86 protein-coding genes, 3 pseudogenes and 2 riboswitches (1 of these 91 running past the window's edge) are annotated in these 89,143 nt (G+C 41.6%); of the genes and pseudogenes, 63 read left to right on the top strand and 26 right to left on the bottom strand.

The features are described from left to right. Nucleotides 1-262: hypothetical protein (locus tag ASU00_RS25325; RefSeq protein WP_161809695.1), on the bottom strand; the 262-nt coding region annotated here is incomplete at its 3' end. A 97-nt stretch (nucleotides 263-359) separates the two neighbouring features. Next, a pseudogene (locus tag ASU00_RS26870) lies at nucleotides 360-437 on the bottom strand (CotG/ExsB N-terminal domain-containing protein); the annotation flags it as partial. A 151-nt stretch (nucleotides 438-588) separates the two neighbouring features. Between ASU00_RS26870 and ASU00_RS05220 the strand changes: the two are divergent. Then, nucleotides 589-1,680, top strand: a complete 1,092-nt coding sequence (locus ASU00_RS05220; RefSeq protein ID WP_057912385.1) for a CotH kinase family protein — start codon at nucleotides 589-591, stop codon at nucleotides 1,678-1,680. 99 nt (nucleotides 1,681-1,779) lie between these two features. Further along, nucleotides 1,780-2,733, top strand: coding sequence for a TRM11 family SAM-dependent methyltransferase (locus ASU00_RS05215; protein ID WP_057912384.1), 954 nt, complete (start codon nucleotides 1,780-1,782; stop codon nucleotides 2,731-2,733). Between the two features lie 51 nt (nucleotides 2,734-2,784). On the opposite strand, the gene ASU00_RS05210 is transcribed toward ASU00_RS05215, so the two are convergent. Then, a complete protein-coding gene (locus ASU00_RS05210) occupies nucleotides 2,785-3,750 on the bottom strand; it encodes an MBL fold metallo-hydrolase (protein ID WP_057912383.1) in 966 nt (321 codons plus the stop codon). Nucleotides 3,751-3,973: 223 nt separating this feature from the next. Here ASU00_RS05210 and ASU00_RS05205 point away from each other — a divergent pair, with 223 nt between their 5' ends. Next, the gene (locus ASU00_RS05205; RefSeq protein WP_057912641.1) at nucleotides 3,974-4,951 is read left to right on the top strand and encodes a 2-hydroxyacid dehydrogenase; all 978 of its coding nucleotides are present in this window, start codon (nucleotides 3,974-3,976) and stop codon (nucleotides 4,949-4,951) included. Between the two features lie 220 nt (nucleotides 4,952-5,171). Beyond that, nucleotides 5,172-6,395, top strand: a complete 1,224-nt coding sequence (locus ASU00_RS05200) for a multidrug effflux MFS transporter (RefSeq protein WP_057912640.1) — start codon at nucleotides 5,172-5,174, stop codon at nucleotides 6,393-6,395. Between the two features lie 51 nt (nucleotides 6,396-6,446). Here the strand turns inward: ASU00_RS05200 and ASU00_RS05195 are convergent, their stop codons facing one another. After that, complete coding sequence (locus tag ASU00_RS05195) at nucleotides 6,447-7,232, bottom strand: SDR family oxidoreductase (protein WP_057912382.1); 786 nt, start codon at nucleotides 7,230-7,232, stop codon at nucleotides 6,447-6,449. Nucleotides 7,233-7,437: 205 nt separating this feature from the next. Here ASU00_RS05195 and ASU00_RS05190 point away from each other — a divergent pair, with 205 nt between their 5' ends. From ASU00_RS05190 to ASU00_RS05180, 3 genes and pseudogenes are all read left to right on the top strand, one after another. Then, nucleotides 7,438-8,424 (top strand): Gfo/Idh/MocA family protein, encoded by a 987-nt coding sequence (locus ASU00_RS05190; RefSeq protein WP_057912381.1) that lies wholly within the window; start codon nucleotides 7,438-7,440, stop codon nucleotides 8,422-8,424. A 108-nt stretch (nucleotides 8,425-8,532) separates the two neighbouring features. Beyond that, nucleotides 8,533-8,841: a hypothetical protein gene (locus ASU00_RS05185; protein WP_057912380.1), complete on the top strand. Its 309-nt coding sequence runs from the start codon at nucleotides 8,533-8,535 to the stop codon at nucleotides 8,839-8,841. Between the two features lie 21 nt (nucleotides 8,842-8,862). Then, nucleotides 8,863-9,911: pseudogene (locus ASU00_RS05180) on the top strand (NADH-dependent flavin oxidoreductase). A 189-nt stretch (nucleotides 9,912-10,100) separates the two neighbouring features. Here the strand turns inward: ASU00_RS05180 and ASU00_RS05175 are convergent. Next, entirely contained in the window at nucleotides 10,101-10,739 is a 639-nt protein-coding gene (locus tag ASU00_RS05175; RefSeq protein ID WP_057912379.1) for a Crp/Fnr family transcriptional regulator, read from the bottom strand. Nucleotides 10,740-10,835: 96 nt separating this feature from the next. Here ASU00_RS05175 and ASU00_RS05170 point away from each other — a divergent pair, with 96 nt between their 5' ends. Both ASU00_RS05170 and ASU00_RS05165 read left to right on the top strand, forming a co-directional pair. Beyond that, a complete protein-coding gene (locus ASU00_RS05170; protein WP_057912378.1) occupies nucleotides 10,836-11,789 on the top strand; it encodes a nucleoside hydrolase in 954 nt (317 codons plus the stop codon). A 144-nt stretch (nucleotides 11,790-11,933) separates the two neighbouring features. Next, entirely contained in the window at nucleotides 11,934-12,749 is an 816-nt protein-coding gene (locus tag ASU00_RS05165; RefSeq protein ID WP_057912377.1) for an MBL fold metallo-hydrolase, read from the top strand. A gap of 160 nt (nucleotides 12,750-12,909) precedes the next feature. Here the strand turns inward: ASU00_RS05165 and ASU00_RS05160 are convergent, their stop codons facing one another. Beyond that, nucleotides 12,910-13,920 (bottom strand): LacI family DNA-binding transcriptional regulator, encoded by a 1,011-nt coding sequence (locus ASU00_RS05160; protein WP_152983685.1) that lies wholly within the window; start codon nucleotides 13,918-13,920, stop codon nucleotides 12,910-12,912. A gap of 333 nt (nucleotides 13,921-14,253) precedes the next feature. On the opposite strand from ASU00_RS05160, the gene ASU00_RS05155 reads away from it, so the two are divergent. From ASU00_RS05155 to ASU00_RS05050, 22 genes are all read left to right on the top strand, one after another. Then, nucleotides 14,254-15,939, top strand: coding sequence for a sugar phosphorylase (locus ASU00_RS05155; protein ID WP_057912376.1), 1,686 nt, complete (start codon nucleotides 14,254-14,256; stop codon nucleotides 15,937-15,939). Between the two features lie 26 nt (nucleotides 15,940-15,965). After that, the gene (locus ASU00_RS05150; protein WP_057912638.1) at nucleotides 15,966-17,255 is read left to right on the top strand and encodes an ABC transporter substrate-binding protein; all 1,290 of its coding nucleotides are present in this window, start codon (nucleotides 15,966-15,968) and stop codon (nucleotides 17,253-17,255) included. Between the two features lie 132 nt (nucleotides 17,256-17,387). Next, complete coding sequence (locus ASU00_RS05145) at nucleotides 17,388-18,263, top strand: carbohydrate ABC transporter permease (RefSeq protein WP_152983684.1); 876 nt, start codon at nucleotides 17,388-17,390, stop codon at nucleotides 18,261-18,263. Continuing rightward, nucleotides 18,256-19,104, top strand: a complete 849-nt coding sequence (locus ASU00_RS05140; protein WP_057912637.1) for a carbohydrate ABC transporter permease — start codon at nucleotides 18,256-18,258, stop codon at nucleotides 19,102-19,104. The genes ASU00_RS05145 and ASU00_RS05140 overlap by 8 nt, the downstream gene beginning before the upstream one ends. 38 nt (nucleotides 19,105-19,142) lie before the next feature. Further along, nucleotides 19,143-20,201, top strand: coding sequence for a zinc-dependent alcohol dehydrogenase (locus tag ASU00_RS05135; protein ID WP_057912374.1), 1,059 nt, complete (start codon nucleotides 19,143-19,145; stop codon nucleotides 20,199-20,201). Between the two features lie 54 nt (nucleotides 20,202-20,255). After that, on the top strand, nucleotides 20,256-21,050 hold the full coding sequence (locus ASU00_RS05130) for a sugar phosphate isomerase/epimerase family protein (protein WP_057912373.1): 795 nt from the start codon (nucleotides 20,256-20,258) through the stop codon (nucleotides 21,048-21,050). Between the two features lie 15 nt (nucleotides 21,051-21,065). Then, nucleotides 21,066-22,100 (top strand): Gfo/Idh/MocA family protein, encoded by a 1,035-nt coding sequence (locus ASU00_RS05125; protein WP_057912372.1) that lies wholly within the window; start codon nucleotides 21,066-21,068, stop codon nucleotides 22,098-22,100. Then, a complete protein-coding gene (locus ASU00_RS05120) occupies nucleotides 22,097-24,325 on the top strand; it encodes a glycoside hydrolase family 65 protein (RefSeq protein ID WP_057912371.1) in 2,229 nt (742 codons plus the stop codon). Before ASU00_RS05125 ends, ASU00_RS05120 begins: the two co-directional genes overlap by 4 nt. Before the next feature lie 73 nt (nucleotides 24,326-24,398). Next, nucleotides 24,399-25,544, top strand: coding sequence for a glycerate kinase (locus tag ASU00_RS05115; RefSeq protein ID WP_057912370.1), 1,146 nt, complete (start codon nucleotides 24,399-24,401; stop codon nucleotides 25,542-25,544). After that, complete coding sequence (pgmB, locus tag ASU00_RS05110; protein WP_236712591.1) at nucleotides 25,537-26,226, top strand: beta-phosphoglucomutase; 690 nt, start codon at nucleotides 25,537-25,539, stop codon at nucleotides 26,224-26,226. The genes ASU00_RS05115 and pgmB overlap by 8 nt, the downstream gene beginning before the upstream one ends. A 320-nt stretch (nucleotides 26,227-26,546) precedes the next feature. Beyond that, complete coding sequence (locus tag ASU00_RS05105) at nucleotides 26,547-28,016, top strand: carboxylesterase/lipase family protein (RefSeq protein WP_057912368.1); 1,470 nt, start codon at nucleotides 26,547-26,549, stop codon at nucleotides 28,014-28,016. A gap of 85 nt (nucleotides 28,017-28,101) precedes the next feature. After that, entirely contained in the window at nucleotides 28,102-29,451 is a 1,350-nt protein-coding gene (locus tag ASU00_RS05100) for an amino acid permease (protein ID WP_057912367.1), read from the top strand. Between the two features lie 16 nt (nucleotides 29,452-29,467). After that, nucleotides 29,468-30,313 (top strand): tryptophan 2,3-dioxygenase, encoded by an 846-nt coding sequence (gene kynA / locus ASU00_RS05095; RefSeq protein WP_057912366.1) that lies wholly within the window; start codon nucleotides 29,468-29,470, stop codon nucleotides 30,311-30,313. 359 nt (nucleotides 30,314-30,672) lie between these two features. Next, nucleotides 30,673-31,314, top strand: a complete 642-nt coding sequence (gene nadD, locus ASU00_RS05090) for a nicotinate (nicotinamide) nucleotide adenylyltransferase (RefSeq protein ID WP_057912365.1) — start codon at nucleotides 30,673-30,675, stop codon at nucleotides 31,312-31,314. A 674-nt stretch (nucleotides 31,315-31,988) separates the two neighbouring features. After that, nucleotides 31,989-33,020 (top strand): sulfate ABC transporter substrate-binding protein, encoded by a 1,032-nt coding sequence (locus ASU00_RS05085; protein WP_057912364.1) that lies wholly within the window; start codon nucleotides 31,989-31,991, stop codon nucleotides 33,018-33,020. A gap of 67 nt (nucleotides 33,021-33,087) precedes the next feature. Continuing rightward, a complete protein-coding gene (gene cysT / locus ASU00_RS05080) occupies nucleotides 33,088-33,927 on the top strand; it encodes a sulfate ABC transporter permease subunit CysT (protein ID WP_057912636.1) in 840 nt (279 codons plus the stop codon). 59 nt (nucleotides 33,928-33,986) lie between these two features. Then, complete coding sequence (gene cysW, locus ASU00_RS05075; RefSeq protein WP_057912635.1) at nucleotides 33,987-34,823, top strand: sulfate ABC transporter permease subunit CysW; 837 nt, start codon at nucleotides 33,987-33,989, stop codon at nucleotides 34,821-34,823. An 11-nt stretch (nucleotides 34,824-34,834) separates the two neighbouring features. Further along, complete coding sequence (locus ASU00_RS05070; RefSeq protein WP_057912363.1) at nucleotides 34,835-35,899, top strand: sulfate/molybdate ABC transporter ATP-binding protein; 1,065 nt, start codon at nucleotides 34,835-34,837, stop codon at nucleotides 35,897-35,899. Nucleotides 35,900-36,394: 495 nt separating this feature from the next. Then, entirely contained in the window at nucleotides 36,395-37,738 is a 1,344-nt protein-coding gene (locus ASU00_RS05065; protein WP_057912362.1) for a C40 family peptidase, read from the top strand. A 369-nt stretch (nucleotides 37,739-38,107) separates the two neighbouring features. Next, complete coding sequence (locus ASU00_RS05060) at nucleotides 38,108-38,548, top strand: hypothetical protein (protein ID WP_057912634.1); 441 nt, start codon at nucleotides 38,108-38,110, stop codon at nucleotides 38,546-38,548. Further along, nucleotides 38,536-38,835 carry a YxcD family protein gene (locus ASU00_RS05055; RefSeq protein ID WP_057912361.1) on the top strand — a complete coding sequence of 100 codons (300 nt, stop codon included), beginning with the start codon at nucleotides 38,536-38,538 and terminating at the stop codon, nucleotides 38,833-38,835. Before ASU00_RS05060 ends, ASU00_RS05055 begins: the two co-directional genes overlap by 13 nt. A gap of 197 nt (nucleotides 38,836-39,032) precedes the next feature. Next, nucleotides 39,033-39,866, top strand: coding sequence for an aldose 1-epimerase (locus tag ASU00_RS05050; RefSeq protein ID WP_057912360.1), 834 nt, complete (start codon nucleotides 39,033-39,035; stop codon nucleotides 39,864-39,866). A gap of 178 nt (nucleotides 39,867-40,044) precedes the next feature. Here ASU00_RS05050 and ASU00_RS05045 read toward each other — a convergent pair whose 3' ends face one another. Next, a complete protein-coding gene (locus ASU00_RS05045) occupies nucleotides 40,045-41,433 on the bottom strand; it encodes an amino acid permease (RefSeq protein ID WP_057912359.1) in 1,389 nt (462 codons plus the stop codon). Between the two features lie 445 nt (nucleotides 41,434-41,878). On the opposite strand from ASU00_RS05045, the gene ASU00_RS24340 reads away from it, so the two are divergent. The 4 genes from ASU00_RS24340 to cspC all read left to right on the top strand — a co-directional run bounded on the left by ASU00_RS24340 (nucleotide 41,879) and on the right by cspC (nucleotide 44,129). After that, nucleotides 41,879-42,046 carry a YezD family protein gene (locus tag ASU00_RS24340; RefSeq protein WP_082630151.1) on the top strand — a complete coding sequence of 56 codons (168 nt, stop codon included), beginning with the start codon at nucleotides 41,879-41,881 and terminating at the stop codon, nucleotides 42,044-42,046. Between the two features lie 145 nt (nucleotides 42,047-42,191). Continuing rightward, on the top strand, nucleotides 42,192-42,977 hold the full coding sequence (locus ASU00_RS05040) for a serine hydrolase (RefSeq protein ID WP_057912358.1): 786 nt from the start codon (nucleotides 42,192-42,194) through the stop codon (nucleotides 42,975-42,977). A gap of 71 nt (nucleotides 42,978-43,048) precedes the next feature. Next, complete coding sequence (locus ASU00_RS05035; RefSeq protein WP_057912357.1) at nucleotides 43,049-43,666, top strand: YdcF family protein; 618 nt, start codon at nucleotides 43,049-43,051, stop codon at nucleotides 43,664-43,666. A 262-nt stretch (nucleotides 43,667-43,928) separates the two neighbouring features. Beyond that, nucleotides 43,929-44,129 carry a cold shock protein CspC gene (gene cspC, locus ASU00_RS05030; protein ID WP_010331195.1) on the top strand — a complete coding sequence of 67 codons (201 nt, stop codon included), beginning with the start codon at nucleotides 43,929-43,931 and terminating at the stop codon, nucleotides 44,127-44,129. A 123-nt stretch (nucleotides 44,130-44,252) separates the two neighbouring features. On the opposite strand, the gene ASU00_RS25740 is transcribed toward cspC, so the two are convergent. The 3 genes from ASU00_RS25740 to ASU00_RS05020 all read right to left on the bottom strand — a co-directional run bounded on the left by ASU00_RS25740 (nucleotide 44,253) and on the right by ASU00_RS05020 (nucleotide 47,901). Then, nucleotides 44,253-44,420: a hypothetical protein gene (locus ASU00_RS25740; protein WP_169792904.1), complete on the bottom strand. Its 168-nt coding sequence runs from the start codon at nucleotides 44,418-44,420 to the stop codon at nucleotides 44,253-44,255. A 357-nt stretch (nucleotides 44,421-44,777) separates the two neighbouring features. Further along, nucleotides 44,778-46,010: an aminopeptidase gene (locus ASU00_RS05025; protein WP_057912633.1), complete on the bottom strand. Its 1,233-nt coding sequence runs from the start codon at nucleotides 46,008-46,010 to the stop codon at nucleotides 44,778-44,780. Between the two features lie 403 nt (nucleotides 46,011-46,413). Continuing rightward, nucleotides 46,414-47,901, bottom strand: a complete 1,488-nt coding sequence (locus ASU00_RS05020; protein ID WP_057912356.1) for an aldehyde dehydrogenase family protein — start codon at nucleotides 47,899-47,901, stop codon at nucleotides 46,414-46,416. Between the two features lie 264 nt (nucleotides 47,902-48,165). Here ASU00_RS05020 and ASU00_RS05015 point away from each other — a divergent pair, with 264 nt between their 5' ends. Then, on the top strand, nucleotides 48,166-49,371 hold the full coding sequence (locus ASU00_RS05015; RefSeq protein WP_057912355.1) for an MFS transporter: 1,206 nt from the start codon (nucleotides 48,166-48,168) through the stop codon (nucleotides 49,369-49,371). A gap of 38 nt (nucleotides 49,372-49,409) precedes the next feature. Here ASU00_RS05015 and thiE read toward each other — a convergent pair whose 3' ends face one another. Genes thiE through tenA form a run of 5 tightly spaced genes read right to left on the bottom strand, consistent with a single transcriptional unit; the run spans nucleotide 49,410 to nucleotide 52,830 of the window. After that, nucleotides 49,410-50,042 (bottom strand): thiamine phosphate synthase, encoded by a 633-nt coding sequence (thiE, locus tag ASU00_RS05010; protein ID WP_057912354.1) that lies wholly within the window; start codon nucleotides 50,040-50,042, stop codon nucleotides 49,410-49,412. Then, nucleotides 50,023-50,838 carry a hydroxyethylthiazole kinase gene (thiM, locus tag ASU00_RS05005; protein WP_057912353.1) on the bottom strand — a complete coding sequence of 272 codons (816 nt, stop codon included), beginning with the start codon at nucleotides 50,836-50,838 and terminating at the stop codon, nucleotides 50,023-50,025. The genes thiE and thiM overlap by 20 nt, the downstream gene beginning before the upstream one ends. Continuing rightward, the gene (gene thiD, locus ASU00_RS05000) at nucleotides 50,835-51,641 is read right to left on the bottom strand and encodes a bifunctional hydroxymethylpyrimidine kinase/phosphomethylpyrimidine kinase (protein WP_057912352.1); all 807 of its coding nucleotides are present in this window, start codon (nucleotides 51,639-51,641) and stop codon (nucleotides 50,835-50,837) included. The genes thiM and thiD overlap by 4 nt, the downstream gene beginning before the upstream one ends. Further along, nucleotides 51,610-52,131 (bottom strand): energy coupling factor transporter S component ThiW, encoded by a 522-nt coding sequence (gene thiW / locus ASU00_RS04995; RefSeq protein ID WP_057912351.1) that lies wholly within the window; start codon nucleotides 52,129-52,131, stop codon nucleotides 51,610-51,612. Before thiW ends, thiD begins: the two co-directional genes overlap by 32 nt. A gap of 9 nt (nucleotides 52,132-52,140) precedes the next feature. Then, nucleotides 52,141-52,830 carry a thiaminase II gene (gene tenA / locus ASU00_RS04990; RefSeq protein ID WP_057912350.1) on the bottom strand — a complete coding sequence of 230 codons (690 nt, stop codon included), beginning with the start codon at nucleotides 52,828-52,830 and terminating at the stop codon, nucleotides 52,141-52,143. A 77-nt stretch (nucleotides 52,831-52,907) separates the two neighbouring features. Next, nucleotides 52,908-53,011, bottom strand: a riboswitch (TPP riboswitch). A 137-nt stretch (nucleotides 53,012-53,148) separates the two neighbouring features. After that, a riboswitch (SAM riboswitch) is annotated at nucleotides 53,149-53,253 on the top strand. A gap of 161 nt (nucleotides 53,254-53,414) precedes the next feature. On the opposite strand from tenA, the gene ASU00_RS04985 reads away from it, so the two are divergent. Then, nucleotides 53,415-53,603 carry a Fur-regulated basic protein FbpA gene (locus ASU00_RS04985; RefSeq protein ID WP_057912349.1) on the top strand — a complete coding sequence of 63 codons (189 nt, stop codon included), beginning with the start codon at nucleotides 53,415-53,417 and terminating at the stop codon, nucleotides 53,601-53,603. 261 nt (nucleotides 53,604-53,864) lie between these two features. Then, entirely contained in the window at nucleotides 53,865-54,059 is a 195-nt protein-coding gene (locus ASU00_RS04980) for an aspartyl-phosphate phosphatase Spo0E family protein (protein ID WP_057912348.1), read from the top strand. A gap of 85 nt (nucleotides 54,060-54,144) precedes the next feature. Here ASU00_RS04980 and ASU00_RS04975 read toward each other — a convergent pair whose 3' ends face one another. After that, nucleotides 54,145-54,651: a GNAT family N-acetyltransferase gene (locus ASU00_RS04975; protein ID WP_057912347.1), complete on the bottom strand. Its 507-nt coding sequence runs from the start codon at nucleotides 54,649-54,651 to the stop codon at nucleotides 54,145-54,147. A gap of 219 nt (nucleotides 54,652-54,870) precedes the next feature. Between ASU00_RS04975 and ASU00_RS04970 the strand changes: the two genes are divergently transcribed. The 4 genes from ASU00_RS04970 (at nucleotide 54,871) to ASU00_RS04955 (ending at nucleotide 57,842) form a co-directional block, all read left to right on the top strand. After that, nucleotides 54,871-55,572, top strand: coding sequence for a DUF459 domain-containing protein (locus ASU00_RS04970; protein WP_057912346.1), 702 nt, complete (start codon nucleotides 54,871-54,873; stop codon nucleotides 55,570-55,572). Nucleotides 55,573-56,095: 523 nt separating this feature from the next. Then, a complete protein-coding gene (locus tag ASU00_RS04965) occupies nucleotides 56,096-56,578 on the top strand; it encodes a DinB family protein (RefSeq protein ID WP_057912345.1) in 483 nt (160 codons plus the stop codon). A 63-nt stretch (nucleotides 56,579-56,641) separates the two neighbouring features. Beyond that, a complete protein-coding gene (locus ASU00_RS04960; protein WP_057912344.1) occupies nucleotides 56,642-57,190 on the top strand; it encodes a M15 family metallopeptidase in 549 nt (182 codons plus the stop codon). Between the two features lie 94 nt (nucleotides 57,191-57,284). After that, nucleotides 57,285-57,842 (top strand): acyl-CoA thioesterase, encoded by a 558-nt coding sequence (locus ASU00_RS04955; RefSeq protein ID WP_057912343.1) that lies wholly within the window; start codon nucleotides 57,285-57,287, stop codon nucleotides 57,840-57,842. Between the two features lie 198 nt (nucleotides 57,843-58,040). Here the strand turns inward: ASU00_RS04955 and ASU00_RS04950 are convergent, their stop codons facing one another. After that, on the bottom strand, nucleotides 58,041-58,676 hold the full coding sequence (locus ASU00_RS04950) for a Bax inhibitor-1/YccA family protein (RefSeq protein WP_057912342.1): 636 nt from the start codon (nucleotides 58,674-58,676) through the stop codon (nucleotides 58,041-58,043). A 495-nt stretch (nucleotides 58,677-59,171) separates the two neighbouring features. Between ASU00_RS04950 and ASU00_RS04945 the strand changes: the two genes are divergently transcribed. The 8 genes from ASU00_RS04945 to ASU00_RS04915 all read left to right on the top strand — a co-directional run bounded on the left by ASU00_RS04945 (nucleotide 59,172) and on the right by ASU00_RS04915 (nucleotide 66,398). Then, nucleotides 59,172-60,197 (top strand): ABC transporter ATP-binding protein, encoded by a 1,026-nt coding sequence (locus ASU00_RS04945; protein ID WP_057912341.1) that lies wholly within the window; start codon nucleotides 59,172-59,174, stop codon nucleotides 60,195-60,197. After that, nucleotides 60,175-61,101: an ABC transporter ATP-binding protein gene (locus ASU00_RS04940; RefSeq protein ID WP_057912340.1), complete on the top strand. Its 927-nt coding sequence runs from the start codon at nucleotides 60,175-60,177 to the stop codon at nucleotides 61,099-61,101. Before ASU00_RS04945 ends, ASU00_RS04940 begins: the two co-directional genes overlap by 23 nt. A 15-nt stretch (nucleotides 61,102-61,116) precedes the next feature. Next, nucleotides 61,117-62,082 carry an oligopeptide ABC transporter permease gene (gene opp4B / locus ASU00_RS04935; protein ID WP_057912339.1) on the top strand — a complete coding sequence of 322 codons (966 nt, stop codon included), beginning with the start codon at nucleotides 61,117-61,119 and terminating at the stop codon, nucleotides 62,080-62,082. 22 nt (nucleotides 62,083-62,104) lie between these two features. Further along, nucleotides 62,105-63,004, top strand: a complete 900-nt coding sequence (locus tag ASU00_RS04930) for an ABC transporter permease (RefSeq protein WP_057912632.1) — start codon at nucleotides 62,105-62,107, stop codon at nucleotides 63,002-63,004. Between the two features lie 19 nt (nucleotides 63,005-63,023). Further along, nucleotides 63,024-64,787: an oligopeptide ABC transporter substrate-binding protein gene (gene opp4A, locus ASU00_RS04925; RefSeq protein WP_057912338.1), complete on the top strand. Its 1,764-nt coding sequence runs from the start codon at nucleotides 63,024-63,026 to the stop codon at nucleotides 64,785-64,787. Nucleotides 64,788-64,898: 111 nt separating this feature from the next. Next, complete coding sequence (locus ASU00_RS04920) at nucleotides 64,899-65,087, top strand: hypothetical protein (RefSeq protein WP_057912337.1); 189 nt, start codon at nucleotides 64,899-64,901, stop codon at nucleotides 65,085-65,087. Nucleotides 65,088-65,120: 33 nt separating this feature from the next. Next, entirely contained in the window at nucleotides 65,121-65,261 is a 141-nt protein-coding gene (locus ASU00_RS25320; RefSeq protein WP_161809694.1) for a hypothetical protein, read from the top strand. Nucleotides 65,262-65,357: 96 nt separating this feature from the next. Further along, on the top strand, nucleotides 65,358-66,398 hold the full coding sequence (locus tag ASU00_RS04915) for a M42 family metallopeptidase (RefSeq protein WP_057912631.1): 1,041 nt from the start codon (nucleotides 65,358-65,360) through the stop codon (nucleotides 66,396-66,398). 238 nt (nucleotides 66,399-66,636) lie between these two features. Here the strand turns inward: ASU00_RS04915 and ASU00_RS04910 are convergent, their stop codons facing one another. Then, nucleotides 66,637-67,965 (bottom strand): 6-phospho-beta-glucosidase, encoded by a 1,329-nt coding sequence (locus ASU00_RS04910; protein ID WP_057912336.1) that lies wholly within the window; start codon nucleotides 67,963-67,965, stop codon nucleotides 66,637-66,639. A 298-nt stretch (nucleotides 67,966-68,263) separates the two neighbouring features. Here ASU00_RS04910 and ASU00_RS04905 point away from each other — a divergent pair, with 298 nt between their 5' ends. Then, the gene (locus ASU00_RS04905) at nucleotides 68,264-68,983 is read left to right on the top strand and encodes a MurR/RpiR family transcriptional regulator (protein WP_057912335.1); all 720 of its coding nucleotides are present in this window, start codon (nucleotides 68,264-68,266) and stop codon (nucleotides 68,981-68,983) included. Nucleotides 68,984-69,222: 239 nt separating this feature from the next. Here the strand turns inward: ASU00_RS04905 and ASU00_RS04900 are convergent, their stop codons facing one another. Then, complete coding sequence (locus tag ASU00_RS04900; protein ID WP_057912334.1) at nucleotides 69,223-69,645, bottom strand: pyridoxamine 5'-phosphate oxidase family protein; 423 nt, start codon at nucleotides 69,643-69,645, stop codon at nucleotides 69,223-69,225. A gap of 170 nt (nucleotides 69,646-69,815) precedes the next feature. On the opposite strand from ASU00_RS04900, the gene ASU00_RS04895 reads away from it, so the two are divergent. Both ASU00_RS04895 and cphA read left to right on the top strand, forming a co-directional pair. Beyond that, nucleotides 69,816-70,631: a cyanophycinase gene (locus ASU00_RS04895; protein ID WP_057912333.1), complete on the top strand. Its 816-nt coding sequence runs from the start codon at nucleotides 69,816-69,818 to the stop codon at nucleotides 70,629-70,631. Next, nucleotides 70,628-73,249 carry a cyanophycin synthetase gene (gene cphA, locus ASU00_RS04890; RefSeq protein ID WP_057912332.1) on the top strand — a complete coding sequence of 874 codons (2,622 nt, stop codon included), beginning with the start codon at nucleotides 70,628-70,630 and terminating at the stop codon, nucleotides 73,247-73,249. The genes ASU00_RS04895 and cphA overlap by 4 nt, the downstream gene beginning before the upstream one ends. 293 nt (nucleotides 73,250-73,542) lie before the next feature. Here the strand turns inward: cphA and ASU00_RS04885 are convergent, their stop codons facing one another. The 3 genes from ASU00_RS04885 to ASU00_RS04870 form a co-directional block, all read right to left on the bottom strand. After that, on the bottom strand, nucleotides 73,543-73,821 hold the full coding sequence (locus ASU00_RS04885; RefSeq protein ID WP_057912331.1) for a hypothetical protein: 279 nt from the start codon (nucleotides 73,819-73,821) through the stop codon (nucleotides 73,543-73,545). 370 nt (nucleotides 73,822-74,191) lie between these two features. Next, complete coding sequence (yidC, locus tag ASU00_RS04875) at nucleotides 74,192-74,983, bottom strand: membrane protein insertase YidC (RefSeq protein WP_057912329.1); 792 nt, start codon at nucleotides 74,981-74,983, stop codon at nucleotides 74,192-74,194. 27 nt (nucleotides 74,984-75,010) lie between these two features. Continuing rightward, nucleotides 75,011-75,298: a hypothetical protein gene (locus tag ASU00_RS04870; RefSeq protein ID WP_057912328.1), complete on the bottom strand. Its 288-nt coding sequence runs from the start codon at nucleotides 75,296-75,298 to the stop codon at nucleotides 75,011-75,013. Nucleotides 75,299-75,593: 295 nt separating this feature from the next. Here ASU00_RS04870 and ASU00_RS04865 point away from each other — a divergent pair, with 295 nt between their 5' ends. Beyond that, a complete protein-coding gene (locus ASU00_RS04865; RefSeq protein WP_057912327.1) occupies nucleotides 75,594-76,046 on the top strand; it encodes a hypothetical protein in 453 nt (150 codons plus the stop codon). A gap of 238 nt (nucleotides 76,047-76,284) precedes the next feature. Here the strand turns inward: ASU00_RS04865 and ASU00_RS04860 are convergent, their stop codons facing one another. Beyond that, nucleotides 76,285-77,106 (bottom strand): glycerophosphodiester phosphodiesterase, encoded by an 822-nt coding sequence (locus ASU00_RS04860; RefSeq protein ID WP_236712590.1) that lies wholly within the window; start codon nucleotides 77,104-77,106, stop codon nucleotides 76,285-76,287. A gap of 189 nt (nucleotides 77,107-77,295) precedes the next feature. Between ASU00_RS04860 and ASU00_RS04855 the strand changes: the two genes are divergently transcribed. Further along, complete coding sequence (locus ASU00_RS04855) at nucleotides 77,296-78,600, top strand: MFS transporter (protein ID WP_057912325.1); 1,305 nt, start codon at nucleotides 77,296-77,298, stop codon at nucleotides 78,598-78,600. Between the two features lie 47 nt (nucleotides 78,601-78,647). On the opposite strand, the gene ASU00_RS04850 is transcribed toward ASU00_RS04855, so the two are convergent. Next, nucleotides 78,648-79,064, bottom strand: a complete 417-nt coding sequence (locus ASU00_RS04850; protein ID WP_057912324.1) for an organic hydroperoxide resistance protein — start codon at nucleotides 79,062-79,064, stop codon at nucleotides 78,648-78,650. Nucleotides 79,065-79,408: 344 nt separating this feature from the next. Here ASU00_RS04850 and ASU00_RS04845 point away from each other — a divergent pair, with 344 nt between their 5' ends. Further along, nucleotides 79,409-79,669, top strand: coding sequence for a hypothetical protein (locus ASU00_RS04845; RefSeq protein WP_057912323.1), 261 nt, complete (start codon nucleotides 79,409-79,411; stop codon nucleotides 79,667-79,669). Nucleotides 79,670-79,741: 72 nt separating this feature from the next. Here ASU00_RS04845 and ASU00_RS04840 read toward each other — a convergent pair whose 3' ends face one another. Next, on the bottom strand, nucleotides 79,742-79,945 hold the full coding sequence (locus ASU00_RS04840; protein ID WP_057912322.1) for a cold-shock protein: 204 nt from the start codon (nucleotides 79,943-79,945) through the stop codon (nucleotides 79,742-79,744). 717 nt (nucleotides 79,946-80,662) lie between these two features. On the opposite strand from ASU00_RS04840, the gene ASU00_RS04835 reads away from it, so the two are divergent. Together ASU00_RS04835 and nhaC are read left to right on the top strand one after the other, a co-directional pair. Continuing rightward, nucleotides 80,663-82,237: a peptide chain release factor 3 gene (locus ASU00_RS04835; RefSeq protein WP_057912321.1), complete on the top strand. Its 1,575-nt coding sequence runs from the start codon at nucleotides 80,663-80,665 to the stop codon at nucleotides 82,235-82,237. Between the two features lie 522 nt (nucleotides 82,238-82,759). Next, nucleotides 82,760-84,139 carry a Na+/H+ antiporter NhaC gene (gene nhaC / locus ASU00_RS04830; protein ID WP_057912320.1) on the top strand — a complete coding sequence of 460 codons (1,380 nt, stop codon included), beginning with the start codon at nucleotides 82,760-82,762 and terminating at the stop codon, nucleotides 84,137-84,139. Nucleotides 84,140-84,180: 41 nt separating this feature from the next. On the opposite strand, the gene ASU00_RS04825 is transcribed toward nhaC, so the two are convergent. After that, nucleotides 84,181-85,374 (bottom strand): FtsW/RodA/SpoVE family cell cycle protein, encoded by a 1,194-nt coding sequence (locus ASU00_RS04825; protein WP_057912319.1) that lies wholly within the window; start codon nucleotides 85,372-85,374, stop codon nucleotides 84,181-84,183. A gap of 292 nt (nucleotides 85,375-85,666) precedes the next feature. Between ASU00_RS04825 and ASU00_RS26775 the strand changes: the two are divergent. From ASU00_RS26775 to ASU00_RS04810, 5 genes and pseudogenes are all read left to right on the top strand, one after another. Further along, nucleotides 85,667-86,182: pseudogene (locus ASU00_RS26775) on the top strand (SDR family oxidoreductase). Beyond that, nucleotides 86,125-86,325, top strand: a complete 201-nt coding sequence (locus ASU00_RS26770) for an SDR family oxidoreductase (RefSeq protein WP_330219520.1) — start codon at nucleotides 86,125-86,127, stop codon at nucleotides 86,323-86,325. The pseudogene ASU00_RS26775 and the gene ASU00_RS26770 overlap by 58 nt, the downstream one beginning before the upstream one ends. 11 nt (nucleotides 86,326-86,336) lie before the next feature. Continuing rightward, nucleotides 86,337-86,705, top strand: coding sequence for a hypothetical protein (locus ASU00_RS26765; RefSeq protein WP_330219519.1), 369 nt, complete (start codon nucleotides 86,337-86,339; stop codon nucleotides 86,703-86,705). Nucleotides 86,706-86,746: 41 nt separating this feature from the next. After that, on the top strand, nucleotides 86,747-88,309 hold the full coding sequence (locus tag ASU00_RS04815) for an aldehyde dehydrogenase family protein (protein ID WP_057912318.1): 1,563 nt from the start codon (nucleotides 86,747-86,749) through the stop codon (nucleotides 88,307-88,309). Nucleotides 88,310-88,567: 258 nt separating this feature from the next. Continuing rightward, on the top strand, nucleotides 88,568-89,143 hold the 5' portion of the coding sequence (locus ASU00_RS04810) for a TerC family protein (RefSeq protein WP_057912317.1). It continues 207 nt past the right edge of the window; only the first 576 of its 783 coding nucleotides appear in the window; the start codon lies at nucleotides 88,568-88,570; its stop codon lies beyond the right edge, outside the window.

Raw genomic sequence — 89,143 nt, 5'->3', positions numbered from 1 at the left:
TTTTGCGTGCCGCGGGTTGAGCTTCGTTTCCAGCAAGAACCTTTTTGCGTGCCGCGAGTTGAGCTTCGTTTCCAGCAAGAGCCTTTTTGCATGCCGCGAGTTGAGCTTCGTTTCCAGCAAGAACGTTTTTGCGTGCCGCGAGTTGAGCTTCGTTTCCAGCAAGAACGTTTTTGTGTTCCTCGAGTTGAGCTCCGTTTCCAGCAAGAACATCTTTGCGTGCCCCGTGCTGACCGCTTTCTGCTAGAGCGGCGTTTCGTCTCACAAGTCGACCGTTTCTTGCTTGAACAGCGCTTAGTGCTGCAAGTAGAACGTCTTTTTTTATTGTTTTTACATGAAGACCGCTTTTTTGAGCGTGGGTCATTGTACATGAAATCGCCTAATCCCATCGAATTGGCTCTATCAACAGCATTTTGTATATCGCGAATGAAGTCTGACATAGTAATAATCCCCCTTTCCATACGATAAACTATGCGGCTTGTACGTGATGTGCTAAAGATAATCGCAAAGCCTGTTAAAAAAAGTTATATTTTGGTGACGTCCTTCGCTTTATGTTCATATTTTAAAAGGAAAGTGAAAGGGAAGGGTTATATGAATGCTGACAAGAAGCTGCCTTTGTATCAGCTGTTTATTCCACCTGTTAATTTAATGGAGCTTCGCAGGGATATATGGTGCAATGATCCGCTGCCTGCAAAGTTAACCATTAACAAAAAGAAGCTGGATATTGATATTGTTTACCGTGGCTCGCATATCCGGGAGTTTCGGAAAAAGTCGTATCATGTAGTTTTTTATAAACCGCAAATATTTAAAGGCGCTAAAGAGATTCATTTGAATGCTGAATTTAACGATAAATCGTTATTGAGAAATAAATTATCGTTGGACTTTTTTGCCGATATTGGAACCTTGGCGCCTAAATCACAATTCGTACACCTGAATCTGAACGGGAAAGATGAGGGGATATATCTGGAATTGGAGTCCGTGGACGAATATTACTTGAAGCAAAGAAATCTTCCCGAAGGTTCCATTTTCTATGCAGTGGATGGGGACGCCAATTTTTCCTTAATGAGCGATTTGGATAAAGGAATCAAAAAATCATTGGAGATGGGCTATCAAAAAAAATGCGGGACGGCAATGGATGAATTATATTTACAAGAATTGCTCATCCAAATCAATACCATTTCAAGGGCAGATTTCGAAAAGGAAATCGTAAAATATATTGATGTGGAAAAGTACCTGCGCTGGCTGGCAGGCGTCATCCTCACGCAAAACTATGATGGATTCGTTCATAACTATGCCTTATATCGAAACGGTGATACGGGACTGTTTGAAATCATTCCATGGGATTATGATGCGACGTGGGGAAGGGATGTTAATGGGGAAGTGATGGAAGAGGATTATGTGGGCATCGAGGGATTTAATACATTGACTGCCAGAATCCTCGATATAAGAACATTTCGCCTTCGGTACCAAAACCTACTAAAAGAGATTATGGGCACCTTCTTTAACGTTGATCATATGAAGCCTATCATCATCGGGATGCATGAACAAATCAGCCCTTATGTACCGAAAGATCCATATATAAAAGATAATAAGCAGATTTTTGATAAAGAGCCTGATTTCATCCTGAAATTCATAGAAGAGCGGGCCCAATATGTTAAGGGCCAGTTATATAAATTGGATTGAACATTTCTTTTTCTTTAGATGTAGAGTTGCTTTTCTATACCATTACGGCTATGTTTGATAGAAAGATATAATCTAAAGAACATGAAGGATGGGAATGGATTGACTAATCATAGCCGGAAACCGGCCTCTATATATACGTTTACATGCACCCCTGACGAACGCTCGTTATCCAAAATGGAGATGCGCTCGTTTTTTGGCTTTGAAACTACTGGGAACATTTTGAAAAGTGATATTAAGATTGATCCGAGCAGAAGTCCTTTTATGAAAGGTCGGGTCGATGTCATGTTTGAGGGAGAGAGCATCTCCGAAATCGCCGAGCAAGCTAAGGATATTCATTTGCCGGATTCAACGTTCAAAGTGCTATTCATAAAAATCAATGATTTGAATGACGACGCAAAGATAGATTATGATGGACAGCGCGAAATTGAACGCGAGATCGGTTGGCACATCCAGGGGGAGGCTGATGTACGCAATCCTGATCAGGTCTTTGGAGTCGTGACCCTTGGCGGACGTTGGTATTTCGGGGAGTATGTCAAGCCTGATGCAGTTTGGTTACATCATTTGAAGAAGCCGCGAGAGTATTCAACAGCCCTTAGTACTCGGGTGGCGAGAGCGATTGCGAACATAGCCGTCCCTCATCCTGAAGGAGTGAAGGCGATTGATCCATGCTGCGGAATTGGAACGGTACTGGTAGAAGCGCTATCCATGGGAATAAATATTGTCGGACGAGATATCAATCCACTCGTTACGGATGGCTCGAGGGAGAACATTGCCTATTTTGGACTCAAAGGCGATGTAACGACAGGTCCGATTTCAGAGGTCACCAGTAACTATGATGTAGCGATCATCGATATGCCCTACAATTTATATACGCATGCGACACCGGAGGATCAACTCTCGATCCTTAAGCATGCAAGACGTTTCGCAGACAAGGTCGTTGTCGTAACGATTGATACGATGGATGAGATGATTTATGAAGCAGGGTTTGAAATTGCCGACCGATGTGTAGCGAGAAAAGGAGTTTTCTCGAGACAGGTTGTAGTGTGTGTGTGAGTGTCGAAAAAGAAGGCTGAATTCCTTAATGGATTTCAGCCTTTTTAATGCTTACAACGTATGATAATGAACCACTTTTCCGCTGAGTTTCTTCTTGATTTTCCCCTGATGTTCCAAGTAATCCAAATGGCCGATGATTTCTGACATGACAAGCGGGAACTGAGAGACATACTTTTGTCTGTAGAATGCCTTTGCCAGCCCATTTCCTGTAGATATCCCGCTTTCTATCATGCTAAAGATTTTCTCTGATTTCCTCTCGATGCCATGGAGCCTTTTTTCAATCAAAGAACATGGCTGTTCAATGATGTTCCCGTGACCAGGCAGGAGGAGATCAACCTGTAACGCCAAACATCGCTTCAAAGAGCCGATATGATCGACAAGCGTCAGCATTCTATTGCCGTTATCATCAGGTTCAATCAAAGCGTTACTTGAAATATGCTCAATCAATAAATCACCGGAAAGCAGCCGCTTTCCTTTTTGGTCCAAAAAGGCGATTTGGTCCGGGGCATGCCCGGGAAATTCGATCACTTCAAAGTCAAACAAGTGTTTTTCCGTGATTTCGATGATGTCGCCATTCAGCTTTTGATCCTTATTATGATCGACCGCGTTGAATAGGTAAGCGACCTGTTTATCGCCAAGTTCACCACAGCCCATCTCCAAATAAAGCTGTTTATAAAATTCTATTCGCATTTTCAAGAAATCAGGATCCCGCTTTAGACGAGGAACGGCTTTAGGATGGGCATAAATGGGAACCGGATGGAGTGCAGTGATCCGATTGACCAAGCCAACATGATCTCCATGATGGTGGGTCAACCAAATATCCGTGATATTCCCAATGCTCAAACCATTTTCCTTCAATGTTTGCTGCAATGCATTCCAACAAACATCATCATCCATGCCTGCATCGATTAATATTAAAGCATCTTCCTTTTTCACTAAGTAAAAGTTTATGCTTTTTAAAGAAAAAGCACTTGGAGCGATGATTGGATAAATTTTAAAATCTGCATTCGTTTTCATGAACGTCCCGGATCCTCCTAAATCAAGATAAACCATGTCGGAAAACTAGCTAAATGACGAAATATTGAGACTTTGTTATTCTATGATTAAATGATTGAAAGGAAACTGTCAAGAGGAAGCTCCCATAATGGAGACAATGAATGGTTTATTCATCACGTATGATTTAAAATTGGATAAACACGCCAATATGATGCGTATGAATAAACCGATAGGAGGTTATCAAGTGAGGCCGAAAATCTATATTACAAGGAAATTGCCAGAGCAAATCATCGGAGATTTAAGAGGGGATTATGATATCAGGATGTGGGACGAAGAGGAGATACCGGTCCCGTTGGATGTCCTTGAAGAGGAAATGAAAGAAGCTGATGGGCTGCTTTGTTTGTTGACGGAACAAATTGATGAGTCACTGATTGAGCGGGCGGTTAATTTGAAAATCATTGCCAATATGGCTGTGGGCCATAATAACATTGATGTTCACAGTGCCACGAAACGAGGCATCATGGTAACGAACACACCTGGGGTATTGACGGAAACGACAGCTGATTTAACCTTTGGCTTGCTGCTGGCAACGGCCAGAAGGATGATGGAGGCGGAGGATTATTTAAAAAGCGGAAAATGGAAAACTTGGTCGCCCATGCAGCTGACAGGGCAAGATGTACATGGGGCAACGCTTGGGATCATCGGCTTAGGAAGGATAGGAGAAGCACTTGCTAAAAGAGCAAAGGGCTTTGATATGAACTTGGTTTATTTTAATCGAAGCCGTAAATATGAACAGGAAAAGGAATTAGGCATCGACTATTTATCCCTTGAAAAACTGCTTCAAGTGTCGGATTTTGTTTGTGTCATGCTCCCGCTTACTCCGGAGACCGCTTCTATGATTGGCATGAAGCAGTTGAAATTAATGAAGGAGACGGCTGTGCTCATAAATACGGCACGAGGCGGGATCATCGATGAAAAGGCATTATATGAAGCCTTGAAGAATCGTGTAATATGGGCGGCAGGGTTGGATGTATTTGAAGAGGAGCCTGTTCCTGTCGATCACCCGTTGCTTACATTACCCAATGTGGTTACATTACCTCATATCGGGAGTGCCAGCATTGCCACAAGGTTGAAGATGGCAACCGTTGCTGTGCAAAACTTGAAGGAGGGATTGGCGGGAGAACCCCCCCGTAATTTAGTATTGCTGAATAAAGAAAAATGACCGAAAGAAGCGAAGGTGGCAGTAAAAGTGCTGCGGCTTGTTAAATATTGCAATGGAGTCTTGAAGCATAAACGCAGATTGATAGGAAAGCATATTAGGCGGATTTCAAATCAATGGAGGCAAACTTATCGAAAATTGTTCCGATCTTTTGTAAGATGAAGAAAGTCGAGTTTTTTAGAAAGATAATTAGTTGAAAAGGATAGGGGCAATAATGATTGAAATGAAAGAAACGATATTATCAGGTAACGAAATGACTAAGTCCAAAAGGCTGCTTTTGGCTCTTATGCTTGGGTGTTTTGCAGCAATTGGGCCGTTGTCGCTGGATATGTATTTACCCGGTCTCCCTACACTGGCGGAGGATCTGAAAAGCAGTACGTCGCTGGCACAGTTAAGTTTGACTGCCTGCTTGTTAGGATTGGCACTAGGGCAAATTTATTTGGGACCGCTAAGCGATGCGAAAGGAAGACGTGTACCGTTAATACTATCTTTATCGGTTTATGGTCTTTCATCATTGTTATGTGCTTTTGCACCAACCATAGAATTGCTTTTATTATTACGGTTCATCCAAGGAATTGCAGGAGCGGGAGGCATTGTCATTTCAAGGGCCATCGTCCGTGATTTATTTTCAGGAACGGATTTGACCAAATTCTTTTCCATGCTAATGCTGGTGAATGGAGCGGCCCCGATTTTGGCTCCGGTTTTTGGCGGGCAGCTTTTACAGTTCACCTCTTGGCGAGGAGTTTTCATCGTCATTACGATATTAGGGGGCCTGATGATAGCGGCAGCCTTTTTCGGCATAAAAGAAACGTTACCGCCTAATCTAAGGAGTGCTGGTGGGGTAAACGACACAATCAGGACTTTTGGAAAATTAGTGGGTGACCGTGTATTTATGGGCTATGCCTTTTCTCAAGGCTTCATAAGTGCTGCCATGTTCGCATATATTTCCGGTTCGCCCTTTGTGCTTCAGAATATTTATGGCGTTTCCCCACAGACATTCAGCTTGATTTTTGCAATGAATGGAGTCGGGATCATTATCACTTCCCAAGTGGCCGGAAAGCTTGCAGGGAGGGTGAAAGAAGAAAAATTGCTTCAAATCGGATTATCTCTTGCTCTGTTTGGCGGGGTTTTCCTAATTACCTCAGTCTTTTTTGAGTTCGGGTTAGCAGGAATAGTACTTGCTTTGTTCGTCTCGGTTTCAAGCGTCGGCATTGTCGGTACGACTAGTTTTTCGCTAGCGATGCAAAATCAGAAAAAAACGGCAGGCAGTGCATCGGCCTTGATTGGACTGCTGCCTTTCATACTAGGGTCACTCATGGCCCCGTTGGTAGGCTTGGGTTCAGGAGATTCACCCCTGCCGATGGGCATTGTGATGGTGAGCTGTCATATCATTGCCATGCTCGCATACTTTATGCTTGCACGTCGCGGTTTAAGTCAAGGTGCTTAAAAAGGAAAAAGCTGAAGTCCCATGATGGGATTTCAGCTTTTTTCGTTAACATTATAATAGAGATTCAGCTCCATCGATATAAACTTCCGTGCCGGTGACGTGGGATGACATGTCCGAAGCTAAAAACAATACGAGATCTCCAGCTTGTTCAGTGGTTCCGGCCTTATTGGCTAAAGGCTGTGAGCCCTGAGGATACTCGATAGGAATCCTGATTTTTTCTAAATTTTCATCTTCAGTGAACGTATTGTCGTGGATATTCGTATCGATTGAGCCGGGACAAATGGTATTGACCCTGATTTTGTATTTTGCCAATTCGAGCGCAGCCATTTTCCCAAACGCGACCTGCCCCGCTTTCGAGGAGCTATAGGCGGAAAATCCAAAGTTCTTGAAAAATCGGTTTCCATTGATAGAACTGTTGATGACGATGCTGCCCCCTGTTTCCTTCATGTATGGGATGGCATATTTGATGGTGAGAAAGGTACCTTTAAGGTTGATGGTATGTGTCTGATCCCAATCTTCTGGCTTGATGTCTTCTATTGGTGCAATCACTCCGTTGATGCCTGCGTTGGCGAATACAAAATCAATTTTCCCAAAATGTTCATAAGCCTTCTTATAGGCTTGTTCAACTTGCTCAGGCCGTGATACATCAGTTTTAATGATTAAAGCTTCACGGCCGAGGTTTTCCACCTCTTCCTTCACCTTTTCAGCTTTTTCCACAGTGCGATCAAAAAAGATGATGTTCGCGCCGTTTTCAGCAAGTTTGAGTGCTGCTCCCCGGCCAATTCCCGATCCTCCGCCAGTAATGATGGCAACTTTATTTTTCATTAAATCTGTCATAAACTTCACACGCTCCTTTTTAGTTTTCATTCCCGTTCAGTGAGTATGTAGAAACATCCTGGCAGTGATCATATAGGAAAATTATAAACGAATATTACCTGAAAAATCCAATTTTAACCGCCGGCCGTGTTCATATTACTTTGTTTTTTAGTTAATTGTCGGTATATTGAATACATGATAAGTTGTTTTGAAAGGGGATAGATTGTTGATACGTTTAGGGGTAATAGGAACAAATTGGATCACGGAACGCTTTTTGGAGGCCGTGAACGAAGTTGAGGATTTAGCATTAACCGCCGTGTATTCACGAACTGCAGAGAAGGCTAGCGAATTTGCCGGTAAATACGAAGTACATAGGACCTTTACAAATTTGGAGGAAATGGCTTCAAGCGATGAGATCGACGCTGTTTATATAGCGAGCCCTAACTCTCATCATTGCAGGCAAGCTGTGTTATTTTTAAAAAATAAAAAACATGTAATATGTGAAAAACCAATGGCCTCAAATGCGGCCGAGGTGAAGGAAATGATTGAGGCAGCTCAACAAAATGGTGTGCTCTTGATGGAAGCTATGAAATCAACGATCATGCCGAATTTCCGAAGCGTGCAGGAAAACCTCGGGAAAATCGGCGAAGTCCGCCGTTTTACTGCAAGCTTTTGTCAATATTCATCGCGCTATGATGCCTATAAACAGGGTACAGTGCTGAATGCCTTCAATCCGGAATTTTCAAGTGGTTCTCTTATGGATATAGGTATTTACGTCATATATCCACTTGTTGCACTATTTGGTAAACCAAACAAAGTGCAGGCATCGGGAACAATGCTAGATTCAGGAGTGGACGGGCAGGGATCGATTTTGCTTTCTTACGATGATATGGAGGCAGTTGTTACGTTCTCAAAGATCACCCAATCGGATCAGCCGACTGAAATTCAGGGCGAACTAGGGAGCATGCTCATTCAGAAAATTTCAGGACCGCAAGCGGTGGATATCCAATATAGGGATGGTACGGTTGAAAACATTTCGGTAAAACAGGATATGCATTCCATGTACTATGAAGCGAAGGAATTTGTTGAATTGATACAGCAGGGAAAATTGGAGTCCGATATAAATACATTCTCCAATTCTCTTACGACGATCGAAATCATGGATGAAGCAAGACGTCAGATCGGTGTTGTCTTTCCTGCAGACCGATTATAAGCACATATCGGAACCGGCTTAAGGAAGAAGGGTATAAATGGATGTTACTGAACATCTTAAGTTGGGTAAAAGGAGTACAGTGATCATTTTAATGCTGGAGGAATGGACATGAAATGCAAAATCAATCGCAATGCAGCAAAAGTTCTACATAGCATGCTGAACACGGAAGAAGCCGAAGGAAAAATGATCCGCGTGTATATTACCCATATGCATGGCGATCATGCTCATTATGAGATGAAGTTGGATACACCTTCAGAGCATGACGAAATCGTCAAATCAGATAAAGGTATTGATATTTTACTGGACTCACGTGAGGATTTCCTCGATGGTGTCTGGATCAAATATTTTTATGTACCTGAAGAAGGCTTTGAAATTACGAACCCATCAAAAGACCCGCACGGAAATCATCACCATTGAAAATAGAGGGGGAGTATTGGCATGAATCAAAAATACGAAAAGATCTTTCAACCATATAAATTTTCATCAGGGGTAGAAGTGAAAAACCGTATCTTGATGGCTCCGATGACCACTTATTCTTCAGATGATCATGGGGTAGTAACCGATTCTGAACTGGCTTATTACGCCGATCGATCTGCAGGTGTAGGTGCGGTGATTACGGCGTGTGCCTATGTAACTGCCGGCGGCAAAGGCTTTCCAGGTCAATTAAGCGCAGCTGACGATTCTTATATTCCATCTTTAAGAAAATTGGCGGAAACGATTCAATCTTACGGGTCAAAAGCCATTTTGCAAATTTATCATGGCGGTCGTCAAAGCCCTCCTGAATTACTGCCGGATAACCAGCCGGTTTCTGCCAGTCCCGTTGCTTACAAAGCGGATGCACCTATACCGCGGGGTTTGATGGTGTGGAAATCCATGGTGCCAATACATATTTGCTCCAACAGTTCTTCTCGCCACACTCGAACCGCCGTACCGATAAATGGGGCGGGACACTCGGAAAACGATTGATTTTTCCGCTCACTGTTGTGAATGAGGTCGAGAAAGCAGTTGCTGAGCATGCAAATAAGCCCTTTATGATCGGCTACCGCTTATCTCCGGAAGAAGGCAGCAATCCAGGCATCACCTTGGATGATACGCTCCAGTTTGTTGATAGATTGGCGAACCAAAACCTTGACTATCTACATATCTCGGTAAGTGACTTCTGGAATGGCTCCTTCCGTGAAAGTGATAGGACAAAGTCACGAATCGTTAAAATTTACGACAAAGTGGGTAATCGGATTCCGGTCGTCGGAGTCGGGGCCCTGCACACTCCCGATGAAGTTGCAGAAGCGCTGGAAACGGGTGTGCCATTTATCGCCCTTGGCCGAGAACTTTTGATGGAACCGCATTGGATTGAAAAAATCAGGACAGGAAAAGAAATGGAAATCCGGACGACGCTTTCCAAGAAAGATCAAGATGAACTGGTCATTCCGGATCCGCTTTGGAAAAAGCTAATTGGGGTTAAAGGTTGGCTCCCGGTCGTGGATTGAATGTGAAGCTCAAGAATGAAAAGCCTACCTTCTTTTAATGGGGGAGCGGACATTTTTTATACAAAAGGTTTCGGAAGGGTCTCTCCTTCCGAAACTTTTTTTTGTTGGATTTGTTGGGCAGCATGACTGACACATGAAAAGGTAGGAGGGAAGAATATGAAACGAAGACTTTATAAAAGGATAGTAATTTTAACTTAGTATAAAATCTCCAAGGTATTTCTCTATCTCATCAATAGAATGTATAGAGAATTTTTTATCTTTGTAACTAATGATGCCTTCATCTATGCACTGAGCTATTGACCGATTTAAACTTCTGAGTGGTGCACACACCTCACTTGTCAAAATTTGCTTTGTAAGTTGATCTAAATCACCAATTTTATAATGATTATGTATACTTAATAAGATTCGATCTTTAACCGTTAGAAATGATAACTTTGTCGCAGTATCTGAACTTAAAATTAATTTTGAAGCAAGTTGTTTAATGATGTAAAAATTAAAATTAAAATCGATTTTCATCCATTCAAAAACCTTGGTTTTATGAATGGCTATCGTTTCACAATTTTCTTTTGCAATAACACCGAGTGTTTTTATTTTTTCATTGAAAATTTCTATCTCCCCAAAACAACTGTACGAGTCATAAATATATAAAGAAAGCATCGTTCCCTCATAGCTTTGTCTATACACTTCTGCGATACCGGTAGTTAAAATATAAAGATAATTATTTTGTTCATGTGGATGAATGATCAGGTTACCTTTCTTATGTTTTTTATAAATGAAATCTTTCTTAATATGCACTGGTGCGTCATTCACAATATCTTTAAAATACATATTTTCACCTGCTTGTTCCTTTTTGGTCAATTGACCTATTTTTATAATAATCAACAATTTATACTGAGTTCAATTCTACAAATTGGGGGAATTAAAATGAGAAAAATAATTATTGATACGGACACAGGAAGTGATGATGCTGTAGCGTTAATGATGGCACTAAAATCACCGGAAGTTGATGTTCTTGCTATTACGACTGTTTGTGGGAACGTACCTCTGGAACTTGCGACTAAAAATGCTTTAATGACTATAGAAGTAACAAATGCTCAAAAGCCACCTATCTATGTAGGCGCAGCTAAACCATTAATGAGAAATCTAGTGAGAGCAGTTAATGTACATGGCGAGGATGGTATGGGAGATGGTAACTTAATTCAGCCTACCATTAACCCTGAACCTGGACATGCAGTTGACATGATCTTAGACTTAGTAGAAAAAAATCCAGAAGAAATAGAAATTGTTACTATTGGTCCTGTTACAAATATAGCACTTGCCATATTAAAAGCGCCAGAAACCATGAAGAAGGTTAAGCGTATTCATTCAATGGGTACTGCTGGATTTGGCCCCGGAAACACTACACCTGTAGCTGAATTTAATGTATATGTAGATGCAGAAGCATATAGCATCATGATGAAATCCGGAGTTCCAATTAGCATTATCGGCTTTGATATTTGCTTGGGAGAAGCCGCTTGGAATAGAGAGGATATGGAAACATTAACGGCGAGCCAAAAGAAAGAAGCCGTGTTTGCTGTTCAATGTAATCGTTCTCTCCTAGCATACAACCTACAAGGAAGTGGAGGGCACTTTGTTGATTTGCCTGATGCAGTGGCAATGGGTGTTGTATTATGGGATGATATCGTTCTTGAAGACATGATATGTTACTGTTACGTGTGTACTACAGAAGAAGCGACGTATGGACAAGTTATCATAAATGATGGTAGTAAATTGTCTATCTCAGATGGGTTTGGTGGCAATCCTCCTAATGCAACTGTCTGTAAGACCATTGACAATCAGTTATTCAAGAAACGGTTATTAGAAATATTGGTTAGATAATATTACGGGGTGTTTAGCTGTAATCTTTCAATTTCGGATAAAGCTTATACAGATCCCAAAATTGGATTACTTACGATCAAACTATAGCAATTTAAAGTTGACTTAAGGTACAGAAAGATACTTTATCTAATGAGGAGGGTAATTATGATACAATTCAAGAAAAATAATTTAACTGTTTATCAAAGTTCCTTATGGAAAACTACTAGTAATGTGTTTGAAGCCGATGAGTTTATACTAATAACAGATCCGACATGGCTACCACATGAAATAAATGAAATTAAATCAGATGTAGAACAAATCCGAAATGGAAGAGAACTATATTTGTTATTTACGCATGGTGATTTTGACCATATTATTGGATATGGAGCATTTCCAGATGCAAAAGTAATAGGAAGCATAGGGATGTTGGACCATCCCAATAAGCAATACAAACTTGATTTAATTAATAACTTTGATAATGAATATTACATCGATAGACCGTATCCAATCGAATTTCCAACTATTGATATAGTCATTAAAGAAGATGGACAGCAACTTGAAATAGGGAATACATTAATTACTTTTTATCTTTCACCTGGTCATACTCATGATGGATTATTTGCAATAATTGAACCACAAGGCATATGGATTACTGGAGACTATTTATCTGAATTTGAGTTACCTTATCTGTTTGATGGTGCTAACGCCTATATAAACACCCTATTGAAGGCAGAAAAAATCTTAAAGAACCATGTTATTAGTGTGCTTGTACCTGGACATGGACAATCGACAGAAAATAAAGATGAAATGAATAGAAGGATAGAGTTAGCTCGGGAATATATAAACCGACTCATTGAATCTGTAAAAAATAGTGATAGTCAATCAATTGACCAACTAGGGAAAGAAATGAGTTACCAATCAGCTTTTACTAAAGAGTGCCATGAGAAAAATATTGAAATAATACGAAATGAACTAGAGTAAACGGAACGATTTTAGATAAGCCATAAAAAAATGTAGACAAGCTCGGTTTTCATCGATTTCTCAGGCAAAAGACCGTCCCCCAATTAAGGAGGACGGTCTTTTGGATGTCATTATAATGCCTTGCATTCCTTGCAAAGGTTCGTCCTGGAAACTCCATCATTCAAATCTCGGCTACGGAATTTTGGATGATGGTTTCGGTTGGAATAATCGAATGCGGCAACGGATTTGGATCGTTTTGTATCTTTGCAAAAAGAATTTGTGTTGCAACATCGCCTAATTTCCTCACGGGAATTTCTTTACAAGTCAAAGATGGCGAAAGGAACGGGTGTAAATTCGAATTGCTGTACCCTACAATGGATAGGTCTTTTGGAATTGAAATTCCATTTTCCGCTGCCATCTTGTAGATACTCATCACTTTAAGATCATCCGTGGCAAAAATGGCCGTTGGCCGATTATTTCCGAGCATTTTTTCGACTGACTGGTGAGCGGCATCAATGGTATAGCCACTATTTGCAACCCATTCATCCTTTAGTGGGAGGCCATTTGCTTTCATACATGAAATATATCCTTCCAAGCGATCGATGGATACATGATAATCCAGTGGAGAATGCAAGCAGGCAATATCGTGATGTCCATTATCAATCAAGTATTGCGTCAAATCATAGCTGTCACTGTAGTTATTCGTGTCTACAGAAAAAACATTTTTATAATCTCCCTCAACCTTACCAATGACTACTATAGGGATATTAAATGGATCTATCTGTTGGAAAAAGTTCTCATTTGCTGGAGAACTTAGCATAATGATCCCTTTTATGAATTTTTCATTTATTTTCCTGATGCATTTTTGAAGTTCGTCCTGGCTGTTTTTCGAAGTCTGTAAAATTACATCGAAGTTTTTGTCTTCGGCATTGGTTGATATGGCATGGATAATTTCAGAGAAAAATGGATTATTGGCGGTAGTCTTGGTGGAACGAGATAGTACCATGATGGCATCAAATCCTGCGGAAAGGCCCCTGGCTAATTTGCTTGGATGGTAGTTCAGTTGTTCAATTGCTTTTAAGACGCGTTCACGCGATTCTTCTGAAATGTTGCTTTGATTGTTGAGAACGCGTGACACGGTGGATTTTGAAACCATTGCAACACGGGCGATATCGTAGATAGTGTGTCCCACTATTGTTCTCCCCTTCCTGGTAAGGTTTTGTATGATCTTTTCTTTTGGATTTTAAAGGTTCATAGTGAATTTGGGTGATATATGTAAAAGATAGCGGTTTCATAGGGTAAATTATATGGGCGAAATGTGATGCTGGCAATAGAAATTTTAAAACTGGAGAGCTAGCAGGCAGAGAAAGTTCATTTTCGCACATATAAGTAAATTGTAAATAAAGCAAAAATTCATTGTTTGGTTTTCGTTGACAGAAAGCGCTTACTGTATTATATTTTGTTTGTGGGAGCGGTACCACAAACAAAATTAATTTATGGAAACGGTTCCAAGGAGGAGGCGTATATGAAATATATAAAACAAAGACTGACTGCCATATATGGGGAAACTGATGCTCAAAAGATATGGACTAGTTTGAAAGAGAAGCTTCTAAAAGCAAAACAAACACATACTAAAGAACGAAAACAAAGATGGGATGAAAAAGATCTTGTATTAATTACCTATTCGGATCAATTTCAGGAAGAAGGAAAGCCTGCACTGGCGACTTTTGAGAAGGTATTTGACCGTTATTTGGCAGACAATTTCGAAATTGTCCATCTTCTACCCTTTTACCCTTATTCATCAGACGATGGTTTTTCGGTCATCGATTATAAGAAGGTCAATCCAATAGCAGGAGATTGGGAAGATGTAGAAAAACTATCCAAGAAAACTAGAATCATGTTTGATTATGTGTGCAATCATATTTCGGCACAAAGTGATTGGTTTAAAGAATACATAAAAGGCAGCCCCGAGTATGCTGACTTTTTTACAGAGATGGAACCTGACACAGATTTGAGTGCAGTAACGAGACCAAGATCCACTCCAGTTCTCACCAAGTTTAAAATGGAGGATGGTTCAGAAAGATATATTTGGACGACGTTCAGTGAAGACCAAATTGATTTGAACTTCAAAAATCCGAATGTCTTATTGAAAATGATCGATGTCCTACTATTTTATATTGAACACGGTGCGGAATACATCCGGCTCGATGCGGTAGGATTCATGTGGAAAGAAATTGGAACTACATGTATCCATTTGGAAAAAACACACCAAATCATCAAACTATTCCGTGATATCGTTGAGGAAGTGGCGAAAGGGACAGTAATCATCACGGAAACAAATGTACCTCATAAGGATAATATTTCATATTTCGGCAATGGAAGCGATGAAGCACATATGGTTTATCAATTTCCCCTACCTCCGCTTGTGCTATATACGATCAACCGCGGTGATGGGAGCGCTCTTACGAACTGGGCAAGGAATCTTCAGCCAGCAGGCGATGAGACAACCTTCTTTAATTTCCTTGCTTCCCACGACGGCATTGGCTTGAATCCGATTCGCGGCATCATCCCGGAAGAAGAAATTCTTGCTCTTGTATCTGATCTAAAAGAAGAGGGGGCAAAGGTGAACTATAAGAAAAATCCGGATAACACACAAAGTCCATATGAGGTAAATGTGACTTACTTGGACGCGTTGAATAAACGTGCGGATGATGATGACCTAAGGATGAAACGCTTCTTATCGGCACATTCCATTTTACTATCACTTCAGGGAGTGCCGGCGATATACATCCAAAGTATATTAGGGTCCCGAAATGATTATGATGGTGTTGTCAAAACAGGAATGAACCGTTCCATTAATCGTCAAAAGTATGGTTTGGATGAAATTGAAACGGAGCTGACAAAACCTGGCACGCTGCGAAGCAAGATATATCGGGAATTAACGAACATCATTCAAACAAGAAAAGCGGAAGCGTTATTTCATCCAGATGTCCCTATGGAAGTTTTGGATAAAGGAGAAAAAATATTTGCCCTTAAAAGAGGCTATGACTCCCAAAATAGTCTTACCATTATTCATAATATTGCGAACGAACAGGTTGATTTTCAATTTTCGGGTGAATTTGTCAATATAATCACTGGGGAAGAAATGACTTTCGTCGATACTATAACACTAGATCCCTATCAATTCCTTTGGTTGAAATCAATTAACTAGGAGGTAAAACTGTGAAATTCAAAATCATGAGTGTAGCATTGATCTTCCTTTTATGCATGACTTTATCAGCTTGCAGCGGTGGAAACAACAAAGCAGGAGCAGATGAGAATGTAACGATCGAGTTTATGCATTCCTCCGTTGAACAGGAGCGGCTTGCGGTGATCAACAAGCTGGTCGATAAATTCGAAAAGGAAAACCCGAACATAAAAATCAAGCAAATTCCAGTTCAAGAAGATTCATATAATACAAAAATCATCACGTTAGCAAGCGCCGGAAAACTCCCTGCAGTCCTTGAAGTTGGACAGGATTATGCAAAAGTAATGGATAAAGAACAGCTCATCGATAAAGAAGCCGTTACCAAAACACTTGATGAAGCGGGTAAAGCGGACTTCTATGAAGGTGCTTTAAAACTAATGACACCAGAAGATGGAAACGGTTATACCGGTATTCCGATAAGTGGCTGGGTACAAGGAATATGGTTCAATAAAGAAATGCTGGCCTCCAAAGGTTTTGACGAGCCGAAAACCTGGGATGATGTACTGAAGGTCGCAAAGGCATTTACGGACAGCGGCAGTAAAAAGTACGGCATCGGCTTGCCAACCGTTGAAGGAGGATTCTCGGAGCAAGCATTCTCTCAATTTGCACTATCGAACAATGCGAATGTACTTGATGGCAAAGGAAAGCTGGATATGAATAAAAAGGCGATGAAAGAAGCACTAACCTATTATAAAGAACTCGCCAAATATACGATGCCAGGTTCAAATGATACCACTGAGGTTAAAGATGCATTCATGAATGGAACGACGCCAATGGCTGTATATTCTACTTATATCCTGCCTTCGGTACATGCAGAAGGTGATGCGGACAATATCGGTTTTGCGATTCCGCAACAAAAAACAAAAGCAGTGTACGGTACGGTCTCGGCAATCACCATTTCCTCTGGTTTGGAAGATGCACAAAAACAAGCGGCAGAAAAATTCACGGCGTTTTTGTCCGAGCCGGAAAATATGACAGATTGGGTATTGATGTCACCAGGCGGTGCGCAGCCAGTCAATAAAGCGGTAACAGAAAACGCTGTCTATCAACAAAATGAAGTGGTGAAATCCTTCGGGGATTTATCGACGGAAATTGCCACATCATTTAACGACATCCAAGTGTTTGGACTCGTCGGCGAGAAAAACTACGTGAAAATGGGTGATATAACGAGCTCAGGCGCTATATCTAAATTAGTGAATGATATTACGGTTGGCGGAAAAAGCGTCGATAGTGAACTTAAAACCGCTGAAAAGAAAATCAAGGACGTCTTAAGCAAATAAGATTCAAGGAAAGGCATTAACATAACGCAGGCCCCTCTATTTTAATAAATATGTCCAAGGCCGAGATAAAGGTTCATTGGGTCTTGGACATCTCATAGGGGAAAAACGGTATGTATTCAGGGGGTCATGAACATGAAAAACAGAGGCAAATCGGATATGAAGTTGGCAATGGTACTGCTTTTCCCAAGTGTCTTTTTAGTGCTTTTGCTTGTGGCATATCCAATGATATCCAACATAAAGATTAGTTTCTTTGATTTACCAATCAACCCAAGGTTAGACGCAACGTTCGTGGGGTTAAAAAACTATACGGACATACTGACTGATGTCGAATTCATTAAATCTTTAGGAATTACAGTTTTATACATGATACTGGCGGTGGCAGGGAGTACGGCACTGGGGTTGGCCGTGGCGATTTTCTTTAATCGCCCCTTCAAATTCCGTAAAGCAGCTCGGTCATTGATCATTCTTTCTTATGTAACCCCCTCGATTTCCTTGGTGTTTGCCTGGAAGTACATGTTCAATAATGGATATGGCGTCATAAATCATCTAGGAGTGGACGTGTTTCATTTATTTGATAAAGCACCTCTATGGTTTGACAATCCTGTCAGCAGCTTCATACTAGTCGTGCTTTTTGCTATATGGAGATACTTCCCTTATGCATTCATCTCATTCCTGGCAATCCTGCAGACGGTGGATTCGAGTTTATATGAAGCGGCGGAAATCGATGGGGCTTCGACCTGGGAGAAGTTCAAGAGTGTGACCATCCCGGCGATCATGCCAGTGCTGATAACGATTATAACACTTCGTTCCATCTGGTTATTCTATATGTTCACAGATGTATATCTGTTAACGAACAAAGTGAACATCATCGGTATTTACTTATACGAAACGGCATTTGCCTTTAATGACCTTGGTAAGGCCGCATCCATCTCTGTCATTCTATTCATTATCCTTTCCATCGTAATAATAGCATCAAGAAAGCGGGTGAAATTCAATGGCAATGGCTAGCAGTAAAAAGAATAAAACAGCAAGGAAAATCGGTTTTTATACTGGGCTGATCGCCTTATTGGTCGTTTCCCTATTCCCATTTTTCATCATGCTGATGACTTCATTCAAGAATTCCAAGGAAGCGGTTGCCACTGACCCAACCTTTTTTCCGAAGGATTGGACATTTCAGCATTATTTGGATATCTTCAATCCGGATATCTTTCCTTTCTTGGCTTATTTTAAAAATAGTTTAACAGTGGCCCTCACAGCAGCGTTGCTGTCAGTTTTAATTGGCATTTTCGGGGCCTACGCCCTTTCGAAATTGAACTTTATCGGAAAAACGACCATTAATGCAAGCTTCTATACCGTGTATATGCTGTCTGGGATTTTGCTTGTCGTTCCGTTATTTAAGATCATATCCGGTCTCGGTTTGTATGATACGAAAACAGCACTGATCATTACGATGATCGTTCAAACGCTTCCAACATCGATCTTTATGTTAAAAAGCTATTTTGACACCATTCCGGATGATTTAGAGGAAGCAGCGATGATTGACGGGTTGAACCGTATCCAAATCATTTTCTATATTATCATCCCACTAGCTCTATCAGGGATCATATCCGTTTTTGTCTATTCATTTATGGTCGCCTGGAATGATTACTTGTTCGCATCGATATTCCTGTCGGACTCTGTTAACTTCACGCTCCCAATCGGTTTGAATGCCTTGTTCAGTACCCCGGATTATATTTGGGGAAGAATGATGGCCGCCTCGCTTATAACGGCACTTCCAGTTGTAGCGATGTACGCAATCTCTGAGCACTTCATAAAAGGAAACGTGACCGAAGGCGGAGTCAAAGGATAATTGAAAAAAATTCAAATTAACGAGAGAAGGTATATAAGATGAAGAAACTAGTTGCGGTAAAACCAAGAGTGGCAGCATTGGTAGATTATGAAGAAATTTCCACCAAGCCAAATGAAGTGAAAATAGACGTGCAGTTCGCCTCACCTAAACATGGCACTGAAGTGATCGACTTTCGCGGGATGACACCTTTCATGGATGAGGATTTTTCTGAAGAGTGGCGGATGTTCATGCCAAGGGAAGAAGGCTCGTCTAAAGGGATCGTATTTGGGGAATTCCAGCTTGGGAATATGGTTGTAGGCCGAATCATTGAAATGGGAACGAATGTGACGGGATACCAGGTAGGAGATACGGTTTGTACGTATGGACCCATCATGGAAACAGTCATTGTAAATGCGGTAGATAATCATCGTTTACGTAAGATGCCAGAGGGGGCAAAATGGCAAAATGCCGTTTGCTATGATCCCGCACAATTTGCCATGAGTGGTGTACGCGATGCCAATGTACGCGCAGGTGATTACGTCGTTGTGGTCGGGCTGGGTGCCATTGGCCAACTGGCTATCCAACTAGCAAAAAAAGCGGGTGCGAGCATCGTTGTCGGTGTAGATCCCTTGAATCAACGCAGGGAAATTGCAAAGCGTAACGGAGCGGATGTTTGTTTTGATCCAACCATTGATGACGTAGGGTATGAAGTGAAGAAGCTGACAAACAAAATAGGGGCGGATTCGATCATTGAAACAAGTGGAAATGCGGCAGCGCTTCAAGCGGCACTGAAGGGCATTGCGTATGGCGGCATTATTTCATATGTGGCCTTTGGGAAGGCCTTTCCTGAAGGGTTGAATTTCGGAAGAGAAGCCCATTTCAATAATGCAAAAATAGTGTTCTCCCGCGCAGCAAGCGAGCCTAATCCAGATTATCCACGCTGGAACAGAAAGCGCATTGAAGAAACATGCTGGGAACTGCTGATGAATGGCTATCTAAATTGTGAGGATATCATTGAACCAATCGTTACATTTGACCAGTGTGCAGAAGCCTACATGGAATATATCGATCAGCGCCCTGAATTAAGTATCAAAATGGGTATCGACTATAAAAAATGAATCTTCAGCGGGCGATGTTTTATGATGATGTACTTGTGAATGGAGGATACATTAATGAAAATTGGTACACAGGATCAGGCGTTTTTTCCAAGGGATATTAAAGAGAAATTCCTATTTTTAAAAGAGGCTGGATTTGAAGGCTTTGAAATCGATGGCAAGCTGCTTGTCGACCATTTGGACGAAGTGAAGGAGGCCATTGCCAAGACAGGGCTTCCGGTAACGACTGCTTGCGGAGGGTATACCGGTTGGATCGGTGACTTCAACGAGGAGCGAAGACTGAATGGATTAGCTGAAATCAAGAAAATCCTTGAAGCGCTACAAGAAGTGGGCGGGAAGGGAATTGTCGTTCCGGCTGCGTGGGGCATGTTCACACACCGTTTGCCGCCAATGGTTTCTCCTAGAAGCCAGGAGGGAGACAGAAAGGCCATAACCGAATCCTTGCTTTACTTGGAGACGATTGCAAAAGAGACCGGGACAACGATCTTTCTGGAACCATTGAATCGCTATCAAGATCATATGATCAATACGCTGGCAGATGCAAGAAGTTTTATAGATGAAAATCAGTTAAGATATGTGAAAATCATCGCAGACTTCTATCATATGAACATTGAAGAAGATGATATTTCAGAGGCATTGCATATGAATCAGGATTTGGTTCGGCACGTTCATCTGGCGGATAACCACCGTTTTCAGCCAGGCAGCGGCTCACTGGACTTCAAGCGTCACTTTAATCAACTTAAAGAAGACGGATATGATGGTTTCTTAACGATAGAATGCCGTGTAAGAGGAAATGATCCGCAAGCGGAATATATGAAAGCACTACATTACCTAAGGCAATCATTAGGCTAAAGGGGCTGACTAAAGATGAAGAAGAAAATTGCGATAATTGGTGGAGGGCAAATGGCAGAAAAGGTCCATGTTTCATACTACCGTACCAGGAATGAGGTTGAAATTGTCGCAGTTGTCGGCCCTAATCCCGAGCGGACGCAAGATTTTGCGAAACGGAACGGAATAGCACGATACTATACGGATGTAGAGGAAATGTTTCAAGCGGAACAGCCGGACATCGTCAGTGTCTGCACGCCCAATAAATACCACTATGAGCATGTCATAAAGGCCTTGGAGCATGGCTGTCATGTTATGTGCGAGAAGCCGCCTTCCATTTCAGGCCAAGAAGCAAGGCATATGCAGGACGTTGCTAAAGAAAACAAGCTTATTCTTGCATATAATTTTCACCATCGCTTTGCCGATGACGTTAAAATCATGCAACAAAAAGTGGCAGAAGGCGTACTTGGGGACATTTATGTTGTAAAAGCAAAAGCACTGCGCCGAAGCGGTGTACCAGGTTGGGGAAATTTCACTAACAAAGAAGCCCAAGGCGGGGGACCTTTAATAGATTTGGGCGTCCATATGCTCGATGCCGCCCTATATGTATTGGGTTATCCAAAAGTAGAAAAGGTAACGGCAAAAATGTTTCAAAAAATCGGCACGAAAAAATCGCATGGATCTTTTGGTGAATGGGATCCGAACAAATATGAAGTGGAGGATTCCCTTTTTGGATTCATTGAGCTTGAAGGCGGGTGCTTGCTGCAAATCGAGACTTCATTTGCTCTGAATATAAAAGAAACCTCCATCATGAATGTGGAATTCCTCGGGGATGAAGCGGGGGCAACCCTGTTTCCTGCCCATATCTATTCTGATCAAAAAGGTGAATTAGTGACGATATTGGATAGGAAGACAGCCGATCCAGACAGGCTACAGAAAGGAATGGCTGCCTTTGTTGATAAATGTCTTGGCAAAGAGGTCATGGTGGCTGATGGAAGAGAAGGTTACTTGATCATGCAACTCGTCGAAGCTCTCTATCAATCTGCTGAAAAAGGTGAAAGCATAACCCTATGAAAAAATTAGATGAAAATACATTCGATTCGCGGTATATAAATAAGTTTGCTAGTTTAATGACTGCAGGAAACGGCTACCTTGGTCTGCGTGCTTCCCATGAAGAGAATTATGTAGATCAAACAAGAGGGATGTATGTGGCAGGGATTTATAATAAAGCCACAGCCAATGAACCGTCGGATTTAGTCAATTTGCCGGATATGGTAGGCATGACTATTGAGTTTGATGGAGAGGTTTTTTCTCTATTAACGGGAGAAATCCTATCATACAAGCGTCAGTTGAATCTTGAAAACGGGGAATTGCGCCGTGATATATTATGGAAAAGTCCTGCTGATTCACGTTTCCGCCTTACGTTTCAACGTTTTGCTGCCAAAAACGACCTCCATGTACTGGCAACTAAATTGACGGTAACCTCTTTGGATAAACCTGCTCAAATGAAGATCGTGACGGGAATCAATGCTCAGCAAACCAATTTTGGAAGACAGCATCTTATTGAAGAAAAGGTTCGTGTTAAGGAAGGCGACCTGCTGCAAGGGATCTATAAGACGACCGAATCAGGCCATACGATCGCACTTGCGGCATGTTGTACTTTTTCAGCCAATGCCGAAATTGCTCACGCTTCCAAAAATAGGCAGTTGCTATCGACCATTAAGCAGGAACTTCAAGTTGATACTCCTTCCATTCTTGAAAAAATGGCAGTCGTATTTACGTCCTTAGATGGTGATTTGAGAGGGGAAAGCCCTGAAGTGGCAAGCGAAGCGGCACTAAGAAGCTACTCTGTTGCTGGATATGATGCTTTGCTGCATAAGTCGGCAGGACAGTGGGCGCAATTCTGGAAGGAAAAGCGCATCAAAGTGGCATCCACGAGGGATTTTGACCAGCTTGCCATCGACTTTTCTCTATATCAACTGGAGATCATGACACCTGCTCATGATGAACGGTTTAGCGTTGGTGCAAAGGGCTTGACGGGAGAAGGGTATAAAGGTCATGTTTTTTGGGATACGGAAATATTCATAACACCCTTCCATCTGTTTACGGAGCCGGAAAAAGCGAGAAAGCTTTTGCGTTACCGTTATTTGAGATTGAAGCAGGCAATGGGAAAAGCTGCAGCCAATGGTTATGAAGGTGCTTTATTCCCTTGGGAAAGTGCATTTACTGGTGAAGAAGAAACACCTGAATTTGCAGCCATTAACATCAAAACCGGGAAGCGGCAGAAGGTGGCCTCCGCTTTGGCAGAGCACCATATTGTTGCAGACATTGCCTATACCGTGGTGAAATACTACCAAAATACATTAGACGAAACATTCATGAAAAAGGAAGGGCTGGAGCTTCTTAAGGAAACGAGCAGGTTTTGGATCAGCCGGGCAGTCGAAGAAACTGGCCAGCTTGTTATTAAAGATGTCATCGGACCGGATGAGTATACGGAGCACGTCAATAATAATGCATTCACCAATTATATGGCTTGGTTCAATGTCGAGCAGGCGCTGTTTTTTATGGAAAAGTACGGGGACCATGATCATCAATTAAAGGAACGGGGACATGAGTTTTTGAACCGTTTATATTTACCTAAAGCTAATGATCATAAAATCATTCCTCAAGATGATACGTTTCTGAGCAAGCCTGAGATCGATCTTTCACGGTACAAAGAAGCTCAGGGCAGTCAGGGCATACTTATGGATTATTCACGTCAAGAAGTGAATGAGATGCAAATCTTAAAACAGGCGGATGTCGTCATGCTGCTCTACTTGTTACCAGATTTATTTTCACAAGATGTAATCTCTGAAAACCTGCATTATTATGAGGAGCATACCATCCACGATTCTTCTCTGAGCAAAGCGATTCATGCCATAGTTGCAGCAAGGGCGGGGGATATCGATAAGTCATACGAATTTTTCCAGGAGAGCTGTTTAATCGACTTGGGCCCGAATCCGCAATCCTCTGATGAGGGACTTCATGCTGCATCCCTTGGTGCCATCTGGATGGCTGCAATTTTCGGTTTTGCAAATGTCTCGATCAAGAATCAGCGGTTAAGTTTGGACCCTAAGCTGCCATCGGAATGGTCAGAACTTGCTTTTCCGATCATGTTTCAAGGATCTCGCTTACATATAGCCCTAACCCACAAACAAGCCGTCATAACGAAGGTTTCGGGTGATGATGTATGTATTGAACTAAATGGGACTGAATTCCTCGTTACGAACAAAGTTGAAGTAGAACTTCAATATATATAATTGCCCATTTCATTTCATTAGTAGAAGAGGCGTTCGTTCTTGCAAGCGATCATTCATAAAATGGGAGGCAAACATGAAAGTTGTCATTGCACCAGATTCATTTAAAGAGAGTTTACCAGCAGACGAGGTGGCAAGAGCAATTCAAGCCGGATTTCTGTCCATTTTCCCGAAAGCGGAGTATCATTTACTGCCGATTGCAGACGGCGGTGAAGGTACGGTCAAAGCTCTCGTATCCGCACATAAGGGACGTATCAAAAGCATATCCGTTACAGGTCCGCTTGGAATTCCGGTAGAAGCGAAAATAGCATTCTCGATTGATGGGAAGACCGCTTTTATTGAAATGGCGGAGGCTTGCGGATTACACCTTGTACCTAAAGACAGCCGAAATCCATTACATACCACTTCCTTTGGTGTGGGAGAACTGATGCTTCATGCGATTGATCAGGGTGCAAAGGAATTAATCATTGGAGTGGGCGGCAGCTCGACGAATGATGGAGGAGTGGGCATGGCATCCGCACTTGGTTATCAATTTTCCGATGAACAAGGAAACCCGGTGAAGGGTACCGGCAAGGATCTTTTTCGTATAGCTTCATTATCTGATATGAACCGTGATCGGCGTTTGGATACTGTAAGAATCACTGTGGCAGCAGATGTCGATAATCCCTTAACGGGCAATAACGGTGCAACTTATATTTACGGACCACAAAAAGGGCTGCCAATGGATTTGCTGAATGAGATGGATCAAGCGATGAGCAGGTTTTTTAAGCTCGCAGGCGACTATATGGAAACAGATGTCTCCTCCTTGCCAGGTAGCGGTGCAGGCGGAGGGATGGGAGCAGGTCTGCTTTTATTCACAGGAGCACAATTAAGGAAGGGCATTGACCTCGTGCTGGAGCATTTAAAGGTGAAAGAGATTTGCCAAGATGCCGATATCGTGATTGTCGGCGAAGGAAAAATAGATAGCCAAACCATATTTGGAAAAGCACCTGCGGGCGTAGCTAAATGTGCGCCGCGAAAAGCGAAGGTGATAGCGATTTGCGGAAGTGTGGGTGAAGGTTCGGAAGCTCTTTACGATCATGGCTTTGATGCGATTTTCCCCACCATTCCTGCCATGCTGCCAATTGAAAACATTCTAAGCGGTGCATTTGTGAATATCGAGAGAACATCTCGAAATGTAGCAGCACTGCTTCGAAATGAAAGGGACGGTTCTAATGGATGAAAAATTGATTGATGCTGTAATATTCGACCTTGATGGGGTCATAACGGATACAGCGCATTATCATTTCCTGGCTTGGCGGGAACTCGCCAGAGAAGTAGACATCGATATTGACGAGGTCTTTAACGAGAGGCTAAAAGGCGTAAGCCGCATGGCTTCACTCGAGCTGATCTTACAAGAAGGCAATCGGCAAAACGACTTTACGTTACGTGAAAAAGAAACAATGGCTGAAAAGAAGAATCAACATTATTGTCAGTTTCTGAAGCATTTGACTCCTCAAGATATCCTGCCGGGGATAGTGGAGCTGATCACCGCTATTAAAAGTGCAGGACTCCCCATTGGCCTTGCATCTGTTTCGAGAAATGCAAGCACAGTTCTGAATGCACTTCAGTTAGAGGATACTTTTGATTATGTTGTCGATGCTTCAAAAGTGAAAAAGTCAAAACCTGATCCGGAAATTTTCCTAACTGCATGTAAACAACTTTCGGCTGACCCAAAACGATCAATCGGTATTGAAGATGCCTCTGCAGGCATCGACTCGATCAAGGCAAGTGATATGTTTGCGGTAGGTGTTGGCAATACCCTTTTCAAATCTGATTATCGGGTAGATGCAACGAACGAACTCAATTGGGAAGTAATCAGTGCTGAATATAAAAAATGGATAGAAATAAAGTCCGTAAGATAACGTTACAACAAAATGATTCCTATAAACAAAGTGTTGAGCCTACATAGAAAACCCGTCCTCCTTCGTCAGAGGACGGGTTTTCTATGTAGGCATAAGTTAGTGGAATTAGTTTTCTCAGAAGCGTACGGCAAGCCAATGAAATATAGGATGTATAACCGAAATATTATGTCTACAAACTGAAAAGGCCTGTTAGGGTCTTTTTTTGCCTATTGGACAGCTGCATTTTATCCTTTATATTCTTTTTTCGTAAAGATGAAGGAGATAAAGGAATCGAAAAAGAAGAACTTAAGTACCAAAACTAATTGGAGAGGTGAGAGTGAATGATAGGATCAATCGTAACGACGACAAAAGGGCATCTTCAGGGGACGATGGAAAACGATATATGCGTTTGGCGCGGAGTCAGGTATGCGAAGGCTCCAGTTGCTGCCTTGCGTTTTCGCTCACCGGAGCCGGTCGAGAAATGGAGTGGTGTATCGGATGCAGTGGAATTCGGTGCCATTCCACCACAGCCAAGCGGTTGGGCAGGTACTGAAAAAATGGATGAAGATTGCTTGTTCCTTAATATATGGTCACCGAGAGCTGATGATAAAAAGCGGCCCGTCATGGTATGGATTCCAGGTGGGGCATACATATCCGGAGCTGGGTCCATCGATCAGTATGATGGACATGTAATGGCTAAGAATGGAGATGTGGTCGTAGTAAGCATCAATTATAGGTCAGGGGCTCTTGGATTCTTGGATTTTACTGAAGAAGATGACCAATTCGAAACCAATTTAGGTTTACGCGACCAAGTGGCATCATTAAGATGGATCAAGGAAAATATAGAGGTTTTTGGCGGAGATCCGGAAAATGTTACGATTTTTGGGCAATTGTCTGGAGGGAATGCTGTAACGACCTTATTGACTGTCCCTTCGGCAAGAGGACTTTTTCAAAAGGCCATTGCGGAAAGCCCTACCCCGACATCTGTATACAGAAAAGGAATGGCAAGGCAAGTTAGTGAAAAATTCCTTCAGATCTTGGGGATTGGCAAAGATGAAATTAATCGTTTGAAAACACTTCCAGCTGCAGATATCGTCGCGGCGTCCTCGCGTTTGTTAAAGGAGAACTCACAGGCTATGCCCGGTTTGCTACCGTTTGGACCTTTCGTTGATGGTGACTTTTTGCCTGAATATCCACTTGATTCGATCCGCTCCAAAAAAACCGAACGAATACCGTTGCTTATAGGAACAAATCAAGACGATATGTCATTATTCGTCCCCTCTTTCATCCCGACAAATGCAGAGATGATCGATGAAATGTTCAAATACACTGACCCAGAGGCGAAAGAGCGGATTAAATATGCTTATTGGTGCTTCCCTGAAAAGGAAGCGCTGCTTGACATAGGCTGTTATGCAACCTACCTTATCCCTTCCATTTTGTATGCTGAGGCATACAGCCGTTTGGAAAAAACATGGATGTATCGCTTTGACGCTGCCATTCGCTTTAGTAAAAGGGGGATGATGCCTCGTTTGGAACGTCCCTTCGCTTTCCGGACTTTCGGTGCCACGCTTGTGAAGCGAATCAACTCCGAGCGTTTCAGGCCAACAGCGCATAAGGTTTCAAACAGAATAAGTAATCACTGGCTCAATTTTGCTAGATATGGGGACCCAAATCCGCCAGAAGGGGAAATATGGCCGAAATACAATGAAGTTAATCGTTACACGATGATTTTTAATAAAAGAGATTATATTGAAAAAGATCCTAATAGAATGGTAAGGTTGGCATGGGAAGGCGCAGGAATTTACAAATGAACGATGGCTGGAGGCAGCCGAGCCTTGGTTATACGAAAAACGAACAAAATAAGAGGGATATCATTGCCTAAGATGGGAGCAACATATGGAGAAGAATAAGCTTCGTCGTGAATTATCATCGAATCAAATCACCATGATTGCCATGGGGTGTGCAATAGGCACCGGTTTATTTCTGGGCAGTGGCCTTGCGATTTCGACAGCAGGGCCCAGTGTCCTGATCAGCTATGCAATAGGTGCCTTCATTGTCCTTCTCTTGATGGGCTGTTTGGCAGAAATGACGGTAGCCCATCCAACATCGGGATCCTTTGGGACGATTGCCGAGAAATATATCAGTCCATTTGCTGGATTTGTTGTGAGGTATTCGTATTGGATCGCGAATGTCCTGGCCATTGGGGTTGAAGTGAGTGCCATCGCGGTATATATGAAATATTGGTTTCCTGACGTACCTGGAAGCCTTTGGATATTCCTTTTTGCTGCCTTGCTTATCTTTGTAAACGCAACAAGCGTCAATACATTCGGAAATTTCGAGTATCTGTTTTCAATGATTAAAATAAGCGCCATCGTCATCTTCATTTTATTAGGAGCGTACGTGATTATCGGTGCCGAGCCAGCAAGCGGAATCGGCGTGGAGAACTACGGCGGTCCCGATGGATTTCTGCCATTCGGTTACTGGGGTCTTTGGGTCGCCATCTTCATCTCGCTCTTCAGCTTTTTAGGAACGGAACTGATTGCCGTAACGGCTGGAGAAGCAAAGGACCCTGATATTGCCGTCCCGAAAGCTTTAAAGGCGACTGTTTTCAGACTCGCAACTTTTTATGTACTGACAATCGGGATCATGCTGATGATTGTACCTTGGCAAGACGCTGGAATTGATAAAAGCCCTTTTGTCAGGGTGATGGAGATCCTCAATATTCCTGGTGCATCGGGAATCATGAACTTCATTATTTTAACGGCTGCTTTATCTGCAATGAATAGTCAATTATATGCCTCCACCAGGATGATATTTTCATTAGCCGAGCATAGGCAGGCGCCGGCATTTTTTCGGAAAGTGAGTCGAAATGGGGTTCCGACAAGAGCTTTGCTCATTTCTACTTTGGGCATTTTTCTTGCTGCAGCTGTAAAGGTACTGCTTCCTGATACTTCCTATGCCTTCATGATGGGGATTTCGATGTTCGGAGCCATTTTCACCTGGTTCATGGTGTTCATCTCCCATTTATATTTCAGGAAGAGCTGGGAGAAATCAGGCGGGCGTAAATTACCGGTTAACATGTTAGGTTTTCCGTATTTAACGATCCTTGGCGCCTTGCTTTTGTTTGCTTTGACGGTATCGACTTGGTTTACTGGCCCATTTAAAATCGTTCTTCAGTTCGGTGTTCCTTGGTTGGTTTTTCTTTGCATCGTTTATACATTCATGGTGAAAATCAAAAGCAAGTGATTGGGAGAGGAAATGTATGGATAAAGGACCGATGGATAAACCTCCTTTGGAAGAAGGAATTGTTACTGATTTTGCTAAGGAGATGTCTTATGGGGATTACCTGCATGTAAATCAACTATTATCCAGTCAGCATCTTCTATCCGGACATCATGATGAAATGCTGTTCATCATCATCCATCAAACGAGTGAATTATGGATGAAACTGATTCTCCATGAATTGACCGCAGCAACGGAGCACATCACCGAGGGGCGTTTGGAGCCTTCCATTAAGATGTTATCCAGAGTCGTCAGGATCCAGCAGCAACTTGTTCAATCGTGGAATGTACTTGCAACCTTAACGCCCTCGGATTATATGGAATTCCGCGAGAAACTAGGAAACTCCTCCGGCTTCCAATCATTTCAGAACAGGTTGATAGAGTTTGCCCTCGGACAAAAAAATCAACAATTATTAGCGGTTTTCCATCATCGGCCTGAACTAAACGAGACGATGATGGCTGCTTTGAATCAGCCTAGCATTTACGATGCGGCCATTGGAGCTTTGGCTGCAAGAGGGCTTCCTGTTGATGAATCCGTCTTGAACAGGGATTGGTCCGAAACGTATCGAATTAACGATAGTGTTGAAAGTGCTTGGCTGACGGTGTACCGTGATGTTCATGCATATTGGGATTTGTATGAGTTGGCCGAAAAACTCGTTGATATCGGCAGTCAGCAACAATTCTGGAGATTCAATCACATGAGCACCGTAGAACGGATCATCGGACATCGGATGGGAACCGGTGGATCGACAGGTGTAAGTTATCTGAAAAAAGTGGTCGACCAGCCTATTTTTCCTGAGCTTTGGACGTTAAGAACGAAGTTGTAGCCTTTAACTGGAAGGGAAAATAAATCAGCCACTTGATCAGAACCCTCCTTAAATTCGATGCAAAGCCTTAACTCGCGAGTAACGCTCTGAAATGATGAAAGAAAGCAGTAATTATACGAAGAACCGGGGCCGAATTTACGAGTAAGGCAAGAAATTGACGAGAAACGGCCCCAATTGCGGGTGAAAAGCGCAATTTTTTTGAGAAACCACCTCAAACTTGATGCAATGTTGGTTGGGGGTGCTCAGCGGTCATCGGTAATCGGTCATATCGAAACAGAGCTAACGAAATCGAATGAGTACCATTTTGATGATACCTGCCAGGCAGGTTGAAAAAAGGGCTGATGAGGAGGGATGTTTGTATGGGTAAAATTGGAATTTATGGTTCTTCCTTTGATCCAGTCACGAATGTTCATTTATGGACAGCATCCACGATTGCTCATCGTGCAAAGCTAGATAAGGTGATTTTTTTGCCTTGCGCAAATGGTCGCATCGATAAACAGATGAAAACGAGCAATGAGAATCGTTGGGAAATGCTTGGCATGGCAATAGAGGATAATCCATTATTTGAAGTTAGTGACTATGAAATCAACGAACGGGCCGGTACGGGTAAGCAATATACATGGTATACGATGGAATTCTTTAAATCTCGGTACCCCGGGGACGAAGTGTATTTTATAATGGGTGCCGATTTGCTGGGTGATATGGATAATCAGGAACAGCCTGTGCACTTACGCTGGAAATTCAGGGAAAAATTGATTGCCAATCATAAATTCATCGTGATGGCACGTGATGGGATAGATATGCTGAAGATCATTTCCAAGAGTCCTTTGCTTAGGAATTATGATGATGGCAATACGTTTCACCTTATCGATAAAGGTCTTTCCATGGAGATCAGTTCCACATATATAAGAGATGAATTCGCGATGGGTGGGGAACCGAGATATTTATTGCCTGATCGGTGTTATCAATATATCTTGAACAAAAAGCTGTACCAAAATTGAAGGTGGCATCCAGATTGCCCCCCTCAAATTTTGGAGGTACTTAGTTCGTTTCATTCAACTCAGTGTGAAAACTAAAGTTAGCATTCCAATTGTCTACAGCTTGGTGAATCTGTACTTCGACCGTTGCGTTCCACTGCACTGAAACCGCCTTAAATTCGATGCAAAGGATTAACTCGCGAGTAACGCTCTGAAATGGTAAAAGAAAACAGTGATTATACGAAGAACCGGGGCCGAATTCGCGAGTAACGCAAGAAATTGACGAGAAACGGCCCCAATTGCGGATGAAAAGCGCCATTTTTTTGAGAAACCACCTCAAATTCAATGCAAGCCAAAACTCACGAGTACCTTTACCTTCGACCGTTCCATTTCACTGCAGTGCTCCCTTATCGAGAGGCGGTGTGAATCCTCGGCGCTTGCGCCTGTGGAATCTCCGCTTACCTGCATTTCCCGCAGGAGTGCCGTACCTTCCGTTTCAACCCCTGTTCAATAGTAATTCTATATACTTGCATAAAAACAGAGTTGACAACTGGGTATACTTTGTTTTATGGTAGTTATAAGTAAATTCAGAATATTTGCTGATCAGAGAACTGAAGGCATACTATCTCCTTGAATAGAATAATTGAGGAGATGGTATGCCTTTTTAGTCGTAGAAGGCGAAAAATAGGGGGAAATCCATGAAAAAGTTGATGGTTTGGTCAAGTGTAATTTTAGCCTTCGGTTTACTTGCGGGATGCAATTCTGAAAAAACGGAGGAAGACGCGAAATCAAAATCGGTTGAGCTATTGAATGTGTCATATGATCCGACACGGGAATTGTATCAGGAATTCAATGAAGCGTTTGCGAAGCATTGGAAAGAAGAGTCCGGCCAGGATGTAACGATTCAACAATCCCACGGAGGTTCCGGTAAACAAGGCAGGGCGGTCATTGATGGGCTTGAAGCGGATATCGTTACATTGGCGCTAGCTTATGATATTGATGCGATTCATGAAGCTAGCAACCTATTAGCGGCGGATTGGCAAAAACGCTTACCGGAAAACTCGACCCCATATACATCAACGATTGTGTTTTTGGTGAAGAAAGATAACCCAAAAGGAATTAAGGATTGGGATGATTTAGTTAAGAAGGATGTTTCGGTGATTACACCAAATCCAAAGACTAGCGGAGGAGCAAGGTGGAATTACTTGGCTGCGTGGGCTTTTGCCCAGAAGAAATACGATAATGACGAAGCAAAGATAAAGGATTTCATGAAGGAACTTTATCAGAATGTTGAGGTTTTGGATTCGGGAGCACGCGGTGCAACGACCACTTTTGTGGAACGTGGAATTGGTGACGTCCTGATTGCTTGGGAGAATGAAGCTTATTTAACACTTAAGGAGTTCGGTGATGATAAATATGAAATCGTCAATCCTTCGATCAGTATTCTGGCTGAGCCTCCAGTAGCTGTTGTCGATGACGTGGCCAAGAAAAAGGGAACCAAAAAAGTGGCTGAAGCCTATTTGAAATACCTATATACAGATGCAGGTCAGGAAATTGCCGCGAAAAACTTCTATCGTCCTAGGGATGAGAAGGTTCTCGCCAAATATCAAGATCAATTTGCGGATATCGATATGGTGACGGTTGATGGCAAGTTTGGCGGGTGGAAAAAAGCACAAGAAACACATTTCAATGATGGCGGTACGTTCGACGAAATTTATCAACCGAAATAAGCATGAGGGAGAAGATGTCTTCATATCTTCTCCCTTAAAATCCATAAGAAAGAGCTGGGGCGAAACGATGACAATAATGACAGAGGCCAAACGGAAGAATAAAAGGACCATACCCGGTTTTGGGTTGACGATGGGTTTTACGTTGCTGTATCTTACCATCATCGTTTTGATCCCGTTATCGATGGTTTTTCTAAATACGTTTTCAATGGGATTTCAGGAGTTCTGGGTGACCATAACAGAACCTAGGGTAGTCGCCTCGTATAAATTGAGTTTTATGACAGCGTTAACTGCGGCCTTCGTGAACGCGGTTTTTGGTGTTTTAATTGCCTGGGTGCTTACTCGCTATGAGTTTCCGGGTAAACGGATCATCGATGGATTGGTTGATTTGCCTTTTGCCCTTCCGACTGCTGTCGCCGGGATAACATTGACGACTTTGTACTCACCGAATGGCTGGATCGGTCAATTTTTCAGCTTTAAAATCGCGTTCACCCCTGCAGGAATCATCATCGCCCTTATATTCATCGGTCTTCCATTCGTTGTCCGGATGGTTCAACCGGTGCTTGAGAATATCGAAAAAGGGATGGAAGAAGCCTCGGCTTCCCTTGGGGCGAATCGTATGCAAACATTCATAAAAATAATCTTTCCCGAATTGATTCCAGCGATTTTGACTGGCTTTGCGCTTTCTTTTGCGAGGGCACTTGGAGAGTATGGATCGGTCGTCTTCATTGCCGGAAATATGCCATTTAAAACGGAGATTTCGCCGCTGATCATCATGACAAAGCTCGAACAGTATGATTATGAAGGTGCCACGGCTGTAGCGGCAGTCATGCTTGTCATTACATTTCTGATTCTGTTCACCATAAATGTCCTGCAATGGTGGACCGGCAAAAGATATTCAGGGAAGTAGGAGGGGACATATTGGAACATGAGCATTCAGTTGTTGCAAAAACGAATGGACCAGTCATCATGACGAAAAACGCAACAAAAGAGCCTAAATCGATACAGTGGATCCTTATTTCCATTGTTTTGCTATTTTTGACGTTATTTTTAGTCGTCCCGTTAATCGCCATTTTTGTAAAGGCGTTTGAAAAAGGGGCAGATGCTTATTTGGCGGCTATTGCCCATCCGGATTCATTGGCGGCAATCAAATTAACATTGATCGTCGTCCTCATCACTGTGCCACTGAATGCTGTATTCGGGGTAGTGGCTGCGTGGACGATAACAAAATATGATTTTAAGGGGAAAAACTTTCTAATAACGCTGATTGATTTACCTTTTTCGGTTTCACCTGTCATCGCCGGTTTGATTTTTGTCCTTTTGTTCGGCTTACATGGGGCACTTGGTACGGTGCTGCAATCGCTCGGCTTGAAAGTGATCTTCTCGATACCTGGGATTGTCATCGCCTCCATTTTCATCACTTTCCCATTCATTGCCCGTGAATTGATCCCGCTCATGCAAAGTCAGGGCACGTCCGAAGAAGAGGCATCACTGACACTTGGTGCAGGAGGGTTCAAGACATTTTGGTATGTCACGCTGCCTAATATTAAATGGGGTCTTTTATACGGTGTCATCCTTTGCAACGCAAGGACGATAGGTGAATTTGGGGCGGTATCGGTCGTATCCGGCCATATAAGGGGGATGACAAACACGATGCCGCTTCATATTGAAATCTTATACAATGAATATCAATTTTCGGCCGCCTTTGCCGTTGCATCCTTGATGTCCATATTTGCCATCATCACCTTGATCATCAAAAGCTTCATAGAATGGAAAACGGGCTTTAAATCGACAAAAGCCAGCTAGGAGGGGAAGAAATGAGTATCATCGTTGAAAACATCACAAAATATTATGGATCTTATCAAGCTCTTACAAACATCAATTTGGAAATTAAGAGCGGGGAATTGATTGCCCTTCTTGGCCCATCCGGATCTGGGAAAACATCATTACTGCGTATCATTGCGGGACTTGAGCAGGCAGAGAACGGGAATATCTTATTTAATGAAGAGAATTACACACATAAGCATGTCAAGGATCGAAATGTTGGCTTCGTCTTCCAGCATTATGCCCTTTTTCGCAATATGTCTATCTTTGATAATATTGCTTACGGGTTAAAGGTCCGCCCGAGAAAAATAAGGCCGAGTAAAAAAGAAATAGAACAAAAAGTGACTGAATTGCTTCAGCTCGTCAAGTTGGAAGGATACAAAGATCGGTATCCCTCCCAATTATCCGGCGGTCAACGCCAGCGTGTAGCCTTGGCAAGGGCCCTTGCGGTTGAGCCGAACATTCTTTTGCTCGATGAACCATTCGGAGCGCTGGATGCCAAGGTTCGCAAGGAACTCCGGCGTTGGTTAAGGAGGCTTCATGATGAATTTAACGTGACGAGTGTGTTCGTGACGCATGATCAAGAAGAAGCGATGGATGTTGCCGACAGGGTGGTCATCATGAATGAAGGGAAAATTGAACAGGTCGGAACCCCGGAAGAAGTATATGATCACCCGATAAATCCATTTGTTTATGATTTTCTTGGCAGTGTCAATCTTTTCAAGGGGAACGTCCAACAAGGAAAACTAGTAACAGGGAACGTGGAGATGAATGCACCTGACAGTGAAGATGGCGTGAGTACAGGGTATGTAAGAGCGCATAACTTCATCATTGAAAGAAAAGCTTCAGGAAAGGATTCGATTGCATCCATCATTGACCATATTCATACGATGGGAGCCATCGTCCGCATAGAAGTGATCCGTCACGATACGAACGAACCACTTGAAATTGAACTGAACAAAGAGCAATATATGGAGCTTGAATTAAGGAAGGGTGAAAGGGTATTTGTCAGACCAAAAGAGTTAAAAGTCTTTGTCGACTACATGGCTGGAATTTAAGCAAGAGTCGAATAGCGATGAAAAGGTTTCGGAAAGCATGACCTTCCGAAGCCTTTTTTGATTTCTATTCATTGGATTAAGGCAATCAAACAAACATCTCTCGTTCATGATCGTGAATTTCTGCCTGCCAATGGTCTCTGGTTCCTTGGTTATAAAATGTAGATAAATAGTCTTGCATCTAAATCTATTGCAGTTCATGTAAAATAATGGACGCTTTATCACATGGAAAAGTCGAAATTTCATGCATTATGTTAAAAATGAAATGTAATTGTAATATTGTTATTACGTATTTGACAAAATGTGATGATATACTACGAATTAAGTGGAAACATAGTAGAGTTTCAGAAATATATTTCATATTGTTACAACCTTAGAAGATTACATAATGAGTAAAAAAAATAGAGAAGAGTTCCCAGATATTTATTTTGACTGATGATTTTTCATAGAGAAAAAGAAGTGGGTCGATGGAAATGCACGGGGAGGAAAGCAGGGGAAATGAGCTTGAAGAAAAAACTTATCATATTAAATACGACAATTATGCTCGGTTTAGGAAGCGCTTTTGCGTTACCTTCAGTGAAGGCGGAGTCCATCTCGGACATTCAATCGCAACGTACAGGAATTCAATCAGACATATCAGAGGCAGAGCAAGTCATTAATCAATTGAAAAAAGAACAATCAAAAATGAATTCGCAAATTGCCCAGATTGAAACAACCATGAAAAAAAATGACGAAAAAATTCAAGAGACTAAGCAAGAAGTCAAAGATACGGAAAAAGCGATAGATTCTTTAAATAAAGAAATTAAAGCGTTGGAAGAAAGAATCGCTAAACGCGAGGAAGTCTTGAAAGAACGCGCCATTTCCTTCCAAGAAAGCGGCGGGGACGTTGATTACCTAGAAGTCGTTTTAGGTTCGAAAAGCTTTGGTGAGTTCGTTAATCGTGTTGGAGCGGTGGCCACGATCGTGGAAGCTGACCAACAAATCCTTAGCGAGCAAGAAGCGGATAAAGCTGACTTAGAGAAAAAACAAGATTCTGTAGAGAAAAAATTGCAAAACCTGAAAGATATGGAACTAGACCTTAAAGGCATGCAATCCCAAATTAAAGATCAAAAAGCAGAAATGATCGCAATGAAGGCAAAGAATGAAAAGAAAGAATCGGAAGCAGAAGCTCTTAAACAGTCTTTAGAGAATAAAGATGCTGGACTGGAAGCACAAATTGCTTCGATTCGTGATGATATGAAAAAAGAAGAAGATCGTAAAGCGACAGAGAAAGCAGATCTAGATCGTGCTGCACAAGAAGTGAATGCTTCAAAACCTTCTAGTGATGAGTCAACTAAAGGCGAAGCGGCGTCATCAAGTTCGCCTAAAGCTGAATCAGCTTCTAATTCATCTAAACACAGTTCTGCTGACAAACCGGCAGCTAGTAAACCTGAGAGCGTAAGCAAGCCAAGCAGCGCAAATACAGGCTCTGCCATTACAGCTGGCTATAAATATATCGGTAACTCGACTTATAAATTCGGTGGCGGAAGAACGGCATCCGATATTGCTAACGGATTATTCGATTGTTCAGGATTCGTTGCATGGGCTTATAAACAAGCGGGCGTTAATCTTCCAGCAAGTACGGGAGCATTGACAAGTGCGGGAACCCAAGTATCTAAAAGCCAAATGCAACCTGGGGATTTAGTATTCTTCAATACGTATAAAACGGATGGCCATGTCGGTATTTATGTCGGTGGCGGCAAATTCATCGGTTCGCAAAGTTCTACAGGCGTTGCAATCGCCAATATGTCAAGTGGATATTGGGCGGGGAAATTCAACGGCCGTGTCGTACGTGTAAACTAATCATGTTTTACTAAGCAGGAGGGCAGAGGCTCTCCTGCTTATTTTTTTTACAAAAAACGAAATTATTTAAGGTTGCTTGGAGCGGATTGCGAGAATCCTGCGGGAGCAGAGGCTCAACGCCCCGCCCTCTGGAAAGCTGAGCAGCGGAGTGGAAATCGACCACACCGAATTACTTGGTGAATAGCAGTAAAGTATGCGAAAACAGCCATTTTTTTTGAAAAAATATTAAAAAAAAATGAAACTTATTTTGATAATGAACGTAAATACTATAAGATAAAACAAGGATAGGTGATGTGGACTTTCAGTAAATCCCGGAAGACAAATAAGGTAGCATTATTTCATACTAGTAAACGGAGGCAAAAAAACATGATGAAAAAATTAATGGCTGCATTACTTACGATTACATTGGCATTCTCTCCAGTTGGTACCTACGTATTCCAGGACCACTCGGAGTCAGTTGATGCACGGGGCTACAAATCCGGAAAAAGAAGCTTCAATAGCAACAACAACAATAATTCTAATTTCCAAAACAAACAAACGAATAAATCGGATACTACTAATAAAGCAAAAACGAATACGAAAACGGGAAGCTCATTTGCTAAAGGCGGTTTAATGAAGGGCCTTATGCTAGGAGGTTTGGCGGGCTTGCTGTTTGGTAGCCTATTCGCCAATATGGGAGCTCTTGGTTCGATTCTTGGCCTCATGATTAACGTGTTAGCAATCATTGCATTAGTGGTTGTCATTCGTAAAATATTCACTTATTTCAAAGATAAGAAGAAGAAAGAGGATACAAATCCATGGAGAGGCTAAAAATCTCCGAACAAGATATCATCAATGCCGTTTGTGTTTACGTTGCTCGAAAGAAGCAGGTACAACCCAATGAAGTAGAAGTGGAATTGATGTATGATGATGATTATGGTTTTTCGGCGGAAACGTTTGTTGATGGACGAAAACAAGTGTTAATCACCATCAATTTGATAGAAGCACTTCGCTTATGGCTTGATGAATATATGAATAAAGATCCTTATTCTGGAATTGAGCTTGTGCTGGATGATGAAGAAGGCATAGTGGCTATGGTAAGTGAAAGTAATCGATAAAAAAAGGGTGCCGAGAAGGCATCCTTTTTTTGTGTGTGTATAGAACTGTAATCGAACATGGTTGAAGTGGATAGCACTAATAGAGAGTGTAGTTGACTGATGGAATGCACCCCATACTGGACTTACATTCCATTTGTTGCAAAAAAAGGGCATTGGAAGTAGGATGGAAATACGGGAACGCCAAAGGAGGAGAGTATGTGGCAGGTTATATAGAAGATATAACTTTCATGGAGGAACAGGCCATTAAATTCGGCAATGAACATATGGAAGCGATACTTGTACCAGCATTAGGAAGCAACCTTCTTTCGTTGAAGTTTAAGCATAGAGATATAGAAGTGCTGCGAACCCCAAAACGTTCGGCACACTATCGAGAACTCCCGATACTATATGGGATGCCCATTTTGTTTCCACCGAATCGAATTGAAGATGGACAATTTACTTATAAGCACACGACTTATAAGTTTCCAATCAATGAAAAAGAAAAGTCCAATCACATCCATGGTTTTTTGCATGCCTTGCCATGGAAGGTCATCGAAAGGAAGTTGATTGGAAATGAAATCGTCATCAAGACTGAATTTTCAAGCCGTGATTTTCCATCTCTCAGAAAGAGCTTTCCGCAAGATATCATAGTCAATTTGACTTTAACTTTAGTCGCAGATACGATGAACATGCAATTGGAAATCCTCAATAACGGCCTTGAGCCCTTTCCGTGGGGAGCTGGTTATCATACGGTGTTCAATTTTCCTTTTGGATCGGATAGTAAAATCGAGAATTGCCTCATTTCACTTCCTGTCAACAAACATTGGGAATTGAATGAACGTTCTTTGCCTACAGGTGAAATCCGGGATTCGTCCAATAAAAAAGAAATCCAAAACGGTTTTTCCCTGGAGGGACGGTTGTTTGATGATATATTCGGCTATGATGAGGAAAGCGATCTGAAAAACGAATGCGTACTTACGGATCAACAGGCAGGTGTGCAGGTCATTTATCATGCTGACCAACATTATAAATTTTGGGTGTTGTTCAATTAAGATGGGTTTGTTTGTCCTGAACCTTATACTTGGGTAACGAATGCACCCAATCTTAATATGTCAGACGAATTTACGGGATTGAGAGAACTAGGCGCAGGGGAGCAGGTGATACTGAAAACGAAACTGGTGTTGAAGGAGATATAAGAAAACACCCTGGCAGCTGCCAAGGTGTTCGAGGTTATACTTTCTTTCTCATCCAGACTGGGTAGAGAAGGATTCCAAATACATAAAGGGCTATGCCGAGTATGAAGGTATGCATATCCGCTGTGCCTGTTTTGATGACCCAGATTGAGTACGCTAAGGCGAGGATGGTGATGACTCCATCGCGAACCCTTGATCCCTTCATGATGTCATAGGTTTCCCCAGTCAAGACCAATTTCAACTGATACAGAACCGATGCAAGGTAAGGTATCAAATAGGCAAGTGTTGCGACAATCAAAGAGAATTTATAGGCTTCCGATATCGTACCCGAAATGGTCGAGAATAAGAAAATCTGTGTCATGATATTCGTTATTGTCATTGAACGTACGGGTGTGCCATTTTCATTCGCTTTGCCAAAATAGGCTGGAAAAAGATCGGATTTCGCTGCCTGGTAAGGAACTTCAGATGCAACGATAATCCATCCGATGGCAGATCCAAATAGCGAGATGACGGCAAGAGCAGCCATCAAATAGGTTCCGCTTGAGCCAACGACGGATTGTAATGCGTCCACCAGCGGCTTTTGTGACACTTTTAGTTCTTCTTGTGAAATGGCACCCATCGTCAATAAAGTGATGCCCATATAGATGGTAACGGCGATAAGCAAACCGATAATTGTCGCTTTTTTTACATCATTTTGCGATTTGGCACGATTTGAAAGCATGACGGCAGCTTCAATCCCGATGAAGGCCCATAATGTAGAAATCGCAGCAGCATTTACTTGAGCACCTAAAGAGATGGAAGTACCCGCCTTATCATAAAATTCGCCACCGTTTCCTAGATTGGCAGAATCAAAGATGAAAATCGTGATGATGATGAAGAACAAAAATCCAAGCACTTTTGTAATGGTAGCAAAAAGGTTCAGTTTACCAGCGCTATTAAAGCTTCTTACCAAGATTGCCTGAATCCCCCACAGGGCGATGGTACAAACTGCAAAGGTCAGCGCTTTGCCGAGTTCGAGTTGAAACGAACCAGCTGTATAAAGCACTTTCGCACTATGCATCACCGGGAAAAACGTCGATAGATATCCAGCAAATGAAATGATGACAGACGCTGTAGCCGCCCAATTCGCCGCCCAGTAACCCCAAGCCATGCTATACCCTGAGATTCTTCCTTTTGCAGGAGATTTAAACAATGATTGAGCATAGCTTTGAGGACCTGCCTTCAATTCCGGTTTCCGGACTGCCAAGTTGCCAAATACAAGAGCTATTAAAAATACGCCAAGTCCTGTAACGCCCCATGCCAATGTTGCCCCTAATGGACTGGATACCTGCGCTAATTGGGCAGGAAGCATGAAGATTCCGCCGCCGACCATATTCCCAACTACGAAAGTGGTCAAAATCAATAAACCCCATTTTTTATTAACCATATATAATCGAACCTTTCTTGAGTGCATTGTGTATTTTTATATTCCGAGTACTTATACTAAAATAGTATATCTCAAACAGTTTAGTTTGGTAAAGTGGTAAATAACTAAAATGTAAAAGAAAGATTAATCAGAATACTTTTAATTGTGTCATTGACAAAAGGAAGAGATTGGATTATATTTGTTAATACCAAGTTAATTGGTAAGAATAATGCGCTTTAAATTTCGTTTTTGGATATCCCCTAACATAAGCCAATCCTGTATATGGCCGATTAGTCAAACTAAAGGCACCCTTACATCTAATTAGATGCGGGGTGCCTTTTGTTTTAAAGCGCACGCTGGGGATTCGAAGTTCTAAAGAATTATTCTTATTCGCAAAGAAATCGGTAAAGAAACTGCCCATACGTATGAAACGAAGCTTTATTAAGACTAGTAAGGGGGAGAAAATATGGAAAAGAAAGAAGAATTGAAAATAAGGCATATCATTTCAAGTCTCGAAGATCTACAATATGGATCCGTGACAATAACGGTCCACGATGGGGAGATCACACAGGTGGATAGAACGGAGAAGAAGCGGTTCCCATTAGGGAAGGGCCGGACTGTAAAAGCAAGATGAATATGCGGTTTTTAGGGAGCTTTCATATGAAGGTTCTTTTTTTGCTTCTAAAAAAATATAGTGAAATTGGAATTTCGCGGAAGAATGTAGGGCATTGGACATGGTAGAATAAGTTATGTTTTAAAAAAGGAGGAATAGGAAATCGATGGCCTTACAAACTATTGAACACGATATCTTGGCATTAGTTGAAGGGTTTAACGGAAAAATCGCATATAAAATTGAAAATGGTTCTGGAGATACGATTGGTCTTCACAAGGAAGAATCTTTTCAATCGGCAAGTTTAATTAAAATACCCATGATCATTGAAGGGTATCGACAGAGTGAACGAAAGAAAATCAATTTGAAGCAATCCGTGACCATACCTCCGAGTGTAGTGGCTGGGGGATCTGGGGTCTTGCATACTTTGTCAAATAAAGTATCATTGACCGTCGAGGATTTATTGACCTTGATGATAACGGTTTCAGATAATACAGCGACGAATATGATGATGAGCTTGTTGGGCATTGATGAGGTGAATCAATGCATCAAGGAGCTAGGTTTGAAAAATACCAAGCTTGAACGGAGAATGCAGGATTTTAAGGCATTAAAGGAAGGGCGAGACAATACCATTTCCGCGGAAGATACAATTATCTGCCTTAAAGCCATACATACAGGCGACTTTTTAGCGAAAGAAAGCCAGGAAAGAATCATGCGTGTTTTTGACAATCAGCAATTAAAAGATAAACTTCCATCACTGATGGGCGGAGGAGTGAAGATCGCAAGCAAAACAGGTGGAATTCGGGGCGTTTCCCATGATTGTGCAATCATTCGCTCAGAGTATCAAACGGTTTATGCAGCCGTACTTACTGAAAATACAAGATCAGAGGAAGACAGCCGGCAAGTAATCAGTAAAATCGGTAAGCTGATTTATGATGGTATGATGTCAAAATAGATCTCGCAACTGTGCAGGACCATGATGATGAGAAGCTTTTCAGCTGTCGTTAAAGGAGAGTATGGGGAAACATGCTATATGACGAACGTAAATTGAAACGAGGTAATACGTGGAAGAAGGCAGTGAAATTAGCAATAGTAGGAGCTGTATTGTTAATCGTATATTTTGGCTTTCTGCATTTGAAAATTCAAGAAAGCATGCACCAGCCAATTCCGGGGGAGGCCGATTACCTTATCATTCTTGGGGCAAGGGTCAAGGGGTCCGTCCCATCATTATCTTTACAATATCGGATAGATAAAGCGGCCGAATACTTAACGGCGAACAAGCAAACAGTAGCCATTGTATCCGGCGGGAAGGGTCCTGGTGAGGACATATCGGAGGCTCAAGCGATGCAACAGGCGCTAGTCGAACAAGGAATTGAGGAAGCTCGCATCATCTTGGAAGACAACTCCACGACAACTTATGAGAATATTGTTTTCTCTAAAAAACTCATTCCTGATCCAAAAGCTCACGGAGTGATTGTCAGCAATGATTTTCATATTTACCGGGCAGTTAAAATAGCCACTAAAGAAGGATTGAATATCGAGGGAGTACCGGCAAAAACACCAAAAGTGTCAATGCCAAAATCATATCTACGTGAATATCTGGCCATCAGCAAATACTATTTGACAGAGTTTTTCGGAAGGTAAACCTTCCCTATCATGTAGTCGATTCCCTCCCTTAAATGGGCGGGAATTTCTTTACGTCCCGTATATCTGCATCGAAATCATCAACTTCCATCAAAAATTTGTTAAAGTCACAATTTAAATTCACAGGATAATTTGCTATCTTAATCATTTCATGTTAATCTAATAAAGAATTGTTTTTGATTGTGGAAGAGGATACTAGTTATACTCCAAATGATTAAAAATAGTAATACAATGTGTGTTATGCACTAGGAGGCAACAAATAATGGAACAAGGTACAGTTAAATGGTTTAATGCAGAAAAAGGTTTTGGATTTATCGAGCGTGAAAATGGAGACGACGTATTCGTACATTTCTCAGCTATCCAAAGCGAAGGCTTCAAATCTTTAGACGAAGGTCAAAAAGTAACTTTCGACGTTGAGCAAGGTGCTCGTGGCGCTCAAGCTGCTAACGTTCAAAAAGCTTAATTCATAATTAAATCGTAACCGATATGAACAGATCCCTTAATGGGGTCTGTTTTTTATTGTTGTCGAAAAGAAAAAACATATGAAAAAACCCACTCTTGAGCCGAGTAGGGTTTTACGACATTATTAGGCCTTTTTTAATTCTTCTTCAAAGAAAAAAGTGGTTGGATGTTCTTTTACGGTATAAGAATACCTCTTCATGTTTTTCACATACGCCCATTTATTAATGGTTACTAATTCATCAGTATCCTGAATGGTTACCGTTTCGCCAGTATTATATTTATTGCTTTTCAATTTATGCACCCTCTTTACTAATAGTATAACATATTTGGATATAAAAAATGTGTCCAAGATATGCCAAACCCTCATTAAACTAGAGGCAAGTGCGGTAATGTAGAGGCATGATTTATAAGTGTCGCCAATTCCCCGCTCATACTTTACAGTGTATGGAAAAAAACTGCATACCGGTCTAACAAAAAAAGGGAAATATAAGAGGTATCCGATATGGGCAAGTTTGACTGAAATGAGGTTGCTTCAGCATAAAACAGTCCGGACATATAGATGCCTGAAGCGATCCAATTAAACAATAACAGCCACGTGTATACCTTGTTCACAGGTAACACGTGGCTGAAGCAACTAGGAATCAGTTAATTAAAAAGCCCAATCCCCATTACGGAAGACAGGTTCCGAAGAGCCGTCCTGTTTGATGCCGTCGATGTTCATTTTCTCCGAGCCAATCATGAAATCGACATGTGTAAGGCTATCATTCAGGCCCATTTCGGCAAGTTCTTCTTGACTCATGTTTTTTCCGCCTTCAATACAGAAGGCATAGGAGCTGCCGATAGCGAGATGGTTTGATGCGTTTTCATCGAATAAAGTATTGAAGAATAAAACATTGGATTGGGAAATTGGTGAGTTGAATGGAACCAGTGCCACTTCGCCTAGATAGTGTGATCCTTCATCCGTTGCAACTAATTGCTTTAGGATTTCTTCCCCTTCTTCAGCTTGTACTTCAACGATCCGTCCTTCTTTAAAGGTTATGGAAAACTTATCGATGATGTTTCCGCCATAACTAAGCGGTTTTGTGCTGGAAACCATGCCGTTGACACCTGTTTTTAACGGAACTGTGAATACTTCTTCAGTTGGCATGTTAGCCATGAACTCGTGCCCATGTTGATTTGTGCTTCCTGCCCCGACCCAAAGGTGCTTGTCGGGTAACTCGATGGTCAAGTCCGTTCCTGGTGCTGTGTAATGCAATTTTTGGTAATGTTTTTCATTTAGATAATCAACCTTTTCGTGCAGGGTGTCATCGTGGCTTTTCCAGGCAGCTACAGGGTCTTTCACATCCACGCGAACTGCTTTAAAAATGGCATCCCAGAGCTTGGCGACGCGTGTTTCTTCCGCTTCTTCGGGAAATACTTTGGCAGCCCAGGCCTCTGAAGGGACGGCGACTATTGACCAGCTTACTTTATCTGATTGCATAGCTTGCCGCCACTTTTTCAAGGCAGTCCCTGATGCTTTTTGGAAGTTGGCAATCCTTTCTGGCTTTACACCTTTCAATAGATCCGGACTTGAGGAGATGACGGAAAGATAAGCGGCCCCGTTTTCGGCAAGTTCAATCGTTTCTTCTGCACGCCACTTCGGATATTCAGTAAAAACATCATCCGGCGCCATTTCATATTTGGTACGTGAAACGATATCGTCATTCCAATTTACGATGACATTGCGGGCACCGCTTTCATAGGCTTTTTTCACGATGAGTCGAACAAGGTCTGCGCCCTCTAGCATCGTATTTATGACTAGCGTTTGATCTTGTTGGATATTAACGCCTACCTTAACGGCAAGTTCTGCGTATTTTTCTAAATTTGCTTGAAAATCACTCATCATTTCAAAACCCCTTTTCCATATTATCAATTTTAATTGTACTTATTGTGCGTAAGAAAAAAAACTTTTTACTTACGTTAGTGGAAAATATCCTAGTTCCAAAAAGGGGTTTATTACACCTGGCAGTAGCAGCATCTGATCAGCGACTTTTTGGATCTATATTAATTTTTCCATCATGGTCCACATAACGTTCCCCATTGATTTCACTTAGGAGATTAATGGCGACTTGAGCACCATCGCCGACAGTGACTATCGTATGGACATCTATCTTTCATTCTATCAAAACTAAAGCAGGAAAGACTATTGAAAAGGTTCGAATAATCCAAATAATATAATTATTGAATCCTGCGGACTTAAAGAAAGAGGATCCCTTTTGGGACCCTCTTTAATTGGATATTGACTATCACTTATTCAAATTGATCCAGACGCTTTTGACTTCCGAATAGTTATCAAGTGCGTACGATCCCATTTCACGTCCGATTCCAGATTGTTTGTAGCCGCCGAACGGGGAAGCGGCGTCAAATGCATTGTAACAGTTCACCCAAACTGTACCGGCACGGAGTTTTCCGGCAACATAATGGGCATTGGCCAAGTCGCTTGTCCATAAGCCGGCAGCCAAGCCATATTCACTGGCATTTGCACGATTGATGACATCGTCTAAATCCTCGTATGGCATTGCGGCTATGACCGGCCCGAAAATCTCTTCCTTGGCAATGGTCATATCCTCTTCAACCCCAGCGAAAATGGTAGGGGAGACGAAGTAGCCTTGTTCACCTGGTTTATTGCCGCCGACAAGAACTTCAGCGCCTTCGTTTTTCCCTTTTTCAATATAGCCCATTACCCGGTTTTGCTGCTCCTCGGACACAAGCGGTCCGATTTGTGTATTGGGGTCAAGACCTGTCCCTTGTTTGATGTTTTTGGCATGACTGGCCATATCGGCAACGACGTTGTCATAATGTTTCTTTTGAATATAAACCCTTGATCCGGCACAGCATACCTGTCCTTGGTTGAACATGACTCCATTAAGGGCTCCCGGAATTGCTTTTGAGAAATCTGCATCGGGAAGGATGATGTTTGGAGATTTGCCTCCAAGCTCCAAAGTGACCCGTTTCATAGAATAAGACGCGGAACGCATGATCAATTTACCGACTTCGGTCGATCCGGTAAAGGCAATTTTATTTACTTGAGGATGGTCGACAAGCGCTTGTCCGGCCGTTTCCCCAAAGCCAGGCACGATATTGACGACACCATCCGGGAACCCGGCTTCTGCGACTAATTCCGCCAAGTAAAGGGCGGAAAGGGGTGTTTGCTCCGCTGGCTTCAAAATGACCGTACAGCCTGTAGCGAGTGCGGCACCAAGCTTCCACATTGCCATCAGAAGCGGGAAGTTCCAAGGGATGATTTGGCCCACAACACCGACGGGCTCATGTTTCGTGTAATTAAAGTAGTTTCCGCTTACGGGAATGGTCTGTCCGACAATCTTGGTGGACCAGCCGGCGAAATATCGCATATGTTCAATCGCTAAAGGAATGTCAGCATTGGTGGTTTCACTGATTGGCTTTCCATTATCCAATGTTTCCAGTTGAGCGAGCTCGGTTTTATTTTCTTCCATTAAATCTGCTAGTTTATACATAAGCCTACTGCGGGTGGCTGCACTCATTCTAGACCATGGTCCTTCGTCGAATGCCTTGCGAGCAGCTTTAACGGCTAAATCAATGTCTTCTTTATCTGCTTCATATACATCGGCAAGTTTTTGTCCTGTGGCAGGATTTGGCGTGGAGAAGGTTTTTTTAGATGCGCTTTCTACGAACTGACCATTAATGTAGAGCTTTTTTGGTCCTGTTAAAAATTTTTGCAGCTTTCCACTTACTTCTAACGTTAGATTTGTCATTAATTACCCTCCTGAATATAATAATTATCTTGGGCAAAACATGATGACTTCTTGTTAACGCTATGATTTATGCCATTATTATCATAAATCAAAAAGAAGGAATATTCAAACTATATGATTCGACATTCTGTGAGTGCCGAGGTTCTTATCGTTAAATCTTTTTGTCATGACATCTGTATTTACTATAGCTAAAAAGAAAGTTAATAGGTAAAATGAATAAGGTTAAGATAACTTAGAAGGTCTAAAGGTTTTCAGGAGGGTTATATGGGAAATGATACGAAAACGATCTCGCAGCGGAAATTACTTGGTATTGCGGGACTTGGTTGGATGTTCGATGCACTTGATGTCGGTATGCTTTCCTTCATCATTGTTGCATTGAAACAGGAGTGGAGCTTAACCAGTGAACAGGTTGGTTGGATTGGAAGCATAAATTCGATAGGGATGGCTGTTGGTGCCGTTTTCTTTGGGATGATGGCTGACAGGGTTGGAAGGAAAAATGTCTTTATCATTACGTTATTATTGTTTTCAATTTCAAGTGGCCTGTCTGCAGCAGTCAGTACACTCAGTTTGTTTTTGATTCTGAGATTTTTGATTGGAATGGGATTAGGAGGGGAGCTTCCGGTTGCCTCGACATTGGTCTCGGAAAGTGTTGAAGCAAGCAAAAGGGGAAGAGTCGTCGTTCTCCTTGAAAGTTTTTGGGCGGTTGGGTGGATATTGGCAGCGCTCATCTCATTTTTCATCATTCCAGCATATGGTTGGCGGGTGGCCCTGCTATTAAGTGCCGTTCCTGCTTTTTATGCGCTGTATTTGCGCTTGAACCTGCCGGATTCACCTAAATATACCGAGCTTGAAAAGAAAATGCGGCCATCTGTATTCAATCAGTTGAAAAGTGTCTGGAATAAGGAATATCTACGCCAGACAATCGTATTATGGATATTATGGTTTTGTGTGGTCTTTTCATATTATGGAATGTTTTTATGGCTGCCGAGTGTCATGGTCTTAAAGGGCTTCAGTATGATTCAAAGCTTCGAATATGTGTTGATCATGACGCTTGCCCAGCTTCCGGGCTATTTTTCGGCAGCCTGGCTAATCGAGAAGGTGGGACGTAAGTTCGTTCTGATCACATACTTGATTGGAACGGCCATCAGTGCCTATTTCTTTGGCTCGGCAGAGGAGTTAGCCTTCCTGATTGCATCTGGAATGTTTCTATCATTCTTCAATCTAGGGGCTTGGGGTGCGCTTTATGCCTATACACCTGAGCAGTACCCAACTGCCGTTCGTGGAACAGGCACTGGGTTAGCGGCTGGCATCGGCAGGATAGGCGGGGTCCTCGGACCATTGCTTGTCGGGTATCTAATTGCTTCAAGCACTCCGATTTCTACGATTTTCACGATTTTTACAATCGCGATTCTCGTGGGTGCCATTGCGGTGGCTTTCGGAAAAGAAACAAAAAACACCGTGTTGACTTAAACGCAAAGAGGGGACTGTATGTTAGTCCCCTCTTTGCTTTACGTAAAATCCTTTATGATGTCTAAAAGGGATGACGAGGCCATCTTCGGATTTTTTGCCTCCATGATCGCTGAAACGACAGCGGCTCCGGCTAGCCCTTTTTCAGTAAGCAAGGCAATGTTATCGGCGTTGATACCTCCAATTGCGACGGCTGGAATCGAAACGCTTCGGCAGATTTCCTCCAAATCGCGAATCGCCATTGGCGTAGCATCTTGCTTTGTTTTTGTCGGGAATATAGAGCCAACACCGAGGTAGTCGGCTCCATTTCGCTCCGCTTCGAGAGCTTCCTCCAGATTAGAAACGGATACACCGATTATCATCTCGTCCGGGACCATTTGCTTGATGACGGAAAGCGGGAGGTCATCCTGACCAATATGTATCCCGTCCGCACCAACAGCAAGGGCTATATCCACCCGGTCATTGATGATCAGGGGCGTGGACAATTCGTTCAATACTTGTTTAAGTGCGGCGGCTTTTTTATAAAAAGAGAGGGAGGACTGGTTCTTCTCCCTAAGCTGTACAACCGAAACGCCTCCAGAAACCGATTCCGAGATGATATTGGTCAAACTTTCAGGTGCTATCGACTCTTCCGTAACTAAATATAGCCGTAAATCAATTTGTGATTTCTTCATTTATTTTCACCTCTTTTAGCCACGTTTTCTTATTCATTGTCGATATTGCATCAATTAAGCGCACACGAAATGTTCCTGTGCCTTCATTCTTTTGCAGGCTTTCGGCAGCGAGTTCTCCTGAAATGCTCATCGTCGAGATCCCGGCAACTGCTGCAGCATAATAGTCATCCGTGACGCCGGAAAAGGCGCCGATAAGAGCGGTAGCCATGCATCCCGTGCCTGTTACATTCGTTAATAGAACGTTCCCGTTATCAATGATGGTCGTCTGTTTCCCATCGCTAACAGCATCAATTGCCCCGCTGACCACGATGATGCTATTCAATCGATCTGCCGCAGATGAGGCAAGCGCTGCATTGCTTATTGCCAGTTCCTTTGAGTCCACTCCTCGTGTAACGATATCCCCGCCGATCAAACGATGAATCTCGCTCGCATTTCCGCGGATGATCTGGAAGGAAACCTTCTCTAGGAGCTCACTAGCCTTCTCTGTTCGATAGGGGGTTGCACCAACTCCCACCGGATCGAAAATGACCGGGATATTTCTCGAATTTGCTGTCCTGCCGGCTAGCTCCATGGCTTCAAAAGATCTTTCATCAATCGTACCGAAATTCAGCACCAAGGCATCTGCCAATTTAACCATATCTTCCACTTCTTTGGGGCTGGATGTCATAACAGGCGATCCACCGATGGCGAGTGTAGCATTCGCACAGTCGTTGACCGTAACAAAGTTAGTAATTTGGTGAACTAATGGTTTTCTTTCTCTTATTTTTTCAAACAAGTCAGCTGCCGAAAGCTTCATATGGATTCACTCCGTTCTTTTTTTGCAAATGAATGAAAATGGTGGACAGGCCCATGACCCGCTCCTATTGAAAAACTATTGCGTATCGCTTCAGAAATATAGAGCTTCGCCTGTTCAATCGACTCTCGCAGTGATAGTCCATTTGCCATGTTGGATGTAATCGCGGAGGAGAGGGTACAGCCTGTACCATGAGTGTTTTTTGTATCAATTCTTTCTCCCTTGATCCAGTGAAAATTCGTCCCATCATAAAAAAGGTCGTTGGGATTTCCCATTGCATGGCCTCCTTTAAGTAAAACGGCATTAGAACCCAATTCAGTCAAGGATAGACATGCCTTGTAAAAATCTTGCTCGGTTCGAATCGATAAGCCTGTAAGAACCTCAGCCTCTGGTAGGTTAGGGGTGACAAGCGTTGCAAGCGGAAGCAATTCCGTTTTTAAGGCTGTTACGGCTCGTTCATCCAGCAAATGGTGCCCGCTTTTGGAAATCATGACTGGATCAAGGATGACGTTTAAAGGCAAATAGGTAGTAAGAGCGTCAGCGACTGTTTCCACAATTTCTTTTGAACCAAGCATACCTATTTTCACTGCATCGACGTGAATATCTTCAAAAATGGCTGCAATTTGATCAGTGATGATCGCTGTATCGATAGCCTGAATGGAACGTACTTCCATGGTGTTTTGTGCAGTAACGGCCGTGATGACGGACATCCCGAAGATCCCGTGTGCTGAAAATGTTTTGATATCGGCTTGTATCCCTGCGCCGCCCCCTGAGTCAGAGCCTGCGATCGTTAATGCTTTTTTCATGAAAAAACCCCTTCAGAAAATTATTTTTTACTAGTATTTTCAGTAAAATGAAAGCGAAAATGGCACCTGCAAATGAACTAAGCATAAAAGCTGGTAAAATACCAAAAAGAGCGGCTTTTTCTCCCAATAGCAGCACTGCGATTGGATAACAGGCAAGCGATCCTAAAATGCCGGTCCCCAAAACTTCTCCTAGACATGCGTATGTCAGGCGTTTTGTTTTGCGATAAAGGTACGCAGCCAACAGTGCACCAATCATGCTGCCCGGAAAGGCGAAAAATGAGCCTGTTCCAGATATGTTTCTAATCAAGGAAACTAGAAAAGCTTGCGTTACCGCATAGGCAGGGCCGAGTAAAACAGCAGTCAGGACATTGGCCAGATGCTGAACGGGAAAGGCTTTGACAAATCCTACCGGAATGAATATGAAGGAACTGGTTATTGTCGTTATAGCCGTGATCATTGCTGTCAACGTCATTTTTCTGATTGGGTTCATCAAGAAGACCTACAACGGCCAATCCTGTTCGTTTTGAACCATATCCCAGAATAAATATTCATAGCGGGATGTAACTAAAAAGTGCTTTTCTAATCTAAGAAGTTCCTTTTCTGGCATGTTTTCCGTCAATTCTTCCAACAAAGCGATCAGCCACTTATGTGCTTCCCCGAATTCAGGAGATGAATAAGACCTAATCCAATCTGCATAGCGATTGTTTTCCAATGCTGCCCCATTTTGTTCTTTTAATAGCAAACCGATCTCATAATAATCCCAAGCACAAGGAAGGAGACAAGCGATCAAATCTGCCAAAGTCCCATGCTGAGCTGCATTTAGCATGTAGCCTGTATAGGCTAAAGTGGTTGGAGTAGGTTCTGTAGCATCCAATTCCTTGGAACTGATTCCGAATTCGGAAGCATAATGCCGATGAATATCCATTTCCACTTGAAGGGTTTCGTTTAAAATTCTCGCAAACTTTGCCATGGTTTCGATGTTTTGGGCTTTGATGACACCTAAAGCAAAGAGCTTGGAATAATCCATAAGATAGATATAGTCCTGCTTCAGGTAATAGGCAAATTTCTTTTCAGGAAGGGTGCCGTTTCCAATGGCCTGGACAAAGGGATGTGAATGGTTTCTTTTCCAAATCTCTGCTGCCCGTGCATGCAGTCGCTCACTGAATGTTTCTAATTTAGTATTCTCCATTGTTCATCCTCCTTTAGAATGGATAAAAAAAACCCGTTCCTGAATAACGGAACGGGGCAGATTAATATAGTCGGAATGGACGATATCATCCACTTTCCTCCGCCGGTATGAGCCGGTTCAGGTTCAAAGGGTCCGGAATTACTTCCATCTCAGTCTTGACAAGACTCCCCTAGTGGTGTGAATTGTATGTAATTATTGACATCATATCAGAAAGCCAAGAAAATGCAACCTGCTTTTAGGATGAAATAGGGGAAACCGGCAATTGACTTTTGTGAATTATTGGGATAAAATTAACGATACAACATTAATATAGTTTTATTCTTATCCAGAGAGGTGGAGGGACTTGGCCCTATGAAACCTCGGCAGCAGACCCATTATGGGAACTGTGCTACATCCAACAAGCTATTGCTTGGAAGATAAGAAGAGCCGTCCCGAAACTGTCAGCCTCTTCTTTAATTAGAAGAGGCTTTTATTTTTGCGAAATAGCGTTTAAGGACATAATAGAAAAGGTATATATAATTTGGTGAAAATGAATTCGTTAAGGCAGTTTAGGCTCTAAGCTGACATGGAAAGGAGCCATTAACATGGCAGAAGTATTTAAGAGGGTCGAACAGAGGAAAGCGTTGCTGATAGAAGAGCTATTGGCGAAAGGAGTTTACAAAACCTCTGATGAAAGGCATCTTTATGATGTCTCGTTAAAAGTATTGGAAGATGAATATAAAATAGTTATAAATAGGCCTGATAGCGAGTCTCCTACCGAATGGATGACATAGTAAAAGGCAGGCAATTTTTTTGCATCTTAGGCTAAAATATATATTGTGGAAAAGCATTCGCTCTGTATAGGGGGGATGCTTTTTTATATGTAAAGAAAGGTTGTCACAAAAAGTACACAATTAACGAAGATAATAGGTGTTTTGTCACATAAATACTATAAAATAACACATCTTTACTTCCAAAAAATAGTTGATTTTAACTATGAATTTCATTATGATGATAAGTGTAAAAATATTGAATATATGGGAGGTGGATATAAAATGCTGTCCCGAAAGGTAACCCCAGAAAAAATAGAAGAGAAGAGAAAAGAAATGATTGAATTGGCAGAAGTTTTCGGAATAAACAGTCTTCTGACCATTCAAGCAAGTCAAGAATTGGACATCTTGTTAAATGCTTTAACAAAGTCAAAGGAAAAGGAATATTTTTCGATTCAGAAAAAGTATAAGTACTTTTAATTTGCGACTGGGTTTACACATGACGATGGACTTATTCGTTTAAATAAAAAAACTACTGCTGAAGGCAATAGCTTTTTTAAGAAAATTATCCATCAACTCGTTTACCTAGGATGACTAAATCCCGTTCAATGCCATCCAGCTCGGCGACTTGCGGTAAATGCGCCCATTCTTCAAAACCAAATTTGGAGAAAAGCTTCATGCTAGGTATATTATGAGCGAATATGAAACCTAATAGAGTCTTCACCCCTAATTTCGGGCTTACTTCAATTGCCTTCTGAATCGAAACCCGTCCGATTCCCTTTCCTCGGAAATAATCATCAATGTAGATGCTGATTTCTGCCGTGGAATTATAGGCAGGCCGCCCATAGAAAGATTGAAAGCTCATCCATCCTGCAGTTTTTCCTTCAAAAGTAATGATATATAGCGGTCTGCTATCTGAATTATGTTCCTCAAACCATTTAATCCTCGATTCAACAGATATCGGTTCCGTATCTGCAGTAACCATTCTTGAGGCAATTGTCGAATTATATATTTCCACAATTTTCGGTAAATCCGCTAATTCAGCCTCCCTGAATTGTATGTACTCGTTCATCATTCAATCTCCAATCTCTCACTTTTTGCAACGTTCAGAAGGGTTATCCATCCTCGTTCTGATAAGAAGCGTGAACATAACCAAATCATCTGAAAGTTTTATATTATCATACACTTTCTCCTCTTTACCTGCCAATTTTTTTTTATTGTTACGAATGCTGATGTTTGGGGTATGTAACATATAAAATGCTTCTTAGAAATTAGGCAAAAGGAGAAATAAATGAAAAAATTAGCAGGTTTATTAATGATTGTATTAGTTATATGTTTTGTTGCCTATAAATTTCAGGCTGCGGAGTCGGACCGTGTGCAAAGGGTGATGGCTTTTGGGGATTCTTTGACTTACGGTAAAGGAGACAAGCACGGGCAAGGCTATGTGCAGGGCCTGGAGGATGAATTAAACAATTCCGAGTCGGAACAAAAGGTTAGTTTCTGGAATTATGGTATAAAAGGGCAGGAAACGGATGGCGTCATCGAACAGCTCGAAGATTATCGCATTCATACTAAGCTTGATAAAGCGGATACTTTCATCGTTTATATTGGCACGAATGATTTCATCAATAGTAATGGCGGAGATTTGAAGGGAATAAACGATCACAAAATCGATGGAGGCAAACGGGAATATATCAGGCATCTAGAGAGGATCACTTCAACACTTTTAAAGGAAAATGATAAGGCAGATATACTGGTAGTAGGGCTGTATAATCCGATAGTAGGAAACGGAAGGATTGAAAAGCACATTCAGGATTATAACCAATCGATCGAGGCTGTAGTGAGTAAGGATAAGAGGATGTTGTTCATTCCTACCGACGATTTGTTTAAACGGAAAAAGAAAGCCGAGTATTTCAGTGATAACATTCACCCGAATGAAAGAGGGTATAAGCTTATTACAAATCGGATTCTGGAAAGTTACGATTTTAAATGAAGCAGCATTCCTGTACGTAGAGTGTAGACAAACTCGATTACAGTTTTGGTGAATTGCATATGTCCGTTTCATTCCACTTTGAGTGAAAACGAAGTTGGTATCCCGATATCACCCAGTTTGGAGGTTCTAACCTTCAACAGTTTCATTGCACTGCAGGCGCTCTCTTATCCAGCGGGCGGTCCGTGAGCCACCTCGGCTTTTAGCCTGCGGGGTCTCACGTAGACTCGCATTTCCCGCAGGAGTCTCGCACCTTCCGATTCATTCCACTTTGCTTGAACACGAAGATGGAATCTCGATTTCTCCCAGTTTGGAGGTTCTGTACTTCGCCCGTTTCATTTCACTGCAGGTACTTAGCTTTCCAGACAGGCCCTTGACGCAGGCGGTTGCGGGAAATTCAACCACCAGGAAATAATCGGGATACTGGATTTTCTTTTCGTTTAATAGGTGTTATTATTTTACACCTATTAGAGAACATGAAATAATTATTGGAGATTAATTAGGCTTATAAGAGGAGATGCTAATGATGAATGAGAATGAAAAAATCAGGGAAGAAATTCTGAATACGGTCAATGGGCTATCCGATGAACAGCTGAATGCCAATCCTGAAAAAGGCCGCTGGAGCATTATCCAAGTATTGGATCATTTATACTTAATGGAGCGTGCCATCACAAAGAGCATTGCCGATAAATTGAAAAGTGATGAGAGAGTTCAAGCTGTGGACAAACCGATAGAGCTTACGGTTAATCGAGATGTAAAGGTAGAAGCGCCGTCATATGTCGTTCCGTCCGATTCATTCCAAACTTTGGATGAGGTTAAGGATAAGCTGGCCGAATCTCGCTCTGCTTTCGTACAACTCGTCCACAATGCAGATGAAAATGACCTTGAGCAAAAGTCGTTTCCTCATCCTTTATTCAAAGATTTAAGCTTGAAGCAGTGGATTCCGTTCGTGGGATTTCATGAAAAAAGGCATTTATTGCAAATTGAAGAACTGAAATCTAAATTATAAAACAAGAAAAAAACTCATCCACCTTTGGTTGAGTTTTTCACTTTAGACAGGAAGGATCGTTCTGTGAAAGCAAACAGGGTAAGGGCATGGTTGGTCTTGTTTTTTTTCGGATTGTTGGCAATTGTTTTGTACAAATACATGATTCCTCCTAATCTTGATGAAATCAAACTGGCTGATGAGCTGCATCCGATCGTCGCCCAAAATAAAGATGAGCTGATTCAACAGGCTAATGAGTTAGGAATACCAATCATCATTACAGCAGGGTACCGTTCTGTGGAAGAACAAAATGAACTCTATGAAAAAGGCCGCTTAAGTACGGGAAACATCGTAACATATGCCAAAGGCGGGGAGTCGCTTCATAATTTCGGATTGGCGATTGATTTTGCCCTTCTCAACAAACAAGGTGAGGCCATTTGGGATATGGAATATGACGGAAATGATAATGGTAAATCGGATTGGATGGAAGTCGTCACCGTTGCTAAGGAGTTAGGTTTTGATTGGGGCGGGGATTGGCCAGGGTTTAAGGATTTTCCTCATCTTCAAATGACATTTGGCTTGAGCCTAAGGGAGCTGCAGCAGGGCAGGCAGCCTAAACCGGATGATTTAAACTAATCAAGCAGGAAAATAGTCATCTGTATTGCTTTACCTGTGAGAATTAGATAAAGTTAACTAGTGAGAAATCAGACATGAAGGAAGTGCAATCACCATGGAAGAAAAAAAGCATTGCCGGGACTCTTTGGTCATAAAAACAAGCCTTGTCCTCCCTCCCGATACAAATAATATGGGAACGATGTTTGGAGGCAAGTTAATGGCATATATTGATGATGTAGCGGCTATTTCCGCCATGCGTCATGCAAGAAGCACCGTAGTTACCGCTTCGACTGATTCGGTTGATTTTTTGCACCCTATCCACGAAGGAAATGCAGTTTGTCTGGAAAGCTTCGTGACCTATACGGGCAGGACATCCATGGAAGTCATCGTAAAAGTGATTGCTGAGGATTTAGTTACAGGAGATCGCAATTTATGCGTCATTTCCTTTTTGACCTTTGTCGCCATTAATGAACAAGGCAAGCCTATGCCAGTTCCAAATCTGGTTCCTGAGACCGAAATGGAAATCAATTTAAATGAATCGGCAAAACAACGGGCACAAATCAGAAAAAAAAGAAGAGAAGATACACAGTTCATTGCAAGCACCTTTGGCGTGAAATTACCGTGGACCGATCAATCGAATCCGGGATTATATAAAAATGAACCAAATCGTTGAGTGATTTGGCCAGTTTGTAGACAAAAAGGTTTCAGAGAGGTTTCCCTTTCGAACCTTTTTTAATTTAATTGGATATGAAACAGATTTAGAGACGCTCATAATTAAAAAATAAAGATCCTAGACCAAATCAATTAGTGATTTGGTCTTTTTATCGGCAAAAGACGTTTGGCTGCCAACCAAGCGTCGATCCATTCAGTACTAGTCATCACTTGCCAAAATACCAAAAAACCGTAAGATACTTATGAAAAGATTGATGAAATCAAGATAAAGATTCAAGGCCATGAGCGGAACTTCTTCGGCGGTTACACCGTAATGCTTCATTCGATTGAAATCATATAAAATATATCCGCTGAAAACTAAAATCCCAATAAATGAAAAGACCAACATGGCTGTTGAGCTTAAGGGAAAGAAAATATTGAAAATGCTAATGACCACTAAAGCAAGCAAAGCGGCTAATAGCATTCCTCCCAAGAAAGAAAGATCTCTTTTCGTGGTAGTAGCATAAATGGCCAGGCCGCCAAATACCACTGTCGTCGTCACACCGGCTAAAATCACAACATTTGCCCCGGCAGCGGCCAGGTAGTGTGCGATGATCGGGTAGGTGGTGATCCCGGAAATCAATGTGAAGCTATACAGAAATGTGTATCCGATCGCTTTTTTCCTCCGCATGATGAATGCCCCAATCAACATGGCAATCTCCAGAATCGCTAATGGAAGGAACAAGGCTGGAGGAACAAACGTGCCGATGGCCATCCCCATTACTGAGATAGCGAGTGATAGCGCGAACGTCCGCATGACGGATGGCATATAGGTTTGTACAGTATGTGAATACATTTTATCACCTCAAGAATTATTTTCTAACGTTTCATACGAATGGGTTTTGAAAAGGTTTCATTGCTTGTTTTGAAAATAAGGTGTTTTAATAAAAAAGTTTTGAAATATATATGAAGGAAATGCCTTTTTTATGATACTCTTACAAATATACTAATTTTTCTGAAATATCAAAATAATCATACCGAAACTAATCTGAGATACGTAAAATGACAAGTAACAGAAATAAGTATGAACGAAGAAATAGTTATTTTCAAATAATTAATCTGGAATTTTTTTTTCTAGGCAATGAATCTCACTTCAAAACTTTACTGTATAACAGTTATAAAGAAAATGATTTGAAGTATAAGAAAATTATTCCTAAAATTATAAATAGTTAAATAATTGTAATAAATTTGTATAAAAACTATTGAATTAATGGTAAAAATTGATTAAAATCTTAACTAATTATCAGAAGATTAATTATTTTCCCGATAAAATAGTTTAGGGGGAGCAAGGATGAATAAAGCTATTCTGAAAATAGAGAATCTGACTACCTCATTTCGAATCGGAAACAAATATCATGCTGCTGTGGATGATGTTTCGTTTACGGTGGCTGAAAACGAAATTGTGGCCGTTGTTGGAGAATCAGGTTGTGGAAAAAGTGCATTAGCGTTATCCATTATGCAGCTGCATAACAAGCTGAGGACTAAATCCGAAGGAACGATCCATTATAACGGCCAAAACCTGCTAAAGCTGAATGATACTCAAATGAATAAAGTTCGCGGTAAGGAATTGGGGATGATCTTCCAGGAGCCTTTGACGGCTTTGAATCCGCTTATGACGATTGGAAAACAAATCGAGGAAAATCTTGATTATCATACAAGCCTTTCCAAGGATGAAAAAAAGCAAAGAACGATCGAACTGTTAACACAGGTCGGAATTCCTTACCCTGAACGGACATATAAGCAATATCCGCATGAACTCTCGGGCGGGATGCGGCAAAGGGCGATGATCTCGATTGCCATCGCTTGCAATCCAGCTCTTGTCATTGCCGATGAACCTACGACTGCCCTGGATGTCACGATTCAAGCGCAAATACTCGATTTGCTGAAGGATATCCAAACAAGGACAAAGATGGGGATCATTTTAATTACTCATGACTTGAGCGTCGTGGCCGAGGTTGCGGACAGGATCGTTGTCATGTATGCGGGTCAAGTAGTGGAAATGGGAAGTGTCAAGGAAATATTCAGCAATCCGCTGCATCCATATACGAGGTCGTTGTTGAATTCGATTCCTTCGGCAACGCATGAGAAAAACCGATTGCATGTTATTGAGGGGATCGTACCATCGATTGCAAAAATGGATAGGGTTGGATGCCGTTTCCAAGACAGGATTCCTTGGATTTCTAAGCATGCTCATGAAGAGAGACCTCAGCTTCATGAAGTGGACAAGGGTCATTTCGTACGTTGTACCTGCTATAAACAATTTTATTTCCAAGCTGAAGGAGATGAATCGACCCATGACATTACTCAAAGTAGATAACTTAAAAGTGCATTTCCCAATTAGGGGCGGTTTTTTTCGAAGGGTGGTCGATCACGTAAAGGCAGTGGACGGCGTTTCCTTTGAATTGCAGCAAGGGGAAACATATGGTTTGGTCGGAGAATCGGGAAGCGGCAAGTCGACGACAGGCAAGGCAGTTGTCAAGCTAAATGATGTGACATCGGGGCAAATCCTATTTGAAGGCAGGGATTTAGCGGGTCTAAGTAGAAAAGAGATTAAACCATTCAGAAAAGATATTCAAATGATCTTCCAAGACCCGTATTCATCATTGAATCCAAAGAAGAGGGTACTGGACATCATTGCTGAACCGTTGAGGAATTTTGAACGGCTATCTCCTGCAGAGGAAAAGAAAATCGTTCAGGACTTCCTCGACAAGGTTGGTCTCAGTCCGGAATCGATACTTAAATATCCTCATGAATTTTCAGGGGGACAGCGACAGCGGATTGGAATTGCCCGCTCATTGACATTGAAACCTAAATTGATCATAGCGGATGAACCGGTATCGGCCTTGGATGTTTCCGTACAGGCTCAGGTACTGAATTTTCTTCAGGATCTTCAAACTGAGTTCAATTTGACCTATTTATTCGTCGGACATGATCTAGGTGTCATCCGGCATATGTGTGACCGAATGGGTGTTATGTATCGCGGTAGATTGGTAGAGGAAGGCAAAAGCGATGAAATCTATGAAAACCCCCAACATATTTATACGAAACGCTTGATTGCCGCCATTCCTGATTTAGAGCCGGAAGTTCGTGGGGAAAAGGTGAAGCTGAGAAAAAAACTTACGGCAGAATATGAATCTTCCTATTCGAAGTTTTTTGATGAGGATGGACGGGCCTATGATTTGAAGCCAATCTCACCAACACATAGAGTCGCATTACATTAAGGAGGTGGAAAGGATATGTGGAAGTTTATCCTCAGACGTTTAGTAGTTATGATTCCGCAGCTCTTTTTATTAAGCATCATCGTTTTCATGATGGCAAAAGCCATGCCGGGAGATGCCCTGTCAGGGCAGGAACTCAACCCTAATTCCAATCCGGCCGAGCTTGATAGGATCAGGGAAGAACTTGGATTGAATGATCCTTGGTATCAACAATATGGAAGATGGGCAGCAAATGCTGTACAAGGAGACTTCGGTATATCTTATACGCATAAAACACCGGTTATGGATGTTATCGAGGACAGGCTTTGGAACACGGTGTTCCTGGCATTCGTCACGCTCATCTTTACATATATGCTCGCAATTCCGTTAGGCATACTTAGTGGCAGGTATAACGATACATGGGTGGATAAAACCGTTACCGGTTATAGCTATCTAGGATTTGGCACACCGATATTCATTTTTGCGTTAATTATGTTATTCATTTTCGGCTTTGCCCTTGATTGGTTACCGTCTGGGGGCAGTGTGGATTCAAAGGTGGATGAAGGAACGTTCGCCTATGTTGTAAGTAAGATCAATCACTTGATTTTACCGGCTTTAAGTACGGCTTTAATTGCCACGACAAGCACGATCCAATATTTGCGTAATGAAATCATTGATAACAAAATTAAGGATTTCGTCAGGACAGCCCGTTCGAAGGGGGTGCCTGAATCAAATGTATATTCCCGGCATATTCTGAGAAATTCGTTTTTGCCGATCGCGGCCTTTTTAGGGTACGAAATTACCGGATTGATTGGTGGCTCTGTCATAATCGAGACCATTTTCAGTTATCCGGGTCTTGGGCAGCTCTTCCTTAGTTCAGTGAATCTGAGGGATTTCAGCGTTGTCACGGCTATCGTCATGATGACGGGCTTTGCCACTCTGCTTGGCACACTTCTTTCAGACATCATACTTAGTGCGGTTGATCCGCGCATACGGATAGAATAGGAGCGGGGTGAGTCGTATGGAAATGAAAGTAGAAACAAGAAAGAACGTACAAGTGCAAGATGTAAGCCCCTCAGGGATGAAAATCATCTGGCAGGAAATCAAAAGAGATAAGCTTGCCATGGGCTCCTTAATCACATTGGCAGCTATATTAATTTTCGTTTACGGTGCGTCGTTCTTTATGGATGCCAAGGAAATTGCCAAGGTCGATTTTCTCTCCATTTATTTGGAACCATCTTCAGATTATTGGCTTGGAACCGATTATGGGGGGCGGGATGTGTTCGGCCAATTGATCGTCGGGACAAGGAACTCGTTCACGATCAGTTTGTTCATCACCTTGTTCACGGCCATCATCGGTCTGACATTAGGGCTCCTAGCTGGTTACTTTGGCGGCGCTACCGATAATGTGATCATGCGTGTTATCGATTTCGTGATCGCCTTGCCGCAATTGATGTTCATCGTTGTTGTAGTAACGATTGTACCTGTGTTCAATGTTTATGTTTTCATCTTGATCATGACGATGTTCCTATGGACAGGAAAGGCACGGCTGATCCGTTCAAAGGCTTTGTCAGAGCGTGAGCTGGACTATATCCACGCCTCACAGACACTCGGGACGCCGCATTGGAAAATCATTCTTTTTCAACTTCTCCCCAATGTGAGTTCATTGATCATCGTTAACTTCATTTTGAACCTCGCTGGCAATATTGGCTTAGAATCCAGTTTGACTTTCTTAGGATTCGGTCTTCCAGAGAGCTCACCGAGTCTCGGTACGCTCATCAGTTATGCTCGAAATCCAGATGTTTTGGAAAACAAATGGTGGATATGGGTACCCGCATCGCTCATGATTTTAGTGCTGATGCTGAGTATAAATTTTGTTGGTCAAGCGTTAAAACGCGCCGCCGATGCAAGACAAAGAAGAGGATAAAAAAAGGGGAGTGTGTGATATGAAGATCAAAGGCTATAGTAAGGTATTGAGTGCATTGGCTATTTCGTCTCTGTTGCTTGCGGCATGTTCGAATGATACGGAGAAAACATCAACGAAAGAGAAAAAGGGCAAAGCTGTCGAACAGGTTGATACGACTAAATTCTCGACAAAGACAACTAATCAAGGGAAGCCAATCAAAGGTGGCCACCTGACATATGGGTTGGTATCGGATACACCGTTTGAAGGTATCCTGAATAAAGTTTTCTATCAAGGCGATCCCGATAACCAAGTTATCACATTCTTTGATGAAGATTTATTGGATACAGATGAAGATTATGTATTCACGAATGAAGGTGCCGCTTCTTATGAGATTTCAGACGATCATAAAACAGTGACGCTTACGATTAAAGACAATGTTAATTGGCATGATGGAAAGCCTGTGACTGGTGAAGATTTGGAATATGCCTATCTTGTGATCGGAAGCAAGGAGTATAAGGGTGTACGCTATGATGAACAAATGGCTTTAATCGAAGGAATGGAAGAGTATCATGCCGGGAAGGCCGATAACATTTCAGGCATTAAAGTGGATGGTAAGAAAATCACGTTCACTTTCAAGAAAGGAAATCCTTCCGTCACGACTGGACTATGGACATATCCGCTTCATAAAGATTACTTAAAGGACGTTCCGATTGCAGAGCTGGAATCTTCAGATAAAATTCGCAAAAATCCAATTGGTTTTGGACCTTTCAAAGTGAAGAAAATCGTTCAAGGCGAAGCTGTCGAATTCGAAGCGAACAAGGATTATTATCGCGGTGAACCTAAATTGGACAGTGTCACATTGAAAGTCGTCAATCCGTCCGTCGTCGTTAAATCATTGGAAAATGGTGACCTTGATGTGGCGGAGGTACTGGCTGAGCAATATGATCAGGCCAAGGAATTGGACAATGTCGAATTACTAGGGAAAGTTGAATTGGCTTATACGTATATTGGCTTCAATTTCGGCCGATATGATAAGGAAAAAGAAGAAAATATCATGGATGAGAAACCAAAATTCGGAGACAAACGCCTTCGTCAGGCGATGGCATATGCCATCAATAATGAAGAAGTCGGCGAGAAAATGTACAAGGGCCTTCGCTTCCCTGCCAACACTGTCATTACACCGAACTTCAAATATAACAATAAAGATGTAAAACCGTATGAATATGATCCTGAAAAAGCTAAAAAACTTTTGGATGAAGCAGGATTTAAAGATACAAATAATGACGGCCTTCGTGAAGATGCGGATGGGAAAGAGTTCAAGATCAATTTTGCTTCCATGAGCGGATCCGATGTATCTGAGCCACTTGCTAAATATTATATCCAACAATGGCAACAAGTAGGTTTGGACGTTCAATTGCAGGATGGAAGGCTTCAAGAGTTCAATTCATTTTACAACCAATTGAAAAAGGATTCTGACAAAATTGATATTTATCAAGCTGCATGGGGCGTAGGTTCCGATCCGGATCCATCTGGTTTATGGTCTAGATCTGCAGAATTTAACTATACACGCTGGACCAGTGAAAAAAATGATGAGCTTCTTGCGAAAGGGATTTCAGAGGAAGCCTTCGATGATCAATATCGGATCGATACGTATAATGAGTGGCAACAATTGATTCATGATGAGGTTCCTATCATACCGACATTATTCCGTTATCAATTGGCTGGAGTGAATGAGCGCGTTACAGGGTATGATTATCTTGCAGGCCGCCAGTATCAATGGCATAATGTAGGTGTAACGAAATAATTTACGTGATTCATCCAATCGGCTGCCTGCATGGGCGGCCGATTTTTTGCGTTTTAATGCAGTGGATAAAGGTTATATAGATAATAGTAAGTAATTGGAAGGGTGATATGGATGGAAGTGAGAAATCCTAAGGAAACAAAGAGAGAGTTAGAAATATTGTTTACGGAATCGGTTGGCCGTTTATTGAAACCGTTAGAAGAGGAAATCATTGACGACATTGTAGCCTATCCAGACGAGAAGAGAATTGCCTTTTTGGAATATATGAAGGAAATGTCCAATAAGCAAAGGCAGTTAAAGTAGTAAGATGAACTTTCATCATCAAGGGGGTTCTTTATGGGTAATGAAGATAGTGGGATCTATAAAGTATGGCGCGATAAGGGAAAAAGGCAAATGAATATCGAGAATATTTCTCTTTACGGGATTACGACCTTGGTGATGGGGATCGTGCTTTTCATAGGCCGTATCATTGATTAGATTGATTAAAGGACCGTCTTTTGGCGGTCTTTTAATATGTTAAAAGCTGCCATGAAAAGATATAATGAACAAAGAGGAAGGGAGAGATATATGAGCATGATTAATGAAAAGGAAATCGTATCTTACATAAAAGAGTTAGTGACGATACCAAGTCCCTCTGGATATACGGAGGAAGCGATTAAATACGTTACCGAGTTCATGGAGAAAAGGAAGATTCCATACGTGATCACCAACAAAGGTGCATTACTTGCTTCATTAAAGGGCGAGAATGATGACAAACATCGTTTGCTGACGGCTCATGTCGATACGCTGGGAGCGATGGTTAAAGAAATCAAGCCGAATGGCCGCTTGAAATTGACGATGATCGGCGGTTTCCGCTGGAATTCAGTGGAGGGGGAATATTGTAAAATCCATAAGGCAGATGGAACCGTTATCACTGGGACCATTTTAATCAATCAAACGTCTGTCCACGTCTATAAACATGCTGGGGATGCAAAGCGTGATGATGAGACAATTGAAGTCCGTATAGATGCTGTCGTGAAAACGAAAGCGGAGACAGAGGCGATTGGCATTTCCGTTGGCGATTTCGTCTCCTTTGAACCGAGGGTGGAAGTGACGGATACAGGCTTTTTGAAATCAAGGCATTTGGATGATAAAGCGAGCGTCGGCATCCTTCTTCATATCATGGACCTCATTTCAGCAGGAAAGATAAAATTGGCAAATACGACCCATTTCCTGATTTCCAACAATGAAGAAATCGGCTATGGCGGCAATTCCAATATCCCTGAGCAAACAGTCGAATATTTGGCGGTCGATATGGGAGCGATCGGTGATGGCCAAGCGACGGATGAATTCAGCGTTTCGATCTGCGCAAAAGACTCCTCAGGTCCTTATCATTATAAATTGCGTCAGTATCTTGTCTCACTTGCCCAAGCAAATGAGGTCGATTACCGTGTCGATATTTATCCCTATTATGGATCGGACGCTTCCGCTGCAATTCGGGCTGGCTATGATGTGGTACACGCTTTGATCGGACCGGGAATCGATGCTTCCCATGCCTTTGAGAGGACCCATATCTCTTCACTAAAACATACAGCGAATCTGATACTGCATTATATTGAATCAGAAATGGTATAAACGTGAAATTGGAAGTAGTATATATTCCATCAGACAGAACATTCATTTTAGCGACGATGTGTCAGGATTGAAAATCAGGTGAAAAAATTCGCTCAAACAATTAATTGGCAGGGCGTATCATAATTGCCCTTTTAGAAACGGATTTAAGAATGCACCCCTATTGGTTTAGAAGACAAAAATGGAATTAGGTAAAAACAAATCGTTCTAGTGTCAAAAACACTAGAACGATTCATTGTTTTTATGATTCTACTGTTTGAAAGAACTGAGGTAAATGCTCTTTATGTGCCTCTAACATTTCATCTATAATTTCTTTCGCAATGCTATCAGAAGGACATAGTGGGTTAATAGTTAAAGCAAGAACGGCTTTATTGTAGTCACCTGTTACTGCAGCTTCCGCTGATACTCTTTCAAATGACTTGATTTGTTGGACTAATCCTCGAACTTGTACAGGAAGATCTCCCATAACTATCGGTTTAGGACCGTCTTTTGTAATAATGCAACTAACTTCCACTGCTGATTCATTCGGAATACTAGCGATAGCACCATTATTTCTTGTATTAACTGGCTGTATGTCTCTTTTGTCTGTATAGATAGAAGTAATTAAACGGACCGCTGCATCTGAATAATACGCTCCCCCACGTTTTTCTAATTGTGGTGGTTTAATGGCCAAGTTTGGATCTTTATACAGTTCAAATAATTCTTTTTCTAACTTTTGAACGACTTCAGCACGAGTACCTTCTGTTTCAGCATTTTTAGCATCTTTTTCTATCATGTCTTTCGTCTTGTAATAATACATATGATAAGGACAAGTTAGAACATCAAGAGCTTTAATGAACTCTGGCTCCCAACCTAAGCCTTCAATGTTTTTTACAAAGCTACTATTATTCGGATCTGTTAATAAATTGATGACTTTATCCTTTACACTTTCACCGTCCACATAGACGTCTAATCCATAAACCATATGATTTAGTCCTGCAAAGTCAATACGGATTCGAGAATGGTCTACATCTAATAACTTGGCAATCCCCATTTCCATTCCGATTGGAACATTACATAGTCCTACGACTTTTTCAATATTAGAGTAGCGTAATATTGCTTCTGTTACCATACCAGCAGGATTAGTAAAGTTGATTAACCATGCATCGGGACATAACTCTTCCATATCCTTGCAGATATCCAAAATAACCGGGATTGTACGTAAGCCTTTAAATAGACCGCCGGGACCATTCGTTTCCTGACCAAGGACTCCGTATTTCAATGGGATTCTTTCATCTTTTGCACGAGCATCCAGTAGACCTACACGAAATTGAGTAGTAACGAAATCAGCATCTTTTAAAGCCGTTCTCCTGTCAAGGGTTAAGTGTACCTTAATTGGAAGGCCTGCTTTTTCGATCATACGCCTTGCGAGTTCGCCAACAATTTTTAATTTTTCTTTTCCTGCTTCTATATCCACTAACCATAATTCACTTACAGGCAATTCATCATATCGTTTAATGAAACCTTCGACCAATTCAGGGGTATAACTTGATCCGCCACCAATTGTTGTAATTTTAATACCTTTTGTCATACACTAGCACCTCCGGATAATTTGTCCGTTCACAAATCTCACATCATTCAAGCTGCTTCTTGTTACCTTCTATCACATTGGAAAGGATGAAAAAAGGGATAAGAACCTTATGGCTTGATTGTATCTATATTCAGTTAGACCGTAAATAACTGGAAAGCATCTAGTTTTTTATAACAAAAGAAGTAATTCGTTACAAAGATGTAACACTGTGTTTTCATTTAAGGACATGCTAATATATAAGAGATTGGAAAGTAAAATACAAGGGAATAAAACTTCCCGGTAGGAGAATATTCCATATATGTTTACAACTGAGGTCATTGCTTCACTCAATGAGTTAGAAACATCTTTATACAATTATATTAGTCAAAACGGTGATAAAGTGGCATATATGCGAATACGTGAACTTGCAGATGAAACCCATGTATCAACTGCTACGATTTTACGGTTTTGTCGAAAATTAGATTGTGAGGGTTTTTCAGAGTTTAAAGTGAAGCTTAAATTGCATTTAAAAGAAAATAAAACGATTACGTTAAAGAATTCTCAACATTCTGTGATGGAATTTTTCGAGAGGACGTTAACAGGTAATTTAGAAGAAAATATTATGAAGGCAGCTAGTGCAGTGTCAGAAGCAGATAGTGTACTTTTTATTGGAATAGGAAGTTCAGGGATTCTAGCTGAATATGGGGCAAGATATTTCTCAAGCCTAGGTAAATTTTCGTTGTACATAAAAGATCCCCACTTTCCGATTCACGCCAACTTAAATAGTGTCACCATAGCTTTATCCGTCTCAGGAGAAAATAAATTTACGGTCACTCATATTAATCAACTTAAACAAGAAGGAAGTAAAATTATTAGTATTACCAATACTAAACACTCGACGATTGCGAAAATATCTGATATAAACATTCCTTATTATGTTACAGAGGAGCTATTTGAGAACGCTAATATTACTACACAGGTACCAGTTATTTATATTCTGGAATCATTGGCTCGTGAAATATATATACTTAATAAATAAGTCGGGCAGGGGGGCATTTTAATAGAAGGTTGGAGAGGTTAATTTATTTGGCTCTGCCTATTTGTAACTGTCACGAAACCGTTTAGGTAGGTTTGATATGTATAATACATGACTTTCGAAGGACTGTGACCATTTTTGGCATAGCCTGATTTGATTTGAACAACATTGTATATGTGTTCAAATCGAATCAGGTTTTTTAATTTGTGGAAATTGGCAAAATAGTCAAGTCTTATCCATTTTTATAAAGATAATTCTTGAGGGGGCTCACCGTTGTTATTCATCAATCGAATGCTTTCCGGCTTAATTTGCAGGAATACATAGTTCGGATCTTTCGGACCTTCAAACCACTGTTCAAATGACTTATTCCATAATTTATCCTTCAGTTCCTGTGAATCGTTAATTATTGATGTACCTGATATTTCTAAGTAAGAATCGCCTAATCCTTCATTTTCATAGCCAATCAGGATATGAACATTATGGTTTTTTTCAATTTCATCAATTTTTTCCGTCTTTGCACTTGTTGGTGTATAAAAGGTTAATTCGTCGTTGAAAAAAGTCATATAGCGTGAATGTGGTTTATTGTTTTCTACAGATGATAAAACTCCTATTTTAGAATCACCGATAACGTTCAATACTTTTTCTTTTAGTTGGTTTTGGCTCATCTTTGCACACTCCTTTTATTTTATACTCTATTACTTTTCCTCTTTTTTTAATAAGTTAAACCAAATTCGGCAATTTACCAATTTAATGAATGAATACTAGCTTAAGATGCCATACTAGTCATTATGTGTTCTGGACAGAGCAATTAATTATGTAAGGGTGAGTATAAGGAATGAATTGTGGTGAATTACTTATCATTGGCGGTGCCGAGGATAAGTGTCTTGAAGGTGAAGTGTTAAATAAATTCGTTGAGCTTGCTCGCCGTCATCACGATGGCGGGATTGGCATATTGCCTACAGCGAGTGAGATTCCTGAAGAAATGAGCAAACAATATATCAAGATTTTTAGAGCTTTAGGCGTTGACAGGGTTGAAGTGATCAAGCTGGATTCGAGGGAAGATGCAGATGATCCCCTCATTAGCGAACAGCTGAAGTCCCTTTCCGCCCTTTTCCTAACCGGAGGCAACCAAAGCCGGCTGTCTGAACGGATCGGGCAATCCAAATTCCATCAAGCCCTTTCCAAAGCCTGGCATAACGGAATGGTGATAGCAGGGACGAGTGCGGGTGCTTCCATAATTGGTAAGCATATGATCGTCGCTGCCGATACGATGCTGAATGATGATAAGTTAAAGGTTGAAATCGGGATAGGGTTTGGCTTTCTCGATGACCTGCTGATCGATCAACATTTTTCCCAACGCGGCCGTTTCGACCGTCTATTAAGTGCAATAGCGGTAAACAAACGATTGTTGGGAATTGGCATTGATGAAAATACCGCCATTTTAGTTAAAGACGGGCTTTTTGAAGTTTTCGGACAACATGAAGTCTTGGTGCTTGATGGCAGCAAAAGTGATTATATCCGTGTCACGACTTCGGATAATGGAAGTGAAGAGTTGACTCTCTCGGGATTCTGTCTTCATGCACTTACAAGGGGCTATCGTTTTGACCTGGTGACCAGGAAATTGTTGATGAAAAAGGGGATCCAACCATGATAATCAATCGAGTCCGGTATTTAAAAGGACCCAATTATTTTGCTTATACACCGACGATCTGCATCGAATTGGATTTGGAAGAGCTGGAAGAGAAACCTTCGGATACGATTCCAGGATTCAATGAAAGACTGTTGAAAACGCTCCCGAATCTTGGGAGCCATACATGCTCCAAAGGGTATCGGGGAGGTTTTGCCGAGAGGCTGCGTCAAGGTACATGGATGGGGCATATTTTGGAGCATATGGCGATTGAGCTTCAAAACTTGGCAGGAATCAATGTGATTCGCGGAAAAACGATCATGATGGAAAAAAAGGGGCACTACCAAGTTACCTTTGACTATCAAGAGCCTGAATCGGGTCTTCAAGCTTTTTTGGCAGCAAAGGAAATCGCGGAAAGCATCCTCAATGATGAAAAAGATACAAATGTCCAATTTTATGTAAAACAAATCGAGGATTTATATTATAAAAATAAATTAGGACCAAGCACAGAAGCGATATTTAAGGCTGCCCAGGAAGAAAACATCCCTGTCGAACGTATTGGCGACGATAGTTTACTGCGTTTAGGAACTGGTTCAAGGCAGAAGTATGTCCAGGCGACCATTTCAAGCCAAACGTCGAATATCGCCGTAGAGAATGCCTGCGATAAATCATTGACCAAATCAATTTTAAAAGGGTGTGGTCTCCCTGTACCTGACGGGGAAATAGCCCACTCGATCGAGGAAATATTCGAAACGGCGGACAGGCTCGGTTTTCCCCTCGTTATAAAACCGTATAACGGCAGGCAGGGACAAGGTGTCATCACCCATATCAAAAACAAGGATGAACTTTTCAATGTGACCAATTGTTTGGAAGCATACGTGGAGAAGTTCATTGTCGAAAGGCATTTTGAAGGACATGATTACCGGTTGCTTATCGTGAATGGAGAGCTCATAGCCACCAGTCTAAGGCTTCCGCCCTATGTGATTGGAAATGGTACAGATACGATACGCAGATTGATAGAAAAGGAAAATCTTAATCCATTGCGGGGCGATGGCCATGAAAAACCAATGTCAAAAATCCCGCTTACACATACCGTGACATGCTACTTGGAAAAAACGAATCAGACACTCGCCGCGATCCCGAAGCAAGGAGAACTAGTCCAAGTTGCTGGCAATGCGAATCTTTCGACTGGCGGCAAGGCTATCGATGTAACGGAGCAGGTCCATCCAACAGTTAAGAAAATGGCAATCGCAGCTGCAAAAGCGATAGGTTTGGATATTGCCGGTATCGATTTTATTTGTGAGGATATATCAATGCCGCTGGATTTATCACAGACGGCCATCATTGAAGTGAACGCCGCCCCGGGAATCCGGATGCACCATTACCCGAGTGAAGGGAAAAAAAGGGATGTAGGCAAAGCGATTATCGATTATTTATTCCCTTCTCGGGAAGGTGCAGCCATACCGATCATAGCAGTGACGGGAACGAATGGAAAAACGACGACGACACGAATGATTCATTATTTCCTCTCAAACGATAAAACTACGGTTGGCATGACGAATTCCGATGGAGTTTATATCGGTGAAGAGATATTGGATCAAGGTGATTGCAGCGGACCGATCAGTGCAAGGATGGTGTTGGCCCATCCGGAAGTGGATGTAGCCGTTTTGGAAACGGCACGTGGAGGAATATTGCGTGAAGGCTTGGCCTTTCGCCAATGTGATGTTGGAATCATTACAAATGTGAGTGGTGATCACCTCGGCTGTGATGGAATGGATACGATGGACGATCTTGTAAAGTTAAAGCGACTGATAGCCGAAGTCGTTCTGGATAAGGGATATTGTATCTTGAACGCCGACGATCCGTTGGTAGCCGCAATGGGAGCATATACAGATGGGGAAGTCATTTATACCTCGACGGATCCCAATCAGCCACTAGTGAAGGAAGCAATTAAAAGTGGGCAAAAGATCTGGTTTGTAAATGAACAAGGCATGATATTCCATTCATCGGCTGGTGTCATCCAACCCTTCATGGATTGCTCCTTGATTCCGATTACGATTTCGGGGATGGCCCGTCATAATATCGCCAACTTGCTTCAGGCGTTAGCTGCAGCCCATACACAGGGCAGATCCATGGAAGAACTACGAAAGAAGGCTGTCACATTTATGCCTGATACCAATTTGTCAAAAGGACGATTCAATTTAAAGAAGTTGAATGAGCGAACGATCATCATCGACTACGCCCATAATGAAGCCGGGTTGAAGGCGATATTCGAAACGGTGAGTGCCTACAATAGAAATCGTCTTATCACAGTTTTGGCCGGGCCAGGAGACCGGGTTAATGAAGAACTTATCAGGCTTGCCAAGGTGGCAGCCGTTCATTCCGATTTATTCATCATTAAGGAAGATGATGATTTGCGGGGAAGGAAACCGGTCGAAGTGGCCGAACTGCTTCAGGAAGCTGCCGTTGAAGCTGGGCTGCATAAAGATCGAACCAGGATCGTTTTGAATGAATTGGACGCATTCGTAAGCGCTTGGGAAACATCTCGACCAGGAGATCTGTTACTTTTCTTCTACACGGATTTCGATTATGTAGAGCGGTTTTTCGAAAAGGTTTCAACAAATCCACTGCCAAAGAAATAAAAAAAAGCTTGCCGCTCTTATGGCATGGTATTATCCCCTACAAGTAGACAGAGTAAAAAGAGAGCATGATAAAAAGTTCTTAACAGTCTACCTAGCAGGGGATTTTTTTATGGTAAAAACATTAATGAAAAGAGCAATTAACCAGGTTGAGCTCAACATAGATAGTTACTCAAGCTGCTTAATATTTTCTGGAAGCTGTGATGATCATAGAGGGGATTAAACGTATTAACATGAGGGGAATTTCAAAAATTCTAAGTTGATATACTTACATCTTAATAGAAACATCTATTATTTTACTCTTCATTGACACTTTTGGATAAGTAATTTGTTTCAGCAATCACGTCAATTTTGTAATTACCTTTTTCGTAAGTTGTCAAAGCTCCCTCCTGGAACGTTTTTTTCCATCCGCCCGCTTTGATATGCAAACGATAAATTAATGGAAGTCCATCTTTCTTCGTTTCAGAAACAGCTAAGCCGGAATAAGATGCAAAACCTTTGCGGCTATTCATTAATTCAGCATGTTTAGGTATGGGGAAACCATTAAATTTTTGTGACTCTTCATAAGAAAACATACTCCATAGTGTCCATATACACACAAATATAGTTAGACTTAAAATGAACCAAATTCCTTTTTTCTTGCTAATAATAATTAACCTCCTTTATTACATTTTTCACAATCCGATATGAAGAATACCCTGTAATAGCATTGGAACTATACTTACAATAATTTCTAGTATGACCCGATAGTAAAAGATTTGATGATTGTTTTTTATAAATCCACATAGCGTGAGAGTAACGGTCTGCCCAAGATTTCTTAAATTGTATCACATCTCCAGACTTCGAATTCTTTTTCCGTTGTTTTATAATACAAGCCCCCAAAAAAATGAAGACAAACTCGATTTTCATCAAGTTTGTCTTCATTCTGAGTTAATATCTGGTGAATTAGCTTTTTTTCATAACCGTCGTTTCACCATTACCGGCAGGAACTTTGGCGTGGTCTTTATTATATAATCGTTGCAATACGATCGACTGAACAATCATGAATATACCTCCAATTGACCAGTACAGTGGTAATGCAGCTGGAGCGGAGAAAGAAATGAATAAAATCATCACTGGCGAGAGCAGGCTCATCAGCTTCATTTGTTTCTGCTGTTCCTCGGGCATTTGTCTCATGGAAATGACCGATTGGAAATAATAGATAACACCTGCGATAATTGCCATGGCAATATTTGGGCTGCCAAGGCTGTACCAAAGGAAATTATGTGTCGCAATTTCATGGGATCCTTGAATCGCATAATAAAAACCCATTAAGATCGGCATTTGGATTAAAAGTGGCAGACAGCCCATATTTAAAGGGTTGACTCCGTGCTTTTGGTAAAGCTGCATCATTTCCTGTTGCAGGGCCTTTTGTTTCGCAGGATCTTTCGTTTCTTTAATTTTCTGTTGAATGGCAGTCATCTCAGGTTTCAGGCCATTCATCTTCGTTTTCATGCTGAGCTGTGTTTTATATTGTTTGGCAGTCAATGGAAGCAGGACGAGGCGAATGAAAAATGTCATCATGATGATGCTCAACCCATAATTTCCATTAAATAAATTAGCATTGAAATTAAGCATTTTGGTCATTGGATTGACCAAAGCCGTGTGAAATGGCCCGCTTGTAGCTGCAGAGCAACCTGATAAAAGGACTGTTGCCAGGATTAGTACCGTAATAAGTAACACGCTTTTCTTTTTCAAAATAATTCCTCCTCGAATTGTTATTGTTTAAACAACAAGTAGGAGGCTTGGCTCATCGGAATCATCGGGTGAATCCTTTTGCCGGATAAATGTGAAAAAGCGCTGTGCACCGCGCCAGTCAAACGTGCTTCCTGTATGAACAGGAGATTTACTTTGATCAGAATGGACGGAAGCTTGATATTTATCATTCAAGTATGATTGTTTTTTATTTAAGAAGTAAAACGCAGCCAGTGGAAAGACAAAGGTCAACAAATAACCTGCCCATACCGCATGACGAACGGTTTGATAATCGAATTCTAATAATAATTCCCACATAGGAATCCCTCGTTTTTTTCTAAGATAAGATTAGGTCGTTCAGTTGACCGCTAAATTAAAATCTAATCATACTGAGTTTAAATCATTAAGAACACTATATCAAATTGTAATGCAATAATGCCAAAAAATATAGGATAATTTCAATAAATAAACAGGGAATATTTACACTTCGATGAAGTTGATGAGAAATGCACATGAATAATCCAGAAGCATGAGCATATTGGGGGCAGCAATTGCACACATGGCCATTAGTCTACATATGGATAAAAGGAATTCAATCATGAGGTGAAGAGGGATGGAACCGTACGATTCGTTCAATCAGCATAATGACTATTATAAATCTGGAAATGATGCATATCCGAATGTGCATCGACAAAACAACGAAAATGATTTATGGGCAGCCCCTTATCCAGTTGAAAAACAACAAATGGTTGAAAGAATGCCTGGACCCCCTGGCCCGTCTGGCTTTTATCAAGGTGCAGGTCAACCAAGTCCGCCGCATTTGGTACCGCCTTTATTTATTCCAACATTTACTGGAGAAATGCTTAAGTCGATAGATGCAGGTTCATTGAAGGGATGCTTATACCAGAATACGTATGTTTGGCTAAGAAATGGCCGTTCGTTCTGGTTTTATCCTACTTATGCTGGCTATAATTCCGTAGCAGGCTATCGATGGAGAAAAAGTCAACAGCGATGGTCCTATTATGGAACGGACATAAATGAAATACTAGCCATTCAGTGCTTCTAAAAAACAATCCGCACGGGTCGAATCGTTCTACTTTAAGGCGAATTCTAAAAATTGTCCATGCTTCACTGTCATGAATGTAAAGAGGATGGCTAGTTGGTGATGAAAAGAGCTAAAAATGATTTAACATAGCGGGCATATAGTGCTGCAATCACTTGAATTTAGGGGAAAAGGGGTTCGGAATTAAATTATTCCGAACCCCTTTTGTCTACAAACTGAATCCGCCTTTTCGTCAAGTGTTTCAATCCGAGAAATAATCGGGGAAATCGGAAATGATGCCATCTATCCTCATTTTCTCGAACATGCGCACGCGGTTTTTATTGTTGACTGTCCAAGTATATACTTTCATTCCATGCTTTTGGATACGCTGCTGAAGCTTCGGATTCAGGATCGTTTGCTTTGGATTTATAAATGAAGCAAATTTTGCTAGTTCCTTTAATGTTTCGTCATCGATTCTTCGCTTTATTAAAACCCCTACTTGTACGTCCGGCATTAGTACATGAAACCGTTTCATCGATTCCGCATCGAAAGAATGAATCAAGATCGGCTGAGTAATTGATGCGGATGCGGTGAATTTTCTTAGCTCCTCTGCAAGCTTTGCCTCAATGCCGGGGTATAGGGCTGGATGTTTTAGTTCAATCAAGAACCCGGCCTCGGACCGGAACCTTTCCAATACTTCACTTAATAAAGGGATCCGCTCGTTTTTGAAACGAGGATGATACCAGCTCCCGGCATCCAATTCCTTTAATTCGGCGGCAGTGTAATCACGGAGGTTGCCTTTACCGCTTGTCGTCCGATTTAGGGTTGGGTCATGATGAACGACAAGTACATCATCCTTGCTAAGATGAATATCGAGCTCAAGTACTTCAGCTCCCAATTCTATCGCTTTCTTATAAGAAGCGATTGTATTCTCAGGGCAATATCCAGCAGCGCCGCGATGTCCGATCTTGAGGGGGGAATGCTGTGTATGGAGGTTCTCTTGGAAAATGCTCTTCGATCCGTTCAGCTTAAGGACAAAGAGAAAAAGTATGATTATTAAAATTATTAAGGGAAATTCAATCACCATTCACACTCCTTTTGGAAAAAATAAACTTCCTCTGTCCATTGTCAGCCTCATTTCATCATTTTACATGTTGGGTAAGAAAAAAGCATGTTCCTTAATATGTTGAAATCTTTCGTTGTTCGAGAATGGAAAGGATTTATTGACCAGTTATGGAATACATATAAGGTAAGAACGATAAGGGGGGAAGAGATGAGACAGAATCCTAAAAAGTGGAAGGGTAATCTTGGTTTATATTTTTCGGTGCCCGTTCTCTCATGGGCCTTATACGATTTTGCCAATACGATTTTTTCTTCTAATATCAATACGATTTTCTTTCCATTTTTCCTCCAGGAACAGATTGGGGATAATGCTGTTCTTGACCAAATTGCCAGTACCTTCATTTCTTACGCAAATGCATTAGCCAGCTTGTTTCTTGTTTTGTTTGCCCCGTTGTTTGGTGTCATGATCGATCGAACCGGGAAGATGAAAAAATATATCGTGATTTTTACACTCCTTTCCGTTGTAAGTACATTTTCTATGGGGGTTTTCGGGGGAGTGTCCTTTGAGGGAATGTTTCTTGGCATTCCAATTTCCTTGGTCATCGTCATTCTTTTATTTGTTATCGCTAAGTTTTTCTACCATTCCAGTCTCGTTTTCTATGATACGATGATGAGTGATTTGGGTACGAAGCAGCAAATGCCGCTTATATCGGGATTTGGCGTTGCCGTTGGTTATTTAGGAACGTTAGTGGGGTTGTCCATCTATCCATTCATTAGTAAAGGCAGCTCGCATGAAGCCTTTATGCCCACGGCGATTTTATTTCTCGTTTTTTCCCTTCCCTTGTTCTTTTTAATAAAGGAGACGCCAAAGCCGCAAAAAGAGAAACAACCATTCTTATCTGGTTATAAGGAGATCAAGGCAACATTTAAGGAGATGAGGTCTTATCGCCCGATATTCACCTTCATGATTGCCTATTTCTTCTTAAACGACGCAATTGCGACCACGATTGGCATGATGGCTGTATATGCCAAGACTGTCGTGGGGTTTTCCTCAAGCGGATTCATTTTACTTTACTTAGTATCAACAATATCGAGTATTGCCGGCTCGTTTCTATTTGGATATATCACGCAGTCGAAGGGACCTCGTCTAGCTGTGACATATGTGGGGATGCTGCTCGTGATCGCTTTGTTTATCGCCGTGTTTGCACAAACCGCTCTTTGGTTCTGGATTGCAGGGAGTATGTTTGGCGTTTCGCTTGGTTCGATGTGGGTGACATCAAGGACGTATATCATTGAATTGACGCCTGAGAAGAAGAGAGGCCAGTTTTTTGGGATGTTTGCATTCTCCGGTAAAGTTTCATCGATAATTGGACCCCTTTTGTATGGAACGATTACACTGATTTTTCATGATCTTGGTACACTGGCGAGCCGGATGGCTTTAGGGTCACTGATCATCATGGCGGTGATAGGGCTGGTCTTTCTGTTAAGGTTGAGGAATATGGAAGAAGTGAAATGAAAAAAGGAATGACCCTGTTAAGGGGTCATTCCTTTTCTTTTCAATCCTTATACCAAGTTGAGGGTGACATCGATATTTCCGCGGGTTGCTTTTGAGTATGGACACACCGCATGTGCCTTTTTGGCAAAGTCTTGGGCTTCTTCCTTGCTTAAGTCTGGAATCGATATATCCAGCTCTACAGCTAATTTAAAGCCGCCATCCGCTTCATCTTTACCGATCGTGACATTTGCCGTCACGGAAGTATCGACTTTTTTCTTTTCCTTTTGCAGAACGAGATTCAAGGCGCTATCAAAACAGGCAGCATAACCAGCCGCAAATAATTGTTCAGGGTTCGTTGCACTCTCACCGGAACCGCCTAGTTCCTTAGGTGACCTGACATCGAAATCAAGAATCCCATCCTCTGACTTAACATGTCCTTCACGTCCTCCGTGTACGGTAACTGTAGCTGTATATAATGGTTTCAATGAAAACAACTCCTTTTTTTATTGATACTATCATTAGTTCCCCACTGTAAATAAATTAAACAAAATGTTTTGAGAGTTTACCGACATTATACTAAAAAGTATTGTCTGAAAGTGGTTTCATATTGGAAAATATTGTTTTATAATTAACTGTAATAAGACGCGTCATTCAGGGATAACACGCGTTGTTAAAGGGGTTCATAATAGAAAAACCCATATATGAGCAATAAGTCGATAAGTTAAAAAAATAAATAGAAATGGAATTTTACAAGAGCCATGTATAGGCCCTCCTGGAGGAAATGTATAGATGAATAAAAGAAATCAGTATACCAGAAGGGGGGAGATTCATGATTGAAATAAAACAGATGAGTAAATTATATGAAGGGAAAGAAGCAATTGGTCATCAGCTTAAAGAAGCCGTGCAGGCAATATCCGAGTCCTTGATCGTTACGGAATATCGACTTGCCCGCTCACTTTTATCCTTAATAGGAAAGACATGGCTATCAAGACTTTCTCTGTTGATCATGTTCCCGATTTCGTTTTGGATCATTTTAATGAATGAAGGGATAAGGAAAGTAAAGCCGTATCGGCTGAGGCTGTCCAAATAAAAAAGGATGTTGCCCATGAAAGTGGACGACATCCTTTTTAATGATTTTGACCTATGTTGGTGTTTCGATATTTTATAGTTTTACGACGTTTTTTGCTTGAGGTCCACGGCTTCCGTCTTCAATTTCAAATTCGACCTCTTGTCCTTCATCAAGTGTTTTGAAACCATCTCCCTGAATCGCAGAAAAATGGACGAATACATCGTCTCCGTTCGGCACTTCAATGAATCCAAACCCTTTGTCACTATTAAACCATTTTACCTTACCAGTTACTGTCATTCGATGAATCCTCCTAAACATTTTTAAAAATTGATGGTGAGAATTTGCTCTTAGTGGATTATATATACCCACCTTTATAAAGGATAAAACAATTGGAAGTATTTTATACCTTTTTTCGGGGAAATAATAGTAGAGAAGACATATAAGAGGATAAATAAAATGGAAATGATGTGCATGGTTCGACCATCCATTACTTTATTGAAAAAAGTTCCTGAAGTTCAACTTTCAGAAAAACAATAGCTCATATACGTTTTTTTTAGGAAGTAAGCGGGTAAAGGATGAGAAAGAAAGGACTGGTGAATGATGAAGAAACTTTTAAAAAAAGCCGTCATTTTGGCTGCGCCGATCATATTCAAAGAGGTAAAGAAGCGTTGGAAAAATAAAAAAAATCAAAAAGCGGTGAAAACCGTAAGATAAATAGCGATATGAAATGAAGACGACAGAAATTGTGAGAAGGGACGCTGATCAGGCGTCTTTTGTTTTGTCATCCGTACAAATCCTTACCCTGTGATTCATTCACCTCTACATCTTTCCTTCATATCGTGTTAAAATAGTAAGGTTGATTGAAACGAATGCCAAATAGCCAAGGCTTTAGCCTTATGATATATTTCTGCTTACATATCTTGTGTATGATCAGGAAAGGTTGACATTCCAATGTAAAAATACAATATAATCACCTATAAATATTGATGACTCCACTAACGAAAGGAACATTTTATGACTACATTAAAAGACGAGGTCCAATCACGTCGGACCTTCGCAATCATCTCTCACCCAGATGCCGGGAAAACGACCTTGACCGAAAAATTATTGCTGTTTGGTGGCGCGATTCGTGATGCCGGAACAGTTAAAGCAAGAAAAACAGGAAAGTATGCAACAAGTGACTGGATGGAGATTGAAAAGCAACGGGGAATTTCCGTTACGTCCTCTGTCATGCAATTTGATTATGACGATTTCCGTGTCAACATTCTCGATACACCTGGTCACCAAGACTTCAGTGAAGACACATACCGGACACTGATGGCTGTTGATAGCGCCGTGATGATCATCGACTCGGCAAAAGGAATCGAGGATCAGACGGTTAAATTATTCAAAGTATGCCGGATGCGGGGGATACCAATTTTCACGTTTATCAACAAAATGGACCGACAAGGTAAAATGCCGCTAGAATTGCTTGCCGAGCTTGAAGAGGTATTAGGCATCGAAACATACCCAATGAACTGGCCAATCGGGATGGGCAAAGACTTCGTCGGCATTTACGATCGGTTCAACAATCGGATCGAACAGTTCAAGACGGAAGGTGATGAGCGTTTCCTTCCATTGAATGACGAAGGTGAACTTGAAGCGGATCATAAACTTAAGGATTCCCAGTTGTATGAGCAAACCTTGGAAGAAATCATGCTGTTGACGGAAGCGGGTAACCAATTCTCTGAAGAAAACATCGCGAATGGTAAACTTAGCCCTGTATTCTTCGGAAGTGCCTTGACGACTTTCGGTGTCCAGACGTTTTTGGATGCTTACTTGAAATTCGCACCAGCTCCTCAAGCACGTATGACAACATCTGGTGAAATGAATCCTGTCAGTCAGGATTTTTCCGGCTTCATTTTCAAGATTCAAGCGAATATGAACCCAAAACACCGTGATCGGATTGCTTTCCTTCGTATCTGCTCGGGTAAATTCGAGCGTGGGATGAGCGTAAACTTGAGCAGGACGGGTAAGCCGATCAACCTTTCTTCTTCCACTCAATTCATGGCTGATGATCGGAACACGGTAAACGAAGCGGTAAGCGGAGATATCATCGGTTTATATGATACAGGGAATTACCAAATCGGCGATACGATTACGACGAGTAAAGACATGTTTCAGTTTGAGAGGCTGCCACAATTTACACCGGAACTATTCATGCGGGTAACGGCTAAAAACGTCATGAAACAAAAACATTTCCATAAAGGAATTAACCAACTTGTCCAAGAAGGGGCAATTCAGCTCTTCAAAACGGTCCGGATGGAAGAATATCTGCTTGGTGCGGTTGGTCAGCTTCAATTCGAAGTGTTCGAGCATCGAATGAGGAACGAGTATAATGTTGAAGTCCTGATGGAGCGCATGGGCAGTAAAATCACACGCTGGGCCGAAGATGAAAAGCTTGATGAAAACCTTCATAGCTCAAGAAGCATTCTTGTAAAAGACCGCTTTGATAAATACGCATTCTTATTTGAAAATGAGTTTGCCCTTCGTTGGTTCCAAGATAAAAATCCTGACGTGGAATTATATAATCCCATGGATTTGAAATAATGTAGAAGCCCGTGTTCTATGCACGGTTTCTGTTTATAGATAAAAGGGGTTCGGAATAATTAAATTCCGAACCCCTTTTGATATTCCCATTGAATATTGGCCCTTGTTACGACCTATTGGGCTTCGCATATATAGGTTCTACATCTTGATGGCTTGTCAGATGAACTACCCTTCAATATATGCTTGTCAGCTGTATACAAAGGCTCCGTTGTCCTAAATGATCTTAATGAGAAAATCCTTTCCGTTTCAAACCGCTAAGCATTGTTAATAGCCCAATGAATTAGCGAAGATATAAATTTTTAGTAGCTGAGGTAGAAGTGTAGTGCATTTCTTTGTTTTATATGATAGTAGGATCGATATAACTTTAGTAGTAAACTAAATTATTCCTTTGACAATAATCTGAAACTCCTATATATTAAATAAGTGCTTTAGTGCTTAAAAGCGTTTCAGTAATTGTGAGGAGTGAAAAGGTCCTAGCCTTACCTCAAAGAATATACAACATTGAAAGCGGGGAAATACATCATGCGTCTTGAAGATGCAAAGCTAAAACTCTCCTTACTTGAAGCAATAGGGGTTTTGGCCATTCTATTCTTAATCATTGCAACTGGAATCATACATTATGGACTTGCCCCCCATATTCCAATAATAGCGGCAATCCTTTTCTTATTTCTCTATGGGAAGTTCAAGAAGCTGCCATTTTCAATAATGGAGGCGGCGATCGTCAAAGGTGCAGGTACTGGTATGGGAGCCATTTATATATTCTTTTTCATTGGAATGCTGATTTCCATCTGGATGGCAAGCGGGACGATCCCTACTATCATGTACTATGGGTTTGACTGGATTTCTGGTGAATATTTCTATGCGATCACATTTCTAGTGTGCTCGCTAATTGGGCTCTGTATCGGGAGCTCGCTTACAACATCAGCCACGATTGGCGTTGCTTTAATAGGCATGGCTTCGGCGATGGATTTATCGTTGGCGATTACAGCCGGTGCAATTATTTCCGGAGCGTTTCTTGGGGATAAAATGTCTCCATTATCTGACTCTACCAACCTTGCATCGGGAACGGTTGGAGCACCATTATTTGAACACATCAATAATATGCTTTGGACTACGACTCCAGGTTTTTTACTATCGCTTATCTTCTTTTACTTCCTTTCACCGAATGTCAAAGTTGCTCGTGTTGAGGAAATCGAAGCCATGACCAAAGCCTTGGAAATGGATACGAATATAAGCATATGGAGTTTGATTCCGTTTATTATCATTCTAGTCATGGCTTTGAAAAAGATGTCGGCGATTCCGACATTGTCAGCTGGAATCATTTCTGCGGCTGTCATCGCTTTCATACAAACGCCTAATTTGACGGTTGCAAAACTAGCAGATATTTTATACGGCGGATTTGTACTGAAGAGTGGAAGTGATCAACTTGACTCAATTTTATCAAGGGGAGGCATTGAAAGCATGATGTTCTCCGTTTCAATGGTGTTGCTGGCATTGGCGATGGGCGGACTATTGTTTGAATTGGGAGTCATCCCTTCTATTTTAAAAGCGGTCCAGAATTCATTGACGAGTGTCGCGAAAGTGATTTCAGCTACTGTTTTTGCCGGAATCAGCGTGAATTTCCTTGTAGGTGAACAGTATTTGTCCGTTATCTTGCCTGGGAAAGCCTTTCAACAGAAATATGAAGATTTAGGCTTGCAGCCCAAAACGCTTGCTAGGGTACTTGAAGATGCGGGAACGGTTGTGAATCCTTTGGTTCCTTGGGGTGTCTGCGGTGTGTTCCTGACACAGGTATTGGGTGTTTCAACTCTTGAATATGCCCCATTTGCATTCTTTTGCCTGCTTTGTCCTTTGCTCAGTCTGATTTCTGGGTTTACGAAAATAGGTATCCATTATAAATGAAAAAAACAGGCTGTCGTTACGACTGCCTGTTTTTTTCATGCTTATTTCGTAGAAGCGATCTCATCTTTGGAGATGGAGATGACCTTTTCCTTCTGTTCCAGTAAATTCATTCGCATGACGACATTTTGGAATATGCCCATCGAAAGCATTAGCAGCAATAGGGATGAACCTCCATAGCTGATGAATGGTAGCGTAATCCCTGTAATGGGAATGAGTCCAGTCGCTCCGCCAATATTGATGCCAACTTGAATGGCGATCATGGAAGAGATGCCAATCAATAATAAGCTGCCGAATGGATCCTTACATTTGGCTGACAGCACATATCCCCTAAGGACGATAAAACCTAGTGTCAATAAAACGAAGCCCACACCGAATATCCCAAGTTCTTCTGCAATGACGGATATGATGAAATCCGTATGTGATTCAGGGAGGTACCCGTATTTTTGGACACTGTCACCAAGCCCGACTCCTGTAAGGCCGCCTGACCCTATTGCGTACAATGAGTTGACGAGCTGGTAGCCGTCGCCTCCCGCTTGCCCGAATGGATCTGCAAACCCCGTAAAACGAGACATCTTATTTTCAGAGAGAATAGACGAGAAATTTCCTGTCACGAGTACTCCTAATGCGAATATGGAAATGAATATGGCAATGATCAAAGAGAGCTTGAAAATGCTCTTAAAAGACATCCCTGATGAAATGATCATCGTACTTGAAATCAGGAAAATGACCGCTGCCGTTCCATAGTCAGGCTGTATTCCGATTAAAAAACAGATGAATACAAGAAAGAAAATCGGAGGGATGACGGCTTTATCGATACTATTGATTCGATCCTGCCTTTTCCCGTAAATGGCTGCAAGATAAATGATCATCGCAAGCTTCGAAAATTCTGCTGGCTGGATCGATTTTGTTCCTATCTTAAACCAGCTTGTGGCATTCCCGGCTGTATGACCGAAGATAAACAGAAGCAAAAGGATACCGGCCATTCCTAACATCATGGACATTAAAAAGTTTTTGTTTTTGTACATCTTATAAGGAAGAATCATCGTCACGATCATTGCTAAGAATGAGATGATAAACGCCGTTTTTTGTTTCTCAAAGAAGAAATCCATCGACTCGTTGTATCGAGCAACTGCAGTAATCATGCTCGCACTGTAAATCATGACCAAACCAAACAAACAGAGTAATACGACTGCGATGAAGATAGGGAAGTCGTATGCTTTAATTATTCTTTTCACTTGTGCGCTCACCTCGAATATGTATGCGCGAAAAAATCGCCTTCTTATATAGTAACGGAAAATCGGCTATATAGATAATAATTTTTATTCTGTAACAGGAATTTATCCTCCAGGAAACAATAGTAAACACGATATCCGATGATTTTGGCAGAATGGGGCTTTTTTGATCCGCGGTGAAAGAACATTTTCTAAATATTACCTTCGATAGGAGAAGGTAATATTCCTTCAAAAAAATAAAATTTTACTATATATTCCATTTAGAGAGTACTATTATGATTATAAGTCATGTGAAATGATGGGGCACATTTATTTTTTTACTGGGTTTCCGGGTTTCATCAGTAATCAGTTAATCAGGGAGCTAGTACGCCGTGATGAAGCTCTAAACAAAATTCATTTGCTCGTTTTACCTCAAGCAAAGGGAAAAAGCTGAAATGGATTTGAAATCGTGATAGGGGATATAACGAAAGGTCATTTTGATTGTTCATTGGATGTTTACCATGAACTGCAACAACAAGTCACGCATCTTTTCCATCTTGCCGCGATATACGATCTAGCTGTCGAGGAGAAACTGGCCAGACTTGTCAACGTTGTGGGGCCGAAGCAAGTAAACGAATGGGCCAAAGGGGTGACTGGACTCAAGAGGTATACGTATTTCAGCACTGCTTATGTAGCCGGGATGCGGGAAGGGTGTTTATACGAGGATGAATTAAAGCTGCCGAAGAGCTTCAAGAACCATTATGAACGGACCAAGTGTACGAAGCTGAAGTATTGGTTGAGGAGCTTAAAAAAGAAATCCCCATTACCATAATCAGGCCGGGTATCGTAAAAGGCCATTCTCAAACGGGGCAAACGATTAAATTCGATGGGCCTTATTTCATTCTTAATTTTCTTGATCGTTTAAGTTTCCTGCCTTTTTTCCATACATCTTTTCGGAGAGGGATACGGTTGTAAACCTGGTTCCAATGGATTATATTATACAGGCTACTGCATTTCTGGCATTATATAAGGAAGGTGCAGGGAAAACCTATCATCTGACTGATCCTAACCCTTGTACGGCAAGTGAAATTTATGAGCTATTCGTTGAGGAATTATATAATAAAAAACCAAAAGGTCATTTACCTTTGTCCCTAAGTCAGGCGTTTTTATCAATTCGTCAGGTACGGGCTTACTTGGGCGTGGAAAAAGAAGCCCTTGATTACTTCACTTGGAAATGGTATTTTGACTGCTCTTTAGCGCAAGCGGATTTAACAGCTTCGGGAATCGTTTGTCCTGACTTTAAAGAAGGGTGTTCCAGCCATGGTCGATTTTTATTTACAACACAAACGGGATGAAGAATACCAAATTAAAATAAGATAGAGCAAGGGGAGTAGTAATGGAAGAAATACATGACAAGTGGGAAGTGTTTTCCCCGGCAACTGGAGAGAAGATTGCCGAAATCGAACCAACGCAAGTGGGAGCTATTCCTCATTTATATACGAAATCAAGACAATCGTTCCAAGCATGGTCGAAACTTTCCATAAGCGAACGACTGCATTATTTAAGGACACTTCGCCTACTTATGGTCGAAAAAATGGATGAGATAGCTGAAGTCATTTCCAAAGATACGGGAAAAGTAAAAATTGAAGCACTGGTTGCAGACATCATGCCAACCATTGATGCGATCAAGCATATAGAGAAACATGCGGTGAAAGCTCTTTCCGGGAAAAAGGTCGCCACTCCTCTTTTGTTGATTGGAAAAAAATCATATATAGAATATATGGCTCGTGGAACCGTGCTTGTTATATCTCCGTGGAATTATCCGCTGCAGTTGGCGATGGTCCCCATTCTTAATGCGCTTGCAGCAGGAAATACGGTCATTGCCAAGCCATCGGAAGTAACACCCCTAGTTGGAGTGTGCATCGAAAATCTGTTTATTGAAGCTGGTTTCCCTAAGGGTACGATCCAGTTCGCCCATGGAGGGAAAGAATTGGGCGCAGCGTTAACGGAGCAAAAACCAGATTATATATTTTTCACTGGATCTGTAAGGACTGGCAAAATAATAGGCGAAGTAGCGGCAAAACATTCAATACCGACCACTCTCGAGCTTGGGGGGAAGGATCCGATGATCGTCCTGCGTGATGCTAACCTCGAACGAGCTGTGAACGGTGCACTCTGGGGAGCGTTTACGAACAGTGGGCAGGTTTGTATGAGTGTAGAAAGGGTTTATGTGGAACGCCCGGTTTATCAGGAATTTCTAGCGCTGCTTAAAGAAAAAACGAAGTCCATGAAGCAAGGAACACAATTAGAGGATGATATTGGTTCCATGACATTTCCGGCTCAGGTGGATATTGTGGCTGGACACTTGGAAGATGCCTTGAATAAGGGCGCGATTCTTGAAGCTGGAAAACAGCCAAAGGAGTGGGAAACGGAGGAGACCCATTTCATTCCACCGATGATACTGTCCAATGTCGACCACTCCATGAGGATCATGAATGAAGAAACATTCGGACCCGTATTGCCTGTTATGCCTTTCGACTCCGAGGAAGAGGTGGTCGCCCTGGCAAATGAAAGTGAATATGGACTTAATTCAAGCGTATGGACGAACGATAAGGAAAAAGCAAGGCGGATTGCATCACAGTTAGTAACAGGAGCGGTGACGATTAATGATGTGCTCGTTACGGTTGCCAATCACCATTTACCATTTGGCGGTGCTAAACAAAGTGGCATTGGCCGTTACCATGGTGAACAGGGACTGAAAATCTTCTGCCATGAAAAAGCAATCATGGTAGACAATGGTCGTAAGGATGCAGAAATCCAATGGTATCCTTATGAGGGGAAATACAAAAGCTTTTTATCGTTGTTTCAAAACTACTTTTCTGTTAAACCGAACTGGATCGAATTCGTAAAGGATTATTTGCAATTGATCAAAATATCCAAAGCGAAACGGAAAAGCTGATTCAATTTAAAAAAAGATTGTTATTTTCATAATAGTGGCGTATACTATTAATATATTAATAACTGATTTTCCTTTATCAAAGGGGAGTAGCGTTAGGGTTCGCCCTAAAACAAAGTCGTCATTACGTGAATGGGAACATTCATCGGCTTTGTTGACATGTTTTCATGTTCAGCAAGACCTTTGCCTATACGGCAAAGGTCTTTTTATTTTTTGACGATGCCGATAGGAAGGAAATACAAACTATTGGAGGTTGAATGGATGGAAGCATCATTACTATTGGAATATGGCTGGGTCCTTCTCATTTTGGTCGGTTTAGAAGGAATACTCGCTGCGGATAACGCAGTCGTCATGGCTGTCATGGTTAAGCACTTACCGAAAGAACAACAACGGAAAGCCTTGTTTTATGGTCTGATGGGAGCTTTCGTTTTCCGCTTTGCAAGTTTATTTCTTATTTCCTTTCTTGTCGACGTGTGGCAAATTCAAGCAATCGGTGCGATTTATTTACTTTTCATCGCTTTTCAGAACATTTATAAAAAATACTCTCGTAAAGGTGAGAAGGAAATCACGAAGCCTAAAAAGCAATCTGGCTTCTGGATGACCGTAGTAAAGGTTGAAGCGGCCGATATAGCTTTCGCAATCGATTCAATGCTTGCTGCCGTCGCGCTGGCTGTAACACTTCCTGCAACAGGCTGGATGAAAGTCGGCGGTATTGACGGAGGGCAATTCGCTGTCATGTTCCTCGGCGGTCTGATTGGATTGGTCATTATGCGATTTGCAGCAAATGGATTCGTGAAGTTGCTTCATCAGCGTCCTTCACTTGAAACGGCAGCATTT

This window comes from Peribacillus muralis (assembly GCF_001439925.1).
Classification (GTDB): domain Bacteria; phylum Bacillota; class Bacilli; order Bacillales; family DSM-1321; genus Peribacillus; species Peribacillus muralis.
Note: the sequence above shows the minus strand (reverse complement) of the source record. Positions and strands in the feature narration are given on the sequence as shown.

Bases quoted from the DNA above. Each gene is read 5' to 3' on its own strand.
- ASU00_RS05165 (WP_057912377.1), top strand. From the start codon at position 11,934: ATGATACAATTCAAGAAAAATAATTTAACTGTTTATCAAAGTTCCTTA.
- ASU00_RS05115 (WP_057912370.1), top strand. From the start codon at position 24,399: ATGAAAGTTGTCATTGCACCAGATTCATTTAAAGAGAGTTTACCAGCA.
- ASU00_RS05120 (WP_057912371.1), top strand. From the start codon at position 22,097: ATGAAAAAATTAGATGAAAATACATTCGATTCGCGGTATATAAATAAG.
- ASU00_RS04950 (WP_057912342.1), bottom strand. From the start codon at position 58,676: ATGTATTCACATACTGTACAAACCTATATGCCATCCGTCATGCGGACG.
- cysW (WP_057912635.1), top strand. From the start codon at position 33,987: ATGACGAAAAACGCAACAAAAGAGCCTAAATCGATACAGTGGATCCTT.
- opp4A (WP_057912338.1), top strand. From the start codon at position 63,024: ATGAAGATCAAAGGCTATAGTAAGGTATTGAGTGCATTGGCTATTTCG.
- ASU00_RS05200 (WP_057912640.1), top strand. From the start codon at position 5,172: ATGAAAGAAACGATATTATCAGGTAACGAAATGACTAAGTCCAAAAGG.
- opp4B (WP_057912339.1), top strand. From the start codon at position 61,117: ATGTGGAAGTTTATCCTCAGACGTTTAGTAGTTATGATTCCGCAGCTC.
- ASU00_RS04905 (WP_057912335.1), top strand. From the start codon at position 68,264: ATGTTTACAACTGAGGTCATTGCTTCACTCAATGAGTTAGAAACATCT.
- ASU00_RS05085 (WP_057912364.1), top strand. From the start codon at position 31,989: ATGAAAAAGTTGATGGTTTGGTCAAGTGTAATTTTAGCCTTCGGTTTA.
- ASU00_RS05070 (WP_057912363.1), top strand. From the start codon at position 34,835: ATGAGTATCATCGTTGAAAACATCACAAAATATTATGGATCTTATCAA.
- ASU00_RS04930 (WP_057912632.1), top strand. From the start codon at position 62,105: ATGAAAGTAGAAACAAGAAAGAACGTACAAGTGCAAGATGTAAGCCCC.
- ASU00_RS05195 (WP_057912382.1), bottom strand. From the start codon at position 7,232: ATGACAGATTTAATGAAAAATAAAGTTGCCATCATTACTGGCGGAGGA.
- ASU00_RS05040 (WP_057912358.1), top strand. From the start codon at position 42,192: ATGGCCTTACAAACTATTGAACACGATATCTTGGCATTAGTTGAAGGG.
- ASU00_RS05145 (WP_152983684.1), top strand. From the start codon at position 17,388: ATGAAAAACAGAGGCAAATCGGATATGAAGTTGGCAATGGTACTGCTT.
- nadD (WP_057912365.1), top strand. From the start codon at position 30,673: ATGGGTAAAATTGGAATTTATGGTTCTTCCTTTGATCCAGTCACGAAT.
- thiW (WP_057912351.1), bottom strand. From the start codon at position 52,131: ATGAACCCAATCAGAAAAATGACGTTGACAGCAATGATCACGGCTATA.
- cphA (WP_057912332.1), top strand. From the start codon at position 70,628: ATGATAATCAATCGAGTCCGGTATTTAAAAGGACCCAATTATTTTGCT.
- ASU00_RS05130 (WP_057912373.1), top strand. From the start codon at position 20,256: ATGAAAATTGGTACACAGGATCAGGCGTTTTTTCCAAGGGATATTAAA.
- ASU00_RS05035 (WP_057912357.1), top strand. From the start codon at position 43,049: ATGCTATATGACGAACGTAAATTGAAACGAGGTAATACGTGGAAGAAG.
- ASU00_RS04920 (WP_057912337.1), top strand. From the start codon at position 64,899: ATGGAAGTGAGAAATCCTAAGGAAACAAAGAGAGAGTTAGAAATATTG.
- ASU00_RS04975 (WP_057912347.1), bottom strand. From the start codon at position 54,651: ATGAACGAGTACATACAATTCAGGGAGGCTGAATTAGCGGATTTACCG.
- pgmB (WP_236712591.1), top strand. From the start codon at position 25,537: ATGGATGAAAAATTGATTGATGCTGTAATATTCGACCTTGATGGGGTC.
- ASU00_RS05175 (WP_057912379.1), bottom strand. From the start codon at position 10,739: ATGTATTTTAAAGATATTGTGAATGACGCACCAGTGCATATTAAGAAA.
- tenA (WP_057912350.1), bottom strand. From the start codon at position 52,830: ATGGAGAATACTAAATTAGAAACATTCAGTGAGCGACTGCATGCACGG.
- thiM (WP_057912353.1), bottom strand. From the start codon at position 50,838: ATGAAGCTTTCGGCAGCTGACTTGTTTGAAAAAATAAGAGAAAGAAAA.
- ASU00_RS04815 (WP_057912318.1), top strand. From the start codon at position 86,747: ATGGAAGAAATACATGACAAGTGGGAAGTGTTTTCCCCGGCAACTGGA.
- cspC (WP_010331195.1), top strand. From the start codon at position 43,929: ATGGAACAAGGTACAGTTAAATGGTTTAATGCAGAAAAAGGTTTTGGA.
- ASU00_RS05065 (WP_057912362.1), top strand. From the start codon at position 36,395: ATGAGCTTGAAGAAAAAACTTATCATATTAAATACGACAATTATGCTC.
- ASU00_RS05150 (WP_057912638.1), top strand. From the start codon at position 15,966: ATGAGTGTAGCATTGATCTTCCTTTTATGCATGACTTTATCAGCTTGC.
- ASU00_RS04945 (WP_057912341.1), top strand. From the start codon at position 59,172: ATGAATAAAGCTATTCTGAAAATAGAGAATCTGACTACCTCATTTCGA.
- ASU00_RS05020 (WP_057912356.1), bottom strand. From the start codon at position 47,901: ATGACAAATCTAACGTTAGAAGTAAGTGGAAAGCTGCAAAAATTTTTA.
- cysT (WP_057912636.1), top strand. From the start codon at position 33,088: ATGACAATAATGACAGAGGCCAAACGGAAGAATAAAAGGACCATACCC.
- ASU00_RS04870 (WP_057912328.1), bottom strand. From the start codon at position 75,298: ATGTGGGAATTATTATTAGAATTCGATTATCAAACCGTTCGTCATGCG.
- ASU00_RS05105 (WP_057912368.1), top strand. From the start codon at position 26,547: ATGATAGGATCAATCGTAACGACGACAAAAGGGCATCTTCAGGGGACG.
- ASU00_RS04895 (WP_057912333.1), top strand. From the start codon at position 69,816: ATGAATTGTGGTGAATTACTTATCATTGGCGGTGCCGAGGATAAGTGT.
- ASU00_RS04885 (WP_057912331.1), bottom strand. From the start codon at position 73,821: ATGTTTTCTTATGAAGAGTCACAAAAATTTAATGGTTTCCCCATACCT.
- ASU00_RS04915 (WP_057912631.1), top strand. From the start codon at position 65,358: ATGATTAATGAAAAGGAAATCGTATCTTACATAAAAGAGTTAGTGACG.
- ASU00_RS26765 (WP_330219519.1), top strand. From the start codon at position 86,337: ATGGATTATATTATACAGGCTACTGCATTTCTGGCATTATATAAGGAA.
- ASU00_RS04970 (WP_057912346.1), top strand. From the start codon at position 54,871: ATGAAAAAATTAGCAGGTTTATTAATGATTGTATTAGTTATATGTTTT.
- ASU00_RS04940 (WP_057912340.1), top strand. From the start codon at position 60,175: ATGACATTACTCAAAGTAGATAACTTAAAAGTGCATTTCCCAATTAGG.
- ASU00_RS04985 (WP_057912349.1), top strand. From the start codon at position 53,415: ATGGCAGAAGTATTTAAGAGGGTCGAACAGAGGAAAGCGTTGCTGATA.
- ASU00_RS05155 (WP_057912376.1), top strand. From the start codon at position 14,254: ATGAAATATATAAAACAAAGACTGACTGCCATATATGGGGAAACTGAT.
- nhaC (WP_057912320.1), top strand. From the start codon at position 82,760: ATGCGTCTTGAAGATGCAAAGCTAAAACTCTCCTTACTTGAAGCAATA.
- ASU00_RS04840 (WP_057912322.1), bottom strand. From the start codon at position 79,945: ATGACAGTAACTGGTAAGGTAAAATGGTTTAATAGTGACAAAGGGTTT.
- ASU00_RS24340 (WP_082630151.1), top strand. From the start codon at position 41,879: ATGGAAAAGAAAGAAGAATTGAAAATAAGGCATATCATTTCAAGTCTC.
- ASU00_RS05210 (WP_057912383.1), bottom strand. From the start codon at position 3,750: ATGAAAACGAATGCAGATTTTAAAATTTATCCAATCATCGCTCCAAGT.
- thiE (WP_057912354.1), bottom strand. From the start codon at position 50,042: ATGAAGAAATCACAAATTGATTTACGGCTATATTTAGTTACGGAAGAG.
- ASU00_RS04955 (WP_057912343.1), top strand. From the start codon at position 57,285: ATGGAAGAAAAAAAGCATTGCCGGGACTCTTTGGTCATAAAAACAAGC.
- ASU00_RS05045 (WP_057912359.1), bottom strand. From the start codon at position 41,433: ATGGTTAATAAAAAATGGGGTTTATTGATTTTGACCACTTTCGTAGTT.
- ASU00_RS05135 (WP_057912374.1), top strand. From the start codon at position 19,143: ATGAAGAAACTAGTTGCGGTAAAACCAAGAGTGGCAGCATTGGTAGAT.
- ASU00_RS05060 (WP_057912634.1), top strand. From the start codon at position 38,108: ATGAAAAAATTAATGGCTGCATTACTTACGATTACATTGGCATTCTCT.
- ASU00_RS04980 (WP_057912348.1), top strand. From the start codon at position 53,865: ATGCTGTCCCGAAAGGTAACCCCAGAAAAAATAGAAGAGAAGAGAAAA.
- ASU00_RS04845 (WP_057912323.1), top strand. From the start codon at position 79,409: ATGATTGAAATAAAACAGATGAGTAAATTATATGAAGGGAAAGAAGCA.
- kynA (WP_057912366.1), top strand. From the start codon at position 29,468: ATGGATAAAGGACCGATGGATAAACCTCCTTTGGAAGAAGGAATTGTT.
- ASU00_RS04855 (WP_057912325.1), top strand. From the start codon at position 77,296: ATGAGACAGAATCCTAAAAAGTGGAAGGGTAATCTTGGTTTATATTTT.
- ASU00_RS04910 (WP_057912336.1), bottom strand. From the start codon at position 67,965: ATGACAAAAGGTATTAAAATTACAACAATTGGTGGCGGATCAAGTTAT.
- ASU00_RS05185 (WP_057912380.1), top strand. From the start codon at position 8,533: ATGAAATGCAAAATCAATCGCAATGCAGCAAAAGTTCTACATAGCATG.
- ASU00_RS05125 (WP_057912372.1), top strand. From the start codon at position 21,066: ATGAAGAAGAAAATTGCGATAATTGGTGGAGGGCAAATGGCAGAAAAG.
- ASU00_RS05015 (WP_057912355.1), top strand. From the start codon at position 48,166: ATGGGAAATGATACGAAAACGATCTCGCAGCGGAAATTACTTGGTATT.
- ASU00_RS04865 (WP_057912327.1), top strand. From the start codon at position 75,594: ATGGAACCGTACGATTCGTTCAATCAGCATAATGACTATTATAAATCT.
- ASU00_RS04835 (WP_057912321.1), top strand. From the start codon at position 80,663: ATGACTACATTAAAAGACGAGGTCCAATCACGTCGGACCTTCGCAATC.
- ASU00_RS05220 (WP_057912385.1), top strand. From the start codon at position 589: ATGAATGCTGACAAGAAGCTGCCTTTGTATCAGCTGTTTATTCCACCT.
- thiD (WP_057912352.1), bottom strand. From the start codon at position 51,641: ATGAAAAAAGCATTAACGATCGCAGGCTCTGACTCAGGGGGCGGCGCA.
- ASU00_RS05170 (WP_057912378.1), top strand. From the start codon at position 10,836: ATGAGAAAAATAATTATTGATACGGACACAGGAAGTGATGATGCTGTA.
- ASU00_RS25320 (WP_161809694.1), top strand. From the start codon at position 65,121: ATGGGTAATGAAGATAGTGGGATCTATAAAGTATGGCGCGATAAGGGA.
- ASU00_RS04900 (WP_057912334.1), bottom strand. From the start codon at position 69,645: ATGAGCCAAAACCAACTAAAAGAAAAAGTATTGAACGTTATCGGTGAT.
- ASU00_RS05100 (WP_057912367.1), top strand. From the start codon at position 28,102: ATGGAGAAGAATAAGCTTCGTCGTGAATTATCATCGAATCAAATCACC.
- ASU00_RS04965 (WP_057912345.1), top strand. From the start codon at position 56,096: ATGAATGAGAATGAAAAAATCAGGGAAGAAATTCTGAATACGGTCAAT.
- ASU00_RS05140 (WP_057912637.1), top strand. From the start codon at position 18,256: ATGGCTAGCAGTAAAAAGAATAAAACAGCAAGGAAAATCGGTTTTTAT.
- ASU00_RS05055 (WP_057912361.1), top strand. From the start codon at position 38,536: ATGGAGAGGCTAAAAATCTCCGAACAAGATATCATCAATGCCGTTTGT.
- ASU00_RS05025 (WP_057912633.1), bottom strand. From the start codon at position 46,010: ATGAGTGATTTTCAAGCAAATTTAGAAAAATACGCAGAACTTGCCGTT.